The sequence below is a fragment of the Sphaerisporangium sp. NPDC051017 genome, assembly GCF_040683095.1.
GTDB lineage: Bacteria > Actinomycetota > Actinomycetes > Streptosporangiales > Streptosporangiaceae > Sphaerisporangium.
Genome location: NZ_JBFBCI010000030.1, coordinates 1 through 98,108, shown reverse-complemented (window position 1 = coordinate 98,108; position 98,108 = coordinate 1). Strand labels below are relative to the sequence as shown.

At 68.4% G+C, this 98,108-nt stretch carries 85 protein-coding genes and 3 pseudogenes; 38 read left to right on the top strand and 50 right to left on the bottom strand.

Annotated features, from left to right (window positions below; genetic code table 11):
- The 5 genes from AB0M95_RS23515 to AB0M95_RS23495 form a co-directional block, all read right to left on the bottom strand.
- Window positions 1-875: ricin-type beta-trefoil lectin domain protein (locus tag AB0M95_RS23515; RefSeq protein WP_363768269.1), on the bottom strand; the 875-nt coding region annotated here is incomplete at its 3' end.
- Window positions 876-1,208: 333 nt separating this feature from the next.
- Complete coding sequence (locus AB0M95_RS23510) at window positions 1,209-2,024, bottom strand: alpha/beta hydrolase (protein WP_363768266.1); 816 nt, start codon at window positions 2,022-2,024, stop codon at window positions 1,209-1,211.
- Window positions 2,025-2,044: 20 nt separating this feature from the next.
- Window positions 2,045-2,641, bottom strand: a complete 597-nt coding sequence (locus AB0M95_RS23505; RefSeq protein WP_358523116.1) for an RraA family protein — start codon at window positions 2,639-2,641, stop codon at window positions 2,045-2,047.
- Window positions 2,638-3,306 (bottom strand): RraA family protein, encoded by a 669-nt coding sequence (locus tag AB0M95_RS23500; RefSeq protein WP_363768263.1) that lies wholly within the window; start codon window positions 3,304-3,306, stop codon window positions 2,638-2,640. The genes AB0M95_RS23505 and AB0M95_RS23500 overlap by 4 nt, the downstream gene beginning before the upstream one ends.
- A complete protein-coding gene (locus AB0M95_RS23495) occupies window positions 3,306-3,968 on the bottom strand; it encodes an RraA family protein (protein ID WP_358523111.1) in 663 nt (220 codons plus the stop codon). Before AB0M95_RS23495 ends, AB0M95_RS23500 begins: the two co-directional genes overlap by 1 nt.
- A 74-nt stretch (window positions 3,969-4,042) precedes the next feature.
- On the opposite strand from AB0M95_RS23495, the gene AB0M95_RS23490 reads away from it, so the two are divergent.
- A complete protein-coding gene (locus tag AB0M95_RS23490) occupies window positions 4,043-4,954 on the top strand; it encodes a LysR family transcriptional regulator (RefSeq protein WP_358523109.1) in 912 nt (303 codons plus the stop codon).
- A gap of 310 nt (window positions 4,955-5,264) precedes the next feature.
- On the opposite strand, the gene AB0M95_RS23485 is transcribed toward AB0M95_RS23490, so the two are convergent.
- A complete protein-coding gene (locus AB0M95_RS23485; RefSeq protein WP_363768260.1) occupies window positions 5,265-7,004 on the bottom strand; it encodes an efflux RND transporter periplasmic adaptor subunit in 1,740 nt (579 codons plus the stop codon).
- Window positions 7,005-7,215: 211 nt separating this feature from the next.
- Between AB0M95_RS23485 and AB0M95_RS23480 the strand changes: the two genes are divergently transcribed.
- The 11 genes from AB0M95_RS23480 to AB0M95_RS23430 all read left to right on the top strand — a co-directional run bounded on the left by AB0M95_RS23480 (window position 7,216) and on the right by AB0M95_RS23430 (window position 24,774).
- Window positions 7,216-8,391: an HlyD family efflux transporter periplasmic adaptor subunit gene (locus AB0M95_RS23480; protein ID WP_363768257.1), complete on the top strand. Its 1,176-nt coding sequence runs from the start codon at window positions 7,216-7,218 to the stop codon at window positions 8,389-8,391.
- Complete coding sequence (locus tag AB0M95_RS23475; protein WP_363768254.1) at window positions 8,388-9,146, top strand: ABC transporter ATP-binding protein; 759 nt, start codon at window positions 8,388-8,390, stop codon at window positions 9,144-9,146. Before AB0M95_RS23480 ends, AB0M95_RS23475 begins: the two co-directional genes overlap by 4 nt.
- On the top strand, window positions 9,146-10,417 hold the full coding sequence (locus AB0M95_RS23470) for an ABC transporter permease (protein ID WP_363768251.1): 1,272 nt from the start codon (window positions 9,146-9,148) through the stop codon (window positions 10,415-10,417). The genes AB0M95_RS23475 and AB0M95_RS23470 overlap by 1 nt, the downstream gene beginning before the upstream one ends.
- A gap of 29 nt (window positions 10,418-10,446) precedes the next feature.
- Window positions 10,447-11,082: a hypothetical protein gene (locus tag AB0M95_RS23465; RefSeq protein ID WP_363768248.1), complete on the top strand. Its 636-nt coding sequence runs from the start codon at window positions 10,447-10,449 to the stop codon at window positions 11,080-11,082.
- Between the two features lie 90 nt (window positions 11,083-11,172).
- The gene (locus AB0M95_RS23460; RefSeq protein WP_363768245.1) at window positions 11,173-11,964 is read left to right on the top strand and encodes a response regulator transcription factor; all 792 of its coding nucleotides are present in this window, start codon (window positions 11,173-11,175) and stop codon (window positions 11,962-11,964) included.
- Between the two features lie 208 nt (window positions 11,965-12,172).
- Window positions 12,173-13,924 carry a HAMP domain-containing sensor histidine kinase gene (locus AB0M95_RS23455; protein WP_363768242.1) on the top strand — a complete coding sequence of 584 codons (1,752 nt, stop codon included), beginning with the start codon at window positions 12,173-12,175 and terminating at the stop codon, window positions 13,922-13,924.
- 338 nt (window positions 13,925-14,262) lie between these two features.
- Window positions 14,263-20,268 carry a hypothetical protein gene (locus AB0M95_RS23450; protein WP_363768239.1) on the top strand — a complete coding sequence of 2,002 codons (6,006 nt, stop codon included), beginning with the start codon at window positions 14,263-14,265 and terminating at the stop codon, window positions 20,266-20,268.
- Window positions 20,265-22,313 (top strand): MBL fold metallo-hydrolase, encoded by a 2,049-nt coding sequence (locus AB0M95_RS23445; RefSeq protein ID WP_363768236.1) that lies wholly within the window; start codon window positions 20,265-20,267, stop codon window positions 22,311-22,313. Before AB0M95_RS23450 ends, AB0M95_RS23445 begins: the two co-directional genes overlap by 4 nt.
- 102 nt (window positions 22,314-22,415) lie before the next feature.
- Entirely contained in the window at window positions 22,416-23,036 is a 621-nt protein-coding gene (locus AB0M95_RS23440; RefSeq protein WP_363768233.1) for a DUF4433 domain-containing protein, read from the top strand.
- 16 nt (window positions 23,037-23,052) lie between these two features.
- A complete protein-coding gene (locus tag AB0M95_RS23435; RefSeq protein WP_363768230.1) occupies window positions 23,053-24,096 on the top strand; it encodes a macro domain-containing protein in 1,044 nt (347 codons plus the stop codon).
- A gap of 453 nt (window positions 24,097-24,549) precedes the next feature.
- A complete protein-coding gene (locus tag AB0M95_RS23430) occupies window positions 24,550-24,774 on the top strand; it encodes a hypothetical protein (protein ID WP_363768225.1) in 225 nt (74 codons plus the stop codon).
- A 30-nt stretch (window positions 24,775-24,804) separates the two neighbouring features.
- Here AB0M95_RS23430 and AB0M95_RS23425 read toward each other — a convergent pair whose 3' ends face one another.
- From AB0M95_RS23425 to AB0M95_RS23380, 10 genes are all read right to left on the bottom strand, one after another.
- Window positions 24,805-25,098 (bottom strand): hypothetical protein, encoded by a 294-nt coding sequence (locus AB0M95_RS23425; RefSeq protein ID WP_363768223.1) that lies wholly within the window; start codon window positions 25,096-25,098, stop codon window positions 24,805-24,807.
- Between the two features lie 223 nt (window positions 25,099-25,321).
- Window positions 25,322-26,614, bottom strand: coding sequence for an ATP-grasp peptide maturase system methyltransferase (gene tgmC / locus AB0M95_RS23420; protein ID WP_363768220.1), 1,293 nt, complete (start codon window positions 26,612-26,614; stop codon window positions 25,322-25,324).
- Window positions 26,614-27,042, bottom strand: a complete 429-nt coding sequence (locus AB0M95_RS23415; protein WP_363768217.1) for a hypothetical protein — start codon at window positions 27,040-27,042, stop codon at window positions 26,614-26,616. The genes tgmC and AB0M95_RS23415 overlap by 1 nt, the downstream gene beginning before the upstream one ends.
- Before the next feature lie 14 nt (window positions 27,043-27,056).
- On the bottom strand, window positions 27,057-27,557 hold the full coding sequence (locus AB0M95_RS23410) for an MvdC/MvdD family ATP grasp protein (RefSeq protein ID WP_363768214.1): 501 nt from the start codon (window positions 27,555-27,557) through the stop codon (window positions 27,057-27,059).
- Window positions 27,558-27,566: 9 nt separating this feature from the next.
- A complete protein-coding gene (gene tgmA / locus AB0M95_RS23405; protein ID WP_363768211.1) occupies window positions 27,567-27,821 on the bottom strand; it encodes a putative ATP-grasp-modified RiPP in 255 nt (84 codons plus the stop codon).
- 228 nt (window positions 27,822-28,049) lie between these two features.
- Entirely contained in the window at window positions 28,050-28,934 is an 885-nt protein-coding gene (locus tag AB0M95_RS23400; protein ID WP_363768208.1) for a helix-turn-helix transcriptional regulator, read from the bottom strand.
- Window positions 28,909-29,478: a DUF6879 family protein gene (locus AB0M95_RS23395; RefSeq protein WP_363768205.1), complete on the bottom strand. Its 570-nt coding sequence runs from the start codon at window positions 29,476-29,478 to the stop codon at window positions 28,909-28,911. Before AB0M95_RS23395 ends, AB0M95_RS23400 begins: the two co-directional genes overlap by 26 nt.
- A complete protein-coding gene (locus AB0M95_RS23390; RefSeq protein WP_363768202.1) occupies window positions 29,475-29,681 on the bottom strand; it encodes a hypothetical protein in 207 nt (68 codons plus the stop codon). Before AB0M95_RS23390 ends, AB0M95_RS23395 begins: the two co-directional genes overlap by 4 nt.
- Window positions 29,682-29,813: 132 nt before the next feature.
- On the bottom strand, window positions 29,814-30,155 hold the full coding sequence (locus AB0M95_RS23385; protein WP_363768199.1) for a hypothetical protein: 342 nt from the start codon (window positions 30,153-30,155) through the stop codon (window positions 29,814-29,816).
- Window positions 30,152-30,868 carry an ATP-binding protein gene (locus AB0M95_RS23380; protein WP_363768196.1) on the bottom strand — a complete coding sequence of 239 codons (717 nt, stop codon included), beginning with the start codon at window positions 30,866-30,868 and terminating at the stop codon, window positions 30,152-30,154. The genes AB0M95_RS23385 and AB0M95_RS23380 overlap by 4 nt, the downstream gene beginning before the upstream one ends.
- A gap of 196 nt (window positions 30,869-31,064) precedes the next feature.
- Between AB0M95_RS23380 and AB0M95_RS23375 the strand changes: the two genes are divergently transcribed.
- Window positions 31,065-31,901, top strand: a complete 837-nt coding sequence (locus tag AB0M95_RS23375) for a helix-turn-helix transcriptional regulator (RefSeq protein WP_363768193.1) — start codon at window positions 31,065-31,067, stop codon at window positions 31,899-31,901.
- 2 nt (window positions 31,902-31,903) lie between these two features.
- Window positions 31,904-32,107: a DUF397 domain-containing protein gene (locus AB0M95_RS23370; protein WP_363768190.1), complete on the top strand. Its 204-nt coding sequence runs from the start codon at window positions 31,904-31,906 to the stop codon at window positions 32,105-32,107.
- Between the two features lie 151 nt (window positions 32,108-32,258).
- On the opposite strand, the gene AB0M95_RS23365 is transcribed toward AB0M95_RS23370, so the two are convergent.
- The gene (locus tag AB0M95_RS23365) at window positions 32,259-33,341 is read right to left on the bottom strand and encodes a hypothetical protein (RefSeq protein ID WP_363768187.1); all 1,083 of its coding nucleotides are present in this window, start codon (window positions 33,339-33,341) and stop codon (window positions 32,259-32,261) included.
- A 193-nt stretch (window positions 33,342-33,534) separates the two neighbouring features.
- On the opposite strand from AB0M95_RS23365, the gene AB0M95_RS23360 reads away from it, so the two are divergent.
- Window positions 33,535-34,449, top strand: a complete 915-nt coding sequence (locus AB0M95_RS23360) for a trypsin-like peptidase domain-containing protein (RefSeq protein ID WP_363768185.1) — start codon at window positions 33,535-33,537, stop codon at window positions 34,447-34,449.
- 89 nt (window positions 34,450-34,538) lie between these two features.
- Window positions 34,539-35,099, top strand: coding sequence for a hypothetical protein (locus AB0M95_RS23355; protein ID WP_363768182.1), 561 nt, complete (start codon window positions 34,539-34,541; stop codon window positions 35,097-35,099).
- A 75-nt stretch (window positions 35,100-35,174) separates the two neighbouring features.
- Here AB0M95_RS23355 and AB0M95_RS23350 read toward each other — a convergent pair whose 3' ends face one another.
- Genes AB0M95_RS23350 through AB0M95_RS23330 form a run of 5 tightly spaced genes read right to left on the bottom strand, consistent with a single transcriptional unit; the run spans window position 35,175 to window position 45,027 of the window.
- On the bottom strand, window positions 35,175-37,097 hold the full coding sequence (locus AB0M95_RS23350; protein WP_363768179.1) for a hypothetical protein: 1,923 nt from the start codon (window positions 37,095-37,097) through the stop codon (window positions 35,175-35,177).
- Entirely contained in the window at window positions 37,094-38,212 is a 1,119-nt protein-coding gene (locus AB0M95_RS23345; RefSeq protein WP_363768176.1) for a VWA domain-containing protein, read from the bottom strand. The genes AB0M95_RS23350 and AB0M95_RS23345 overlap by 4 nt, the downstream gene beginning before the upstream one ends.
- Window positions 38,209-40,452, bottom strand: a complete 2,244-nt coding sequence (locus tag AB0M95_RS23340) for a DUF5682 family protein (RefSeq protein WP_363768173.1) — start codon at window positions 40,450-40,452, stop codon at window positions 38,209-38,211. Before AB0M95_RS23340 ends, AB0M95_RS23345 begins: the two co-directional genes overlap by 4 nt.
- A 13-nt stretch (window positions 40,453-40,465) precedes the next feature.
- Entirely contained in the window at window positions 40,466-41,542 is a 1,077-nt protein-coding gene (locus AB0M95_RS23335; RefSeq protein ID WP_363768171.1) for an AAA family ATPase, read from the bottom strand.
- A complete protein-coding gene (locus tag AB0M95_RS23330) occupies window positions 41,539-45,027 on the bottom strand; it encodes a DUF4132 domain-containing protein (protein ID WP_363768168.1) in 3,489 nt (1,162 codons plus the stop codon). Before AB0M95_RS23330 ends, AB0M95_RS23335 begins: the two co-directional genes overlap by 4 nt.
- Window positions 45,028-45,685: 658 nt before the next feature.
- Between AB0M95_RS23330 and AB0M95_RS23325 the strand changes: the two genes are divergently transcribed.
- The 3 genes from AB0M95_RS23325 to AB0M95_RS23315 all read left to right on the top strand — a co-directional run bounded on the left by AB0M95_RS23325 (window position 45,686) and on the right by AB0M95_RS23315 (window position 50,031).
- Window positions 45,686-45,988, top strand: coding sequence for a hypothetical protein (locus tag AB0M95_RS23325; protein ID WP_363768166.1), 303 nt, complete (start codon window positions 45,686-45,688; stop codon window positions 45,986-45,988).
- A gap of 120 nt (window positions 45,989-46,108) precedes the next feature.
- The gene (locus tag AB0M95_RS23320; protein ID WP_363768163.1) at window positions 46,109-47,941 is read left to right on the top strand and encodes an ABC transporter; all 1,833 of its coding nucleotides are present in this window, start codon (window positions 46,109-46,111) and stop codon (window positions 47,939-47,941) included.
- Entirely contained in the window at window positions 47,938-50,031 is a 2,094-nt protein-coding gene (locus tag AB0M95_RS23315) for a GTPase (protein ID WP_363768160.1), read from the top strand. The genes AB0M95_RS23320 and AB0M95_RS23315 overlap by 4 nt, the downstream gene beginning before the upstream one ends.
- Window positions 50,032-50,148: 117 nt before the next feature.
- Here AB0M95_RS23315 and AB0M95_RS23310 read toward each other — a convergent pair whose 3' ends face one another.
- The 8 genes from AB0M95_RS23310 to AB0M95_RS23275 all read right to left on the bottom strand — a co-directional run bounded on the left by AB0M95_RS23310 (window position 50,149) and on the right by AB0M95_RS23275 (window position 59,712).
- Window positions 50,149-51,234, bottom strand: a complete 1,086-nt coding sequence (locus tag AB0M95_RS23310; protein WP_363768157.1) for an SPFH domain-containing protein — start codon at window positions 51,232-51,234, stop codon at window positions 50,149-50,151.
- Between the two features lie 3 nt (window positions 51,235-51,237).
- Complete coding sequence (locus tag AB0M95_RS23305) at window positions 51,238-51,669, bottom strand: NfeD family protein (protein ID WP_363768154.1); 432 nt, start codon at window positions 51,667-51,669, stop codon at window positions 51,238-51,240.
- A 68-nt stretch (window positions 51,670-51,737) separates the two neighbouring features.
- A complete protein-coding gene (locus AB0M95_RS23300; RefSeq protein ID WP_363768151.1) occupies window positions 51,738-52,955 on the bottom strand; it encodes an Ig-like domain-containing protein in 1,218 nt (405 codons plus the stop codon).
- Between the two features lie 342 nt (window positions 52,956-53,297).
- Entirely contained in the window at window positions 53,298-54,500 is a 1,203-nt protein-coding gene (gene fahA, locus AB0M95_RS23295) for a fumarylacetoacetase (protein ID WP_363768278.1), read from the bottom strand.
- A gap of 833 nt (window positions 54,501-55,333) precedes the next feature.
- A complete protein-coding gene (locus AB0M95_RS23290) occupies window positions 55,334-56,509 on the bottom strand; it encodes a homogentisate 1,2-dioxygenase domain-containing protein (RefSeq protein ID WP_363768148.1) in 1,176 nt (391 codons plus the stop codon).
- A 304-nt stretch (window positions 56,510-56,813) separates the two neighbouring features.
- A complete protein-coding gene (locus AB0M95_RS23285) occupies window positions 56,814-57,386 on the bottom strand; it encodes a Uma2 family endonuclease (protein ID WP_363768275.1) in 573 nt (190 codons plus the stop codon).
- Window positions 57,387-57,505: 119 nt separating this feature from the next.
- Window positions 57,506-58,402: an aminoglycoside phosphotransferase family protein gene (locus tag AB0M95_RS23280; protein WP_363768145.1), complete on the bottom strand. Its 897-nt coding sequence runs from the start codon at window positions 58,400-58,402 to the stop codon at window positions 57,506-57,508.
- On the bottom strand, window positions 58,399-59,712 hold the full coding sequence (locus AB0M95_RS23275) for a hypothetical protein (protein ID WP_363768142.1): 1,314 nt from the start codon (window positions 59,710-59,712) through the stop codon (window positions 58,399-58,401). The genes AB0M95_RS23280 and AB0M95_RS23275 overlap by 4 nt, the downstream gene beginning before the upstream one ends.
- A gap of 205 nt (window positions 59,713-59,917) precedes the next feature.
- On the opposite strand from AB0M95_RS23275, the gene AB0M95_RS23270 reads away from it, so the two are divergent.
- The 5 genes and pseudogenes from AB0M95_RS23270 (at window position 59,918) to fxlM (ending at window position 66,685) form a co-directional block, all read left to right on the top strand.
- Entirely contained in the window at window positions 59,918-60,064 is a 147-nt protein-coding gene (locus AB0M95_RS23270; RefSeq protein WP_358523029.1) for an FxLD family lanthipeptide, read from the top strand.
- A pseudogene (locus tag AB0M95_RS23265) lies at window positions 60,019-62,256 on the top strand (lantibiotic dehydratase family protein); the annotation flags it as partial. The gene AB0M95_RS23270 and the pseudogene AB0M95_RS23265, both read left to right, overlap by 46 nt.
- A 77-nt stretch (window positions 62,257-62,333) precedes the next feature.
- A complete protein-coding gene (locus AB0M95_RS23260; protein WP_363768272.1) occupies window positions 62,334-63,266 on the top strand; it encodes a thiopeptide-type bacteriocin biosynthesis protein in 933 nt (310 codons plus the stop codon).
- Window positions 63,263-64,531 carry a lanthionine synthetase C family protein gene (locus AB0M95_RS23255; RefSeq protein ID WP_363768139.1) on the top strand — a complete coding sequence of 423 codons (1,269 nt, stop codon included), beginning with the start codon at window positions 63,263-63,265 and terminating at the stop codon, window positions 64,529-64,531. Before AB0M95_RS23260 ends, AB0M95_RS23255 begins: the two co-directional genes overlap by 4 nt.
- A gap of 21 nt (window positions 64,532-64,552) precedes the next feature.
- Window positions 64,553-66,685 (top strand): methyltransferase, FxLD system, encoded by a 2,133-nt coding sequence (gene fxlM / locus AB0M95_RS23250; protein WP_363768136.1) that lies wholly within the window; start codon window positions 64,553-64,555, stop codon window positions 66,683-66,685.
- A gap of 212 nt (window positions 66,686-66,897) precedes the next feature.
- On the opposite strand, the gene AB0M95_RS23245 is transcribed toward fxlM, so the two are convergent.
- Window positions 66,898-67,719, bottom strand: coding sequence for a hypothetical protein (locus AB0M95_RS23245; RefSeq protein WP_363768133.1), 822 nt, complete (start codon window positions 67,717-67,719; stop codon window positions 66,898-66,900).
- Between the two features lie 234 nt (window positions 67,720-67,953).
- Complete coding sequence (locus AB0M95_RS23240) at window positions 67,954-69,321, bottom strand: helix-turn-helix transcriptional regulator (protein WP_363768130.1); 1,368 nt, start codon at window positions 69,319-69,321, stop codon at window positions 67,954-67,956.
- 264 nt (window positions 69,322-69,585) lie between these two features.
- On the opposite strand from AB0M95_RS23240, the gene AB0M95_RS23235 reads away from it, so the two are divergent.
- Window positions 69,586-69,987, top strand: coding sequence for a hypothetical protein (locus AB0M95_RS23235; RefSeq protein ID WP_363768127.1), 402 nt, complete (start codon window positions 69,586-69,588; stop codon window positions 69,985-69,987).
- Window positions 69,984-70,331 (top strand): hypothetical protein, encoded by a 348-nt coding sequence (locus tag AB0M95_RS23230; RefSeq protein ID WP_363768124.1) that lies wholly within the window; start codon window positions 69,984-69,986, stop codon window positions 70,329-70,331. The genes AB0M95_RS23235 and AB0M95_RS23230 overlap by 4 nt, the downstream gene beginning before the upstream one ends.
- A 94-nt stretch (window positions 70,332-70,425) precedes the next feature.
- Here the strand turns inward: AB0M95_RS23230 and AB0M95_RS23225 are convergent, their stop codons facing one another.
- A complete protein-coding gene (locus AB0M95_RS23225) occupies window positions 70,426-71,073 on the bottom strand; it encodes a helix-turn-helix domain-containing protein (RefSeq protein WP_363768121.1) in 648 nt (215 codons plus the stop codon).
- Window positions 71,074-71,305: 232 nt separating this feature from the next.
- Here AB0M95_RS23225 and AB0M95_RS23220 point away from each other — a divergent pair, with 232 nt between their 5' ends.
- Window positions 71,306-72,586 (top strand): hypothetical protein, encoded by a 1,281-nt coding sequence (locus AB0M95_RS23220; protein ID WP_363768118.1) that lies wholly within the window; start codon window positions 71,306-71,308, stop codon window positions 72,584-72,586.
- Between the two features lie 128 nt (window positions 72,587-72,714).
- Here AB0M95_RS23220 and AB0M95_RS23215 read toward each other — a convergent pair whose 3' ends face one another.
- The 13 genes and pseudogenes from AB0M95_RS23215 to AB0M95_RS23155 all read right to left on the bottom strand — a co-directional run bounded on the left by AB0M95_RS23215 (window position 72,715) and on the right by AB0M95_RS23155 (window position 82,657).
- Window positions 72,715-73,452, bottom strand: a complete 738-nt coding sequence (locus AB0M95_RS23215; protein ID WP_363768116.1) for a hypothetical protein — start codon at window positions 73,450-73,452, stop codon at window positions 72,715-72,717.
- 174 nt (window positions 73,453-73,626) lie between these two features.
- The gene (locus tag AB0M95_RS23210; RefSeq protein ID WP_363768113.1) at window positions 73,627-74,493 is read right to left on the bottom strand and encodes an ABC transporter ATP-binding protein; all 867 of its coding nucleotides are present in this window, start codon (window positions 74,491-74,493) and stop codon (window positions 73,627-73,629) included.
- A complete protein-coding gene (locus AB0M95_RS23205) occupies window positions 74,490-75,296 on the bottom strand; it encodes an ABC transporter ATP-binding protein (protein ID WP_363768110.1) in 807 nt (268 codons plus the stop codon). The genes AB0M95_RS23210 and AB0M95_RS23205 overlap by 4 nt, the downstream gene beginning before the upstream one ends.
- Window positions 75,293-76,186 (bottom strand): ABC transporter permease, encoded by an 894-nt coding sequence (locus AB0M95_RS23200; protein WP_363768107.1) that lies wholly within the window; start codon window positions 76,184-76,186, stop codon window positions 75,293-75,295. The genes AB0M95_RS23205 and AB0M95_RS23200 overlap by 4 nt, the downstream gene beginning before the upstream one ends.
- A gap of 66 nt (window positions 76,187-76,252) precedes the next feature.
- A complete protein-coding gene (locus tag AB0M95_RS23195; RefSeq protein ID WP_363768104.1) occupies window positions 76,253-77,218 on the bottom strand; it encodes an ABC transporter permease in 966 nt (321 codons plus the stop codon).
- A gap of 18 nt (window positions 77,219-77,236) precedes the next feature.
- Window positions 77,237-78,766 (bottom strand): ABC transporter substrate-binding protein, encoded by a 1,530-nt coding sequence (locus AB0M95_RS23190; RefSeq protein ID WP_363768101.1) that lies wholly within the window; start codon window positions 78,764-78,766, stop codon window positions 77,237-77,239.
- A 233-nt stretch (window positions 78,767-78,999) separates the two neighbouring features.
- On the bottom strand, window positions 79,000-79,239 hold the full coding sequence (locus AB0M95_RS23185) for a hypothetical protein (protein ID WP_363768098.1): 240 nt from the start codon (window positions 79,237-79,239) through the stop codon (window positions 79,000-79,002).
- Between the two features lie 126 nt (window positions 79,240-79,365).
- Window positions 79,366-79,572 (bottom strand): EF-hand domain-containing protein, encoded by a 207-nt coding sequence (locus tag AB0M95_RS23180; RefSeq protein ID WP_358522993.1) that lies wholly within the window; start codon window positions 79,570-79,572, stop codon window positions 79,366-79,368.
- Window positions 79,573-79,646: 74 nt separating this feature from the next.
- Window positions 79,647-80,174 carry an ATP-binding protein gene (locus AB0M95_RS23175; protein ID WP_363768095.1) on the bottom strand — a complete coding sequence of 176 codons (528 nt, stop codon included), beginning with the start codon at window positions 80,172-80,174 and terminating at the stop codon, window positions 79,647-79,649.
- Between the two features lie 46 nt (window positions 80,175-80,220).
- A pseudogene (locus AB0M95_RS23170) lies at window positions 80,221-80,742 on the bottom strand (ISL3 family transposase); the annotation flags it as partial.
- A 178-nt stretch (window positions 80,743-80,920) separates the two neighbouring features.
- The gene (locus AB0M95_RS23165) at window positions 80,921-81,442 is read right to left on the bottom strand and encodes an EVE domain-containing protein (protein ID WP_363768092.1); all 522 of its coding nucleotides are present in this window, start codon (window positions 81,440-81,442) and stop codon (window positions 80,921-80,923) included.
- Complete coding sequence (locus tag AB0M95_RS23160; RefSeq protein WP_363768089.1) at window positions 81,439-82,302, bottom strand: NAD(P)H-binding protein; 864 nt, start codon at window positions 82,300-82,302, stop codon at window positions 81,439-81,441. The genes AB0M95_RS23165 and AB0M95_RS23160 overlap by 4 nt, the downstream gene beginning before the upstream one ends.
- A complete protein-coding gene (locus AB0M95_RS23155) occupies window positions 82,289-82,657 on the bottom strand; it encodes a VOC family protein (protein WP_363768086.1) in 369 nt (122 codons plus the stop codon). Before AB0M95_RS23155 ends, AB0M95_RS23160 begins: the two co-directional genes overlap by 14 nt.
- A gap of 62 nt (window positions 82,658-82,719) precedes the next feature.
- Here AB0M95_RS23155 and AB0M95_RS23150 point away from each other — a divergent pair, with 62 nt between their 5' ends.
- From AB0M95_RS23150 to AB0M95_RS23135, 4 genes are all read left to right on the top strand, one after another.
- Complete coding sequence (locus tag AB0M95_RS23150) at window positions 82,720-83,178, top strand: MarR family transcriptional regulator (RefSeq protein WP_363768083.1); 459 nt, start codon at window positions 82,720-82,722, stop codon at window positions 83,176-83,178.
- A 148-nt stretch (window positions 83,179-83,326) separates the two neighbouring features.
- Window positions 83,327-84,124, top strand: coding sequence for a class I SAM-dependent methyltransferase (locus AB0M95_RS23145; protein ID WP_363768080.1), 798 nt, complete (start codon window positions 83,327-83,329; stop codon window positions 84,122-84,124).
- Window positions 84,125-84,385: 261 nt separating this feature from the next.
- Complete coding sequence (locus AB0M95_RS23140; RefSeq protein WP_363768077.1) at window positions 84,386-85,687, top strand: ATP-binding protein; 1,302 nt, start codon at window positions 84,386-84,388, stop codon at window positions 85,685-85,687.
- Entirely contained in the window at window positions 85,680-86,279 is a 600-nt protein-coding gene (locus tag AB0M95_RS23135) for an RloB family protein (RefSeq protein ID WP_363768074.1), read from the top strand. The genes AB0M95_RS23140 and AB0M95_RS23135 overlap by 8 nt, the downstream gene beginning before the upstream one ends.
- On the opposite strand, the gene AB0M95_RS23130 is transcribed toward AB0M95_RS23135, so the two are convergent.
- Complete coding sequence (locus AB0M95_RS23130; RefSeq protein ID WP_363768071.1) at window positions 86,268-86,618, bottom strand: hypothetical protein; 351 nt, start codon at window positions 86,616-86,618, stop codon at window positions 86,268-86,270. The two genes, AB0M95_RS23135 and AB0M95_RS23130, sit on opposite strands and share 12 nt — an antisense overlap.
- A 395-nt stretch (window positions 86,619-87,013) precedes the next feature.
- Here AB0M95_RS23130 and AB0M95_RS23125 point away from each other — a divergent pair.
- Window positions 87,014-87,472 (top strand): annotated as a pseudogene (locus AB0M95_RS23125) (DUF5753 domain-containing protein); the annotation flags it as partial.
- Window positions 87,460-87,660, top strand: a complete 201-nt coding sequence (locus AB0M95_RS23120) for a DUF397 domain-containing protein (RefSeq protein WP_363768068.1) — start codon at window positions 87,460-87,462, stop codon at window positions 87,658-87,660. The pseudogene AB0M95_RS23125 and the gene AB0M95_RS23120, both read left to right, overlap by 13 nt.
- Window positions 87,661-87,819: 159 nt before the next feature.
- Here the strand turns inward: AB0M95_RS23120 and AB0M95_RS23115 are convergent, their stop codons facing one another.
- A complete protein-coding gene (locus AB0M95_RS23115; protein ID WP_363768065.1) occupies window positions 87,820-88,284 on the bottom strand; it encodes a MarR family transcriptional regulator in 465 nt (154 codons plus the stop codon).
- 253 nt (window positions 88,285-88,537) lie between these two features.
- Between AB0M95_RS23115 and AB0M95_RS23110 the strand changes: the two genes are divergently transcribed.
- Both AB0M95_RS23110 and AB0M95_RS23105 read left to right on the top strand, forming a co-directional pair.
- Window positions 88,538-89,392 (top strand): SDR family NAD(P)-dependent oxidoreductase, encoded by an 855-nt coding sequence (locus tag AB0M95_RS23110; RefSeq protein ID WP_363768062.1) that lies wholly within the window; start codon window positions 88,538-88,540, stop codon window positions 89,390-89,392.
- Between the two features lie 302 nt (window positions 89,393-89,694).
- Window positions 89,695-89,994 (top strand): hypothetical protein, encoded by a 300-nt coding sequence (locus AB0M95_RS23105; protein ID WP_363768059.1) that lies wholly within the window; start codon window positions 89,695-89,697, stop codon window positions 89,992-89,994.
- Window positions 89,995-90,220: 226 nt separating this feature from the next.
- Here AB0M95_RS23105 and AB0M95_RS23100 read toward each other — a convergent pair whose 3' ends face one another.
- Window positions 90,221-91,144, bottom strand: coding sequence for an MBL fold metallo-hydrolase (locus AB0M95_RS23100; RefSeq protein ID WP_363768056.1), 924 nt, complete (start codon window positions 91,142-91,144; stop codon window positions 90,221-90,223).
- A gap of 82 nt (window positions 91,145-91,226) precedes the next feature.
- On the opposite strand from AB0M95_RS23100, the gene AB0M95_RS23095 reads away from it, so the two are divergent.
- A complete protein-coding gene (locus AB0M95_RS23095; RefSeq protein WP_363768053.1) occupies window positions 91,227-92,078 on the top strand; it encodes a LysR substrate-binding domain-containing protein in 852 nt (283 codons plus the stop codon).
- Between the two features lie 168 nt (window positions 92,079-92,246).
- On the opposite strand, the gene AB0M95_RS23090 is transcribed toward AB0M95_RS23095, so the two are convergent.
- On the bottom strand, window positions 92,247-93,008 hold the full coding sequence (locus tag AB0M95_RS23090) for a GntR family transcriptional regulator (protein ID WP_363768050.1): 762 nt from the start codon (window positions 93,006-93,008) through the stop codon (window positions 92,247-92,249).
- Window positions 93,009-93,501: 493 nt separating this feature from the next.
- On the opposite strand from AB0M95_RS23090, the gene AB0M95_RS23085 reads away from it, so the two are divergent.
- Window positions 93,502-96,339 carry an FAD-binding and (Fe-S)-binding domain-containing protein gene (locus tag AB0M95_RS23085; RefSeq protein WP_363768047.1) on the top strand — a complete coding sequence of 946 codons (2,838 nt, stop codon included), beginning with the start codon at window positions 93,502-93,504 and terminating at the stop codon, window positions 96,337-96,339.
- Window positions 96,336-98,108, top strand: a 1,773-nt coding sequence (locus tag AB0M95_RS23080; RefSeq protein WP_363768044.1) for a dihydroxy-acid dehydratase, incomplete at its 3' end; no start/stop codon positions are given. The genes AB0M95_RS23085 and AB0M95_RS23080, both read left to right, overlap by 4 nt.

Genomic DNA, 98,108 nt, shown 5'->3' with positions numbered 1-98,108 from the left:
CCGGCGTCGATGCACATCTCGCGGGCGGTGCCGAGGGTGTCCTTGATCACGATGGATCCGTCGCGGATCACCCAGATCTGATTCGGGTTGGCCAGGCACTGCCAGATGTAGACGTTGTCGAGGTTGTTGCGGGTGTTACCGGCGTCGATGCACATCTCGCGGGCGGTGCCGACGGTGTCGGCCACCTTGATGAGGCCGCCGTCGATGACGAACTTCTGGTTGGCATGGTCGAGGCACTGCCAGATCCGGATGTTGCCGTTGTTCTCGCGGCCGGGGGAGTCCAGGCACATCCCCCTCCGGGCCCCCGCGGGAGTGGCGACGTTCAGGGTGCCGTCGCTGATGGTGTACTCGGTGCCGTTGCCGGGGTCGGTGTAGCGGAAGGTGCCTGCGCCGGCTGGGAGGGTGGTCCCCGCCGGGGCCGAGGCGGCCACGGTGATCTGCGGGGAGAAGCGGAAGTAGCCGCGGGACGGCCAGCTGCTGCGGCCCCCGTTGATGCCATAGCCTTCACACGTCAGTGTGGTGTTGCCGGCGCTGAGGGCGCAGTTGCGCAGGCCGACATTGTTGCTCCGCCAGTTCGAGCCGTCGTCGCTGTACTGGGAGGGGACGGTGGTCTGCGGGGCGAAGACGGTGTTGCCCGGCGCGGTGAACACCACCTGCATGCCGGTGGGGGGCAGCAGGCCGGGGCCGCCGGTGTTCTGGTAGGTCCACGGCACGGCCCCGGTGGCGCCGGGCGTGATCGTCACGGTGGTCGGCACGTCCCGGCCGATGAAAGGCACCGCGGCGGCAGCGGGGGAGGCGATGACCCCGGCGAGCGTCAGCGACGTGGCCGCCACGGCGACGGCCGGACGGGTCAGGCAGGCTATGGGCATTCTCATACTCGTCAGCTCCAGTCGTTCACTTACAGTGACTGGGTCACGGTATGCAGGCGCGGTCTGCTCCGCCGCTGATCAGCGGGTGTTTCGGAGTCGGCGATCGGTAAAGATCGCCATGGCCGGGCCGTAGTAGCGGTCGCCACCGGCAAGCTGATCGGAACCCTGCACCCCACGGCACCGGTCTACCGAATGGGGAAGTCGGGTTCCCCCTGGGCCAGGGTCACGGTTCCCGGCGGTGGGGCCGCCCCGGTGGGGCGCAGGGAGAGCTGCTGGACGCGGGTGAGGGCCTGGGACGGCCGGAACTGATGCATCAACTGCCTCGGATTTCGGGATTGGTCAGGAGCCGGTGCGTGACTGGAACGTTGCGATCAGCTCCCACATCGCGACGGGGTTGGCGTACATGGGCCAGTGCCCGCTGTGCGGGACCTCGGCCAACTCGATGCCGTTCGCGGCGAGTTCGGGCAGGTAGGACAGGCGCGCGTTCTCGACGCCGTACATGAACATGCGGGGGAAGGGCAGGGCCAGGAACTTGGTCATCAGGTCGCCGTGGTCCGACAGATCGACCATCGACTCGAAGATCCCTCGCACTGCGCCCGCGCGTACCTTGTGGCGCAGGCTCGCCGCGTACAGTGCGCTGGAGGACTCGGTCGAACGGCGTGCCCGCTCGCTGAAATCGTCGAAGAAGCGCTGGTCGTCTGTCGCGGGGTGGGTGGCGATCTGCCGGCTCAGGAAGCAGTCTTCCGGCGTGACGTTGCCCTCGATGTCCACGAAACTCAGGATCCGGTCCGGTTCCTGGTGGGCGAGTATGAGTGCGGTGAGGCCGCCCATGGAGTGGCCGACGACGTGGAAGCGGTCGATACCCGCTGCCCGCAGCACCGCCTGGGCGGTCTTCACGAGGAACGGGATCGAGATCTTCGTCAGGTTCGCGCACCGTGTCTCCCCACAGCCCGGGGCGTCGTACGCGAGGAACGGCCGCCCGTCGAATGCCGGTTGGCGGACGAAGTCGGCGTAGTCCTCCTTTGTGGAGCCGAAGCCGTGCAGGAAGACGACAGGAGCGCGTTCACCGTCCCGTCGGACGGTGGTGACCCGCAGGGCCACCTCATCGATGTGGAGGCTCAGGTGTTCGTAGGTGAACTCGCTACCTGTGGCCAAGGCTTCTCCATTCACACAAGTCACACAAGGCGGTAGTACTCCAGCGTCGTGACGCCGCCGCGTATGGCTTCGAGGGCATTCTGCTCGGCCGCGACCCGTTCGTCGGACCGGTCGAGGGCCTTCGCCACTGCTTCGGCGGGTACGACGACCACGCCGTCCGCGTCGCCGACGACCAGGTCTCCGGGCCGGACGACGACTCCGCCGACCCGAACCGGTACGTCGAAGGTGCCGGGGTGGTCCTTGCCGGTGCCGACGACGGTGATGTGCCGGGCGAACACGGGGAAGCCGAGGCCCGCCTGTTCGGCGGTGTCCCGTACGCCACCGTCCACGACCAGGCCGAGGATGCCGCGCTGCTGGGCGGCGACGGCGAGGATCTCGCCCCAGTGGCCGTGCGCGGCGCCCTGAAGGTCGACCACGAGGAGGCTGCCGGCGGGGGCCTGCGCGACGGCACGGTGCAGGGCGAGGTTGTCGCCGCCGATGCCCTGCACGGTGAACGCCGGGCCGGCCACCCGCGCCCCCGACCAGGCAGGGCGCAGGGCCGGGTCGCAGGCGTGCGCGGCGCCTCGGCACGCCTCGTACAGGGTGGCGGTGCTGTGGCCGCGGGCCGCGTCCGTCATGTCGGCCTCCTCGTCTGGAGCCGGTGGTAGCCGAACTTCTCGCGGGCCTCGCGCAGGGTGCTGCCGGCGCGCGCCGCGTCGACGATGTCTGACTCGACGCGCTCGATGTCCTCGGAGATCTCGGTGACCCGCTCGGCCTTGGCGGCCGGCACGGCGAGCACTCCATCGGCGTCGGCGGCGATGAGAGTGCCGGGGCGTATCTCGATGCCGTTGACGGTGATCGGCTCGCCGATGGCGACCAGGCGCACCCGATCCTTGCCGGTGCGCATGAAGCGGCCGCGGCTGAAGAGCGGGTAGCTCCGCGTCAGTGAGGCGGACACGTCGCGGCAGACCCCGTTGATCACGGTCCCGGCGATACCGCGGGCGGCGGCGACCTCGGTCATGATGCCGCCCCAGACGGTGACGTCGGTACGACCGGCGTTGTCGATGACGATCACCGAGCCCGGCGGCACGTCATCGAGGAAGTCGCCGACCGTGCCGGCGCCGGCCTCGTCGACGGACGCGTAGCGGACGGTGAAGGCCGGCCCGACGGCTCGGAAGTCGTTCGCCAGGGGGGACAGGCCGTGCAGGGCGCCCTCAATGCCGATCCGGTCCAGGGCGTCGGACACGGCAGTGGTGGGCAGGGCACGAAGCCGGGCGACAAGATCGATGTCGCCGATGCTCATCACTTCTCCTCCTTCCCGGCCAGACGGGCATCGCGCATCGCGTTCGGGAGCGGAACCCCCGCGCGGACTTCCGCCTCGATCACCGCCTCCCGGTCCGCGACGGCCTGGGCCGCCTTGAGTACGTCAGCGGCCCGCTCACGGGGGACGACCACGACGCCACCCTCGTCCGCGAGCACGACGTCGCCGGGGTTGATCGTCACGCCGCCGATGACGATCGGCTCGCCTGCCGATTTCTGCCGCAGTCGTCCGCGCGCGGTCACCGGGACCTGCGCCCGCGCGTAGACGGGGAAGCCGAACTCCCTGGCCTGGCCGACATCCCGGCAGGCGCCGTCGGTGATCACGCCCCGGACGCCGTTCACCGCGGCGCCGAGGCTGACGATGCCACCCCAGGTGGAGACGTCGGTACGACCGGCGTTGGCGATCACGAGGACGTCCGTGGAACCGGACTCTGCGATCGTCCCGGTGAGGATATGGGCGCCGCCGTGCTCGGCGGTCAGCGGTTCGAGTTCAACGGTCTTCGCGAACCCGGCCACCTTCGGACGGCCCCACATCGGCCGGATGCCGCCCAGGCCGGCAGGGAGACCGCAGTTGTCGAGAGCGTCGGACACGGCGGCCGTGTCCAAGGCCGTGAACTGCGCCAACAAGGCTGCTTCAGCTGTCATGCCCTTCAGTGAAGCAAGACCAGTCAATATACTGAAGGTCTGATTTCCTCTCTCACTCATAGGCAGAGCGACTCATGATCGAGGTTCGCCAAGCCCGCTACTTCCTGGCTGTCGCGGAGACACTGCACTTCGGACGCGCCGCCGAGAAACTCGGCATGTCCCAACCGCCGCTGAGCCAGGCGATCCTTCAGCTGGAGCGGCAACTGGGAGCGCAGCTGTTCGATCGCACGGGGCGCAGTGTCAAGCTCACCGAGACCGGAAGGGCCTTCGCGGAGGAGTGCCGCAAGCTGGTGGCTGTCGCGCAGTACGCCCATGAGGTCGCCACCCAGGCCGAGGCGGGACTGGTGGGAACGCTGCGGATGGGGGTGGTGACCTCGGCGCTCAGCGAGCCCCTCCTCGGTGCTCTGGCCACGTTCCGGGAGACCCGTCCCCGTGTCGAGCTCCAGATCACGGAGGTGGACACGGGAACGGGACAGGAAGCCGTCGCCCAGCGCGAGATCGACATCGCCGTCATCCGGCCCAGCGCACCCGTACGCGGCCTGCGCATGCGGCCCTGGCGACATGACCACTTCGTGATCGCGCTGCCGGAGGAACACCCCCTCGCCGGCAACCCCGCGGACCCGGTCGACCTTTCCCGATTCGCCGACGAGCCCTGGGTCTGGCTGCGCCGCGAGGCGTCACCGGACTACCACGACCAACTCATGATGACCTGCCGCCGAGCCGGTTTCACCCCCGACGCACGGCACCTCGCCAACTCGATTCTGACCCAACTGGCCATGGTGACCTGCGGCCTCGGCGTCACCCTCGTCCCCAACGCGACCGCCTCGCGCACGTTCCGGCACCCCGTCGCCTACCGTCCCCTTACCGACCCCGCCGACATCGTCGAACTTTCCCTCGTCACCCGGGCCGGTACTCATGAACCACTGGTACAGGAATTCCTGCGTATCGCGTCGCACGGGCCGTCCGATGCGGCGCGGGACGACTGAGGCCGCAGCGCCGGCACACCCGCCTGCCGTTCTCCCCCGCAGAGACAGGCAACGGCGTCGCCGCCGGCGATCCGCCGTCTCGTCCCAGACGCCGACGGCGCTCAGATGCGCGCTGACCTGCGCGGGAGCGGGTTGCTCCCACTCGTGGTGTGGCGGGTGCGGCAGGCTTCCGGCGTCATGGGTGGTACGGCGTGGCCACATCACCGGCACCCGAGCGGCAGTATTGGCGGTGGCCGATCGTTACAACGGTGATCTACCAGTCTGGCGCCAACTAGCAGCAACTGGCAGTAACCGGCGACACCCTATGTGCTCAGGGGGACGGGAAGCCGTCGGTGGGGAAGGACGAGGGGCCTGTGGTGGGGAGTTCTATTTGGTCGCCGGGGGACAGGCCTGAGCGGATTTCGATGTACTGGTCGCCGCGGACGCCGGTCGTCACCTCGCGCGGTACGCTGCCGTTCCCCTGGCGGACCAGTACGGTCGCCGCGCCGTTCGGGCGGGTTCTCACCGCCTGGGCCGGGACGTAGATCGCCTCGTCGGCCTTCTCCACGGTGACCATCACGGTGGCCGTCTGTCCGAGCATCAGGCCCTTCGGCGGGTGATCGAAGGCGACGGTCACGCCGTACTGGACGAGGCGGCCGGTGGTGGTCGCGGCCGGGTCGATGTGGGTCACCTTGCCGTCGTAGGTCGTGCCCTGGCGGGTCGCGAGGGAGACCGACGCGGGTTGGCCGATCTTGAGGTGGCCGACGTCCGTCTGCGAGAACATGGCCTTGACCTGCAGCTCGTCGAGGTCGCCCAGGGTGACGAAGGTCGTCCCGGCGGTGGCGTCCGTACCGGCCGCGCCGGCGACGCTGAGGACGGTGCCCGCGGCGGGCGCCTTGATCTTGACACCCGCGAGCGCGTCCTCGGCCGTGTGCAGCGTGGTCTGGGCCTTGCCGACGTTCGCCTCGGCCTCGGCGACGGTCGTGACCTGCTGGCCGCCCTGTCCAGCTTGGCCGCCTTGTCCGCCCGCGCCGCCCTGGCCGGCGCCTCCTCCGGTTTGTGGCGCCTGTCCGCCTTGGCCGTTCCCCGACCTGCCTCCCTGTCCCGAGTTCCCCTGGGGTGCGGTCTGCTGCGGGTCGGGCTGCTGGTTCGGGTTCGCGCCCCCGTTCCCGTTCGGGGCGGTGCACTTACCGGTCGGCTTGCCGGTTGGCTTCTGCGTCGGCTTGGACGTGGGTTTTGTCGTCGGCTTGGAAGTGTGTTTGGCGGTGGGTTTGGAAGTGGGCTTGGGGGCGTGGGTCGAGGTCGGTTCGGGGTTCGGGGACGCGTGAGGTGTCCGGCCGTCGTGGCCGTCGCTCTGCCCGTTCCCGTACGAGCCCGTGTTTCCGTATGACACAGGGGCGATCCGGGGGCGGGGTGTGACGGTGTAGCCGTAGTGGCCGCCGTCACCGTTGGGGACGGAGGGCGTCGGTGAGGGGCTGGGCGTCGTGGGCGGGCAGTTCGCGGTCGGTCCCGAGGGTGGCGAGGACGGTTGCCCTTGTGGCCCGGTCGGCTTGCCACCGGGTTGGTTTCCGCCGTTTCCTCCAGAAGCACCGGATCCGCCGGAGCCGCCCGTGCCGCCGAAAGCACCGCCTCCACCCCCGGCCGCTCCGCCGCCGGAGGTCGCACCCGAAGCGCCCGTGCCCGCGGTCGTCTTGCCGTTCTTGATGTTGTCGAGCGTCTCCTCCGCGGCCGCGAGCGCGGCCCGTGCGGCGTCGACGTCCTCCTGGGCGAGCGTGTCGTCGACGCGGGCGAGGACCTGGCCCTTCTTGACCTTGTCCCCGGGCTGCACGTACACCTTCTCGACCGTCCCCGCGGCGCCGAAGGCCAGGTCGCGGCTGTGCGTGTCCACGGTGTTCCCGGCCGCCGAGACGGCGCTGACCACCGTGCCCCGTTTGGCGGACGCCGGCTCCACGCGCGCCGCGGGTGCGTCCTCGCCGCTGCCCGCGTACACCAGCCCGGCCCCCACCAGCATGATCGCCGCGAGGGTCAGGCCCCCGACGCGTACGGCGGCGGGAGGAGTGCTCGATCTCATGCGGGCCATCCTGGCGGGCTGACGTCATTCCAAGCTCAGCCCGAACTCAAAGTTCCCTGTGTAAATCCGGATGAAAAGGCCGCGATGAGCTGGGGCTTTGTCGAACCATAGGCCGGTATAGCGCTCTATGAGGCGCAAGTTGCCACGTTGTCAGGAAACCTTCAGGGACGTCGGAGGTTCGCCCAAGCGGCATGGTCCAGGCTCAATGGTCGTGAAGCTGTCGACGAAGCGCAGAGCGCTGATCGTGAACGGCGCCTTGGCCGTGCTGTTGGTGGGAGGCGCGGGCGTCGCGTACGCCTCCCTGAACCAGGGGCCGACGGCCGAGGCGGCACCGCTCACCACGCGCGTCACCCGGGGGACCGTCCTGTCGGCGGTCTCGGCGTCCGGGTCGGTGGAGAGCGCGAGGACCCGCTCGCTCAGCTTCGGCACGAGCGGCACCGTCGAGAAGATCTACGTCGAGGCCGGCGACAAGGTCGGCAAGAACCAGATCCTGGCCCGCGCGGACGACACCGCCGCACGGGACGCGCTCGACGCCGCCTCCGCGAGCCTCAGCGCGGCCAAGGACGGCGACACCACCACGGCCTCCGGGTACTCGCAGTACATTCAGGCCAGGAACTCCTACCGCGAGGCGAAGCGCGCGCTCGACGCCACCGTGATCAAGGCGCCCTTCGCCGGGACGGTCACGGCCGTGAACGGGACGGTCGGCGGCTCGTCGTCCGGCGGATCGTCCTCCTCGGGTTCGGGCTCGGGCACCGGATCCGGGCAAGGAGGAGGCGCTTCGGGCGGTTCGTCCGGGTCCGCGGGCTCGGATTCGTCCGGCGGGGGCTTCATCGAGATGGCCGACGCCGGCCGACTGCAGATCGTCGGCGACTTCACCGAGTCGGACGTGACGAAGCTGAAGACCGGCCAGCCCGCCACCGTGACGTTCGACGCGCTGCCGGGCGTGACCGCGAGCGGAAAGGTCACGCTCATCGACCCGGTGGCGCAGACGAACAACAACGTCGTGCAGTACTCCGCGACGATCTCGCTCAGCGACGTCCCCAAGACCGTGCGCCTCGGCCAGACCGCGACCGTCCAGGTCATCGTCGCCAAGGCCGACAACGCGCTCACCGTGCCGACCTCGGCGGTGAGGACCGCCGGCGGACAGAGCACCGTCACCGTCCTTGAGAACGGACGCCAGGTCGCCAAGCCGGTGCAGGTCGGCGTCAAGGGCGACACCACGACCGAGATCACCTCGGGGCTCAAGGAGGGAGACCAGGTGGTCCGCACGACGGGCGCCACGGGCGGCGGCCTCCAGGGCGGCTTCCCCGGCGGAGGCTTCCCCGGCGGCGGCATCCGCCTCGGCGGTGGCGGTGGCGGCTTCGGTGGCGGCGGAGGCCGAGGGTGAACCCGCGCGACGTCCCAGAAGGTCGCGAGGCCCCTGTCCTGGAGGTCCGCGAGGTCAGCAAGATCTACGGGACGGGTGACGCGCAGGTGCACGCGCTGCGCGGCGTGTCGCTCACCGTCGAGCGCGGGGACTACGTGGCCATCATGGGCGCCTCCGGCTCCGGCAAGTCGACGCTGATGAACATTGTCGGCTGCCTCGACGTACCCACCAGCGGCACCTACCTCGTGGACGGCACCGACGTCGGAGCGCTCGGCGACCGCCAGCTCGCCGTCCTCCGCAACAGGAAGATCGGTTTCGTGTTCCAGTCGTTCAACCTGATCCCGCGCATGAGCGCGCTGGCCAACGTCGAACTGCCCCTCGCGTACGGCGGGCTGGGCGCGGCGGCGCGGCGCAAGCGGGCCCTCGCGGCGCTCGGCCAGGTGGGTCTCGGCGACCGGATCCACCACGACCCGAACGAACTGTCCGGCGGCCAGCAGCAGCGCGTCGCCGTCGCCCGCGCGCTGGTCACCGCGCCGTCGCTGCTGCTCGCCGACGAGCCGACGGGCAACCTCGACACCACTTCGACCGCCGATGTGCTGCGCATCCTCGACCGGCTCAGTTCGTCGGGACGGACGATCGTCCTGATCACCCACGAGGACGACGTGGCCACGCACGCCAAGCGCGTCATCCGCCTGGTCGACGGGCGGATCGTCGAGGACCACCGCAAGGCGCCGGTCGACGGCCCTCCGCCCCGGTTCGCCGTGGTGGCCCCCTGATGAGCGCCCTGGAGGTCCTCCGCTTCGCCGTACGCGGGCTGACGGCGAACAAGATGCGCAGCGTGCTGACCACGCTCGGCATCCTGATCGGGGTCGCGGCGGTGATCCTGCTGGTCGCGGTGGGTGAGGGGACGTCGCGGTCCATCACCCAGAACATCCAGCGCCTCGGGGCCAACACGCTGACCGTGATGCAGTCCTTCTCGGGCGGCGGTGGCGGCGGTGGCGGCGGCTTCTTCGCAGGGGGTGGGGCCGCGCAGCAGCAGGGCGGCGCCGGCCCCCGTACGCAGGCCAAGGAACTCACCATCGAGGACGCCCGTGCCCTGACGGACGCCTCGGCCGCTCCCTCGGTGAAAAGCGTGTCGCCCGTGGTCAGCGCGTCGTCCCAGGCGGCCACGTACGAGGGCGCGAGCCACTCGATCGCCCAGCTCGTCGGCACCTACCCGAGCTACTTCGAGGCGTCCAACAAGCCGGTCGCCAAGGGCTCGTACTTCTACAACGACGACGTGACCGCCGCCCGGAAGATCATCGTGATCGGGCAGACCGTCGCCGACGACCTGTTCGGGAGCGTCGACCCGATCGGCAAGCAGGTCACGATCACCGGCGTGCCGTTCACGGTCGTCGGCGTGCTCAAACCGGCCGGATCCTCCGGCTTCCAGGACGCCGACGACATCGCGGTCGCGCCGCTGCCCGCCGTCCAGCAGAGCCTCACCGGGTACGGGCCGCTCGGGCAGATCATCGTCCAGGCCAAGAGCGCCACGGCGGTCGACGCGGCGCAGTCGGAGATCACGCAGATTCTCGACCAGCGGCACGGCATCACGGCGACCTCCACGGCCGACTACCGCATCCTCAACCAGGCGCAGCTCCAGGAGACGGTCAGCGCCGCCATCGGCACCTTCACCGTGCTGCTCGGCGCCGTCGCCGCCATCAGCCTGCTCGTCGGCGGCATCGGCATCACCAACATCATGCTGGTCACCGTCACCGAGCGGACCCGGGAGATCGGCATCCGCAAGGCCATCGGCGCCCCGCGCGGCGCGATCCTCGGCCAGTTCCTCGCGGAGGCCACCATGCTCAGCCTGATCGGCGGCCTGCTCGGGGTCGCCATCGGGTTCATCGGCAGCAGGTTCACGATCGCCGGCGTCCAGCCGGTCATCGTGCCCACCTCGATCGCGCTCGCGCTCGGCGTGTCCGTCGCGATCGGGCTGTTCTTCGGCAGCTACCCGGCGAACCGGGCCGCGAAGCTGCGCCCCATCGAAGCGCTGCGGCACGAGTGACGTACGGCCACCGGGATCAAGGAGTGAACATGAGCACGACCAGGCGCAAGCCGTACCCCTCCGAGGACTCCGCGCCCGACCATGCGCTGCTGGAGACCTCCCCGTTCGACGAGGACCTCGACACCGCGCTCGCCGCCCGGCCCGAGGGGCGGCGCGCGTCCAAGCTGACCGTGGCCCTTGGCGCGGGGGTGCTCCTCGTGGCCGGCATGCTCCTCGGCATCCAGGCCCAGAAGCTGTGGGGGACGCGGGCGGGCGGCGACCAGGCGGGCGTCGCGCAGGCGCTGCTCGCGGGCAACGGCGGCGCGGCCCAGCAACGTGCGGGTGGAGGCGCGGGGCGGGGCGGCTTCGGGGGCTTCGGTGGTGCCGGGGGTTCCGGCGGTCCCGCGGGTTCCGCCGGGCAGGGCGCCGGGGACGGTTTCACCGTCGGCACGGTGAAGCTCGTGGACGGCGGCAAGCTCTACGTCGAGACGCCCACCGGCGTTGTCATCGTCACGACCACCGGCGACACCAAGGTCCAGGTGAGCAAGGAGGGCAAGCTCAAGGACCTCAAGCCCGGCAGCCCCGTGGTCGTCCAGGGCACGCGCGGCACGAACGGCTCCGTCAGCGCGACCACCGTGAGCAGTGGCGGCGCGCTCGGGGGGTTCGGCAACCGGGGTGGCGGCTGATGTTCGCGCCGCGCCGATCCCTAGGATGTCCGGAAATTTCGCGAAAAGGTACGTAAGCGAGGCAAAGACTGATGCGAGTGGAGATGTGCCATGGCCTGGTCCGGTAACCGGGATGGTTCGGGCGGTCCCGGTGGTTCCGTCGGTCCCGGTGGCGCCGGGGGTTCAGGCGGCTCCACGGGATCCGGTGGTTCGGGCGCGGGCGAGGCCAGGCTGCTGGTCGTCGACGACGAGCCGAACATCCGCGAACTGCTGTCCGCCACCCTGCGCTACGCCGGGTTCGACGTCCTGACCGCCTCGGACGGGCGCGAGGCGGTGCAGCTCGCCGAGCGCGTACGGCCCGACCTGGTCGTCCTCGACGTCATGCTGCCCGACATGGACGGTTTCGCGGTCGCGGGCCGCCTGCGCACCGCGGGCCGCCGCGTGCCCGTCGTCTTCCTGACCGCGCGCGACGAGTCCAACAGCAAGCTCACAGGTCTCGGCCTCGGCGACGACTACGTGACCAAGCCGTTCAGCCTGGACGAGGTGCTCGCCCGCATCCGGGCCGTCCTGCGCCGCACCCGGGCCGACCTCAACCTGCCCTCACGGCTCCAGGTCGCCGACCTGGAGATGGACGAGGATGGGCACCAGGTCTGGCGGGCCGGAAGACGGGTGAAGCTGTCGCCCACGGAGTACAAGCTGCTGCACTACTTCATGGTCAACTCCGGCCGGGTGCTGTCGAAGGCGCAGATCCTCGACCACGTGTGGAACTACGACTTCGGCGGCGACCGCAACGTCGTCGAGTCGTACGTCTCCTACCTCCGGCGCAAGATCGACACCGTGGAGCCGCGGCTCATCCACACGCTCCGGGGGGTGGGTTACGTCCTACGCGCACCACGCCACTGACGCGCCCCCACCCCCCGAGCGTGACACACCTCCGGACGCCGACGCCCAGGCGACGAGCACGACCACCCCCCTTGGCCCTACCGGACCGGCCGGGGACGAAACCGCCGACCCCGCCGATAAGGGCGGCGCTTCCGGCACCGTTCCCCAAAACAGCACGACCGGCACGGGGACTTCTGGCACGGGGACTTCCGGCGTGGGGACTTCCGGCGTGGGGACTCCCGGTGCGGGGACGAGCGATGCGATCGGGACGACGGGCGCGGGGACGACCGGCACCGGGACGACCGGCGCGGGGACGAGCGGCGTGGGGACTTCCTACGCGGGGACGAGCGACGCGATCAGGACGACGGCCCCGGGCGGCGTACCCGGACCGGTGGACCTCGACCTGGACGGTGAGCCACCCCCGATCCCTCCTCGGCAGGGCTGGACACGTGCCCCTGTCCGCGAGCTGAAACGACGCCTCGCCCGCACCCCCCTCTGGCTGCGCCTCGTCGTCGGCACGTTGCTGCTGGTCACGCTCGCGATCACCCTCACCGGCGGGTTCGCCGTCCAACTGCTCCGCGGCTACCTCGTCGAGCGCGTCGACCGGCAGTTGATGGTGGCCGCCATGCCCCGGCGCGAGGTCGCCATCCCCGCGACGCCGCCGATCAGGCCCCCGGACGGCCCGCGATACCCCAGGCAGTACGGCCTGTTCTACATGGCCCTGCTCAGCCCCGACGGCCGCGTCGAACGTACATTGCAGGAGAACCTGGACCCCCACCCGCCGAGACTTCCCCATCTCACGCTGCGGCAGGTGCGCAGCGTCCCACCCCACCCCTTCACCGTGGGGTCCGACTCCGGGATCCGCTGGCGCGCGATCGCCGCCGAGGACGGCGACGGCACACGCATCCGCGTGATCGCGATCCGCCTGGACGAGATCGACGCCACCGTCACCCGCCTCGCGATCATCGTGGCCACGGTCGGCGGCTGCGTTCTCGTCCTGCTCGGCTTCGCCTGCCACTGGCTCGTACGGCGGAGCCTGCGCCCACTCGCCGAGATCGAAGGCACGGCGGGCGCCATAGCGCGCGGCGACCTGTCCCGCCGCGTCCCCCTGCGCCACCGGCGGACCGAGATGGGACGGCTCGGCAGGGCCATCAACGGCATGCTCGCCCAGATCGAGACGGCCTTCCGCGCCCGCGAGGCCTCCGAGATCGCGGCGCGCGAGTCGGAGATCGCCGCCCGCGAGTCGGCCAAGGCGGCCCGTGAGTCCGCCGCCGACGCACGCCGCTCGGAGGAGCGCATGCGCCGCTTCATCGCCGACGCATCCCACGAGCTGCGCACCCCTCTGACGTCGATCCGCGGTTTCGCCGAGCTGTACCGCCACGAGACCCCCGACCTCGCCGAGGCCGCCCGCCTGCTCCACAGGATCGAGGACGAGGCCGCCCGCATGGGCCTCCTCGTGGACGACCTGCTCCTTCTCGCCCGCCTTGACCAGCAACGTCCCCTGGACCGCCATCCCGTCGACGTCCTCAGCCTCGCCGCCGGGGCCGTCCTGGACGCCCAGACGCTCGCCCCCGACCGCGAGATCGACCTGGTACGCCTGGACTCCGGCGACGGCCCCGTCATGGTGACCGGCGACGAGCCCCGCCTCCACCAGGTGATCGCCAACCTGGTCGGCAACGTTCTGCGTCACACCCCGCCCGGCACCCCGTTCCGCGTGGGCGTCGGCACCGTGGACGACCGGGTGGTCATCGAGGTCGCGGACGAGGGCCCCGGCCTGCCCCCCGAAGCCGCCGACCGCGTCTTCGAACGCTTCTACCGCGCCGACCCGGCCCGCACCCGCAGCCAATCCGGCGGCACCGGCCTGGGCCTCTCGATAGCCGCCGCCCTCACCGAAGCCCACGGCGGCACCATCACCGTGGAAAGCCACCTGGGCAGGGGCACCACCTTCCGCGTCTTCCTCCCGGCCATCGAAGAACGGTAGGCGGGGGCATGCGTGAATCGAGCTCACAATAATTTTGCCGTGTGTTGAAACAACTGCTTACCGGCTGTATCCTTCCGTACACAGGAACCGGTCGAGGGCTTCGTGTGCTTCCCGGTCGGCGTAGATGGATCGCAGGCACAGGCTCCGCCTGCTCAAGCGAGCTCTGGCACTTGCTGGGGATGGAGGTGGCCTAGGTAGTGAAGCGCTGTAGGTGCGGCCGTCACAAGGCGCATCAACTCAAGGAGGATATGCCCGAAGGGCTGGCCCCGCTGGGGTTTCTCTCCGATTATGCGTCATTCTCGGAATCGGACATATTGATCACCGGAGCGGCCGCGGAAGTGACCGCTGATGATCTTCGCTCGGGCGTCCGGCTCTACCCGCCGCAGGTGCGACAGGTGATCTTCCGCCTGGTTGGGCTCCCCAGCCAGAAGACCGTGAACTCTACGACCGCGGCGAACCTGATTCGAGTACTGCACGCCTCGGACAACAAAAGGGCGCTCTTCATCGAAATTCTGACCGAGCCGATTATTCCTGCCTTCAGTAACGCGGACGACCTGAGCGCCGACGATTGCGGGCTGCTGCTTTCCCGGGAGACCGCGGACAAGGTCCTCGAAGAGGCGGATGCTCTCCAGGCGGCACTGCGTGCGATGGCTTCCCTGCCCAGGGGTCTGGTCGACCTCATGCTCGCGTCCGTCGTTCACAGAGACCTTCCACTCGCGCCCCTCGCTCTCGGCATGCTGGCCGGCTCCCCCCGTGGGCTGGGGAGCGACGCTCAAGGCGTCATGGGGACGCTGTGGACGCAGGTCAGGGAGCACTCGATCGTGCTTCCGGTCTTCCCTGCCGGCGTGGACGCTCTCTGTGACGCGGCCCTGGCACTTCCGCAGGAACATGGCGTCGCCGAAGAGGTGATCACCGTAGAAGCCGTCACGGCGACCGACGAGGAGCATGTGCCGATGCGCGAGTACCGCCACGATGACAAGCCCGCGCAGCAGGACGTGCGGCACTCTCTCGAACTGCTGGAGCGCCTTTACGAGGAGGCATGGGAGGCCGCCGGCCGGGTTCGTGGAGCGCTCCATGAGCGTCTGCGCCCCGCCGGTGCGGACATCGACCGCATCGTCCGAGTCGTGCGCGAGTTCGACGAGGTCCATGACCGGATACAAGGGCTCGACGGTGTCGAGATGACCGCGGCCTCGATGGACGAACTGTTCCGCGCCCTCGACCAGATGGAGGCCGTGCGGTCCCAGGCCGAGCGCGTCGGCCGGCTTGTGCATGTACAGGGACCGGACGTGCTCGCGGTCCAGTTGGCCGAGGTTCGCAGGGTGGCGGCCGAGGGACCCACGGCGGGGTTGGACGCCTTGGCCCGTCTCATCGAACTGTCCGCCGATCGGGACGCGGTCCTGGTCCACGGGGACGAGCTGGAGCATCAGGCGAGGAGGGAACTGCCCCAGTGGAGCTCGGTGATCCGTGCCGCTGTGGGAGGCCACCTCACGCTGGAGATTCCCCCGAGCGACCATTTCCCAGCCATCTCCGAGGTCGAGGAGCGACCTCACGTGGAAGGCGACGAGGGCGACGAAGGAACCGAAGGGGATGCGGACGGGGAAGGCGGCAGGCCGCCGCCGGAGGCCGGCCCCGACGCCACGCCGCCCGTAGAGGACGGCGTCGTCGAACCAAACCCGCAAGAGACGTTCGACCTCGCCGGCCTGGGCGATCTGGACTCCATGCTCGCGGACAAGTTCGGGTCCCGGCCGAAGGCACATCCAGCCGAGTCGCGCCAGGCGACATCCCAGCGGGTCGTCACGCCGGAAGCCGTCCTGGCGGAGGCCGTTTCCGCCGCGTCCCCGAAGCCCGCGCCCGAGCCCGAGGCATCGTCCGCCGTGGCGGCCATCGAGGCCGAGGCCGCCGCGCTCCGCGCGCAGCGTTTCGGGCTCGCCGCGTGGATCAGGGAGGCTGCCGGGCGTCCGCGATCGGAGATCGCGGCACGGCGCTGCGCGGCCCTGGCCGTCGACATGAGCAGCTTCGCGGGGCGGTTGTCCGCCGCCTTCACCGAGACCGCGCGGCAGGTCACGGTGCCCGACCTGAACGAGGACCCCGCCGGTCGCCTCCTGGCCTGGGCCGCCTCGATCCGGGCCGGGCTGGTCCATCCCACCGTCGAGTCCGCTCGCCTAGTGGATGAACTCGCCTCCACGGTCATGAGGTATCCGGCGCTGGCGGCGTGCGGCGCGGCGTTCAGCCAGGCGCTGCGATCCGGCGTGTATCTCGTCTCCGGCCTCTCGGGTCAGATGCGCGATGTCGCCCAGGCCGAGCGGGACCAGGTTCACGCCGTGGCCGTCTGCAACAACCTCCTGGAAGAGGGGCCGCACAGGAGGATCAAGTTCGCCCTGGCCACCGAGGTGTGGAAGTCGCTCATCCAGCCCGAAGGATCCGTTGGCGCCCTGGTCGGCGTCGCGGCTCGTGATGACGTCGGTTCGCTGCAGGAGACCGTGCGCGAGCTGGACGCTCTTCGTGAGGCTGGAGTCGTCGTCCGCCTCATCGATGAGGCGGCCAAACGGTCTGCGACCTCACGCAGCACCAAGATCATCGCTGGCGCGCGAGCCAAGCTCATCGAGATGATCGACGAGGCGTTGGAAGGCGTCGAGAACTGGGTCAACGCGGTGCGGGAGGTACAGATCCGCCGTCCGTCGGGGGCTGACGAATGGCTCGCCCGGGGGTTGACCGAGCTCCGGCAGGCCATCGGCCGCAGCAGGGCCGAATTGCACGCCGAGCTCGACGGCCTGGGCATGGACGCCGACCCCGTGCTCGCCGCCGCGGCGACGGGAGCGGCACATCTGATCAACGACACCCTCCACCTGCTCGACGGAGAGGCTTTGGGTGAGGCCGAACCGGCGGTGGCGGCCGTGCTCAACCAGGATCTGCTCTTCGCTCCCGGGATTCTGCTCGACGCAAATGAGCTGCGCCCTGACGATACCCCGGCTCCCGAAACGCTGGCGCGTCTCGCCCTGGTGGATTCCCCCGACTGGCGGGACGCCTTCGACTCCCGCGCTTCCCGTGACGACCACGAGGGGACGCGTGCCGTGGTGGAGGTGGTCTCGCACCAGGACCACGACCTTGCGACGGAGCTCCGGAACCGGCGAGAGGCGCTCGTCACAGAGGCCCGTAACCGGCGATACGAGCGGGTGGAAGAGGTCTTGGACCGGCTCGCAGGCTGGCGCAAGGACGGTGTCCTTCTCGAGGGCGACGCGACGAGGATCGAGAGCAGGCTCAAGAGCGTGCAGCGGTCCGACCGGGAGGACTTCGGGATCACCGCCAAGGAGATCACCCTGCTGGAGTCCGAGGCCACGTCGATCCGCACGGCGCGCATCGCCGCGGAGGAGGAGTTGCTCGCCAGGAAGAGTGAAGAGCATCCCGATGTGAGGGCCGCGGCCCCCCGCATCCGAGAGCACGTCGCCCTCGGCGACCTGACCACGGCACGGGAGTTCCTCCAGCAGGCGGAGGCGGGCAAGCCGCTGCCCGCTGTCCAGAAGTCCGTGGACCACTTCGCCCTTTTCTTTCCGCGTTTCCCCGAGGCCTTCGAGAACATGTCCCTGATCTCCTCCGGGGGACGGGCGCGTAAGCACGAGAGTGACGAGTGGGTCACCAAGCTCATGGAAGCGATCCGGAGCGGACGGGAGGTCGCCGACCCCGACCTGCACCGCGTTCTCTCCGAGGCGGGGCTGAGTATCCAGGCCATGCCGCCGGGTCGGCGAGAGGAGTCCAAGGAGGGGCTGCGGCTGTGGAGGTCGCTCGCCCAGGGTCCCAAGTCGGCGGGCAATCTCGGCACCGCGATCAAGGCCGTGCTGCGGGTGATCGGGCTGGAAGGCCGTCAGGAGTCCGCGGGCGAGGAGCAGAACAGGCTCTGGGTGACCTTGCACGACGTCCGGTACGGCGACGCGATGCTGCCGGAGTTCGGGTCGAAGATGAGCCCGTCGGGGAACGGTATGCGCCTGCTGTTCGTCTGGCGCCGGCCGGGGCCGCACCAGCTCATGGAGTGGCTCAAGGACGAGCCGCAGGACCGCACCATCCTCGTCTTCTACTTCGGTGTGCTGTCGGCTGCCCAGCGCGAGCAGCTCACCATGGCATGCCGCAAGCGGCCTCGCCCGGTGACCGCGGTGATCGACGACGCCGCGATCAGCTATCTGGCCGCCCTGCCGGAGGCCGGCTGGACCACCACCGTAGGCCTGCTCGCACCCTTCAGTGCGGCCAACCCCTACGCGCCGACGGGAGACGTGCCGATGGAGATGTTCTACGGCCGGTCTTCCCAGTTGTCGAGCGTGATCAGTGCCTCGGGCTCGTCGATCGTGTACGGCGGGCGGCAGCTCGGCAAGTCGGCCCTGCTGCGCGAGGCAGCGCGGACGTTGCACAGAAGTGATCCCGGTCGTGTGGTGATCCTGGAGCCCATCCAGGAGATCGGGAAGATCGTTCCGGAGACCATGCTGTGGCCGCGTCTCGCCACTCGGCTGGCGGAGGCAGGGGTCCTGCCGCAGTCGGGCGCGACGCTGAAGGACCGCGCGGAGATCTGCCAGGCGGTCAAGAAGTGGGCGGACCAGGACCCGGCCCGCCAACTGCTGATCCTGCTCGACGAGGCGGACGCGTTCCTCAACCAGGACGCCGCGAACGCGAAGTTCACGAACGTAGAGGCGTTGCGCGACCTGATGCAGGCCACCGACAGGCGGGTGAAGGTGGTCTTCGCTGGTCTGCACCAGACCGCCCGGTTCCGGAGCCTTTCCAACCAGCCGTTCCCGCACCTGGGAGCCCCCATCCCGATCGGCCCCCTGGACCCGCAGGACGCCTTCGACCTGCTCACGCGCCCGCTCATGGCGCTCGGCTTCCGTTTCCCGCCGTCCCTGGCGGCGCGGGTCATCGCGGAGGCGAACAACGCCCCGGCGCTCATTCAGCTCTTCGCGGAGGCCCTGCTCCGGCGGCTGCGGCGCGTCCCGATCCAGGGCGGTGGCCTTCCCTATGAGATCACCTCCGACGACGTGGGCGCCGTCTGGCGCGACAGAGCGCTCGAAGTCGGCTTCCGTGACCGGTTCGAATGGACGTTGGATCTGGACAAGCGCTACAAGGTGATCGCCTACGTGGTCGCGTTCCATGCTCTCGCCGACGGCACCGACGAGACGGTCAGTGTTCAGGAACTGCGGGACGAATGTCTCAAACTGTGGCCCGCCGGGTTCGAGAACTGCACCAGCGACGGATTCCGCGGACTACTGGAAGAGTGCGTCAACCTCGGCGTGCTCGCATCGGACGCGAACGGTTACCGCCTCCGGACGCCACACGTCCTCACGTTGCTGGGCGGCGCGGAGGAGGTGTACACCGTCCTGTCCAAGGCCAGCGAGTTCGAGCAGCCCGACTCCTTCGACGCCTACGCCTACAGGGCCGTCTACCGCAACGGCCCCGACAGGTCCCCGCTCACCGGCGCGCAGGTCAGCCACATGTTCGACCGCCGTGACGGCGTCTACCTGATCGCGGGCTCTCCGGCGCTCCACGTGGAACGGGTCGGCGCGGCCCTGGAGGAGGAGGCAGGACGGCAGCACGTCGCGCAGGTCCGGCGGGTGCAGCGAAACTGCACCTTCGAGGGGGCCGTGCAGCGGAGCAGGGACGGCGGCGGCCACAACGTGGTCGTCGTCGAGCTCGCGGGCCGCTCCGTCGAGCAGGCCATGGCCACCGTCAGGAGCGCGGCCGACGCCGTGGCCACGGGAGCGGCCGGAACGCTGGCGGTCGCGTTGGTGGCGCCGCCCGAGCTCGTCCCTGTCTGGCTCGCCGTCGCCTCAGGCGCGGACGAACTCGCGCGGCGGGTCTGGCTCGTGGAACTGCGGCGCTACGACCAACCCGACGTGCGCCAGTGGATGAACGACGCCGACCTCGGCTACCGGGGTGAAGCCGATCAGGAGGCCCTGCTGGGCGTGACCGGCGGATGGCCGAAGCTGATCAGCAAGGTCGTCGAAGAGCGTCCCTCCGACCGGGAGCACGCACTCGAACAGTGTCGTGTCTGGATTCGCGAGAACACTGAGGAGTTCGTCCGATCGACCGGCGTGATGAGGGACGCCACACTGTGGCAGGCATGGCGCCATCTCGTCGAGGCCGGCCCGGCTCGGCCCGAGGATCTCGCCGACTACCTGGAGGTGGCAGGCGGGGAGTCGTCCGAGCCCTTGCGTCGAGACCTGCTGGCGGCCAACGACTACCCGTCCTACGCGGCCCTGGTCGACGTCCTCAGGTCGCTCGGCGCGCTGGAGCCGAAAGCGGACGGCTCATTCGCCTGCGAGCCGGTCCTGGCCGCGGCGAGCGAGCGGCTGGAGGTCCGCGCATGACGGACCTGTTATCGCCGTTGCTGCGGGCGGCGGCGGAGGTCGTACTCTCACGCCTGGCACTGGCCGGACACGACGGCGACGCGGACCGGTTCGTCGAAGATCACCGGAGCGACCTGCTCGACATGCTGACCCGGTCGGAGGAACTGCGGCGGCTCACCCGGGAGCGCCTACGGATCCCCGGCTCACAGCGGACGGAACGCGACGTCGCCCACCTCGTGCTCCACTCCGATCCGGCCGTGCGCTCCGCCGGGGTAAGAGTCGCGGAGTCCCTCGTCAAAAGATCGTCGAACACGGCCGCCGACCGGACGCTGCGCCGTCTCAACGACAGGAACGGGGAACTCAAAGACAGGCTGCGCACGGCGAACGGACGGCACGCCAACGCCTTGGCCGACGTCGAGACCTACCGGGAAGCGGCGCGTGAGGCCACGGAGCGGGCCGACCGGCTGGACTCCGAGCTCGCGGCGACGCATCGGCGGCTGCGGGACCCGAAGTCCGTCACCTCGGCGCTCCTCGCGTTACTGCAGGAGGAGCCACCCGAGCCGGAAGGCGATTCGAGCACCCGCGACCCCCAACGGCCGAAGCCGGCGCCGGTCGAGCGGCCCCCCTCGCCCCTGGAGTCGGCGGCGCTGGTCGCCGGCATCAGCGCCGAGGCGTTCGTGAAAGCACTCCAGGCCCTTATCGAACCTCCGGCGGCGCCGGGCACGGCCACGGTCACCGTGACCCGGGAACGCGACCTTCGGGTCGCACCGCTCGGTGGCGGGAGGAGGATCGGCGGCTCCTGCCTGCTGGTCGAGGCGGGCGCGACGCGCATCCTCATCGACGCCGGGCTGGTCCCGGGAGATCCTTCCGAACCGCCCGCGGACATCGACCGGGCGTTGGAGGGGCCGATCCATGCCGTCGTGGTGACACACGCCCACAACGACCACTGTGGCTATGTCCCGGCGCTGGCGGAGCGGCTGCCCGACCTGCGGATCATCGCCACACCGGAGACCACCCAGCTCATGCCCGCCATGTGGGCCGACTCGGTGAAGATCATGGAGCAGCGGCGGCGGCTGGCGAGCGGGTGGGGTACGCGGGTGGAGCCGCTGTACGGGCGCGCGGCGATCGCCGGGGCGACGCGAGGGTGCGAAGAACTGGCCCTCGGCGTGCCCCGCCGGATCGGTGACCTCGCGATCGAGTTGTTCCCGGCCGGTCACATCCTCGGTGCCGCCGGGGTGGTGGTGCGGGCAGGCGATTCCACGGTCGTCGTCACCGGGGACATTTCGGGATTCCGGCAGCAGAGCGTCGGCGGCTACGCCATCCCCGAGTCGGCCAGGTACGCAGACCTGCTCGTCATGGAGTCCACCTGCTGCACCGAGGACCACCAGGACCGGAGTGACCTGGTGGGCACGCTCGTCAGGGCCGTCGAGAGCGTGTACGCCGGGGGCGGCCGGGTGCTCATCCCGGCGTTCGCCCTCGGCCGCGCGCAGGAACTGGCCCTGATCATGCGTGACCGGCTCCCGCACGTGCCGGTCCTCCTCGACGGCATGGCCGCGGAGATCGGCCGGTCCTTCGAGACGGTGACCGCCGGCGGCCACCGTCCGCTGTCGGTCTTCGGTGACAACGTGTCCCGCGCCCGTCCCGGTGACCTGGACGAGTTCACCCGTGGTGTGGTGATCAGCACCTCCGGGATGCTCACGGGCGGGCCGGCCGTCCGCTGGGCGGCCGAGATCCTGCCGGACCCGAAGAACGCCCTGTTCCTCTCGGGCTACCAGGACGAGGAGTCACCGGGCCGGCGGTTGCTGGATTCGGCGAAGGGCGGGGCGCCGCAGTTGGTCCTCGACGACATGGGAGGGGAGAAGAAGATCCCGCTCCGGGCCCGGGTGGAGATGATGCGCTTGTCGGCGCACGCCGACAAGCGGGGCCTGCTCGACATCGCCGACGAGGTCGCGGCACGCCAGGTCATGCTCGTCCACGGCCAAGCCGCACGCCAGGCCGAGTTCCGCGAGGTCCTACGCCTCCGAGGCCACAACACCACCCCCACCGATCCCTGGCGAGCCCGCTGAACCACCGGGCCTCCACTCCGCGCACCCGCGACCATCTGTTCCCGATCGAGTCCTGGCGTCCGAGACGACTCGCATCCTCGACCGCCAAAGGGAGAACAATACGTGACCGCCATCTACCACATCACGCATGTGGAGAACCTGGCCGGAATGATCGGCCGTGGCCTCGTCTGCGATCAAGACCGGCAGTCGGGTGTTGTGCGTCCGGTCAACATCGGACACAAACACATCAAGGACCGCAGATCCCGGCGGGGGGTGCCGTGCGGGGCTGGGGGCACACTCGCCGACTACGTGCCGTTCTATTTCGCGCCACGATCGCCGATGCTCTACGCCGTGTACCGGAGGAACGTCGACGGTGTGACCGCACGGCAAGAGGACATCGTCTATCTCGTCTCCACCTCTGAGTCTGTTGTGGCGGCAGGGTTGGCCTTCGCATTCACTGACGGTCACGCCATTATGGGCTTCAGCGAGTTCTACGATGATCTCCGTCACCTGGGCAAGATCGACTGGGAGATCATGCGGGCGCGCTATTGGAATGACACGGACGGAACGGGCGAACGACCACGAAAACGTCAGGCAGAGTTCTTGGTGCACAAGCGGTTCCCATGGTCATTGATCGCCACGATCGGTGTCATGAACGAGTCCGCTCGCGGACAAGTTCAGGCGATCATCACTGGAATCGAACACCAGCCCGAAATAATTGTCAGGCGCGACTGGTACTACTAAAGGGAGGGAGGTCGTCATGCTCACGCTGCGCAGCGGGAACCTCCTCGACGCTGAGGTCGAGGCGCTGGTCAACACGGTGAACACCGTCGGGGTAGCCGGCAAGGGCATCGCCTTGCAGTTCCGCCAGGCATATCCAGAGAACTTCAAGGCGTACGCCAGGGCCTGCAAGCGCGGCGAAGTCGTACCAGGGAAGATGTTCGTCTACGACGACGGGCGCATAGGTAGCGGGCGCTATGTCATCAACTTCCCCACCAAGCGCCACTGGCGAGCCGCCTCCCGCCTGGAGGACATTGAGTCTGGCCTGGTCGATCTCGTCCGTGTCGTGCGCGAACTGGGCATCCGATCGCTCGCGGTTCCCCCGCTGGGCTGCGGCAACGGCGGGCTGGAGTGGAGGGATGTGTTCCCGTTGATCGATAGGGCCGCTGCGGAGCTCCCCGACGTTGACGTGGTCGTCTACCGTCCCGAGGGCTCGCCCGATCCCGAGAAAATGATCGTTCGCACGCGGCGCCCATCGCTGACCGTGAACCGCGCGGCGGTTCTGGCGCTCTTCGGGCGTTACCTGCTTCCTGACTATCGCCTGACCGCCCTGGAGGCGCAGAAGCTGACCTACTTCCTGCAGCAGTGTGGCCAGCCGCTACGGCTGGAGTTTGCAAAAGGGAAGTATGGCCCATATGCCGAGAATCTCAACCATGCGCTCCAGCAACTGGAGGCCCACTACATCCGAGGCTACGGTGACCGGACACAGGATCCCCGTATCTTCCTCTTGCCGGGCGCAGCCGAAGAAGCCGACCAGGTCCTGAGCCGCGATGCGGAGACCGCCGCTCGGGTGACACGTGTCGCCGACCTCATCGAGGGCTTCGAGACTCCTTACGGCCTTGAACTTCTCTCGACAGTTCACTGGGGCGCCATGGAGACCGGCAGCACCGACGCGGCGGAACTGAGCCGGTACATCCGCGAGTGGTCCCCGCGCAAGGGGGCCCTGTTCGGCCCGCCCCACGTCAGCGCGGCGCTGGAACACTTGCGGCGGCTGGAGTTCCTTCCGCTTCCCGCTGACGTCTGAACGTGTCCGGGTGGCGGCACGACCGTGTCGCCGTCCCCGGCGGCGGGTGGCCGACTCGTTCTCAAAAGATCGGCCGCTTGGCTTCAACGCGAATCGGGGGAGAGGCCGCCGCGGGTGTGGGTTTCCCGCAGGCACTGGGTTCGCTCCCCGTGACGTACGCGCGTCTTCACCAGCCACATTCGTCGGGCCAGCTCTTGCGGAGTTCGCGCCTCGACGAGGCAGGTGACCGGTGTAGGTGGCAGTGGTCGGTGATTTTGCATGATCGGTGTGGTAGCGAGCTCGAGCCGCCGGCCACACCACCACCCCCACCGCCCTCTGGGTGTCTCCTGAAGGGAGATTCCCCGCGGCCATCTGTCTACCGGCCCGAAGAAATGTAGTCACGCTGAGGCACTGACTAGTTACGCGGATGGACGAAAGCCTGCGAGGGGTGTCGTCGTACAGTGTGATATGGCTGTGTTGACCGTACAGATCGATGCGAGGACCGAGAAGGCTCTCGCGGAGCTGACCGCCGACGGCAGGTCGGCCACAGACGTGGTCCGCGAGGCGCTGCTCATCGCCAATCGACTCCGGCGCATGGAAGTCGCCCGGATGGAGGCGCAGGAACTCGCCAACGATCCGGAGGACCTGGCGGAAATCCGTGCCGTACGTCGCGACCTGGGCGAAGACTGTGCGCGGTGATGTCTACAAACACTGCCGCCGCTGAGCGCTTTACTTCGGCGAGGGGGAGACCGCTGGCCCCACCCGCCACGTCCTGCCGTTGCAGACAGGGCCGGGGTAGTCATAACGCTCGCCCTTGTCCGAGGTGGCGGACAGCCGGTCCACCGGTGGAGGAACGCTGTCGCAGTGGTCGCCCGGCAAAGCGATCTGTTTTTGCTCTTCAGGAGGCAACGTCGCGTACGCGCGGCCGTTCCAGGTCACCACGACGGCGTCCTCGGTCCCGTTGACCACGGTGAACAGCTCGTCCGGCCCGATCTGGCAAGCGCTCAGGGAAAGCAGCGACACGACCATCAAGGCGGTCGCGACCGCACGGTTGTCACGATGTGCTGACAGAGCCATCATCATCCCTCGAAGCGGCAGGCGGCACGCTCGCCCGACTCAGGGCGCCTGCCATGACGACGGAGAGGACCGTTAGGGGACCTTCGGCGAGAAGAACGCGGTGACCGGCACATCGACGAAGTGCGGGTATTGATTATCCGGGAAGGGCGGGCGGGGTTCGTGGGCACCTTCAATCTTCCTCGCGTACTCCGCCGAGCTCATCGATGCGCTCAGGGCTCAGACCGGTCAACATGGCCAGACGCGATCGGTCGGATCCGTCGAGCGGCAGTTGGGGAAGGTACGGTCGCGGGCCCGATTCCGGTATGACGGGCAGAGTCCAGCGAAGCCCCGGTGTGCCGGGAAGGAAGACGCTTTGCTCGTCGCCCTTGATGCGCAGGCGGAAGGCTTGCTGGCTCGGCTTGCCGGCATCGTGCCACGCGGTGAGGGCGGCCTCGATCCGGTCCCACAACCGTAGCGGGCCTCCCTGTCTGACGGTCCACTCGTCTGATTGGAGCACCAGCCACGCCCACGACGCCGCGGCTTGATCGATGACGCAATACGCCACCGGGCGGCCCTCTGTCGAGACGCCTATGGATTGGGCGCCGGGAGCGGCGAGCTGGGCGATCCACAGCGGCGTCCATTCGGCGAGGACGTCAGCGCCGAACACGGTGGCACGCTGCTTCCCGTCGGACTGCGACGGCAGGTCACCGATGAGAGGGGCGGCATGCGACCGTGCCGGCATGAAGGAGATCGTGCCAGGGAGAAATTCGCCTTCTGCTTCAGAACGGGCGGTGACAGTGAGACGGGCGAGGGCGGAACCGTACAGCCATCCGGACAGTGTGGCCAGGATGAGGCCGTCGCGTCGTGCCTGGTGAAGCCACGAGCCGGGGACGGTCCGGACCGAACAGGTGGCGATGATCCTGTCATACGGAGCCCCTCCTTGGTGTCCGGCCAGTCCGTCGCCGATCAAGAGGGCCGGAGCGTGGCCCGCACGCTGCAAGGCGCGCCGAGCACGGGCGGCCACCTCGGGGTCCACTTCGACTGAGGTGACCTGACCGGAACCGAGACGTTCGCACAGCAGCGCGGTGGAGTATCCCGTTCCCGTGCCGATCTCCAGTACCCGATGGTCGTTTTCCACCTGGAGGTCTTCCAGCATCCTCACCACGAGACCGGGCAGGGTCGATGAGGATGTCGGCGCGCCTCGCACGGCATCGTCGCGCTCGTCGAACTGGGTCACCCACGTCACGTTCTGATAGGCCAGGCCGAGCCACTTCTCGTCAGCGGCAGTGCTGATCGGTTCCCAGTCGGTTCCGTGCGGGCTGTCGACGCGCCGGTAGACCCGCTCACCGAGGAACACTTCACGCGGCACGGTCCCAACGGCTCGCCGCCATTCCGGGCTCCGCAAGTCTCCGTTCTCGGAAAGTTCGTCGGCCAGGCGGCTGCGAAGCCGGGCGGTCAGCCGCTCGTTGACGTGAGTGTTCACTACGGAGTCTCCAAAAGTAGGTCTGCGATGGAGGCGGCTATCTGTATCCCTGTGGCGTCTTCCAGCCATCCCCACTGTCCATTGGGATTGCACTCCAGGAACACGGGGCTTCCGTCGCGACCGATCGCGAAGTCGAACACGCCGAACGAGAGATCAAGTGCGTCAAGAAAGGCAATGGCGGCGTCAGCAAGGCCGGGCGGAGAATCGACCACCGTGTAGGAGATGCGGTCATAGTCCTGCCGCCAGTCAAGCAGGTCCGACTCGATGCGGACGCAGAACGCATGTCTCCCAACGACCGTCACCCGTAGGTCGGCGGTCTTGTCGACGCAGGCTTGGAGTAGATGCGCGGTGCGGGTGATCGTGTCGTCGATGGCGCCGGGATCTACGGCGGTCGCCCAGATGGTCGATGGTTCCCCGGCCGAGTTCACAAACGAGGTGAGCCTCAGGGGCTTGTAAATATGATGCGCTCGTGCTCGGCGGCGAAGGCGCGAGCGTCGGAGGGCCGGTTGGTGATCAACGTGGGTGGCAGTCTGAAGCCGACCTGACGGGCGGTGGTGAGCTGGAGCGGCTTGTGTTCGGCCGCGAGGATCTTCCACGGGTGGTTGACGTACCGGCAGGGCAGTGAGGCGAGAGTTCCGCCGAGTCCGAATCGCGCCTGGAGGGCTGAAAAGCGGTCGGTCTGGGAGGGGTGGTTGGATGCGTAGGGTGTGGGCCGCCTGTAGTAAACGGCGCACACGTCATCCAGGGCGACATGCCGCGAAGCGGTGTTCAAAAAGCCGTGCAACCGGTCTTCGAACCATGCTGAGAAGGATATGGAGGCGGGGAAGTCGATCCCCGGATCCAAACGTGCGATCCGTGCTCCCCGCGCGTTCAGACGGCCGATGACCATGTCTGTGGTGGGGTCCTCAAGGCAGGTGAGGACCAGTACCACTCCGTTCGTCATCTTGAGCGTTCAGTCGCTGTCGTAGTCAGTGGCGGCCGTATCGTCCGACGGCGTGGGGTTCTGGCCGTCACCGCCGCCGGTGGCCAGAGATCTGCTGGTCTGCTTGTTGGTGCCGTGCTTACCAGCCTCGATGGGCTGACCTCCGGGACCGACGTAAACGGCCTGCTGCGAGTCCGGGTGGAGTCGGACAGCGATGTACGGGACGGTCTCGGCGAGAGGGTAGGGGGTCATATGGGTGAGCCCCCACGGCATCGGGGTCGTCATGTTCGATCCTTTCTCTCTTGTAGTTGCCTATGGTTTGCCCGTCGGCATATGTCGATCCGCTGACCGCTTGCGAGTCCGACCCGGCTCGGCCGCGGCCGCTTCCGCAACGGTAATCGACACGTAACTTATAGTGAGGCGGCTACGGCGGGTCGGCTCCGTGGACGGGTATGGGAGCACACGCCGCTGACGCTAAGCTCCGCTCTACCCGGGCTTCAAAGAGATTGCTCGCTATTTCTCGTGAAAGCTCGGTCCGGCGGCGGGTGGCTCGGGGAAGAAGCGCTCGGCCAGCTCGTCCAGGACGTGGGTCATGATCGTGCGGGCGTTCTTGCCGTACAGCGCGGTCTTGTGCATCAGGTCGAAGATCTTGCCGTAGAGGGCTATCTCTTTCGGCTGGATCAGTGACAGCTCCGCCGAGAAGGTCTCGACGGTGACCAGCCGCTCGCCGTACAGCCAGAACCCGTGCACGGGGGTCTTCGGCAGGCGCGCCGTCCAGGGGATCACCCCAAGGGCGACATTGGGCAGGGTGGCGGAGGCGATCAGCCGCTCGATCTGTCCCATCAGAACCTCAGGCGGGCACATCAGGTTGCGCAGCGCCGTTTCGGTGAGGATCACGTGGAAGCGGTGCCCGGGCTTGTAGAGGATCTGCTGGCGGTCCATGCGGGCTTGGACGCCCTCCTGCAGGTCGTCGGGCACCTGATGAACCGCTATCGCCTGCGCGAGGATGTGGCGGGCGTACTCGCGGGTCTGAAACAGCCCGGGAACGGTCGCGGGCTCGAATGTGCGGATCAGGTCGGTCTTGGCCTCGATCGCCTCGATCTTCTTCTGCTGGTCCCGAGTGCCGGATCGCAGTTGCCGCTGCCAGGCGGCGTAGGCCGACTCCAGGCTGTTCAGCTGCGCGATCAGTGACCGGATCTCCCTGTCGGCACCGCATGCCGTCGCCCAGGTCCGGATGTCCTCCTCGCTGGGGGTCTGCCGTCCGAGCTCGATCTTGGACACTTTGGTGGCCACCCAGCCAACAGCCTGCGCGAGCTGCTTGCCGTTGAGGCCGGCGGCCCGGCGCAGCTCGCGCAGTCGCGCTCCGAGCGCTTCACGCGCCTGGCGTACGTTGGGCACCGCCCGTCCACTTCTCGGCGTAGATCGGGTAGGGAATGGCATGGTGCCAGGCCGCATCACGGGCGGCGTTCAAGGCGACCACGCTCGCCGGGTCGTCCATCAGTTCCATGTCGAGGAGCACGTCGTCGTCGTCGAAGGGCAGCACCACGGCGAACCGTGAGTCGAACAGCCAGTAGTCAACGCCGGGCAGATCCAGCTCGGCCGCCTGGTCACGGGGCAGATAACGGATGTCCTCGCCCGCTTCGGCGTTTCCGGCGTTCAGCGTGAGCTCGAACCGGATGTAGTCCGGCGGCGGTTCGGTGACCACCCGAACCCGTTCGACCCGCTTGCCGGCGGAGGTCGAGGCCCCGATCATGCGCATCCAGGCGGCACGCTGCTCGGCGTTCAGCCGTTCAAGCTCCGCGGTGTCACCGGAGAGAAATGCCTCCCAACGCTCCCGCTCGGCGGGCACGTTGTAGCGGTCACGGAGTTCGAGCCGGAACGCGGTGTGCTGGAAGCGGGTGAACAGGGAGAGGAAGTCCTCGCCCGTCACGAGCTGGGTCACCGATGCTCCTTGGCGAATTCGAGGACGTCGGCGGGGACTTCCACGATCGTCTCGTCGGCCGCGAGGTCGCGCACGTCGCCGAGAGCCCGAGGGTCGGTCACGATCTTTCCCTGCACGACGTACGTGCCCCGGTCGGTCTTGTACAGCGCGGGGCAAGTGCCCTCGTTGCTGCCGCCGGTCTTGCCGATGAACGTCAGCCGCATCTCCGCCTCCGAAGTCGTGGGGGATTGCTCGCTATTTCTCGGACACTCGATGGTCCAGCGGATATCCGATGACGTCAAGACGCGAACGTCCCGGAACCACCTGTCCCGGCGGTTCGTAATGGGTGCCTGGGCTCAAAGGGAAGGGCGGGGTCTCGGACGTAGGGCGGAGCGGGGGATGGGGCGGCGCGAGCGTACGTGCTGTGCGGCTCCCGAAGCCGGGCCGGGGCGGCGTTCGTGAGCTTCGGCCCGCCACATGCGTTCGGCAAGCGCGTCCGGGCCGGCCGCCTCGATCAGGCGGAGCGGGTCGCGGTGGTGGGCGGGTGGGAGCGCCCACCAGTGTCCGGTGGCGTCGCCGTACCAGGGGGTCCAGCCGGTGAACCGCCGTTTCAGGGCGCGGACGACGTCCCGGCGCGCGGCCTCGGCGTCCGTTCGGGCCTCGGCGGCGACCTCGGGGCCGGTGGCGGTCGTGGTCATGCGGGGATCTCGATGTGCTCGATCCCGATGTCCTCGGCGGGGGTGAGCTCCGCCCAGGTCGTGGTCCTGCGGTGGCCGATGGCGAAGCCCCAGCACGCGGTCACCTCGTCCACCAGGCGCAGGCCCCGGCCTCGAAGGTCCAGCTCGTCGAGTTCCCCGTCCCACTCCGGAAGTGTTTCCGAACCGGCGGGGCGCATGTGGGGGACGCCGTCCGCGCCGTCGTCGTGCACCTCGATCCGCACGCGGGCGCCGACGTGCAGGACGTACAGCGTGACGGTGCCGCCCGGAAGTGACGACCGGGAGTGCTGGACGCTGTTGGAGGCCAGTTCGGAGACCACCAGCAGGGCCGCGTCCAGGACCGGATCCCCGTGGAGCAGCCTGCGCGTGAACGCGCGTGCCACGCCCACCTGGTCGACCCGCCCGGGGAGGGTGACGCACCCGGCGACGGCCCGCACGCCCGGCGCGGGGGCCTTCTTGCTGACTTCGTCGTACGTGGTGGTGCCGTCGACCACGATCGTCCCCATCGGGTCCGTCCCCAGGTCTTGTGCGAGTACGCCGACCCCTCCCGTGTCCCGGCTCGTCCCCTGCGCGACGCACCGCGCGGACACCCCGTCCCAGCAGGCGACGTCGATCCGCGACACCTCCCGCTCCAGCACCTGAAGCACCCGCGCCCCAGCCCCGAGCAACTCCACCCGCCCAGCCCCTCGCCCCACCGATACCTCCGTAGGCCCTTGCGGCTGCCTCCATGGCCATCCGCGATCTCGTTTTCGTGACTTTGCGTACTCGCTCAGTCACTCTGAATGAGAGAGTGGGGCGAGATTCTCGTTTCCGCAACCTGGTTCTACGAACTTCTCAAGATTTCCTCGGAGTTCGGTACGTCAGCGTGACGGATCGGCCACACTGAGCGACATGGCTTACCGACCTACGGTGCGAGCGCGCCGTCTCGCGCGCGAGCTGCGCCGTCTTCGCGAGCAGCAGGGCTTGACCCTGCAAGAGGTGGCAGACGGACTCGGCTGGTCACGGGCGAAGGTGTCACGCGTCGAGACGGCTCAGATCCGGCCCCACCATGGCGACGTCGCGGACCTGCTCGCTCTCTACGGCGCGACCAGCCCCGAACGGGACTCGTTGGTCGCCCTTGCGCGAGAGATCCGGAAGCGCGGATGGTGGACCGCCTACCTCGATGTCTTCAGCGGTAGCTACGTCGCCTTGGAGGACGAGGCGTCGCAGATGCGCGCGTGGGACCCTCAACTCATCCATGGATTGCTGCAGACGGCCGACTACGCCCGTGCTGTCATCCGTGCGGGACGGATGATCGCTGACGCCAGCGAGGTCGACAGGAGGGTCGCTGCACGTTTGGCGCGGCAGACGTTACTGTCCAGAGATGGCGCGCCCGAACTCCACATGGTCGTCGACGAGGCGGTGATCCGCCGCTCGGTCGGTGGTCGTGATGTGATGAGGGCCCAGCTTGCTGCGTTGCAGGACCATGCCGCCCGGCCGAATATCACCGTCCAGATCGTCCCATACGCGGTTGGCGAGCACCCGGGACTGGACGGTTGCTTCACTCTGCTGTCATATCCCGATCCAGCGGACCCGGACATCGCGTACATCGAAGGAACTATGGGTGATGTCTATATGGAAAGCGCGGAAGATGTCGCTGCGCATAAGCTGAGATTCGAGCGCATCAGCGCCGTGGCGATGTCTCCAGAGGACTCGATCAAGCTGATCAACAAGGTGGCACAGGAGTAATCGTGGACCTTCCCCCCAACGTGACCGGCCTTATCTGGCGAAAGTCGACCTACAGCGGTAGCGGGGACCAGTGCGTCGAAATCGCTGTCTTGCCTAACGGCTGCCGTGCTGTCCGTGACTCCAAGCGGGAGAGTGGCCCGATCGTGCGGGTTGCCTCCGACGCATGGGCTGCTTTCGTGCTGGACGTCAAGGTGGGGCGCCTTTGAGGCGGTCGCGACGGGCTTGGTCGGCTCGGGGGCTGCGGAGGATCAAACGGTGCGCGGGCGGCAGCCCGCGCACCACCTCAAACTAACCAACAGCCCTTCGGGATGGATCGCCATGGCGACCTTGAGACATCGGCGACCTCAAAATCACCTGTCATGGTGAGCCTTCGGACCCGGGATCGTGTCCCATTTCCACGACTGTTCCAGGCGCGACGCTTCCGTGCACGCGCCGCAGGTACTCCAGGGCATGTTCCGTGGCCGGGTCGTGGTTCAGCCTGTCGCGGTAGAAGTGGAGACGGTCCTCACAGTCGTCGATGATCTCGCTCCAGGTTCGTGCCCAGAGTCGCACCCCTCCCTCCCACTCGGCGATGCACCCGGGCGGGCGGTTCGGCGCGCCGGCGTCGCGCCGCACGGTTTTCTCCAGCTCCGTGGAGACAACCCAGAAATCCCAGGAAACGCGGGCGTCGCGGAACTGAGGGTCGCTGACGATGGCCTCCGCGTAGCTCTTGATCTGAGCGACCTCCACTTGTCCGACCTTCACCTTGGGAGCCTTCAGCTCGACCACGAGGTGTGCCCTTCCCGAGCTTCCTCGGTGGGCACGTCCCAAAAGGAGGTCGACGATACCCGTACGTCCGTCCTCGCGGCGCACGGGATCGAGCGGGCCGTCGTCGCGCTCTCGGCCCAATTCCCTGAGGTGGCGCCTGAGCACCGCGTCAAGGCTTTGATCGCTCACCATCAGCGCGTAGGCGTCACCGAATACCCAGGTCTCGCGCTCAAGGATCTTGTGCAACTCGGCGCGTTCCTTGACCGTCCTGCTGATCTCAGGCTCGAAGACCAGCGTCTTAAGGGCAGCCAGAAAGTCGAGACGGTCGCTGACCTGACCCGTCGCCTTGATCACTTCCGAGAGGCTGGTGCGCTGAAGAACACGTTTGAGTTCTTCCTGCTCTGATTGGGGCAGCCGGAACAAGTCATCGAGCACCGGGTAGAGTCCGCTGGGATCACGGGAAATGATCTCTTTGAGCAGGCGCAGGGTGGTCTTCTTGCTCTGCGGTACACCTGGCAGGCGGCGTGCGATCGTGGTGGCCACCTCGTCGAACATCTGACGTTCGACCGCCTGGGCGGGCAGATCAGGCTCGCCTGAGTAAGGGTAGACGCCTTCGCGCTTCCATTCCTGGATCAGCCGCGCCCGGCGTTCCTGGTCGCGCCTCTTGGAATCGGCGCACGAAACGACGGGCACAGGGTCACTATCGCAGACCAAGGCGTGACCGTGCGCACGGTCAGTCCAGGTGCCACGCTTCATCTCGGTGCGGCGCGCGTTCGCGTCCCTCCTTGCCGGGGGCCGTGACGAATGGAGGCGGGGGAACATTACGCACATGCTGACGCTTGACGTGTAATGATGTAAGAATCGACTCTGCGCGGGGAGGTCCTCCATGGCGCTTGACGCCTACTCCCAGATCGTCTCGTCGGTCGCGGCCGCGCTCACTCCCAAGGTCGCCAGTGTGCGGGCGGGGCGGGGAAGCGGGTCGGCAGTACTGTTCACCGACGACGGATTTCTGCTCACCAACGCCCATGTGGTCGGCGGCGCCACGTCCGGGACGGTCGCCTTCGCCGACGGCACGTCCGCCGGGTTCACGCTGGTCGGCGCTGACCCGCTGTCCGACCTCGCCGTGATCCGCGCCAGCGGGCCCACACCCGAGCCCGCCGAGCTTGGGGACAGCGACGGGCTGGTCGTCGGTCAGCTCGTGGTCGCCGTGGGCAACCCCCTCGGGCTGGTGGGGTCGGTGACGGCCGGCGTCGTCTCGGCGCTCGGGCGCTCGCTGCCCGCTCGCTCGGGCTCGGCCGTGCGCCTCATCGAGGACGTGATCCAGACCGACGCGGCGCTCAACCCGGGCAACTCCGGCGGCGCGCTCGCCGACGCCTCCGCCAAGGTGGTGGGCATCAACACCGCGGTGGCCGGGGTCGGCCTGGGCTTGGCAGTGCCGATCAACTCCACCACCAGGGGAATCGTGGCCGCGCTGATGAGGGACGGGAGGGTGCGGCGCGCGTACCTGGGCCTGGTCACGACGCCCGCGCCGCTGCCGCCGCAGGTCCGCGAGCGGGTCGGCCAGTCGTCCGCGCTCCGGGTCAGCGAGGTCGTCCCGGGCTCACCCGCCGCCGAGGCCGGCCTACGGGTCGGCGACCTCGTGCTCACGGCCGCCCGCCGCCCGGTCTCCGACGCCCAGGCCCTGCAACGCCTGATGTTCGCCGAGGCGATCGGCCGCCCCCTGCCCATAACGGTCCTCCGCAACGGCGCCCTGGTCGACGTCATAGCCGAACCGACAGAACTCGGCCCCCTGACCGTGTGATCACGCCCCTTCGAACGGGAACCTGTACCGATTTGCGTCCTGGACGTATTCCGCGATGATCGCCGTCTCCGGGGCTTCGGGGTGCTGGCATGATCTTTGTGGTGTATCCCCTCTATCGCGTCACGGTCGGATTTGTTCTCACCTCCTATGGGGTGGGCTTCCTCGGGTTTGGGGTCCTCTTCAATGCTCTTGGGTGGTTCCTCGTCGCGTCCGGACTGTCGGCGATGAAGAGGTCGATAGGTCCTGTGTTCGGCAGAGCCTATGCGAGTGCCCTGGTCACATGGGCGTTCTCGTTCGTCTGGTTCGTGGAGTTCACCGAGTTCGACTGGTTGGCGGAGTCCACTCAGGGAGAGGTGATCGTCGTGCTGAACCAGCTCAGTGTCCTGGCGACGATCTGGCTGGTCGCGGAGGGGATCATCGTCCGGGCGTCGAGTTTCGGCGACACGTCGACCGCTTCGAGTTTCGACGTCCTCCGGCGGACGGCGGTCGGATGCAGTCTGGCGGTGTTGTTGCTCGGCTACATTCCCGAGCTGAAAGAACTCGGTCTTCTCCTCGCGATCGTCTGGTTCGTGGGGATCACCTGTTTCATCATCAACCTCTACAGGTCGGCACGCCTGCCGTACCTCTCGCGCGCCGAGCAAGTGACCTGATCAGGCACTGACCAGGCCCATGGAGGCGCGCGGAACGAGCCCGTGACCTGCCGGCTCAGGATGAAAAGGGCTCAGTCAGTTCAGGTCCAGAGCAACGTCCAGGCGCAGGTAAGCGTCGATCCAGGCCTGCTCGATCGCCTCGTCAGAGTCGTGGGTCCGCATCGCCGCGAAGGCCGTGACGGCCTGCGCGATGCGGTGCAGCCCGAGTACGGTCAACCGCTGCGCCGCGGTGGCGAGCCGGGCGTCATAGGTCGGCGGCAGGTGAGACAAGCCGCGATGGGCCACTTCGGCGAGCAGCCCCCGGGTGTCGATCAGAGCCGCGGTCAGTGGTTCGTGCCGGTCGTCCTCGGCGATCATGAGCCTGCCGCTCCCACCGGCAGGCTGTAGGTCGGGGACGACGACTCGGCCGCCGGCCGCCAGACCGACCGGTTCGATGACGACACCGCCTGCGGTCCGCCCGACCACGCCGCTGACGAAACGCAGTTCGCCCTCTTCGCCGGCGAGCACGGCGGCCAGCGAGTCGAGGCGTCCGGGGGCGGCGCCGGTGTGAGTGGCCCTGACGGTGGCGGTGCTACCCGCCTGGTCGACGATGACGGCGTCGAGACGCTGGTCTCCGGGCGCATACGTGACGGCCTCCACCCGAGTGACGGCGACGACCCTGACCAGTTCCGCTTCTACCCGCGGGCGGATGGGCCGGAGTGTGAGGGCGTCGAGCTCACGGCTGAGCGCGGCGAAGTCGGTCACCACCAGAGACGGCGGCAGTTCACCCCAGTCGCCTCGTGACGGGCTGACCGTCGTCTTGGAGATCCGCCCGGTGGCCAGCCGCACCGTACGGCTGGCGCTGCGGACGGCGGACTCCGTGACCAGGTTGCCGGTGGCCAGAGCGGCCAGCGTGGACGTGGCGATCCGCCGCCGCGCCAGCGCCGCCCCGTCGTCGTCGCCGTCCCACTGACGGCGCAGGACCAGCACCATGGAGCTGTCGCTGTGGGCCAGGTAGACCTCGGCGATCCGCTGGTCGCCGAGACCACGGATCCGGCAGCCGAGGCTCTCCAGCCGGGCCCGGCGCAATGGGGTCTCGGCGGCCTCGGCGGTGCCGAGCACGCTGCTGCGCAGGGTGGCGTCGGGCCGCGTCACCGCCCGGTGCCGGGCGTGTAGCTCGGCGACATGGCTCGCGAGCAGCTCGGGACGGTAGTGCGCGCTACGGTCGCGATAGGAAGTCAGTTGCTCGGCGAGGTCGCCGACGGCCAGCAACGGCCAGCGCAGCCTGGCCGCGTCCAGGTGGCGCTGCACGTCGGCGATGGTGGCATCGAGGCCCTGACCGAGATGCGCCGCACCCTCGCGCAGGATCGTGCCGGCCAGACCCAGGGCCCGCTCCAGCCCCGATCCGGTACCGGCTTCGGCCTCGCCACCGACGTCGACCCGCACCTCGGGGACGCCGGGGTGCAACTCGTCGGCGACCCGGAACGCCCACACCGCCAGGGCGATGACGTCATCGCGACTGCCGGCGACGGTGTCTGTGTGGACGAACCCGAGATCGCCGGGGACCAGGAAGCGCACCGTCGCGGTGGCCAGCTCGACCTGCGGTACCGGATCAGCGGAGGTCGCCCGGCGGACCCGCGCGGTGAATCCGGTTCTCTCTGTACGGCGAGCGGCGGCCATCAGCCGGGCACCGATCTTGGCGGTGAGTTCGTCGTCGGTCACCTGCCCCGGTGACCAGGGCAGGGACTCTGGGGCAGCCTCGACGGGCAGGCGTTGGTAGGCGAGGATCACCCCGATCACGTGCCGGCAGACGCCGGTGGCACCGCAGGTGCAGCGGGCCAGGTCGAGGCCGCCAGGAGGCAGGATCGCGGTCAGGCCGTCGGAGAAGCTGCCATGCACGGTGCCGTCAGGGTCGGTCCGAAGCTCCGGCGCGGGTTCCTTGCCGGCACGTTTGACCAGACCGCGATTGGTGAGAGCGGCGAGGGAGTCCGCCGTGAGCCCGAGTAGATCTGTCCTCATCGGCCCACGTGCTCCGCCACGAAGGACGCCAGTTCGCCGGGTGTCATCGCACCCACGTAGGCTCCGGCATTGGCCAGGCGCTGCGCCAGCTCCCGGTCGTAGGCGGGATTGGCCTGCTCGTCGAGGGCGGCCAGGCCCAGCACCTTGCTGCCCTGCGCCACCAGGTCGCGCACAACGCGCACCAACCGGTGCGGATCACCGCCCTCGTAGAAGTCGGAGATCAGCACGACGATCGCCCGGCGCGGCTGATCCACCAGGCCCGCGCCGTACGCCGCCGCGCGGGCGATGTCAGTGCCGCCGCCGAGCTGTACCTTCATCAGCAACTCCACCGGATCGTCGACGTCGGCGGTCAGGTCCACCACTTCGGTATCGAAGGCGACCAGGTGGGTGCGTACACCGGGCAACCCCCACAGGCAGGCCGCGGTGACCGCCGAGTGGATCACTGAGTCGACCATCGACCCGGACTGGTCGACAAGCAGAATCACCTGCCACTGTTCGAGGTGGCGGCGGGTGCGGGAGAAGAAGAACGGGGTTTCGATCACCACTTTGCCGGTCTCGGGCTGGTAGCGGCCGAGGTTGGCGCGCAGGGTCCTGACCATGTCGAAGTTGCGGGCCAGCCGTATCCGGCCGGGCCGTCGCACCTTGGTGCCGGAGAACGCGCTCCGAACCTCGGTGGCGAGTTTCTCCATCAGCTGCCGGACGACCTGCTCCACGATCCGCCTGGCCAGCCGCAGCACCTGCGGGTTCATCAGGTGCTTGGTCCGCAGTACCGCCTTGAGCAGCGCGGGATTGGGTTCGATGCGCGCCAGCACGGCCGGGTCGGTCACCACGTCATGAATCTCGTAACGCTCGATTGCGTCACGTTGCAGTCGTTCGACGGTCTCCTTGGGGAACAGCTGGGTGATGTCGTCGAGCCAGTCAAAGGTGGTCAGCGTTGATTCGCCCATCCCGCCTTGCCGTACACCACGTCGGCGCAAGTCCTCGTCGCGGCCGTAGAGCCAGTCCATGGCCGCGTCACGGGCGGCTGCCTGTGCGTCGAGCCGCTGCCCGCCGAGGCATGCGCTGCCTGCCTCGCCGAGCAGCAGGCGCCACCGTTGAAGGGTGGGGTCGGTCATGATGTGATCAGTCCCTCCCGGCGCAGTGCCGCCTCGACCCGCTCGTCCAGTGCCATACCGGCGGCCACCAGCTCCGGCGCCGCTTCCAGCCGCATCAGGTCCCATCCAGATGCGCCGCCGGCGCGCCGCTCGACCAGACGAGTGGCGATGAGGTGCCGTTCGCGGGGTGGGAAGAAGCCGAACGCCTGGCGCAGCGCGGGCAAGGCCACCAGGAAGTCGTGATCGGTCATCCCTCCGACCAGCTCATCGAGCAGCTCCAGCATGCCGGCGGTGTGCAGCACCTCCTCGCGGGCGAGCGCGAACAACCCGGCCAGCCAGTCCCCGGCCGACGCCGGGACGAACGCGCCGCGCAACGCCCGGGCGGGGTCCGCGGCAGCCGTACCACGCAGTGACCAGCCCAAACCCAACGACGCGCCACGCAGGTCGGGTGGCACCTCCTGGCAGGCGGCGAGCCGGTCCACGACGCCCAGCGCCGCGTCCGTGTCCAGTCCGAGCGACGGGCCGGCGTGTCTGAGGGCGTCGCGGACGGCGGTCACGGCGTTGATGCGCTGGAGGTCGGCCGGTGCGGGGCCGCCGCGCACACCTTCGGCCAGCCACAGCGCCCGGCGGGTGGCGGCCTGGACGACCGTGCCCAAGGTGGTGCTGCCGCTGGTGCGGAACAGCTCGTCGTGGCGCCACATCGCCAGAGCGACGGTGAGGGTGCGGCCCAACGATCCCAGATCGGCCGCCGCGCCGACAGCCCGCGCCAGGTCGTCCAGCACCTGTCCGGTCAGTTCGCCGATGCCGCACAGCGCCGTGTCGAACAGAACGTCCGCCAGTTGGTCCAGGTCCGCGCCCGGGATCCGTTCGGCGAGGGCGGCAGCAGCCGCCTCCTGCGGGTCCACGCCATACCCGCCGGCCTCGATCAGTGCGGGCAGCCGGTCGTCGGACTCGGTCAGCGTCCATTGTTCGACCAGTTCCGTACCGCCTGCCGGGCGGGGTCCCGAGGTGCGCGCCACGCCGGGGATCTGCAGCACCCGCAGCCGGTGCAGCAACCGGCTGCGCTCGCGGTCGGCTTCCTTGCCAAGGTCGAGCCGTTCCTCACCCGGACCGCCCAATACCGCGAGAACCGTGTGGACCAGCGGTGGCAACGGAGTCGAGTGATGCAGGCGGCCCACCCGGTCACCACTCAGGGCCGCGATCATCTCCACGATCACCGGATGGCTGCCGGCCTGCAACGGGCCACGGGTCGCCCAGGGCAGTGGGGCCTCGATCGCCTCGCTGACCAGCGCGCCGGCCAGGCCGTCCAGTACATCGACCCGGGCCGGATGCGGATGGCCACGCATCAACGCGATCCCGTCCGCAGTGGCCCGAGCGGCGATCAGGTCCGCGGTGGACACCGGCTGGCGCCGGGCGCGCAGCCGGGCCGTCACCGCCTCGGTGAGCCTGCGGGCGGCGTCGGCGGGACCGGACTCCCACAGGTGCTGGTAGTAGCCCGGCGACGGCATACCCGACTGGTAGCCGTCGAAGGCGTCCAGCCGCCGGAACGAGTACGGCACCAGGTAACTGCCGACGACCGCGTCCGCGGGCGGCCGCGGCACATCCGGCCAGTTTCGGTCACCCTGCTCGGCCAGCCGGATCAACGCGGGGCGGTGGAAGCCGCCCGTGACCACGACCACCGGCCTGTCGCCCGCGTCGGCGACGGCAGCTCGGATCCACTGCGCCATGTACGCCTCGCGGGCCATGTCGTCCGACCCGGTCTGCGTGTCGCCGCGCACCAGGTCGAAGTAGGTGGCCAGCCGTTCGGTCAGCCCGTCGGCCGGCTCGATCTCGAACAGGTGGTCCCACAACGCGTCCATGTTGTCCACGGCGAAGGTACGGCACAGCCGTGTGATCACCTCGCTGTAGCGGGCCTCGGCGTCGGCGTAACGGTTGCGGACTTCGGCCAGCGCCGGATGCCAGGCGGGCAGGTCGATGAAACGCAGCTCGGAGCCGACGTCACGGCCTGCGGCCAGCGCAGTCCACTCCGGGGAGTAGTCGCACAGCGGCGTCCATGAGCTGTGCCGCCGTTCCGGATCCCGGTAGCCGGTGTAGACCGCGATCGGCAGCTCATGACCCAGCAGGAGCTCATCCATCCTGTGGTTCATGTCCGCCGGGCCCTCGACCAGCACGTACGCGGGCCGTACGGAATGAATGGTGTCGGCGACCAGCCGGGCACAGGCGGGGCTGTGGTGCCGCACACCGAGGAACGTGACCGCCATCGTCAGCTCACCGTCAGCCCGGCAGCAGGTGACGGGCCTCGTACAGGGCCTTCCACTGGTCTCCGTGCCGCCTCTGCTCCAGATATCTGCGGAGTTTCGCCAGGTCCTCCGGGTTGTCCTTGGCCGCCGTGCCGGCCAGGCAGGAGACCAGGTCGGCGGCGGTGCCGGGCTCGCCGCGCAGGAACCACCCGCGCAGCCCGACGGCATGCGCGACCGAGACGGCCTCGGCGGTGCTCATCACCCCCGACAGCCGGTCGGTGGCGTCACCGCGCGCGGTCTGCCCCTCGCGCAGCTCCCGGAACGCGGTGACCAGGACCTCCAGCACGTCGCGCCGCGGCGGCGCGCCGACGCCTGACCGCTTCAGCAGAGCGGTGGCCTCCGCCTCCACCAGCAGCAGCTCGGTGTCGAAGTCGGCGATCGGGAAGACCGTCTCGAAGTTGAACCGGCGCTTGAGCGCGGCGCTCATCTCGTTGACGCCGCGGTCGCGGGTGTTGGCGGTGGCGATGACGGTGAACCCCTCCTGGGCGAACACCATGGCCTCCGGACCGGTCAGCTCCGGTACGGCGAGCACGCGGTCCGACAGCGGCGACAGCAGGCAGTCCTGCACCTCCAGCGGGCACCGGGTGATCTCCTCGAAGCGCACCACCTTGCCCTCGGCCATGCCGCGCAGCAGCGGAGCGGCCACCAGTGACCGGGTGGACGGGCCCTCGGCGACCAGCAGCGCGTAGTTCCACGAATATTTGATCTGGTCTTCGGTAGTGGCCGCTCCGCCCTGGATGGTGAGCGTCGAGGTTCCGCTCACCGCCGCGGCGAGCAGCTCGGACAACAGCGACTTCGCCGTACCCGGCTCACCCACCAGCAGCAGCCCGCGGTTGGTCGCGAGCGTCACCAGGGATCGGTCGATCAATGAAGGATCACCCACGAACTTGCGGCTGATGCCCAGCTTCTCGTCCCCGAGGACGAAGCGCCGGGCGGCCCGCAGGCTCAACGCCCAGCCGGGCGGCCGGTCGTCGGTGTCGTTCTCCCGTAGCCGGGTCAGCTCGTCGGCGTAGCGGATCTCGGCAGGGGGCCGCTGGACGTGTTCGTTCATCGGGTGATCTCCCGGAGGTCTCGCAGGATCTCGGAGACGGTGATCGGGTCGAGGCCGTCGAGGGCGATCCCCTCCAGGGTCTGCTCGTCGGCGAATTCGAGGTAGCCGATCGCGATGCCCGGATTAAGGCCGATCGTGATGGTCCTGCCATCGGGCACGTCCCGTTCGATCCAGCTCTGCCAACCGGCGTCCTGCGGCTCGCCTCGCCGCCAGCCACGCCGTTCCAGGCCGATCACCGCGCCGGTGGGGACTTTGGCCGCGCTGATCTCGGCCAGCAGCGTCTCGTCCAGGCCATATGTCTCCCGGCCCAGTTGCGGGAACGGCTGCAGGATCTCGTAGTCGGCGAACACCTCGGCCCAGGCGGCCGGTTTCTCCCCCAGCTCCAGCGGGTGCGCCGCCCCTACGATGGCCTCGTCGGGCAACGTCAGCGTGTCGTCCTCGACATCGGCGAAACTGCGGTCCTCGGCCACTCGCAGGGCGCCCGTGAGCCGACCCGAGGGGTCGTAGAGCCCCCACACCAGCCGCCGCACGATGTGCCAGAGCAGCGGGTGGCCGACGAGCAGCCGCTTGAACTCCTCACCACTCCAGCGGCGCTGGTTCACCATGGCCTGCTCCAGCCGGCGGATGTTGTCCGCGGCCACGGCGCGCACGTCCTTTTTCAGCCCGGCGAACCGCTGGTAGGCGGAAGGCGCGAGCTCCGGATCGTCGTTCGCCCCCGGCTTGGGAAGGTTCTTGAGCCGCTTCCCCGCGGCGTCGGCCACGTACGGCTTGAGCTGCTCATCGAAGCCGACGACGAACTGCCTGCGGCCGTAATCGAGGGTCAGGCTGCCGTCGGCGGACAGTCCGAAGTCCGGCACCAGCCGGTCGGCCAGTTCCTGCGGCGTCAGGCCGAGCTCCGCGGCGACCTCGTCCATCTTCTGCCTGGCCCGGTTCTTGAGCCCGCTGAACTTGACCTTCTCGGCGATGCCGTGCAGGTGCATCAACGCGACCTCGGAGCCGATGGTGGCCAGCAGGTCCAGACCCGCGACCGCACGCGCGTGCCCACCCTCACCGGGCCAAGTCCTGATCAACGGTGTCAGCCGTCGGACGGTCTCGTCGTCGCCGAGCAGTCCCAGCGCGTTCATCACCCAGCTCTCCTTGGACGGGTAGCCGGCCGCCTGCCAGCGCTGGAACAGCGCCCAGTTGAAGTCAGCAAGGCTGCGGCCGTCGCAGGCCTCCTTGACCAGGGCGAGACCGGCGTACGGATCACCGGGCCGGGAGATCGCCAGCATCGTCATCACATGGCGGACCGCCTCGGCCGGCAGCGCGCCCGCGTCGCCGCGCAGGTAGATCGGTGTCAAGATCGCGATTTCCGCCCACTCGGGCAGCACGGGCATCTTGCCCGGCAGCGTGTCGAGCGGGTCAGCCGAGAGCAGGTCGGCGACCGCGGCCTCGGCGGCGGGGCCGTAACCCGCGGCGGCCTTCGCCACAGCGTCGCCTCTGCCGCCCGCGGCCAGCGCCGCCAGCGCCTGCTCGGCCTGTCGCCGGGCCGGGCCGGGCTTGCCCAGAGCCGCCGGGATCAGCGCCCTGGCAGCCACCTCGGGGTGGCGTGCCAGCCACGCCAGCGCGGTGGCGCGCACCGACTTCAGCCGGGCCAGCCACTCGGCCATCAGCACAGCGATCTCCGGGCCGGTGAACGGGAGCAGCGCCGGAGCGATCACGCCGGGGTTGCGCCGGGCGCTGTCCAGCACCAGGGGCAGCGCCGCCAGCTCGAACCTGGCGACCACCCTCGGCATCCATTCAGAGGCTCCCCACCGGTCAGCCGGGCGCCACTTCCCGAGCAGCGGTCCGGCCAGTTTCTCAGGCCCGGAGATGAACAGGGCGATCTCGTTGTACCAGCGGCCCTGCCGGGCACCGGCGATCTGGCCGGCGATCTCTTTCCAGGTTTGTTGCCAGGCATGATCCCATGAACCGTGCCCCGGCCGGGGGGAACGCCAATTGTCCCGTTCGCCCGGCCCCCACACCACGGTCGGCTCATCGGCGCACACCAGGTCACTCACCACGACCGGCTTGCGGGCCGTACGCGGACGGGTCCAAGGTGGGCTGACCAGTACCTCGGGCAAAGCCTCAAGCGGAGCGGTGGCGACGGTCGCGGCGTTCGCGATCTTGTTGATCCGCTCAGCCGCGGCGTCATCGACGCTCACGAGCACCTCGGCGACCAGGTTGGGATGGGCCAGCAGGTGGGCGCGCAGCAGCAAGTCCGCGACCTTGCCACCGGAGGTGGCCAGCATCCGCATCGCGCGGCGCGGGAAGCGGGCCGCCGCGCGCAGGAGGGCCGGCTGGGTGTACTTCTGCTCGATCCGGTCGAGGAGTGCCTGCATCGCCGCGTCGGTCGGCAGTTCGGCGAGCACACCCAGCAGCCGCCGCTGGCTTTCCGCGTCGTACGCCTCGTCGAACCATCCGGCCAGCGCCGGCACGGCCGCGTCACCCATGCCGTCGACGACCGTAGCGAGGGAGCTCATCACGGAGTAAGCGTGCACGTGGCTCACGATGAGCGCCGCATGCTCCGACATGCTGATCGCGGCGACCAGGACGGAGGCGAGACCCGGATTGACGCGGCTCACTTCGGCGCAGTCGGCCGCAACCCAGTCAACCTCGGTCGGCGCCAGGTAGGAAGCCGCCACCTGATGGTGGAGCCCGCCTTCACGGCTCACCGCCAGCGCCGCGACGACCTCGGCATACTCGGCATCCGATGCGGCCGCGAGGACGGCACGGACCCTCGTGGCGAGCTCCAGCCTATTCAAGCCGTGCCAATAATTGGGGGACTCACCGGCAGCCAGCCGCCGAACCGGCCGCGTGTGCTCGCCGGTTTCGAAATCCAGCGAGGCCAGTTCGGTCGCGGCCACTGCCGCGAACACCAGACCGCGTTCGACCAGCCAAACTTCGGCGAACAGGGGCAGCAACGTGCCCTCACCCCATGGCTGGGTCCCGGCCACCACTTCGGCGACCACCGCAGCGCCCAGCGGCGTGGCGGTGGGCTCCCCGGCCAGGTACGCCGCGCCCGCGGAGGCGATCTCCGGGTCGCGACACTTCGCCAGTGAGTCAAGGATCAGCTGCCGACGCTCGTCCAACCTTGCGGCGAGTTCCTTAGGCGCGCCCGCGTCCAGCCGCTTCACGGCGACCTTCACGCCACCCCGCCGCGGATGAAGACCGCGCAGCCAAGCGGTCGGCATCGTCAGCCGGTCCTCATCCTCAACACTGTCGATCGCTGCCGGGGAGCTCACCGGCGCGGCGACCGCTTCGTCTTCCGTGTAGCCCTTGCGTAACTTCTCTGCCACCAGTTTGGTGGCCGCCGCAGCGGCGGCGGAGTCGAACGACTTGACCTGCGCCTGACCGGCAGCGCCCAGCCGCCCATACCGGATGTTCAGCTCCGTACCATTCTGACGCACTTCCCAGAACTTCGCCGAGCCGCCGCCGACATAGGTCAGGCTCCGATCAGCGCTCATGCCGATACCTCCACGCTGTGTTTGATATAGGGCTCGTCGTTCAAGCGACGGAGTGACCGCGCCATCCCGGATACCTCATCCTCGTGATCGCTAGCGGCGAGTATTGCGCGCAGGACCGACAAACTGGCACTCACCGCATTGCCGACGGATTCACAGCGACGGAACCTGATCGATCAGGCCTGAGGGCGGCCTCTACGGTGATCGTGTAGTCGGCGCCGGGGCGGATGTTCCGGCGGTGCCACCGGGCCCGCCGTCGCCGTCGCGTTCTCGTCCGGCACCGGTCGTGCGGCCCGGTTGACAGGTGAATTTCAGGTTCGTCCCATGCGGTTCTGAGATTGGTGGCCTGTGATGGTCGGGCCAAAGTCCCTCGGTTTCCCGACGGAGTCCACTTGTGACCGTGTTGCGTCGAACGCTCGGCACCGCCGCTGTAGCCCCCACTCTGTTGACCTCCGGCTGCGGCGGTGGAGATTCTTCGCAGGCGGCGACCGGCGCCCATCCTTCGCCCACTGGGTCCGGAGACGCGCGTGCGTCGTTCGCCGAGTGTCTGAAGCAGCACGGTGTGGAGATGCCCTTTGGACGCCCTGATGGGTGGCCAACGGCTCGGCCCAGCGGTTCCCCGTCCGTTCCGCCGAGCGGGAGACCGAGGGACTTCGGCACCATGTCCCCGCAGCAGCGCCAGGCGTTCGAGGCGTGCCGGTCGCTCATGCCGAACGGTGGCGGCTTCGGCCAGGGACGGGGCGGCGGCTTCGACGCGTCCGCGCTGGAGGCGTTCCGTACCTGCATGAAGGACAACGGCGCCGAACTGCCACAGAACGGCACCGGCATGCGCGACCTGAAGACGGACGACCCCGCCGTCGCCGCCGCCCTGAAGAAATGCCGCCCCCTGCTGCCCAGCATGCCTCCCCGTCAGTCCGGCGGAGGCACGGACGCCCCGTCCGCCTCACCGGCACCAGGAGTTTGACCCGGTCCGCGGCGGCGGCGTCGGGCGTCCGATCCGTCGGCCTACGGCATCGTGAGGCCCTGACCTAGGGTTTTCCGCAGGTAGTGGATACCTCGGCCCTCCTGGGGCATGACCGGTCGTATGGCAGGGAACGAGGGTCTGCTCGCGGCCCTGGGAGACCTGCGGCGTCGGCTCGATCACGACCTCTTCCCGCTGGAGATCGGGGACGTCGCCTCGCATCGCCATGCCCTGAAGGAGCTCAGGGGGCAACTCGACGACTACCTGCTCCCGCGCGTGGCCGCGATGGACGCGCCGCTGCTCGCCGTCGTCGGCGGGTCCACAGGGGCGGGCAAGTCCACGCTGGTCAACTCGCTGGCCTGCGCCGACGTCGCCGAGACGGGAGTGCTGCGCCCCACCACCCTCGCCCCGACCCTCGTGGCCAACCCGGCCGACGAGGCGTGGTTCGGCAGGCAGAACGTCCTTCCAGGGCTGGCGAGGACGACAGGGCGGGGGCGCGGTGAGCCGGGGACGCTCCGGGTGGTCACGGCGGACACGCTCCCCGCCGGGCTGGCCCTGCTCGACGCCCCCGACATCGACTCGGTCGTCACCGCCAACCGCGAGATCGCCGCGCAACTGCTCGCCGCCGCCGATCTGTGGCTGTTCGTCACCACCGCCGTCCGGTACGCCGACGAGGTGCCCTGGGGGTTCCTGCGCAGCGCCCGTGAGCGCAGCACGGCCCTCGCCGTCGTCCTCGACCGCGTCCCGCCCGAGGCCCTCGAACCGGTCACCGCCCACCTCACCCGCCTGCTCGACGAGAACGGCCTCCCGGGGACGCCGCTGTTCAGCGTGCCCGAAGTGGCGCTTCCCGAGGAGAATGCGCGCCTGCCGGAGCCCGCCGTCCGCGACGTGCGCGGCTGGCTCGCCGCCATCGCCGCCGACGCCCACGCACGTGACCAGGTCGTACGCCGGACGCTCGCCGGCGCGCTGGACAGCATCACGACCCGCGTCCCCGCCCTCGCCGACGCGGCCGAGCGCCAGCGGGCCGGAGTCGCCGATCTTCGCCGCACGATCGACGGCGCGTACGGGGCGGCCATGGCGACGTTCGACGACGGGGTCCGCGACGGGTCGCTGCTGCGCGGCGAGGTGCTGGCCCGCTGGCATGACTTCATCGGCACCGGCGACTTCATGCGCTCGCTGGAGTCGCGGATCGGCTGGCTGCGCGAACGCCTCGTATCCGCCTTCACCGGACGGCCCGCGCCCGAAACCCGGCTGCGCGTCGCCCTGGAGACGGGGCTGGAGGCGCTGATCCGCTCCGCCGCGGACGCCGCCGCCGAGCGTGCCCTGGATGGCTGGTCGGGCACGCCCGCAGGCCGTGACGTGCTCGAACGCGCGGGGGTGATCTCCGCGGGGCGCCTCGGCCGTGCCTCGTCCGGCCTTCCCGAGCGCGCCTCGTCGGCCCTGCGGGCGTGGCAGGGGTACGTGCTCGACCTCGTCGCCGAGGAGGGGACCGAGAAGCGGACGACCGCGCGGCTCGCCTCGTTCAGCGTCAACGTGGCGGGGTTGATGCTCATGCTCATGGTCTTCACCTCCACGGGCGGGATCACCGGCATCGAGGTGGGCATCGCGGGCGGCACCAGCCTGCTGAGCCAGAAGCTGCTGGAGGCGGTCTTCGGCGACCAGGCCGTTCGTACTCTGACGCAGGCGGCGCGGGAGGATCTGCGGGGCCGGGTGAGAGTGCTCCTGGACGAGGAGGCCGTCCGGTTCACCTCGCTGCTCGACGGAGTCGGCCCGCCCGAGGACGCCGCCGCCGCCCTCCGCAGGGCGGCCCAGGACGTCCACGCCCACCGCGACGCGATCGGCGTCCCCGCAGGGACGGGCGCCGGCGGGGGTCCGCCGGACGCGACCAGGTCGGCCCGATCTCTGGGCTCGGGCGCGCAGGTCGATTCCCCGGCTCAGGTGGACAGGTCACGATGAAGGTGCTTCGCCGGACCAAAGGCGTGTCGCTGGACGATCGGCTCGCCGCGCTGGCCGATGCCGCCGACCTCGCCGAAGGCCGGCTCGACGGGTCCGCGGTGGCCGGGGCCCATGCCGTGGTGGCGCGCGCCGGGGCACGCCGCAACCTGTCGGTCGACCACACCGTTGTGGCGCTCGCGGGAGCCACGGGCAGTGGGAAGTCGTCGCTGTTCAACACGCTCTCGGGCACGTCCCTGGCCCGGGTCGGCGTCACCCGTCCGACCACCTCGGCGGCGCACGCGGCGATGTGGGACCCGGAGGGCGCGGGGCCGCTCCTCGACTGGCTGGACATCCCCCGCCGCCACACGGTCGACGGGGCCGACACGTGGCACCCGCCCGTTCAGGACGACTCCGTATCGGCTGGTGGACCCTTCGAGCAGGGGCAGCGCGCCCCCGCCGAGCGGCCCGCTTCCGCCTCCCTCGGGCCCGGGGCCGATCGGGGGCGGCTCTCCTCGCTGCAGGCGGGGCAGGACAATGATCCGCTCTCGGGACTGATCCTGCTCGACCTGCCCGACCACGATTCGATCGAGCTGGCGCACCGTCTGGAGGTCGACCGGCTGGTCGCCGTCGTCGATCTTCTGGTGTGGGTGCTGGACCCGCAGAAGTACGCGGACGCGGCCGTTCACGAGCGGTACCTTCGCCCGCTGAGCCGCCACCGGGACGTGATGATGGTGGTCCTGAACCAGACGGACCGGCTCACGCCCTCGGCCGTGAAGCGGTGCCTTAACGACCTGCGGCGGCTGCTGGACGAGGACGGGCTGCGCGGGGTGCCGGTGCTGGCGACGTCGGTGCCGAGGGACGAGGGCATCGGGGAGGTGCGCTCGGCCCTGGCCGCACGCGTCGCGGACCGGCGCACGTGGGCCTCCCGGCTCGCCGCGGACGCCCTCCTGGCCGCAGACCTCCTCGCCACAGCCTCATCCGGTCCCGCCCCCCTTCCACCCGCACCGGCCGGTACCCACCCGCCGCCCGGGTCCCCCGCCGCCTCTCAGCCGCCCAGGTCCACTCCCTCGCCCGAGTCGGTGGCCGAGTTGGGCAGGCGGGCGCGGGCCGCCGAGCAGGCCGTCACAGGTGAGCTGGCCGCGCCTCTGACCGACGCGCTCGCCGAGGCGGCGGGTGTCCCGCTCGTCGTGGACGCCGTCGCCAAGGCGCACCGGCACCGCTCGATCGTGGCCACCGGCTGGCCGGTCACGCGCTGGCTCCGCCGCTTCCGCCCCGACCCGCTGCGCCGCCTGCGCGTGGGCATCCGACCCGGGGCCGGCCCCATGGTGTCCAGTTCCCACGGCATGCGGGGTTCGCCCCAGGACGCGCTGCGCCTTGGCGCCTCACCGGAGAGTCGCTCCCTGGACTCCTCCCGCTCGGACGATCTCGGCACCGCCAAGCCCGGTCCGGGACCCGGCGGCCTCTCGGCAGGTCCCTCCCCGGGGAAGGGCGGCGAGCAGCGCCGTGGCATCCCCGCAGGAGGCGTGCCTTTGGCCATTGGACGTACGTCGATCCCGCCCGCCACGGCCATCCAGCGGTCGCAGATGGACATGGCGATCAGGGACGTCGCGTCGGCGGCCGCGTCGGGGCTGCCCGAGCCCTGGACCATGGCCGTACGGCGGGCCTCACGCGCGCGGGCCGACGAACTCGCCGACAGGCTTGACCGGGCCGTTTCGCTGACATTCGTCGGCGCGGGCAGGCAGCCGCGCTGGTGGCGGGCCGCCGGATTCGCGCAGTGGCTGGTGTTCGCCGCGATGATCACAGGCTTGCTGTGGCTGAGCGGCCTCTTCCTCGTCGACTACATGCGGCTTCCCGAGGTGCCCACGCCCACGCTGGGTGTCGTCCCCTGGCCCACCGTCCTCCTGGCCGGCGGTGCCGCGGCCGGCATCCTGATCGCCCTGCTCTGCCGCGTCCTCGCGTCTCTCAGCGCCCGCCGCCGAGCCCGCAAGGCCCGCAAGGCCTTGTGGTCGAGTGTGGACATGGTCGGCCACGACCTCGTCCTCACCCCGATCCGCGCGGAACTGACCCGCGCCCACGACTTCGCAGCCGCCCTCACCAAAGCCCGATCCTGACCGTCCCGCAGCCATCGCCAGGAGCGCGGAGCACCCGTGCCCGCCGGGCCGGTTCCGGCTCGCTGTTCTCTCTGCCGCCCCCCTGGCGTGAATGTCTCCTCCCTCTGGCTGGGGGAGTCAGGGATTGGCGGGCCTGTTGGGGACCTCGTCAGGGGCGGGCTGTTCGTTGGCGGTCGGCAGTGGGTCGACCGCCGGGGTGCCGGAGGTCAGGGAGCGGGGGCCGGTGTCCTCGGCGTCGGCGATCGCGGCCTTGGCGGCCTCTTCGGCGTCGGCGGCCTCCGTCCTGGCGGCGGACCTGGTGTCGGGAACCTCTCGGGTGGCGGCGGACTTCGGGAGGGCTTCGGTGAAGGCCCGAGAGACGCCCTGGAGGGCGGAGGTCACCTCGCTCGGGATGACCCAGAAGGTGTTGCCCTGGCCCTGGGCGAGCTGCGGGAGCACCTGGAGGTACTGGTAGGCGAGGAGCTTGGGGTCGGGGTCGTTGCGGTGGACGGCCTGGAACACCTCGTCGATGGCCTGCGACTGGCCCTCGGCCTTCAGGATGGCGGAGGTGCGCTCGCCCTCGGCGCGCAGGATCGCGCTCTGCTTCTCGCCCTCGGCCGTGAGGATCTGCGACTGGCGAAGACCCTCGGCGGTGAGGATGGCGGCGCGCTTGTCACGTTCGGCGCGCATCTGCTTCTCCATCGCCTCCTTGATGGTCTTGGGAGGGTCGATGGCCTTGATCTCGACGCGGTTGACCCGGATGCCCCACTTGCCGGTGGCCTCGTCCAGCACGCCGCGCAGTTGACTGTTGATCGTGTCGCGGGAGGTCAGCGTCCTCTCCAGGTCCATGCCGCCGACGACGTTCCTCAGCGTGGTGACCGTGAGCTGCTCGACGCCCTGGATGAAGTTGGCGATCTCGTACGCGGCGGCGCGCGGGTCGGTGACCTGGAAGTACAGGACGGTGTCGATGTCGACGACCAGGTTGTCCTCGGTGATGACGGGCTGCGGCTTGAAGGAGACCACCTGCTCGCGCAGGTCGATCAGCGGGCGCACGCGGTCGACGTACGGGATGACGAAGTTCAGCCCGGGGCCGAGCGTGCGGTTGTAACGGCCGAGGCGCTCGACGTTGCCGGCCCGCGCCTGCGGGACGATTCGTACGCCGCGCAGGACCGTGAGCACCGCGAACAACACGATCACGATTCCGGCGATGAAAGCGGCGTCCATGCTTCACTCCCGGGGATAGACGAGGGCGGTAGCCCCTTCGATCTGGATGACGTCCACCGTCGCGCCCGCCGGGATCACCAGCGTCTCGTCATAGGCGCGGGCGGACCACTCTTCTCCGCCTATGCGCACGCGGCCGTTCCTGCCGGTGACCTCGCGCGTGACATAAGCAGACTTGCCGACCAGCGCCGACACGCCGAACCGCTGCGCGGGCGGCTGCGTCAGGTGGCGCCGGGCGACGGGACGCAGGAGGACGATGCTCGCCACCGAGGCGAGGATGAACGTCGCCAGCTGGACTCCGGCAGGCAGACCGATCGCCGCGACGGCGGCCGTGAGCAGGGCGGCCGCACCGAGCAGCCCGAGCGCCGCGGTGAGCGTGAAGATCTCTGCCACACCGAGCGCCGCCGCGAGCATCAACCAGAAGATCCACGAGTCCATCGCGTCGGCCCTCCTCTAATGAGGAACGCGTTTTAGGCGTCTGTGGTTCCTTAAAGGCCACCGTAGACCTATTTCGTGGACCATGGCAGGGCCAGAGCCGAGGGGTCGCTCAGCGCGCTTCCCTTGCGCCATTCGTCCCAGGACAACTGCCAGAAACCCCACCCGTTCCACCATTCCAGCCTCCTGTCGGTGCCGGTGACGATCACAGGATCGCCGCGCAGGGAACTGTCGTAGAACCACGCCGCCTGGTCGGGCCGGGCGTTGACGCAGCCGTGGCTGACGTTGACCTTCCCCTGGGCCCACACGTTGTCGAGGGCGTGGACGTACTCGCCGCTGTTGGAGATGCGGACCGCGTGGTCGATCATGAGGTCGTAGTAGCCCGGCTCGCCCTTCTTCCTGCCGGGGGACACCATGCGCACCGGGTCGCCCTTGTCCATGGTCAGGTGGACGCCGCTCGTCGTGGTGTACTCGCGGGTCGAGCCCTTGCCCGCGCTGATGGCCATCCGCTGGACCAGCCTGCCGTCCCGGTGGACCAGCATCTGGTGGGTCAGGGTGTTCACGATGCTGGTCTGGCGGCGCCCGACGGAGAAGGACAGGATGTGGTCGGCCGTGCCGAACGTGTGCGGGGCGGCGCGGACGCCGGCGAGGTGCGCGGTGACGACGACCCGCCGCCGCGCGGGCCAGAGCGTTCGCGGCCGGTAGGCCACCTGGTCGTCCGCCACCCAGCGCCACGCGCCATCCAGCCGGGAACCCAGGGAACTCAGGGGACGCAGGGAGCCCAGGGAACGCAGGGAGCCCAGGCGGACTTCCAGAGTGCGCTCGACCGCGGCGCGGTCCCGGACGGGGCCGGTGAAGGTGAGGATGATGGGCATGCCGACGCCGACCGTCTCGCCGGGGCTCGGGATCGTCTGGCGGATGCCGAAGGCGTGCGGCGCCGCGCGCGTGCGGAACCGGGCGACCACGCGGGACGGCGGGTCACCGTGCCGGACCGGGCTCGCCGACGCCGACACGACGTACTCGGTGCCCGGCGTCAACGTCCACGTCGAGCGCCACGCGCGGCGCGCGCGGTCGAACCGGCCCGGAACCCTGGCCCCGCCGGCGGAGACGTCAACGCTGGTCAGCGTGCCCTTCGTGACCATGACGCGTACATGGCGGTCGGGCCGGGCGCGGGGCGAGCCGGGCGCGGGGGTGACCGTGATGGCGGCGGCAGGCGGACGCGCCGAAGGTCGAGGAGCGGCGATCACCTGCGAGCCGCCGGTGACGAACATGAGAAGGATCACGGGCATGATCAGGGGGTGCCGCATCGTCCCGCCCTTCGTCCATCGATGATCAGATGCACGAACAGCGTATCGCTGCGTGGTGGGCTCGTTGCGCCAAGTAGTCATCCCTGTGGATAACCACGCGCAGGACGGCCACCTCTGTGGATAACGCGAAGGACCGGCCCGGCTTCAACCCGTGACAACCCGCTCGGCCTCGTACGGGGTGAGGTTCCAGGGGCGCCGCCGGGGAGGGGGCGTCTCCTCCGTACGCCGGAGCGGGTTGTCGGCTTCTCCTCGATGTTGTGGTTCGCCAGGGCGAGGAGCAGCGGTCACGCGGGGTTGTGTCGGAGTGCGGTCACACAGGGTGTGTCAGGGGCGGGTGGGGAGGATCGTGCCTGTCACCTCGCCCAGGGCGATGGACGTGCCGGTCGGCCCGGGGGCCGTGGCGGTGATCGTCACCGTGTCGCCGTCCTCCAGGAATGTACGGACCCGGCCGTCCGCCAGCTTGATCGGCTCGCCACCGTTCCAGGTGATCTCGATGAGCGACCCCCGCTGGCCGGGCTCGGCCCCGGACACCGTCCCGCTGGCGAACAGGTCGCCCGTGCGCAGCGAGGCGCCATTGACGGTCATGTGGGCGAGCATCTGGTCCGGCGTCCAGTACATCTCCCGGTACGGAGGCGCGGAGATCGGTTCCCCGTTCAGCTCGACCCGCATCGTGATGTCCAGCCCCCACGGCTCCCGTCTGCCCAGGTACGGGAGCGGCTCGGGGTCCTGCGTCCGCCCGGCCACCCGCGCGTGCCCGAGCGCCTCCAGCGGCGTGATCCACGGGGAGATCGACGTGGCGAACGACTTGCCGAGGAACGGCCCGAGCGGGACGTACTCCCAGGACTGGATGTCGCGGGCGCTCCAGTCGTTGACGAGCGTCACCCCGAAGACGTGGTCGGCGAAGTCCCCGGCGGCCTCGCCGAGACGGGTCGGCGTTCCGACGACGAAGCCCAGTTCCGCCTCGATGTCCAGCTTGGCCGACGGCCCGAGCACGGGCGGCCGTCCGGGAGCGGGGACGCGCTGCCCGCGCGGCCGGGTGATCGGCGTGCCCGAGACGACCACCGTGCCTGACCTGCCGTGATACCCCACGGGCAGGTGTCGCCAGTTGGGCGGCAGCGGCTCGCCGTCCGGGCGGAACATGCGGCCGAGGTTGGTGGCGTGCTCCAGCGAGCAGTAGAAGTCGACGTAGTCGCCGACCTCGATCGGCCGGTGCAGCCGCACCTCGGCCAGAGGGATCAGATGGGGCTCGACGGCCGCGCGGTTCGCCGCCGCCTCCTCGGCCTGGGCCGACAGCAGGCGCTGGACGCGGCGCCGGGTGTCGCTCCAGGCCGTGCGGCCCCGCGCCAGGAACCCGTTGAGGCTCGGCGCCGCGAACACCTCGTCGTGCAGCACGGGCGCGAGGTCGAGGACGTGGTCGCCGATGCGCACCCCCGCCCGCGCCGGCTCGCCGGGCCTGGAGAACACGCCGTAGGGCAGGTTCTCCGGCCCGTACGGGGAGGCGTCCGCTCCGGGCACCCAACTGGTCATCGGCGTCCCCACTTCCACGGCCTCGCGTACGGAGGCCACAACGGGCCCGGCGGTGGACGGGCCGATCAGGCCGAGCCCCTGAAGATCCTCGATCGGTGTGGTGGTGTTGCACGAACCGTACGAGACCAGCAGGCCGCGCGCCCGCAGCACGGTCTCGGGGGGCACGGCGTGGGCGAGATCGGCGAGTTCGTGCCGGTCCATGAGCTCCAGCACGGGCACCGGATCCCGGCCCTCGACGGCCGCGCACACCGCCAGCAGCAGGTTGAGGAAGCCGTGACGGTACACGCCGAGGCTCGGGTCCGCGTGCCGTACGGCGTGGTGCAGCCCGGCGGTGGCCTTGAACGGCGTGCCCCGCAGGGCGCAGGTACGGATGAACAGGCCGAGGTCGTGCACGGACGGGAACAGGTCCGCCGTCACCCCTCCGCAGCGGACCTTCGCCCCCACACCAGGCGGAAGATGGGCGAACTCCCCGGCCGGGACCTCGACGAACAGCCGGGCCTTCGGCGCCGCCATCCGAACCTGCACGGCAAGGGCGGAGACGTCCGCGCCCGGCGGGAGGGCGCCCTCGACGATCTCGATCTCGATGCCCGTCAGCCCGGTCAGCGCCGAAAGGTCCGGGGTGGCCGAGCGTTCGAGGATGATCCCGGCCCGGAGCGGTCGGGTCAGCAGCGCGCCCAACTCGTCCAGGCGGTCGGCCGCGCACAGGAAGCGGTGCGTGAGCACGGGGCTCGCGGCGTCCTCGTCGACGTAGTGCCGGGCCAGAGCGTCCGACATCGGCAGCCGCGTCGGCGGGAACAGCCCCGCGTCGTCAACGAGGTCGGTGAACAGCGGGTTCATCGGGCCCACGTCCAGGCGTAGCCGGGGTCCTCACAGGCGAGCGCGGAATCGCCCAGGTCGAGCGGGCGGAAGGTGTCGACCATGACGGCGAGCTCGCTGGTGACCGTCACCCCCTGGCGCACGGCCTCGACGGCCGCCTCGACCGCCCCTGGCTGCGGCCCGTGCGTGAAGCCCGCCGGGTGCAGCGAGATGGAGCCGACGTCGATGCCGGACCCCTTGCGGGCGGTGTAGTCCCCGCCCGCGTAGAACATGAACTCGTCGGAGTCCACATTGTGGTGGTTGTACGGGATCGGCACCGCCTCGGGGTGGAAGTCGAGCGGCCGGGGGCAGAATGAGCAGATCACGAAGCCCGGCCCCTCGAAGGTCTGATGGACGGGCGGCGGCGCGTGCGTCCGCTTCACGATCGGCTCGAAGTCGGCGATGTTGAAGGCGTACGGGTACAGGTAGCCGTCCCAGCCGACCACGTCGAACGGGTGGTGGGCGTAGGTGAGGCGGGTGAGGCCGCCCCGCGTCCTGACCAGGACGGGGGTCTCGCCGTCCTCGACGATCAGCGGTTCGCCGGGCGCCCGCAGGTCGCGCTCGGAGTACGGCGCGTGCTCCAGGAACTGGCCGTACTGCGACAGGTAGCGCTTGGGCGGGCGGATGTGCCCGGCGGCCTCGATGGCGAGCGCCTTCACGACCGTGCCGTCGAGCGGCACCCAGCGGTGGATCGTGCCCGTCGGGATGACGACGTAGTCGCCCTCACCTGCCTCGATCACCCCGTACGTGGACTCGAACCGCACCCGGCCGCTCGCGATGTAGACGCATTCGTCGCCCTTGGAGTCGCGGTACAGCTCGCTCGGCCGGTCGGCGGCGGCGTACGACATGCGGACGTCCCCGTTGCCCGCGAGCACCCGGCGGCCGGTGACGAGGTCGCCGCCCTCGGGCAGGTTCTGGGTGCGGAAGTGGCGCGGGGACAGCGGGAGGTTCGGGGACAGCGCGGCGCCCGAGCCCTCGGTGACGGCCTCGGCCTTGACGATCGCGGTCGGCAGGTGGCGGTGGTAGAGCAGCGAGGAATCGGAGGAGAAGCCTTCCTCGCCCATCAACTCCTCGGCGTACAGCCCGCCGTCGGGCCGCCTGAACTGCACATGCCGTTTACGCGGCACCTCGCCGACCGTGCGGTAGTACGGCATCGGACCCTCCATCGTGTACGCATATCGGACAACACTGTCCTCTATACGTACGACGATCCGCCGTCACGGCCTCCGTGTCAACTTCACCCCCGTCATGGCGCGGTGATTTCCCCAGAAAGGACGCCGACCACAGGCAGGCGATGGCAAGGAACCCCGCGTGACCGGAAGGGGTTTCATGGGGACACTCCCCGCTCCCCGGGGTCGCATAGCCCTCGGGTGGAGGGCGTGTCGTCGATCGGGAGAGCGTGATCGTCGGCTGGGCCGTCGTGACGCGACGGCGTCCTCGCGTCAGGAGATCTCGTGCCTAGAGATCGTCGATCCTCGTGAGGTCGATCTCGATGTCGAAGGGCGCGGACAGGTGAAGCCGGTCCTGGTAGGTGCCGGAGAGGACGTAGTTTCTCGTCGCCGGGTCGAGTTCGTAGACGTTCACTGTGGGGCGCGCTTCGGCATTCTCGACCAGCCAGAAGTGCGGGATGCCGGCCTCCGCGTACAGAGAGGGCTTGCGCTTGCGCTCCTCCGACTCAGGGGAGACGACCTCGACCGCCAGCACCACATCCGCGGCCTGGTAGGCAGTGGTGTCGAGGCCGCGGAGAGCCCCTGCCCGCAACACGCTGATGTCCGGTTCCGGTCGCTGTCGCGGTCCCAGGACCACGCTCATCTCGCGCCGCACGCGCAGATTCTCCGGGGCCGTACGGCGCAAGCCGTCCTCCAGCAGATACAACATCAGAGTGTGGAAGTCTTTCCGGGGGCTCGCGAGCACCAAGCTTCCATCGATCAACTCTGTGTGCGGAGGCAAATCCGGAAGGTGATCGAGGTCTTCGGCCTGGAAACCTTCAGGTGGAGGAATCAACCAGTCGGGTAGATCCGAGTTTGTCATCATCTCGCTCCGGACCTGGACTTTCGTGCCATCAACGGTAGCAAGCGAGCCCTGCCGCCGTCTGAAGGTCGCCCGGGCTGACACACGCCACGCGAACGTCCCAGGTGCCCATCGCGCTTCTAGGGAACGGGACGCCAGTCGGTCCATGGACGCGAGCCGCGCCAGCCGCGGAGCGACGCCAATCGCCGGTCGGCCTCGTCGCGCCGTGTGGGGTTCTCCGCGGCCACTTGGGCCGCCATGCAGGTCATACGGAACTCTCGGATGTCCCGCAAGATCTCGAACCCCTCCCAGGCGGTGACGTCGTAACCGTAGACGCCGACGAAGTCTCTGTAGTCCTCGACCGGAATGCCTCCCAGCGTGAACGCCTTCACGGCCGTGGAGACCAGGTCCCACTCCGGAGGGCCGACCGAGCTTCGTTCCAGATCCAGCAGCACGACCTCGCCGCCGTCGGTGGACACCACGTTGCCGACCCAGGCGTCTCCGTGGACGACACACAGGGAACGGCCTGGTGGCAGGTCGGCGTACCGCTCCATCAGGTGCTTCAGGTGAGCGCGCATCCACGCACGATCGTCCTCCAAAAGCGTGCGGGCGCGATCGATCCGGTCGGTGAGCCGTACGAACGGGTCCAGAGGTGTGATATCGATGTCGGACGGGATCGCCAGGTCGTGCAGTCGTCGCAGTGCTGTTGCCACCTGCACCGCCGTACCGTGCCGGTGCGGCGGCAGTTCCCGCCAAAAAGTCACCGCTCTGCCGCCGACGTCGACAGGTTGGACGACGTCCGGCAGCACTTGCACGGCGGGCACGCCGGACGCTTCCAGCCATCGGGCGATGCTCACCTCACGAGCGGCGGCCGACACCTGGCCTGGCCGGCTCACCCGGGCGATCACGCCTCCGGGCAGCCTGTAGATCGTGTTCTCGCCTTGGCGGACCAACGTGGCACCGGTCGCATCCAGGCCGGCCTCTGCGCAGGCTTCCCGAAGCATCGCACGGGCCGTCTCCTCCGAAGTGCCCGTCATGCCCGCACGGCTTCCTCGATGCGGCGGCGGAGTTTTGCCACGGAATCGCGACGCTGGTAAGGGGTGGCCGTGCGATAAAGCTCGCGCAGATCGTCGGCGGCACGCCGGGACCGGACTATGCCGGCGTCGTGTACGGCGCGTTCTCCGATGGAGGCGGCCTCATCAGGGTCGCCGGTCGACATGGTGAGAGTTGCGAGCTTGATACCGCTGATCGCTCGGGACCGAACGTAGACAGGGGTGTGACCGTGCACCGCCGCCGCGAGCCGGCGGGACGCCTCGTCGAAAGATCCCCCGTGGATGGCGATGTCGAACAGTGCATGCCCCGTGTCACCGGAATGCTGGGCCGCGTCGTAGTAGCGCATCCAGGGAGCTTCCTCCTCTGGCCTGACACATGTGAACTCCTCGTCCGCCAAGCCCACGGTGTTGACGGTCTCTTGTGAACGTCCGAGCTTGGCCAACGCCCGGGCACGCGCGGACAGCAGCATGGCACGTTCCGCTGGTGTCAGCCGATCAGAGCGAACCATAGCGAGTTCCACCAAGGTCATTCCCTTGTCGGGGTCGCCGCACCAGATGGCCTGGCGAGCCATGCTGGACAACACCTTGGCCCGCAGGTGCCAGTCACCGGCCTGTTCGGCACATGCCAGGGCGAGCCGGAACATACGCCTCGCGTCGTTGTGAGCATAGGCGTCGAACGCCATGAAACCCGCGGCGTGGCCGAGGACTCCCACCGCCGCGTAGAGGTCGTCGTGGAGTTGCGGTGGGCAACGGGCCTTATCGAGCAGGGCGACCGACTGGCGTAGTTGCGCGTTGACGGCCTCCCTGACCAGGCTTCCGCCATAGGTGTGATCCCAGGTGGAGAACAGGCCCGCGATGGTACGGATCTCTTGAATGTCCGCGGGACTCACCACAGCGGGCACTGTGGACGGTTCAGTGGGGATTAGCAAGTCGGCAAGGGGAACCGACAAAGCCGTGCCGAGGGCCGTACGGAGGAAGTCTTTCCGGTCCACGTCGGTAACGGTAGTCGCTCCCCGAGCATGACGACGAGGGCGGCGGAAGCCCAGATCGCGGTCGGCGCCGGCGCCGAGCAGGTCGCGTAACGCCGCTCGGTAATCGGCGTTCGGCCAGCTCACCAGGCCTCGTTCCAGCTTGCCGATGTAGTTCGCCGTCAGGCACGCGACACGTCCCAGATGCTCATGTATCCAGGCGTTGACCAGGTCGGCCAGCTCCTGGCGGGACATGGGCTCACCGGGCTCATGGGGCGATTCGCGCTGTTCACGTGCCTCGCGAAGCTGGTGATTGGGCTGAGGCATGGCGGCTCTCCTCTCGGCGCTGCACGCCGTCATGGTCGCACAGAGTGGTCGCCGAGGAGTTCCGAATCTGCCCCCAATCTGCCCTCTGACTGCCCCGATGTACGACGTTCCACAGCGGCCGCTCGGTAGTCAGAGTGGAGCCGTCTCGTACACCCACCGACTACGGCGGGTGATCGCAATGTTCCGAGTCTCCAAGGAGTGATCCATGAACACGGTGGTCGACGTTGACCAGCCCTTCGACCTGGACATTCGCGTCCTGGAAAGCAGCGGCGGCGCCGCGAACCTGATCAACCTCACTGACGACGGATGCGGCAGCACCTGCGCCAGCCCGTGCGCCACCGCCATGGCCTAGGCAGCGTGCCCCCGATGGCGGGCCGATACCGGCCCGCCATCGGCTGTCTGCCGCTCGTTGGACGAAGAACCATCACCACGGAGGGGTTCATGGAGTTTGGACATGGTCCGAAGCTCTACCGATGTGCTGATCCTTGGCTGGTGAGGGCTGCTGTACACGCTGAACTGGCGGTCCCGGCTTGGCCACGCCTGAGCGGTGGCGGGCCCGCAGAGGTGCGGCGGTGGCGGGAGTGGTTGCGAGAAGTCTGGTCGATGGACAGGGTCGCCGAGGCCATCGAGCACTCCAGCCCCGCCCTCGCGGATCGGGTGAAAATGGTGTGCGCGGCAGGGTGCCCCGAGCCCCAGGCGGTACGCCGCACCGTGCTTTCCGTGGCCAGGTACCTTCTGCGGATGACCGGCCGGGCCACGCCGTTCGGCTTGTTCGCCGGGATCGCGCCCGCATCAGTCGGTACGGAGCTCAAGCTGGGCTGGGGCAGTGGGCACCAAGCTGTCGCACGAGCCGACGCTTCCTGGCTCGCTGCCGTCATCGTGCAGTTGGAGTCGTGCCCGCAGCTTGTTCTGCGGCTGCCGCTGGTCTTCAACAACCTGTGCTTCGTCCGTGGCCGACGCTTGATCGTGCCTCATCAGGGCCGTTCGCAGGCAACCGACCACACAGACGTGGGCGAGATATCAATGCGGTACACGGCGGCGGTCCAGGCGGCCGTGGAGGCGGCCAGCTCACCGATCCAAGGCGAAGAGCTGGCCGGGAAGCTGGCGGCCGAGTTCCCGGAGGCGCCGTCGTCCGTGATCGAAGGACTGCTTACCGAGTTGGTGAAGCAACGAGTGCTGCTCAGCGGCCTACACGCACCGAGTACGACCGCCGATGCCTTCAGCCATCTGCTGGAGCAGGCGGAGGCCGTCGGTGCGGGAGATGTTCCGCAGGTGGCGATGTTGCTGTCCCGGCTGAGGGAGATCAAGGCGGCGCTGGACCATCACAACGCCGTTGACACCATCCGATCGCTCCGGCATATCCGGACGACCGTAGCCCGTCTGATGACGGCGCTCACCGATCAGGCGCGGCAGCCGCTGGCCGTTGATCTGCGGCTGGATTGCCGCCTCGTTCTGCCGCGGCAGGTCGCGGACGAAGCCGAGGCGGCGGCCTCGGTGCTGGCACGCCTGACGGCCCACCCGTTTGGTACGGCTGCCTGGCGGAGCTACGCCACGCGGTTCTTCGAACGCTACGGCACGGGTGCCTTGATTCCGGTCCTGGATGTCGTAGACCCCGACGTCGGGCTAGGCTTTCCAACCGGATACCTGGGCAGTACCGCGGAGACACTCCGTGTGAAGGTATCCGCCCGGGAGGAGCGGCTGCTTGGGCTGGCCCAGGCTGCGGCGCTGGACGGTCGCCAGGAGATCCTCCTGGACGATCGGGTGATCGACGAGCTTTCGGCCGGCGACCTCGCGCACGCGCAACCGGCGCCGCACCTGGAGCTGTGCTTCCGCGTTCAGGCGACCTCCAAGGCCGCGCTTGAGCGGGGTGAGTTTCACCTGGCGATCGTCAGCGTCTCACGCGGTGTCGGCACGCTGACCGGAAGGTTCATCGGCCTGCTGGAGCGGCCCGATCAGCAGCGTTTCACCGCCACGTTCGCGCATCTCCCGACCAACGACCCCGAGACGTTGCCGGTGCAGCTGTCCTTCCCACCCCTTGCTGAGAATGCCGCGCACGTGACACGCGCTCCTGTGCTGCTGCCGACCGTGATCAGGCTTGGTGAGCACCACAACCCGGAGCACGGCACCATCCGGTTGGACGATCTGGCGGTGGGGTGCGACAGCCGTCGTCTGTATCTGGCCTCGCTGAGCTCCAGGCGGAGGCTGGAACCGGTGATGCCCCATGCCTTGGACCTTCGCGCACACACCCCGCCGCTGGCACGGTTCCTCGTCGAGGTAGGGCGGGCTCAAAACGCCGTGGTCACCGGCTTCGACTGGGGCGTTGCATCCCGTCTACCGTTCCTGCCGCGCATTAGGTACGGACGCATTGTGTTGTCCCCTGCCCGCTGGCTTCTCGGCTCGGACGAACTACCGGGGCGCGACACGTCGTTCGCGCAGTGGGAGCAGGCCGTGAAGGAGTGGTGTGCTCGGCGACGCGTGCCCAATCTTGTCTACCTGACCGAAGGGGACCGGCGGCTACCGCTCGACCTGGAGCAGGAAGGCCATCTCGCACTGCTGCGCACGCATGTGCATGAGGGCCAAAGCACCGTGTTGACGGAGGCGCCCGCGCCCGGTGCCGACGGATGGTTCGACGGACACGCTCACGAGATCGTCGTCTCGATGGTCGCCGCGCGGGCGCCCCGGTGGCCACCGCTGCCCAAAGTGGACGTGGCCCGGGTGATCGGCCGCGACCACGGACATCTGCCCGGGACGTCGCGGTGGCTGTACGCCAAGCTGTACGGACACCTGGACCGGCAGGCCGAAGTCCTTGCCGAGCACCTACCCGCGCTGCTGGCGCGGGTAAAGAACCGCCGGACTGGTGGTTCATTCGCTACCGAGATCCGGAGTGGCATCTGCGCCTGCGGATCGCGCTGCCCGACGCCGAGCAGTTCGGGTGGGCCACGCACCATGTCAGCAGCTGGGCAGCCGACCTGCGGAGACAGGGGTTGCTCCGTGATCTGCAATTCGCCGCCTACTACCCCGAGACCGGCCGTTGGGGCAGGGGAGCGGCACTTGCTGCGGCCGAGGAGGTGTTCACCGCCGACTCGCGTGCCTTGGTCGCACAGTTCGCCCAGCGATCACAGTCCCATCCGCAGCCCCTTGCCGCCGCCCAATTCGTCGCGATCGCGAGCGCCTTCTCGGGCAGCACGGCAGGCGGGATGCGGTGGCTGATCAAGCACGCGAAAGTTCGCGCCTCCGATCCGCTTCCCCGCCACCTACTCGCCGAGGCGGTCAGACTGGCCGATCCGGCGGACGACTGGGCGGCGCTGCGTGCTACCCCCGGTGGAGAGGCGACCGTCCAACCGTGGCTGCCCCGCCACGACGCCCTGACCCGCTACCGTGCTCATCTGACCGGCGTTGACGGCATCGACTCGGAGGCCGTGCTCGACTCCTTATTGCACGTCCACCACATTCGGGCCGTCGGCATTGATCGCGACGATGAGCGCACCTGCCTGCGCCTGGCCCGTGCCGCTGCCCTCGCCTGGGACGCCCGCACCAACGAGGGCAGGGCATGATGCCGCACCGGCAGGACGCCGTCAGGGCCGTCGCCGACGCGATCGCCGACCGATTGGCCTCGCCATCAACAGTGCGCGGCCTCCATTTGCCGCAGGGCTGGTGGCCCCAGTCCCTCGCATATGGCGCCACCGGGATCGCGTTGCTGCACATCGAGCGTGCCCGCACCGGCCTCGCCCCCTGGCGGTATGTTCACGACTGGCTCGCCTGCGCCGCAGGCGGCGAGATCCTGACCGGAAGCGACAGCCACCTCTTCTACGGTGCGCCCGCGCTCGCATTCGCCGTACATGCCGCATCTGATCTTCAGGGCCACTACGCCCGCGCTCGTGATGAGCTCCACCGCCACATCGCCGCGACGACTCGGCGCAGCCTGGACCGCGCACATACCCGCATGGACCATGGTCGGCTTGTCACGTTGGCGGAGTTCGACGTCATCAGAGGACTTGCCGGAATCGGTGCTTACCTCCTGCGGCATGCGCCGCACGGCGAGCTGATTCGCGCGGTGCTGGAATACCTCGTCCGGTTGACCGAGCCGGTGAAGGACGGCGGTGACCTGCTCCCGGGCTGGTGGACGGACCTGGACCCGGCAGGCCGGAAATCTGAGGCCTTCGAAGGCGGACACGGCAACAACGGCGTGGCCCATGGCATCTGCGGGCCGCTGGCGTTGCTGTCGTTGGCTCTGAGAGACGGAGTCGTGGTGAATGGTCACATCCACGCGATTCAGCGGATCTGCGTGTGGCTCGACGAGTGGCGTCAGGACGGGAAAGCCGGCCCGTGGTGGCCGTACTGGGTCACCCGGACAGAGCTGCGTGAGGGGTATCAAGGCAAGTCAGGGCCACTCCGCCCGTCGTGGTGCTACGGCACCGCCGGGCTCGCACGCGCTCAGCAGCTCACCTCCCTGGCCACCGGCGACCTCACACGCCAGCGGATGGCTGAATCGGCATTGGTCAGGGCCTTTACTGATCCAGGGCAGCTCGCGGCGATCACTGACCCCTCGCTGTGCCACGGTTACGCCGGTCTCCTGCACATCGCCTGTCGTGCGGCCACCGACGCCGTCACTCCGGACCTGGCCGCCTGCCTGCCGCGCCTGCTCGGCATGATCATTGAGGACGGCATCGATGCCGACAGGGTGGCCGCCTCGCTGCTGCTCCGACCCAATGATCCAGGACTGCTCGAAGGGGCCGCAGGCATCGCCTTGGCCCTGCACTCCGCGCACTCCGGCATACCTCCCGTCTCGGGCTGGGATTCATGCCTGCTCATCAGCTAACCGAGCCATCTGGGGGGACGATTGATCACGGAACATGGCGACTGGGCACAAGCCGTCATCGAATTCACCGATCAGACCACCGCCGAGCAGGTCGCCATGGAGTGTCTGCTCCCGGAACTGGCGGCGGCGCAGGCTGATGGTGTGACCACCTGCTGGTGGTTCGTCCGCAAGACACCGTACTGGCGTTTGCGCTACCTACCTGCGGTCAAGGACGTGCCGCATCGTCTGGCGCACGCCCTCGACGTTCTGACCGCTGAGGGTCGGATCGTCGGATGGACGACCGGCATATACGAGCCGGAGGTGCACGCCTTCGGGGGAAGTGCCGCCATGAGCGCGGCCCATGATCTGTTCGCCCGCGACAGCCTCAACGTTCTCGCTTACCTGGGCCGTCAAAAGGCCGTCCTCCCAGGCACCCCCTGTCTGGGACGACGGGAGGTCGGCATGCTGCTGTGCAGCGCGCTCATGCGCGGCGCGCGGCAGGACTGGTACGAGCAGGGTGACGTCTGGGCAAAGGTCGCCCAGCACAGAACCTCCGCGCCCGCTCTGCTCCCGAGCGCACGCGTCCGCCTGAAGGCCGCTCTGTACAAGCTCATGACCGTCGATGTGAGCCCTACCGGCACGCCGGCCGGCACGGACCCGCTGGCCGCGATCTCCGACTGGTCCAGGGCCTTCCACCATGCCGGAGGGTACCTGGCCGACCTGGCCCGGCACGGAGAGCTGCAGCGTGGTCTGCGTGCTGTCCTCGCCCACCACGTGATCTTCCATTGGAACCGCTTGGGCCTTTCCTATGCGGAGCAAAGCACCCTGGCACAGCTAGCGAAAGAGGTAGTGATGATGGAGCAGGAAAGCGGTGCGATGGCACCCGAGACGAGCGCCGACCTCACCAGGGTCACCGCAGCGGAGACTCAGGTGAGCGGAGAGGGCGTCCCCGCTGCCGAGCGGCTTCGACACGCTCTGGCCGATCAACTACGTGACAAGGGTACGGTGCGCAGCGAGCGGGTCGATGCGGCGATCCGCTCGGTGCCCCGCGAGATCTTCGTGCGCCGCTTCGAGCCCTCGGCCAGCCTGGAAGAGGCATACTCGGACACCCCGATCTACACCAAATTCAACGACTCTGGCGTATCGATCAGCGCTGTGTCACAGCCCACGGTCAACGGACTGATGCTGGAACTCGCCGACGCCCAGGAGGGGATGCGGGTCGCGGAGATCGGGGCCGGTAGCGGCCTGTTCGCGGCCTATCTCGGATACCTGGTCGGCGAGAAGGGGCAGGTCTTCACCGTCGATGTCGACCAGGACCTCGTGGATGCGGCCCGGGCGAACCTGGAGGTGGCAGGCGCGCGGAACGTCACCGCCATCCTGGGTGACGGGGCGCTCGGCCACCGTGAGGCGGCACCCTACGACCGGATCGTCGCCACGGTCGGGGCCCGCGGCATCCCTACGGCCTGGCTGGACCAACTCGCCCCGAACGGTCGCCTCATCGTGCCTCTTCGACTGCGCGGCACCGTGTCCCGCGCCATCGCGTTCGAGCGTGACGCCGCAGGGCACTGGCGCAGCGTCCGCAGCCAGATGTGCACCTTCATGCCACTACGCGGGCTCGCCGACGACGCCCGGCACCTGGTGACCCTGACCCCTGATGGCTCCGTCGCCCTCCACACCCACAGGGAGCAGGCTGTGGACGAGGGGCTGTTGGCCGGCGTCCTCGACGGGCCGAGCACCGAGGCGTGGACGGGGGTGAAGCTTCGTGGACCCGAGTCACCAGAGTGGATGGAACTGTGGCTGGCCTGCGTGATGCCGAGCGGCCTGAGCCGCATGCCCATGGAGCGGTCGGCCATCGACAGCGGTCTGATCAAGACGCCTTACCCAAGCTCCTGTGCTGTGGTGGACAGGGGCGATCTCGCCTACCTGGTACGGCGGCCCGCCGAACGTGCCCCGGATGGCGGCCAGTTGTACGAGTTCGGTGTCGCCGGTTACGGCTCCGGCGGCCACGAACTGACCGAACGTGTCGTGGATGCGCTCCGTACCTGGGACCGGGACTACCGATCGCGGGGCGTCCGGTTCGAGATCCAGGCCCTGGACGCCGAAGGGACCGAATCCAGGCCGGGACGGTTTGCCTTCGACACTCCGCTCAACCGGGTCGTGATCGAGTGGCAGTGACGTGCACTTGGAGCAGATTGCGCGGCGGGTTTCCCCTCGTCGCACGCCCGCGCCCGGCGTGCATCCCTCTCGCTGGTAGAACAGCAACTCGAAGCCTCTGGTGTACTGGTTGATCTTGATCGATAACTCTTCTACCGGGGCTTCTTTGTTTGTCGATCAGGTACCGTGTACCAAACCATGTCCCTGGCCTGGCACTTCAGGTTGAATAAGGCTCAATGAACGGTCACCGGATAGCCTCCGAGGTCGAGGACGACCCGCTCATTCAGCGGATTGGTCAGTGAGAATGATTCTTCTGGGCCTACCGCGTCCGCCGGGACGACGCAGCGCTGCTGAGGCTGCGGGAACGTGAACCGGAGACCCACGGCGACGCTGGCCGGCGATTCGATGACCACCGGTTCTATCTGGGGAGTATTGCCCGGACACCAGTGTCCGGGCCGGGCGACGCGCGCGGTGAGGACGTGGCCGTCCCCGCTCACACTTGCCTGGCTCACATCACCGGAGGCTCGTAATTTCCCCAGCTGCCAGAAGGCGGCGGGTGACAGCGCAGGCCAGGTCGCGGTTCCTGCGGTCTCGGTGGCGAACCGCCAGGCGGGCAGGTCCACGGGGCCGCGATCCGTCGCGAAGGAACTCGTCGTGTAGGTGGCGGAGATGACTTTCACCGATGGCCCGGCCGGTCTGCCGGTGTGGCCGGTCATGGCGGTGAAGGCCTCCGTCGCCATGACGACGGGCAGAGTGGCGGGGCCGTCCGGCAGGTTCACCGTGGCCCGGGGAGGGGCCTGGGCAGGCAGGGGCCCTGCCAACTCGAAGCCGCTCCCCAGCGTCGTCTTTTCGTCACTGCGTAGAGGGAGATTGGATACCAGCACCAGTGGGCGAGGTTTGTGCGTGACGGGAAAGTCGCGCCAGGAATCCAGCGCGATCGTGTCGTACGACGGCTCGGTGACGGACTCCTCGATCCCTTTCGTCGGCCCGCATGCCGTCACCCCGAAAAGGACACAGGCAAAGGCAGCAACGAGGATCCTCGAACTGCGGCGCATCCGGAACTCCTTTTCCACGCGAGACCAAGCATGATTACGATGGTGCCCCGTGATGTTTATCTAGGCCGAGGCCCGCCCCGACGACCGGGATGGCAGCCGGTTTCGACCGGGACGCCGACGACCTGGACCGTCACGCCGTCGCGCGATGTGGCCTCACGCAGCGCCGGGACCGGACTCAGCGCTGCGCCCTGCGCCGCTGCCGCAGGTCATCGAGGATGGTCTGTCGCCCTCCGTTCAGGTCTGGATGGGGGTGTTGAGGGCTTCGCGGTAGTCGTCGAGAGCGGGCAGGGTGGCTCGTCTGTCGGGGGGGATGGTGTCGAGGACTAGGCGGGCCGTGTGGGTGATCATGTGGGTGCGGTAGGCAGGGTCCAGGTCTGAGAGCACCCGCGTGGCGAGACTCAGTCCTTCGTTGTGGCCGCCGCTCCTCGCAACGCTGATCGCTTCGTGCAGGCGGACGTTGGCGGCGTTCTGGTAGTCCGGTGACTGTGCGAGCGTGCTGTCGCGCGCTTCCCGCGCCGCCTCGGTGGCACCTTCGAACGAGTACACCCAGGAGGCGACGAAGCAGGTGGAGTCACTGGTCCAGCCGAAGTGTTCCCGAGCCGGTGAACGACTCACCAGGTCTTGTAGGTAGTGGAGACGTTCGAGTGCTTCCTGTGGCCTGCCCATGACCGCCAGCGTCTGAGCTTCAGCAGCAACCGCTCGGAACAGTCCTGGCGTGACACGTCCGGCCGCGAGCGATTGGGCTTCTTGGGCCAGGGTGAGCACGGTCTCGGTTGAACGAGGTGAATACAGCCCGAACACGGCCTCGACTCCTCGCGCCCAGACGCGCATGTCGACGTCCTGGGAAGCGTCCGCCGCCTGGCGGGCGGTTCGCCACCAGCGGCGGGCGGGGCCGTGCTCGCCGAGCCTGGTCAGCAGGTTGGCGTGCATGGTGGACATCCACGCCGCGATGCGTTGCAGGCGGGCGGCCTGCTCCGGCGTAGTGGCCACCATCTGCTGGTGGAGAATGGCCAGGTCGACCAGGAGATCATCGCGGGCCTCGGTGGCGGGTTGGGTGAGGAGGGCCTGCATGTGGTCGGCGCAGACCGCTTCCCAGTGGTCTTCGGCGCGTCCGTCGGCGGTGCCGAGGGTGCGTTCGAGCATCTGCCTGATGTGCTCGCCGGTGCTGAAGATCGGTGATTGGGCGAGCAAGCCCCATCCGGCCAATTGGAACAAATGGCGGCGTTCCATGTCGTCTCCTCTGGTGAGGGCGCAGGGTCCGTTTTCACGGTAGCCCGGAGTAATGCCATTTGTCGCGGTGCTGAGCTCGTCGATAGGGCGGTGCCCGAGACGTTGCACCAAGGGCCACAGTATTTTCAGCTGACCCCGCGCCTGGAGTGCGTCGTCCAGTGCCTGCACCCGTGTACCGGATTCGGGGAGGCTCTCGCCGCGCTCGATCTGGCCGATCATCGATGGTGAGTAGCCCGTGCGGGCCGCCAGTCGCGCCACGGTCTGCGGCTCACCGACCCGCAGTTCATATGAATCGCGTAGATCGCGGACAAGGGCTCCGAAATAGGTGGCCATCGACCGGTATCGGTCGCTGCTCTTGCGAAGTGCGGGCATGCCGTTTTCTCCCTCGGGGGTGGCCGGAAACGACAGGCGATCGCTGCTGCCGATCAGATCTTGTCCGGCGTCGGGACCGCATACGAACCTGCTGATAACTCTAAATGACGATCCGACTACAGAACGCAAGTTCCCCAAGTCGGCCCGAAGTCGATCAGGAGTACGACAGATGTTCGACCGTGGATCCCCCTGGACGGGCGGCACGACACGCCACGGGCCGTCCCCCGGCCCCTGCTCCCCGCAACGGGAAGGGAGGTGCCTGTGATGGCCCTTCTGGATGTGCGCCGCCGCCCCGGCCGTCTCCCGTTCACCCGTCGCCCGGCTGCCGGGAGGCACCGCCGAGGATCGGCCACCGAACCCGAGCGCCGGGAACCGGACGGCCGGCGGAAGATCTGGGACGGGAAGCAGAAGGCCAGGGCCGAGCAGCTCGGCCTTCTGGAGCCCGGCTGGCTGGTGATCTACGGGCCGTACTCCCGTCGCTTCTACGCCATCGCCCGCATCGCCGAGGTTTCGGAGCCGCTGCTCGACGCGGCCACCTCTGATGAACTCCGCTCTCTTATGCGCGGGTCCGAGCTCCCCGGCCTCGTCCCGTCTGCTCGCTCGCCAGAGAGGGGACGCATGCGTCGGGCGGGAAGAGGCGTCACCCGCCAAGGGGGGCGGTCGTGAGGGATCTGCTCATGTGGGGGATGCCGGAGGAGCAAGCCGAGGAGCACCGGCGTGCGCTCGGCGATCTCCGCAAGAAGGTGGAGTCACACGGCCTGCGCGGTCGTCTCGTCGAGCGGCTTCATCTCCCCATGCGGAGTGGCTTCTACACCCCCGTCCTACGGCCACCAGAGATGGACGTGTACGGCGGTGGTCGGCTGATCGTCACGGTCACCGTGGTCGACGTACCGAAGGGTGGGGCCTGGTACCTCGTCAAGCGGCCCGACGGCCTGCCCGTAGAGGCCCACAGCGCCGGCGACCCGGCCTCGGCCGCCATCGCCATCGCCGCGCAGGCCTCACCGCCGTGAACCGGCACCACGGACGCGCTCGGCCAGGGCCGCCACCCGGCCGCGCGTCCGCCGGCCGGGAAGTCCGGCCTGGGAACCCGGCCTGGGAGTGGGCTCATGCCAGGGCCTCGCTCAGTTCGACGGCGGCGCGGATGACGCGGGGGCCCAGGGTGGTGGTGTCGATGGCGCCGAAGGTGACGATGCCGACGGAGGCCTCCAGCCATGGCAAAGCGGGTAGGGGGGCCGCGATGCCGCGGGCGCCTTCCTGGAGTTGGCCTTCGGTGACGGTGTAGTCGGTGCGGCCTTCGCGCAGCGCCAGGATCGCGAGCCCGGCCGCCCCGCGCGAGAGCGGATGACGGGAGCCCTCGCGGTAGGCGACGTGCATGTCCGTCCAGGTCGGTTCGACCACGGCGATGGCCAGGCCCTCGTCGCCCTCGGCGGCGGTCAGGTGGGCGGTGGCTCCGGTCTCCTCGGCCAGGCGCCGCAGCGCGGGCAGGGCGGCCGCCCGTAGCAGGGGTTGCACCGCGCGGGCCAGCGCGAGGACGCCGAAGCCGAGGTGGACGCGGCCCTCGGCGTCGCGCCGGGCGAACCCCTCGTTCTGCAGTGTGGTGAGCAGCCGGTAGACGATCGGCCTGCTCAGCCCCAGTTCCTGGGCCAGTTCCGTGGGCGTGCGCCCGCGGTGCCCGTCGGCGAGCAGGCGCAGCAGGCGCAGTCCCCGCTCCAGGGTCTGCGCCGATTCCGGATTGCCCTTGTGATCGCGCATCTCCCGATTATGCGAGGTGCCGCCATGTCGGTACGGAAGGAGGCGGCATGTTTACTCCCCAGTGACCGGGAAGATCGTGCAGGTGAGGGGCAGGTGAACTGTTGGGCGAACCGGCCGCTCCCCGCGACGAATCCGGGTGTTGCACTGGTCGAGTAGAGATGTGCCCGATACAGTCTTTTCGATCGTTTAAGGACGATCGCTAGTGATTTCGCACCGCCCAAGGAGACGCTTGATGCGAATCAGGAGAGCCCTAGCCCTCAGCGCCGCACTCACCGTTCTCGCGGTGGGGATCCCGGCAGCCACGGCGTTCTCCGAGGACGGCGAGGGTGACTGCAAGAACTACACCAACGGTGCCTCGCAGTCCGACCCCCAGTGCTTCTGGATGGCCCCGACGCCCCAGGATGCCCTCAAGGTCCTGGACTTCTGGACCCAGAACGACAACGAGAAGCTGAAGCAGGCCACCGAGTACCCCGTCGGCTGGATCGACTGCAAGGTCGAGCAGTGCAGCGCAGACGGCGAGGGCGACGGCCAGGCCCACGGCGACGGTGACCCCGCGCCCGAGGGCTACGTCGAGGACAACACGCCGCCCACCTGCCAGATCGCCGGGCAGCCCTGTTCGGTGAGCCCCGAGGAGATCGCCGCAGCCGCGCGCACCGCCGCCGGTCAGGCCATCGCCGCCGCCGCCGCGAGCGGCATGCGGGTGTGGATCGACAGCGAACTGCTGGACGACTACAAGGCCGGCACCGCCGCGTTCGCCGCGGCCGTCAAGAAGGTCGGCGCGCTCGCCGCGCAGCCGGGCGTCGTCGGCATCCGGTACACCTCCCAGCTCGGCTACAACGGCGCCGTCAAGACGCCGGACGAGATGAAGGCGTTCGTCAGCGCGGCCGCCGCCGCCCTGCACCAGGTCGCCCCGGGCAAGAAGCTCGGCATCCACACCGTGGTGCCGTCGTTCGGCTGTGGCGCCAGCGAGCCTTGCACGACCGAGATGACCAAGAAGTACCCGCTGCTCACGCCGCAGGCCATCGAGCCGCTGCTCACCTCGGGCTCGGTCGACCAGCTCGCCCTCGACTCCGGCCTGCTGCAGACCTCGTACGCCACCTGGAAGATCACGCCGCAGCAGGCGCAGGCCAACCAGTGGGGCAAGGTCAAGGCCCTGGCCTGGGACACGCTCGTCCAGATCTCGGCCGAGGACGCCGGCCTGGCCGGGAAGAACGCCTCCCCGCTGACCGCCGACCAGGCCGCCTCGGTGGCCCAGGAGCGGATCGCCGCCCCGCTGAAGGACGGCGCCGCGACGGTCAACCTGTGGACCCGCTGGCAGGACGCCACGGGCGCGACCTACCGCGTGATGGGCGCGGGCCTCGCGAACACCCCCGCCTGGGAGCAGCTCGACAAGCTGCAGCCGCTGCAGCGCCGCCTGACCACGATGTACAACCCGGCGTCGCCGGAGGTGGGCATCACCCAGGACGTGAAGAAGCTGTCCGAGGTGTTCAGCCAGGTCTACGTGACCGACTGACGCTCGGCGCCGGAAGATTCCGGCCGAGAACAATGGGGCCGTGACGCATCCACAGGGCGCGTCACGGCCTTTTGCTTTCACGGGCCGTTCCGGGGCATCGTGCGCGCGCGGAAGGGCGGAGCCGGCGCTCAGAGGCCGAGCTTGGACAGCTCGTCGCTGGTGAAGGTCAGCATCAACCTGGGCGTGGTGTTGTGACTGATGAAGGGGACGAAGGCAGGGTCCCAGAACGGGTTGCCCTCGCCGCCCTCAGTGGCGTCCTTCACCCCTCGGGTGCCGGGGTCGGTTCTCCGCTGGCGGGCGTACCACTGGTCGATGAAGAAGCAGTCGGGGCCGTAGCCGCCGATGTCCTTCACGTCGCCCTCGGCGCGGCCCACCACGACGTAGGCGTGCCCGCTGCCGCCCTCGGTGTCCACGAGGTTGAGCAGTTCGACCTTGACGCCGGGCCCGAGCAGCGCGGGCTGGGCGGCCAGCATTCCGATGACGCAGCAGGCGAACAGCGTGCAGTTGCCGCTGGCGAGGCTCCGGTAGTTGGCGCGGCCCACCGAGACGTACTTGTTCCGGGCCCGCTTCCGCGCCTCCTCGAACGTGGACTGGTTCACCGGCTCGTTGAAGCCGAGGTCGGAGCCGAGGGACCTCAGGACCACCGGCTTGATGTCGGAGATGGTCTGTCCGTCGCGGATGATCTCGGGAACCTGCCCGCCGCCGGCCGCGGTCTTGATCGAGTCGATGTTGACGCCCGACTCGCACACGGACGTCCACGGGTTCCACACCTTCGCCGTGGCCATCTTCGTCTTGTTGATCGCGATATGGACGGCGGACATCTGGTCTTTCTTGGACCTGACGATGATATGGGTGTTCTCACTCATGGTTAACTCCTGGTCACGGATCCGGCGGACCTGACCCTTCCACGGCAAGTCACCGCGAGCAAGCAATTGTCCGTCTCCGGACATTTCGTACCGCCGGTCCCGTCCACCAGAGATCTCCGGCCGGTCTGCCAGGGAGTTCTGGCCATGTCTGTCCGGCTCGTCTGTCCCGCCGCCCTAGCGGGGAAGACGTGGCACGCTGTCGACCAGGCGGCGCGTGTACGGATGCCGGGGCGACCCCAGCACGGCCCCCGTGTCCCCCTGTTCGACGACGCGGCCCTTCTCCAATACGGCCGTGTGCGCGCACAGCGTCGCCACCACGGCCAGGTCGTGCGACACCATGACGACCGTCAGCCCGCGCGTCTCGCGCAGCTCGGCCAGCAGGTCCACGATGCGCACGCGCGTCGAGACGTCCAGGGCGCTCACCGGCTCGTCGGCGAGCAGCACGCGCGGGTGGCCGACGATCGCGCGGGCGATGGCGACCCGCTGGCGCTGGCCGCCGGAGAACTCGTGCGGGTACCGGCGGGCCGCGTCCGCCGGGAGCCCGACGGCGTCCAGCGCCTCGGCCACGCGCGTCGCGGCCTCCGTACGGCGGGCCGCGCCGCCGCCCGAGAGCAGGCCGAGCGAGCGCAGCGGTTCGGCGACGATCCTGCCCACTCGCTGCCGGGGGTCGAGTGAGGAGTACGGGTCCTGGAAGACCGTCTGGACGCCGCGCCGGAACGCGCGCATCCGGGTACGGTCGCCGAGGTCCAGCTCGGAGCCGTCGAAGAGGATCCGCCCCTCGGTGGGGCGCGCGAGTCCGAGCAGGAGCCGGAGCAGGGTGGTCTTGCCCGCCCCCGACTCCCCGACCAGCGCCAGGCCGCGCCCGGGGACGACCTCGACGTCCACCTCGCTCAGTACGGGGGCCGACCGCCGGTACGTGAACCCCACCCGATCGGCGGCGAGGACGGGCGCGTGGCCCGCACCCGACGCGGCCCCGGTCTCGGACGCGGCCCCGGTCTCGGACGCGGCCCCGGTTTCGGGCGCGGGTTCGGGCGCGGTCATCGGGCCCCCAGGTCGAGTGCCGAGTCGAGCCGCCGCGCACTGCTCACCAGGTCACGCGTGTACGGGTGGCGAGGTTCGGCGACGATGTCGAGCAGGTTCCCCGACTCCACGGCCAGTCCCTCCTTCAGGACGACGACGCGGTCGGTGACGCGCGCCACGACCGCCAGATCGTGGCTGATGAACAGCAGGGCCATCCCGCGCGCGGACACCAGCCCGTCCATCAGGGCGAGCACCTCGGCCTGGACGGTCACGTCGAGCGCGGTGGTGGGCTCGTCGGCGATCAGCAGGGCGGGCTCGCAGGCGAGGGCCATGGCGATGGCGGCCCGCTGCCGCTGCCCACCGGAGATCTCATGCGGGTACGCCCCGGCGACGCGCTCCGGCAGCCGTACCTCCGCGAGCGCCGCGAGGACGGCCGCGCGCAGGGCGGAGCCGCGCAGCCCGCGCGTCCGGCGCAGCGGTTCGGCGAGCTGGCGGCCGACCTTCGCGAGCGGGTCGAGCGCGGTCAGCGGCTCCTGGAAGACCACGGTGGCCGCGCGCCCGCGCAGGCCGTTCAGCGTCCGCTCCGGCGCGCCTACGACCTGCGTGCGGGGCAGGCCGGGCGCGTCCAGGACGATGCTCCCCGACGCGGTCATCCCGGCGGGCAGCAGTCCCATGATCGCGAGGGCCGTGAGCGACTTGCCCGAGCCCGACTCGCCGATCAGGCCGAGCCGCGCCCCGGGCTCGACCTCGAACGACACCTCCGACAGCAGCGCGCGGCCGTCCGGCGCCTTCACGGTGAGCGCGGACACCTCCAGCAAGCTCATGGCACCCTCCCCGGGTCCGCCGCCGAGTTCTCCGCGTCCCGCGCCGAGCTTTCCGCGTTCGGCGCGGGCCGGGACCCGCGAGCGCGCCGGGTCGGGTCCGCGACGTCCCTGAGGCCGTCGGCGATCAGGTTCACCCCGACGACCAGCACGACCAGCAGCACGCCGGGGGCGATCGCGCCGGCGGGCGCGGTGAGGACGGTCGCCTGGGCCTCCTGGAGCATCCGTCCCCACGAGGCGTTGGGCGGCGGCGTCCCGAGCCCGAGGTAGGAGAGGCTCGCCTCGGCCAGCACCGCGAGGCCGAGCTGGAGCGCCAGGTTGACGAGCAGGGTCGGCCAGATGTTGGGCAGCACGTGCTCGGCCACCACCCGTGGCCAGGACGTGCCCGACGTGCGCGAGGCGGTGATGTAGTCCTGGGCGAGCACGCGTTTGACCAGCACGCGGGTGAGGCGGGCCACGATCGATGACATCGCGAGGCCGATGGCGAGGATCGCCGAGCCGAGCGACGCCTCCCGCGCGGCGACCACCAGCATGGCCAGCAGCAGCGTCGGGAACGCGATCAGGATGTCCAGCAGCGCCGAGACCGTGTCGTCCAGCCATCGGACGGCGAACCCGGCGAGCAGGCCGGCCGCGACGCCGATCACCCCGCCGAGAGCCACCGAGCCGAGCCCCGCGGTCAGCGCGACGCGGGCGCCGATCATGAGCTGGGTGAGCAGGTCGCGGCCCAGCTTGTCGGTGCCGAGCAGGTGTGGCGGCCCGGGCGGCGCCAGGCGTCCGCCCGAGGTGTCGTCCGGCGCGAACGGCGTCCAGAACAGCGACACGACGGCCACGGCGACGATCACCCCGGCGAGCACGCAGCCGACGGCCAGGGTGGCGGACCGGCGGCGGCTCATCGCGGCCTCGCTGACGCAGAAGGGCGGTGGCTCATCGCGGACTCCCAGAACCGGGCCGGTGGTGGCTCATCGCGGGCTCCGGGAGAGGGTGCCGCGCAGGCGCGGGTCGATGGCCCGCTGGACGAGGTCGGCGGCGAATCCGATGACCAGCACGCCGAACGTGCTCACGAACAGCACCCCCTGCACGACGGGGTAGTCGTGCTGGGCGATCGCCTTGGCGAGCATGCTGCCGAGCCCGGGCAGCGCGAACACGCTCTCCACGACAACGGCCCCGAGGAAGGTCGTAGCCAACTCGATCCCCAGCACCGATATGACCGGGACGGCCGCGTTGCGCAGCCCGTGCCGCCACATCGCGCCGGAGAAGGACGAGCCGAGCGCCCGGAACGTCCGCAGGTAGTCGCTGTCGAGCACATCCACGGTGGCCGAGCGGACGTAACGGATCAGCGAGGCCGACATGACGAGGGCCACGGTGACGACGGGCAACGCGAGCGAGGTGAGCGCGTCCGCCGGGTCCGCCCAGTCGTCCTGCGGGAAGCCCCCGGCGGGCAGGATGCGGAGGTACAGGGCGAAGGCCCAGATCAGCAGCATCCCCACCCAGAAGACCGGCACGGCGATGCCGAGCTGCGACACGCCGTTGAGCAGCAGCCCGTACCAGCGGTCCGAGCGGCGGGCCGTGACGAAGCCGACCGGCACCGCCACGACCACCGCCAGCAGGAACGACAGCAGCGTCAGCGGCACCGTGACCACCAGGCGGGCCGCGATCTCCGGGCCCACCGGGAGGGTGCTGACGAAGGACGTCCCGAGGTCGAGCCGCCCCATCTGCCCGAGCCAGGTGACGAACTGCTCGGGCAGCGGGCGGTCCGACCCGATCTGGTGGCGCGCGCCCGCGATCTGCTCCGGGGTGGCCCCGACCGACAGCAAGGAGTTGGCCGGGTCACCCGGGAGCAGGCGCAGCAGCAGGAACAGCACCGCGCCGGCCAGGAGCAGCGACACGACCAGGAAGGCCATGCGCCGGAGGAGGTATGTAGTCATGGCTAGCCGGGGGCGGCGTCAGCCTTTCTTGATCCCGTACGCGTAGAACTGGGAGTTCAGCCCGTTGACCGGGTACCCCGACAGCTTGGACGACGCCACCACGATCTGGGGGTAAAGGTACAGCCAGTCGCTCGCGGCGTCCTCGGCGATCTGCCGGTTGGCCTTCTTCAGCAGCTCGGTCTGCGCCTCGGTGGTGTCCGACCGCTCGGCCTCCTTGACCCAGGCCGCGACCTGCGGGTTGTCGTAGCCCCAGTAGAAGTCCGGGTCGCCGTACCAGACGACGTCGCGGTCGTTGACGTGCTCCTGCAGCGTGGCCGCGAAGTCGCGGTTCTTGTAGACCTTGGTGTACCACTCCTCGGCCGTGATCACGTTGATCGTGACCGTGATGCCGACCTTGGCCAGCTCGGACTTGATGAACGTCGCCGCCGTCGGGTGCGGGTCGTAGTTCGGGGTGTCCAGCGTGAAGCTGAACCCGTTCGGGTACCCGGCGTCGGAAAGCTCCTTCTTCGCCAGGTTCACGTCGTACGGGTTCACGCCGGTCAGGTCCTCGTACCACGGGTCGGTCGGCGGGACCATCGAGCCGATCAGCGTGCCGTACTCGCCCCAGATCGAGCCGAGCAGCTTCTTGTCGTCGATCGCCGAGCTGACGGCCTTGCGGACCAGCGGCTTGTCGAACGGCGCCTTGCGGTCGTTGAAGGCCAGCAGCAGCTTGGTCGTGGACTTGCCGTTGTTCACCTTGTAGTCAGGGTTGCCGCTGAACTGCGCGAGCGCGTCCGGGCTCTGTTCGCTGGTCACGACGTCGACCGCGTTCGTCAGCAGCGCGTTGTTCAGCGCCGCCGCGTCCGTGAAGTAGTGGAAGACGACCTGCTTGTTGGACGCCGCCGTCCCCCAGTAGCCGGGGAACCGGTCCAGGCTGAGCGTGCTGCCGCGCTTCCACGCGCCGAGCTTGTACGGGCCGGTGCCGTCCTCGCTGGTCGCGAGCTCCTTGGCCGCGTCGTTGATGATCCAGACGTAGCTGAGGTTGTACACGAACGAGATCGACTTGTCGGCCAGGGTGACGGCGACGGTGTGGTCGTCCGGGGTGTCGATCTTCTTGATGGCCCCGAAGCTGCTCTTGCGCGCCGACTGCGAGTCCTTCGCGGTCACCTTCTCGATGCTGTACTTCACGTCCGCCGAGGTCAGCGGGTCGCCGGAGTGGAACTTCACCCCGTCGCGCAGCGTGAACGTGTACGTGAGGCCGTCGCCGGACACCGTGTAGTCCTTGGCCAGGAGGTTCTCCACCTTGCCGTCGTCGGTCAGCCGGAACAGGCCCTCGTACACGTTGCCGTTGAAGGCCTCGGTGACGCCCTGCCCGCCGCCCGCGGTGTTGTCGAGGTTCTGCGGCTCGTACAGCGACCCGACCCCGATGGTCGCGTCCGTGCTGGACGAGCCCGCCGGCGCGGCGCCGTCCTTCGTCCCCGTCTGACCGTCGCCGCCCGCGCCGCACGCGGTGAGGGCCAGCCCGAGCGCTATGGCGGCGCCGAGAAGCGACGTCGTCTTCCTGTTCACTGTTTCTCCTGGTAGACAGCCGTGTGATCCCCGGCAACCGCGTCGAATCCTACATTATTAGTAGGATTTGACCGTTTCCGGGGGTGGGGACTGCCTTCCGGGGTACACGCCGCGACGGCCCGCGGGGCGGCGCGGGCCGTCAGGTTACGGGCATGCACGCCCTTCCGCGCATGGGCGAACAATGAGGGCGGCCGACAACCCGCTACGGCGTACGGAGGAGACGTCGGGGCAGGTCAGGAGGTGGACGGGGAGGGTTCGGCCGTCTCGGCGGTCATCTCGCAGCTGCCGTCCTTGGACGCGTCGTGCGCCTCGGGCAGCGCGTCCACCACCGACACCTTGAGCTGCGCGGTCAGGGCCAGGACACTGCCGACGGGGGCGCCCGCGGTCTTCGCGTCCACCACCATGCCCCGCTCACCCAGGTACGTGAACGTCTCGGGGTCGAAGATGTGCTGCTCCAGGATGCCGCCCCTCACCCGGCCGAGCGCGACCCCCTCGCGGCCCGCCGAGTCCTTGACGCCCGCGGCGCCGGTATCCAGGCATGCCGAAGGCCACGGCGTGAAACCCGCCGTGGCGTCATCGGGAGATGTTTCGCGCGTTGCCTAGCGCGTGGAGGAGAGGTAGGCGGAGAACTCGTCCAGCGAGATGAGCCCATCCCCGTCGGTGTCAAGCCGCGCCACCGCCGCGTCCGCCGCCTCCTGCGACACCGGCTGCCCCAGCACCTCCATGAGCCGCAGAAACTCCCCGGCCGAGATCAGCCCGTCATTGTCGCCATCGACCAGATCAAAGGTCACCGCATACTCGCTCATAGAGCCACTCCTAGTTCGATCGTCCGCGAGAACCCTAGCCCTCTCCATGTGCCTATTCAGGGTGTTTGACATGGTTACTTCAGGAGTAGGCGCCGAGCTGGTTGTCCAGAGTCCAGATCAGCACGTCGACGCCGGCGACCCGCTGCCGGCATGGTCTCGCTCAGCAGGCCCGAAGCCACCACCTGGCCCAGTTCTCCCCGTGCCATCAAACTCGGATAGCCATCGATTTCCGGCAGTCTTTGCAGCCGCGATCGTCCCGAAGCCGGTTCGCGAGAGCAGACGACCACCCCGGCGTGGTCCTCGGAGCTGAGAGCCGAAAGCAAGGCCGGGCTGTGCGTGGTGAAAAGCGCGCGTGTGCCGTCGTCGTCGGAGAAGTTCCTCACGAGTTTGAGAAGTTTGTTCGCCTGGGACGGATGAAGCCCGTTCTCCAGCTCTTCTATGACGATGGTCACCGCTCGCTCGTCGTCGCCGAGATCACGGCCTCCGACGTCCAGGTCCCGTCCCCGCCGAAGCAGCGCGGTCGCGATGGCGATGAAACGGAGCAGCCCATCGCTCATCTCGCGCGCCGGGGTCTTGGCGTCCCCTTCGTTCAGGGCCAGCATGACGTCGTTCAGCTCGGATCGGATGATGTCGAACTGGCCCCCGGCGAAACGTGTCCCCGCGGCGGGTGTGGCGCCATGTGTGCTCGTCGACACCGAGCACGCGGACGCCGTGCAGGCGGGTCGGGTTGGCGATCAGCAACTGGTGGCCGGTCGCCAGGACGGCGTCGTTGACGGTGTGCCAGGACACCCCGAGCCCGGCGGCGATCCGGGCGATCGACATTCGGTCGATGACGACACTCTTCAACGCCCACTTCACCGCCTGCGTCGACAGTTTCGCCCTCGGCGCGGCGGCTGCGGGCGTGTCTTGACGCCAGACTTGCCCGCAGCCCGAACAGCGGTAGCGGCGGATGCGGACGTGCAGGATCGTTGCCCGCCAGCCGAGCGGGACGTGTGCCAGTCCGCGCAGCACGCTGTCGCGCGGCACCCCCAGACAGCCGCAGGCATGGCACCAGTCGTCAGGCTCGACCACTCGGCAGAGCAACACGGCGTGGTCGGGATGCAGCCGTTGGCCAACCACTTCCAAGCCGAGGTCATCCAGCCGGCAGAACGTCGTCAGATCAGCAGGCAGAAGGTAGCGTCGCGCACGTCGAGGTCTTCCAGATGAGCGGTGTAGGAACCTTCATCCTCGGACTCTTCGTGTCAGCTTCCTGACACCGATCAGCTAGACCACGCCCCGGGCGACCGCACCGGAATCGATCGATTTCGGTACGGTCTGAGGGAAGAGGTGTACTTCGTATGCGCTGACCTCACTCGCCCATCGTTCGCCGACGGTTTTGGGCCTCTGTATCTTCACGCGCGACCATGTGCGCGGTGATCGTCGAAAAATCCCGCCGCGGAATGTGAAACAATCCACGGCGAAATGGCAAACCCCAATGAGCGGGGTCCGTGATGAAAGACAACTGATCGACAAGTGGCTTCGCATCCACTCGCTCGCAAGCGTGAAATGTAACCGCAAGCCGCCATGGCCGAAAGACGTCGCTGACATGGACCTGGTAAGGCTTGTCGCCGGTGATTGTGGCCCACGCGGTGAACTGCCTGACGGGTTTACCTCGCCATAAGTTCGTGCGCGGCGAGTAGAAAACCATCTCATCGCCAGGACGTGGCTGGCGAAGACGCGTGCCAGCACCGTGGTCCGCTTGCGTGAAGCCTCCCTGGATGGCCGCTTCAACGTGATCCAGACTGACGGTGTTGATCCAGAATCGCCGATCGGGAGAAGGGACGGCGCGAGCCGAGGTTGCCGACTCGCCCGCGCCGGACCCACTGTTCACTCTGCCGTCAGTCCCTCAACAAGGCCGGTCGTTGGCCTGCCGAGGAGTCGAGAAAGATCGTCACCGACCCGAGCAAAAACCCCGGCAGCGATGGTTTCATCGAGACTTACCAAGAAGCTGGCCAGCTCGCCGTCCATCCCCGAATTGATGAGCGCTACCTGCAACTCTTCGGGAGTGACAGGCTGGTAAGTGACCTCTCGCTCCAGCACGACCGACATCGCTTCGGCAATGTCGGCGTAGGTGAAGTTCGTGTCGCCTGAGAGGCTGTAAGTGACATTGCCGTGCCCATCTGTGGTGACAACGATGGCCAATGCCTCAGCCAGATCCTTCCGGCTGGCTGCTGCAACGACGGCGTCACCGGTCGCCGCGGCGAGAACGCCGGCGAAGCGGGGGCCTGCCAGTGCCTGAATGTAGTTCTCGATGTACCAGGTGTTCCGCAGGATCGTGTACGTCACACCGGAAGCGGTAAGAGCTTCCTCTGTCGCCCTGTGGTCCGCATTGATCTCGAACCGGTCATCGTCGGCTCGAACTCCGCTGGTGTAGTAGACGTGTCGGACATTCGCGTTCTTCGCAGCCTCGATGACCGACTCGTGCTGAGCAAGGCGATTCGGGTCGCTGCCCGAGATCAACACAATGTCAGAGTGCCTGGCAACCAGTTCTGCGATGGCGAATGAATCCGACAGATCGACGGCAGCAGTGCTGAACCCGGCGGAAGCAAGTTCCCCGAGGCGCACTTGATTCCGACCGACCGCGGTGATCGTTTCGGGACTGATTCCCCGGGCGACCAGCGCGTCCAGGACGTGGCGACCGAGTGCCCCGGTAGCCCCAAAAACCAGGGTGCTCGCCTCAGACGCGGTCATGGAGAGTGATCTGGTAGCCGTCGGGGTCGGCGAAGGTGAATGTCCGACCGAAGGGGCCGTCGATCGGTGCGGAGACGATGGTGTGCCCGTCGGCGACGAGAGCATCGTGAATGGCCTGGACGTCTGTGGCGTGGAGCCAGATCGCGGCACCGATGCCGGGCTGAGCAACGGATGCGAGGTCGGTGCCGGGAACGACGTCGCGGAGGGCGAAGGCGATCGGCTTCGTCTCGAAGACGACGGCGTGCGGAGGTCCGGCCTGCGAGCGGACGAGGCCGAGGTACTGCTCGTAGAACGCCTGCGAAGCGTCGAGGTCACGCGCTTGCAGCGAGATGAAGTCGGGGCCGGTGGCCGGCATGATGATGCTCCTTCTTTCGTGTCAGATGCCTGACACAGGGCAATGTATGTCAGACTACTGACATGAGTCAAAACGGTGTCGGCGTCGACCTGGACAAATCACTGGGCTACCTGCTGAAAGAGGCTTCGAGTGCCCTGCGCGCAGCCATGGAGGAGGTGCTGCGGCCGCTCGGGATGAGCGTGACGCGCTACGCCTGCCTTGAGCTACTGGCTCAACGGCCGGGCTTGTCGAACTCCGAGCTCGCGCGGGGCGCGTTCGTGACACGGCAGTCGATGAACGTGCTGCTCCAAGCCCTGGAACGAGAGGGCTACGTGACCAGGCCGGCGGAGGCACCCGTCGGGAGGATTCTTCCCACGCGGCTCACGTCTCACGGCCGACGAAGCCTCGAGAAGGCGACCGTAGCGGTCCGGTCCGTCGAGGTCAGAATGCTGGCCGGCATGACCGAGACCGAGCAGTCAGACGCGTTCCGGATCCTGCAGAGGATGATCCATTCCCTGCGCGATGGCAACGACGGTTCATAGCTCCTTCCCCGGCACACGTCTCGTCGCGCGCATAGGAGCGCGCCCGAGCGTGAAAAATCGCGCGGACGGACCTCGGAAACCGACAGACCTCGACTACACCCTCATCTGCGAAGAGCCAGTTGTCGGTCCCGATGGGTAATCTGCGGGCGTGGAGACCAACGATCGGGAGCGGTTGCGGGCGACCTTCATGGAGGACGCCGAGTTGTACGACCGGGCGCGGCCGGGGTATCCGGTGGCGATGTTCGACGATCTCGCCGAGGTCGCCTGCATCGGGCCGGGGTGCTCGGTGCTGGAGATCGGGTGCGGCACGGGGCAGGCGACGGTGCCGCTGGCCGAGTGGGGGTGCCGCGTCGTCGCCGTGGAACTGGGCGAGGCCATGGCCGAAATCGCCCGCCGCAAGCTGAGCCGCTTCCACCAGGCCGAGGTCGTCGTCTCCGCGTTCGAGGACTGGCCGCTGCCGGAGCGCCCGTTCGACGTCGTGCTGTCGGCGACGGCGTTCCACTGGCTCGACCCGAACGTGCGCGTGGACAAGTCGGCCAACGCCATGCGCGTCGGCGGCACGCTGGCCACGATCGCCACTCACCACATCGCGGGCGGCAGCATCGAGTTCTTCCGCCAGGCTCAGGAGTGTTACGAGCGCTTCGACCCGAAGACACCGAAGGGCATCACGCTGCAGGACTCGTCCTACGTCCTGCGCGAAAGCGCTGATCTAGATGACTCCGGCCGGTTCGGTCCGGTGCGCTTCTTCCGCTACGAGCGGGACATTGAGTACACAACCACGCAGTACCTCGACGTCCTGCGTACCTACTCCGGCCACCGCGACCTCCCCCCCGACGCCCTCGCCGGCCTGCTCGACTGCATCGGCACCCTCATCGACACCTGCCACGGCGGCAAGATCACCAAGCGCTACCTGACCGAACTAAGAGTCGCCCACCGAGTGAAGTGACCCCGCAGCCACGCCCCAGAAAAAGGCCTCGCTCCGCTCGGGCTGCCCAAACGCCCGACAAGGGGTCCCGGCTGCCAGAGATCGCTTCCAACACATGGAGAGGCGGGGCGACATGCCCCTTCTTACTCCCATACACCCGAAATGATCTCCAAGCGTCAGGTGGCAAGGCCGATCAGCAGGCCATACGCTGCAGTCAGAAGGACTCATCCGCACTTCACTTGTTCACAAGGCCGCCTGTTGGTCGTCAGCGAGGAGATCTAGATGTTGCTGGCATTCCGAACGGCAAACCATCGATCACTCCGTGAGCCCCAGACGCTGGACCTGAGATCCGTATACCAACGCGATCGGCAGTGCGTGAACATCGTGGCACTGTACGGTGCGAACGCATCAGGCAAGTCGAACGTCCTCGATGCCTTGCGTTTCATGCATGACGCGGTGACAAGCCAGACTCGCGACTGGCGGCCCGACGAAGGGGTTCCACGCCGCCCCTTCCTGCTCGACTCGGAAGCAACAAACGAGCCGTCGAGCTTTGCCGTGGACTTGCTCATCGACGATGTTCGTTACACATACGGCTTCTCTGTCGATGATCACGCCGTGCTTGAAGAATGGCTCTTTTCGTACCCGCACAAGAAGCGCAGGACCCTGTTCGAGCGCCATGGAACCGACTACCGATTTGGGAATTCTCTGCGGGGGACGCGAGTGCCGTTGCTCCGCGACATCACACCTGAAAACATGTTGCTTCTTTCATCTGTGCAGCGAATCGGCTCCACCGAACTGTCCAAGGTGGCCGGTTGGTTCCGGGAGAAGCTGTGGTTCGCGGACGACGACAACTCTGACGACCGGAGGGTGATGACAAGAGAACTGCTTGATGGACCGGAGAAGACGAGCCGGGCAATAGAGCTGCTACGTGTCGCAGATCTAGGGATAACAGACGTACAGATACACGTCAAAGGTTCCCAGAATGCCGACAAGGCAGCGCGTTTCGCTCTCCAACTCGGCTCCAGCCCTCCCATCGAGCTAGAAATAAAGAGTGGTCAGGAAGTAGATGTACTGAGCAACCTCTTTGCAGTCGCCGCACAATCAATGAAGTTCACGCATATCGGGAAGACCGGTGCGAATCTGAGCTTCAGGGATGAGTCGCGAGGAACAAAAACCTGGTTCGACCTGGTCGGAATCACAGTGGCCGCTCTGCGCAACGGTTGGGTGCTCGTCATCGATGAACTCGATACAAGCCTTCATCCTCTACTGATCAGGCAACTGGTAAAGCTCTTTCAGGACCGGACCACCAATCCGCTCGGAGCGCAGTTGATCTTTACGACCCATGATGCGTCCTTGCTGTCAAGAATTCAGGGTGAGGAAACTCTCCGCAGGGACGAGATCTGGTTTGCGGAGAAGGACAGCCAAACAGGGGAGTCCACCATATACCCCCTGACCGATTTCCAGCCTCGCGAGGGACTCAACTGGGAGAAAAGGTACCTGGGCGGAGCGCTGGGTGCCGTACCTTTCGTCACTGAAGAAGCCTTCACACATGCCTTGAGCGACGGCTCCGACGACGATGCCTAAGTTTTCCAAGGAAAACAGCGAACGGCGCCGGATCGCCAAACAGGCCAGACGTCTTTCTTTGAGAGTTCTGATCGTCTGTGGAGCGGCAGAAACGGAGAAGCAGTACCTCGAAGGCGTCAAAGGGCTGTATCGGAACCCCGCCGTGGCGGTCAAAATCAAGACCCGAGACAAGTCGCCTCTTGAGGTCGTTCGTTATGCCGCCGCGTTCAGTAAGTCGGACAAGGATGACTTCGACGAGGTGTGGGCGGTTTTCGATGTTGACGAGTTCGACGTCACCGAAGCAGTACGCGAGGCCGCTAAATCGAATGTCAATGTCGCCGTCTCCAACCCTTGCTTCGAGTTCTGGCTACTACTCCATTTCGTCAACCGGCGTGGCCATTTGAACTCGTACAAGCAGGCTAATGCACTGCTTTGCAAGCATCTGCGGGACTATGACAAGGCGCAACTCGACTGCGCCAACTTTCAAGACAAGATCGACATCGCCTGCGCGAGAGCAAAAGACATCGACGAGACGCGGGAGAAGCCCTACGCCAATCCGTCCAGTGGCATGTGGCGAGTCATCGGTCAGATCTCCCCCGGCTCACACGCGTGACCAGGCCCACGGCAGGTCGATTCGGTGTCCGAGGCCGAACTCTGGTGCTTCATCGTCGGTGATCATGGCGAAGGCATCAGCGGGGACTCGGTCGAGGGTCACCGCGAGGGATGCCGCGAGCAGCAGAGTTTCCTCGTCCGCTCCGGCGATGAAGAAGACGTAGACCTCGCCGTCCTCCTCGCCGTCGTCGAAGACCTTGATCTGGCCTTGCAGTTCCAGGTCGTACAGGAACTCCTCGAACTCCTCGATCTCGTCGATCCACGGGAACGGGTAGTCGGTCGCGGCGAGGCCGGGCGTTTCTCGCAGCGGGACATGGATCTCGACGACAGTGCTGGCCATCCCGTCATCCTGTCGAAGATCGACGAGTCGAGATCGTCTCGGAGCACCGTAGACGCAAACGACAGCCGTCACCCTCCAGAAGTCGTGGCGCGCTTCGGGAAAGGGCCTCGCTGCGCTCGGACTGCGCCTATTAGGCTGCCGCTCTCCACCTCCGTTCAGTATTCGGGCTTCACACTGTTCCGGTGTGGGTCGGCGCGGCCTCGCGGAAACCTTGCCGGCGCAGGGCATGGGACATGGGACGGCTTCGCCCAATGCAAGCCGTCTCCGTGGTCGCCTTTCTGGCGCTGCTACCTGGGCGCTCTCCAAGCGTGGCGCCAGACGTGGCTGACGGGATGGATGGCCGTGGCCGGCCTTTATGAAGGTGGAGGCGGTATCGGTAGACCGACTACGCCCGTGCCATGATCGCGGGGAGGCCCGGTATGTCGCCTGAAGAGGTCGAGAGGGCGGTGGAGGCGCGACTCGATCGACAGACGCTTCTCACGCACAAGCATTCGCCCATGGTCTGGATCGTGCTCGACGAGATGGTCCTCCAGAGACCGATCGGAGGGGCGGCCGTCATGGAGGGGCAGTTGAATCGCCTCCTGGAGGTGGCCGAGTATCCCAATATCACGCTCCAGGTAGTCCCGCTTGAGGCGGGTAGTACCGTAGCACTGCAGGCAGGGTTCATCATCGGCCAGATAAGGAACGGTCGCGAAATCGTCTACCTCGATACCGCCGGTAAGGGGCAGGTCCTTGTCCAGGCCAAGGACGTGCGCGAAATCCAGGTACGGTACGAAGCGGTGCGAACCAGCGCGCTTGCGCAGAACGCGTCACTGAGTCTGATCAGGGAGTGGATGCAGAAATGGTCGACGTGACCGGTGCCACGTGGGTCAAGTCCTCGTATAGCGGCGATCAGGGTGACTGCGTCGAACTAGCAGCCCTGCATGACAACGGGATGGCGATCCGCGACAGCAAGCGTCCGCATGGCCCGGTGCTACGCATCCCCGCTACCGAGTGGGTCGCGTTCCGTAGCAGCCTCAAGTCCGGCGAAATCACCGACTGACATCAGAAGCTGAAGACGGCGTCTCCCGGAACCAAGGACGGGAGACGCCGCAGGCCGGTGCCCGGGGCAAAGTGCTGATCTGGACCTTGGTCGTGCGAGGGGCTGCTGCGGACCTGAAGCCGCTGGAGATGTGGACGGCCGTGTCAGGGGACACGGATGTCACGGGGGCCGCTCGGATGTGAGACGTGCGAGCAACTCGATGAGGTGGGCGAGGTCGTCTTCGGACCAGTCCTGGGTGCGGGCGTAGAACTCCTTGCCGCGTTCCTCCAGAGTCGCCGCGACCTGCCGGCGGCCCTGTTCGCTGAGCCCGACGATGATACTGCGCCGGTCCTCGGGGGCGGGTGAGCTGTCCAGCAGGCCGAGTGATCGCATTTTGCCGATCAGGGTGCTGGTGGAGCTGCGGTCCATGCCGACGGCTTCGGCGATGGCGCTGGGCCGCGCGGGGCCGAAGGCGTACAGCCAACGCGCGATATGGAACGCCGCCGGTTGCAGGTCGGCGTGGAAGTGCGCGGCGCTGCGCTCGCTCAGCGCGCGGGTCGCGCTCAGCACGGCGTTGATCTGCTCGCCCAGCGCCAGTTCGAGCTCGTGCCGACTGCTCTCACCGCAGGCAGGACTAGTTTGCATATCCAAACTATACTCGCTACGTTGATGGGCATATACAAACTACTTAGAAGGCCGCACATGGTCACGGGAGCCGGGTTCGAGCCCGCGAAGGCGGCGGGAGTTCGCTGCCGGCGGCCAGGCTGAGGGCGTCGGTGCGGGCGATGGCGATCGCTGCCGTCGTCAACGGCGACATCGACTCAACTGCGACATCGCCACTGCGTCCGAACGCCTCTCTCACCGAACAACCGTCACCGCGGCCTTGGACAGGACCGTCATGAAGCCCGTCATCGTCATCACCGGCGCCACCAGCGGCCTGGGCCGCCTGGCCGCCCTCGACCTAGTCCGGCGGGGCGCCGACCTCGCGATCACCGCCCGCGACCCAGAGAAGGCCACGCAGACCCGAGAGCAACTCCGCGCCCACGCCCCTCACGCGCGTATCGAGGTGTTCCTGGCCGACTTCACCCGTCTGGCGGACGTGCGGCGCATCGGACGTGAGATCACCGACCGGTACGACCACGTGGACGTCCTCATCAACAACGCCGGCATCCACGCCTTCACACCCCGCACCACGCCCGAGGGCCACCCCGAGATGATCGCCGTCAACTACCTCGCCCCCTGGCTCCTCACCCGCGAACTTCTGCCGGCCCTGCGACGGGCCCCGGCCGCGAGGATCGTCAACGTCGCCTCCCAGGCCTCCCGCCGCCACGGCACCCTCCGGCTCCCGCAGGACCTGACCGAGACGGTTCCGTTCACCGCACGGGGGTCATCGCAGCACTACGGCAAGAGCAAGCTGCTCGACATCATGTTCACCCTGGAACTCGCCCGCCGCCTGGCCGGCACCACGATCACCGCCAACTGCCTGGACCCCGGCTTCAACACCACCGGCCTGGGCCGCGAGCTGCGCTTCGCCGCCATCCTGGAGAAGATCCTCAACCGGCTGTCGATCGGCGACCCCGCCCGTGGCGCAGGCCTGATCGTGACCCTCGCCACCGACCCGGCCTTCACCGGCCGCACCGGCGGCTACTACACCGTCCGCAAAACCCGTCAGATCCAACCCACCTCACCCGGCGACGGCCCCGAACTCCAGGCCCGGCTGTGGCGCGAAACCGAGCGGCTCCTCGACGGTTGAACCCGGCTCCGTCCGCCCGGGTGCCTTCAGAATTGTTAGGAAAGCTTCCTAACGACGTCTGGGCCCTCAGACGGGTGTGCTTACTACCTGACCAGGGGATGTGCGGCGGGCGGCGGGTTGGTGACGATGCGAAGAGCGCCAGGGGCGTGCATGGGCCACCCCTTCAAGATCATCGATCCGGGGGGAAGAATCCGGTTACCCGGGACTGGGAGCGCGCGTTCAGCAGCTCTTCGAGCTGTTGCTCTAGGGACCTGGAGGGACTCGGGGGATGAGACGCCGCTCCAGGGGAGAAGGGAGCGCCGATGGCCGGCCACAGCGAGAACCCGCGTGACGACAACGCCCAGCACGACAGGTTCCGTGACCCGGACGCGATCCGGGAGGAGCTCCGCGTGGTGGACGAGGACCTGGCCCGGCTGCGCGAGACCGCCAAGGAGTTGCGCGCGCGTATCGGAGACCGCGCCGACGCTCCCACCGACATGACGGAGATCGGCGCGCTGATCAACATGGCCGACGAGCAGGACGGGTTCATCGCCACACTCGAAGCCCGCCGCGAAGCACTCCTGCGCCGCCTCCGCGAGGCGACAGAGCATCCCACAGGCTAGGAAGCACCGCGCAGGCTAGAGAAGGCCCCGCACTACGTCGTACGTCCGTCCGGTGTGTACGCTCACCCGCTTCAACACGCGACGGCGAAACCGAAGTCTCGTGGGCCGCGTGGGTGAAGCCGGCCGGTGGAGCACGTCTGTCCCTCGCCGGCCGAGGGAGCGCCGGTGCGGTGGTGACTACCGGACATCGAGGCAACCCGTCATTCGGGCGTGGCGGGACGAGGGGTCATGCGGCGTGCTCGGCGCACAGGCAGCCGACGCCCAGCTCGATCCACTGCTGGCCGACCCATTCGGGATGCCGCTCGATCAGCAACGCCCGGACCTCGGCGACGATCTCGGCCTCGCCCATCGCGGAGTCGCGCCGCAGCCAGGTCTCGTCGCGCAGCTCGCGCAGGTAGTCGCGGACGCCGGTGAGCACCTCCGGGCCGCCGAGGTCACCGTGACCGGGAACCACCACCCGGGGTCGGGTGGCGGCCAGCCGTTCCATCACCGCGAGCCAGCGCACGCCGGAGACGTCCGTGTCGTGCGGCGGGAACCACGGGAAGATGGCGAACTGCCCGGTCTCGGCGAGATCGCCGGTGAACAGCACGCCGGCGTCCGGCACCTCGACCACCTGGTCGCCCTTGGTGTGGCCCCGGCCGGTGGGCCGCAGCCGTACGGTCCGGCCGCCGAGGTCCAGGTCGTACCCGTCGTCGTAGATCACGTCAGGGGTGGGCGGCCGAACGCCGTCGAGGCGGCGGGCGATCGGCCCGCCCATGCCCCGGAACATCTCCAGGTAGCCCGGCCCCTTGGTCTTCAGGTCGTCCGCCTGGGCGCGGTTGACCAGGTATGTGGCCTGGCCGGTGAACACCTGCGCGCCGAAGGCGTGCTCGGGGTGGAAGTGCGTCGTGGTCAGGTACAACCGGCGGCCCTTCGCCGCCTCGGACGCCAAGGCGAGGACCTGCTCGGCGTTGTCGGTGCCGATGCCCGTCTCGACGACGAGTACGGCCTGCGTACCGCCGATGATGCCGATGTTGGGTACCAGCCCGACCCGGTGGTTGGGGATCACCAGCAGGTCGGGGGCGATCTCCCGGGTGCCGGCCACCTGCACGGCGGGGTCGGCCATGGGTACTACGCTCGCGGGTACGTCGCTCATCGGTTCGTTGGTCATGCTCCGATTCCACCGTCCGGGTGCCGTGGCCGTCCAAAACCTGTTAGGTGGCGCCGATACCATACGGGTATCGTCACCGGTCATGGAGCTACGCACGCTGCGCTATTTCGTGGCCGTCGCCGAGGAACTCCACTTCGGCCGTGCCGCAGCCCGGCTGCATATGAGCCAGCCGCCGCTGAGCCGGGCGATCAAGCAGCTGGAGGCCGACGTCGGTGCCGTTCTGTTGCACCGCTCCGCCGCGGGCGTCACGCTCACCCCGGCCGGGGCGGCGCTGCTGGAGGAGGCGCGTACCCTGCTCGACCAGGCCGACCGGCTACGCGTGCGCGTGGCCGCGGCCGCCGGCGCCGCGACCATCACCGTGGGCATTTTGGGCGACAGCACCGACCGGGGCGCGACGCGGCTGGCCGCCGCGTACCGCCGGCGGCACCCGGACGTCGAGGTCCGCATCCGCGAGACCGACCTGACCGATCCGACCTGCGGGCTGCGCGCCGGGCTGGTCGACGTCGCCCTGACCCGTGGGCCGTTCGACGAGACGGGCCTGACGGTGCACGAGCTGCGCGCCGACCCGGTGGGCGCGGTGCTGCGCGCCGACGATCCGCTGGCCCGCCGTGACCGCCTGAAGCTGGCCGACCTGGCCGACCGGCGCTGGTTCCAGTTCCCGGACGGCACCGACCCGATCTGGCAGTCGTACTGGAACGGCGGCGAGCCGCGCGAGGGTCCGGTGGTGCGCGCCGTCCAGGAGTGCCTGCAGGCCGTGCTCTGGAACGGCACGGTCGGGATGTCCCCGCTCGGGCACGACTCACCCGAGGAACTGGTCGTGGTACCACTGATCGACATGGCGCCGAGCCGCGTGGTGGCGGCGTGCAACGAGGGCGACGCGAACCCGCTGATCCGATCGTTCGTCCAGATCGCGACGGCCGCCTACCGCGCCTGACCGCCTCGCGGCCGGCGAGCGCCGACGACGTCCATTGTCGCTGTGAAGAGCGGGCAGTAGAGAATTGCGCGTGGTCACACCGTTGGCTCGGAGAAAGTCGGGGCCTTCCAGTCGTCGGTTTGGTCGCTACCGATCCTGAGGAGGGCCCCGACCCTCATTTCCCTGGCATCACCCGCCCGGTGCGTCCCCGCTCAGACCCCCCTCAGGTACGAAGAGCCACCAAAGGGACACCAAATCGATTGGATCTTGCTGGGGCGAGGAGGTGCGCTGGACCAACATCTCACCGGTATGGCGCAGGTGGCGACTCATCGCCGAGATGGCAGCCCGCTCGTCGCGCTTAGCGACGGCCTCAAGGATGGGTTCGTGTTCAAGGATCACCTCGGCCAGCGATCGCTGATTCTTCACGGTGGACGTTCCCACCATGCGTGTGGCTATGCGGATATTGTCAATGACGCCGCGTGCGTACTCGTTGCCGGCGGCTGCGAGTAGACCGCTATGGAACTGCTGGTCATGGAGCATGAAAGTCGGCTCGTCGTCGTCCGCCGCAGCGGCCCGCATGCTTTCCAGTTCCTCAGACATTGCAGCGATCTGCTCGTCGGTTGCGCGGCGAGCAGCCATGGCAGCGGCCGGCACCTCCAGCGCCAGTCTCACGCCGAAGATCTCGGCCAGCTCACGCGCCCCGGGCAACACGATACGAAAGCCCCTGTTGCGCTCGAACCGAACCATCCCGGTCTCCTCGAGGCGCAACAGAGCGTCACGGACCGGGCTCCGGGAGACCCCGAGATCCTTGGATAACTGATGGACCGAGTACAGCTTTCCCGGGATGAGGTCACCCGTCGTGATGGCCCGACGAATGACTTGGACGGCCCGTTCGGTCAGCGACGGAACGACGGGGTCCAGAGGATCGAGAATTCCCTCAGTGAAGATCATGGATATATTGTAACCCGCAGGCATGTTGCAGGTAACATGTCACCTGTGTCGTGTTGTGCAAGCTGCGTCAGGCCGGCGGGTGAAGGTCCGTCCGGAGCGCAGCGGGAGTCCGAGGGGGTCGTAGTGCCCCTGATCGGCGTGCACCATAACCCGCCGGGAGGGAAGGGCCCTCACTTTGATCACGCGAGCGGAGCAGGTAAGCGTCAGGGCATGACCGACGTGACTCGGTCCGACCACCCCGACGGTCCGTGGCCCGTCGTACCCGTCGAAAGTGCTTCGCCGGGGAAGGTGCGAGGACTGCAACACACGCCATGGACTGCGGCTGAGCAGTCGGAGGATCGGCGTTTCCATGCCCTGTATGACCGTGTCTACCGGGGTGACGTTCTGTGTGTCTAGACGATCATCGGTAAGCCGTGTGCGGGAAAACCGCACGCACGGATTGAAAGGGGGATGGGGAAACGGGCTCACACGAGCACCGCATCCCTGACTACCAATGAAGCCCGCATCAGAGGTAACGGGAGCACTCTTAGCGGCACTGGGAGGGGCCTCCGGCATGGATATCCGTGCCGACGCAGGCACCCGTGCCGCCTACTCCAGTGATGCCTCCCTATATCGCGTTCCACCACTGGCTGTCGCCTACCCGAGAACAAACGACGATATCGCCCGAGCCCTCACCGTCTGCCGCGACCTCGGGACCTCACTCACCGTCAGGGGCGCCGGAACGTCGGTAGCAGGTAACTCGATTGGTGCCGGCTTGGTGCTCGACCTGAGCAGGTACTTTACCCGCATAGGTGATGTCTCTACCGAACGGCGCACCGTGACCGTCCAACCGGGTGCTGTTCAGAAAGACGTCCAGCGCGCCGCAGCGCGTCACGGCCTCCGGTATGGGCCGGACCCGTCAACGAGTTCGCGCTGCACGATCGGCGGGATGATCGGCAACAACGCATGCGGAACGCGTTCACTGGCCTATGGCCGCACTGTCGACACCGTTGAACAGCTCACGGTGCTTCTCAGCACCGGGGACGTTGTCAACCTCTCGGCGGGAATGGTTCCGCAACTGCCTCAATTTGAACGACTCCGGGCACTGGTCCTGGAGAATCTGTTCACGATAAGGACCGAGTTCGGAAAGTTCCCCCGGCAGGTGTCTGGATACGCCCTGGAACACCTATTGCCGGAGAACGGGTTCGACCTCCGTCGTGCTTTCGTCGGCAGCGAGGGCACTCTCGGGGTCGTCCTCGATGCCGAGCTACGGCTGGTGGTCGACCCCACCTATAGGGTGATGGTCGTCCTCGGCTTCGACACCATTGCCCAGGCCGGTGGGGCCGCTCCCTTGACGGCGGCCTTCAGACCGACGGCCTGCGAGGGGCTCGACTCGCGGTTGGTCGATGTCGTACGTGCTGGGGCTGGGGTCCGACTGCCGGAACTCCCCACCGGATCGGCATGGCTCTTCGTCGAGGTGGCCGGTGATGACCAGACGGAGGTCATGGCCAGGGCACGTGATCTGGCCCGAAGCGTGCCCTGCCGCGATAGTGCGATGATCGTGGCCCCCGGGGCGATGTCGGCTCTGTGGCGCATCCGAGCCGATGGTGCTGGACTTGCCGGCCGGTCGCCCGCCGGTCGGCCGGCCCACTCGGGGTGGGAGGATTCGGCGGTTCCCCCCGCCCGACTGGGCGACTACCTGCACGATCTCGACGAGCTCTTTCGCGACCATGGACTCACCGGGATGCCCTACGGCCACTTTGGAGAGGGCTGCGTCCATGTCCGCCTAGACGTGCCGCTTGATCGTGCCGACGGCCCAGCGGCCTTCCGGCGGTTCATGACAGACGCTGCCCATCTCGTTGTCGCACATGGCGGCTCGCTGTCCGGCGAGCATGGGGATGGCCGCGCTCGCAGCGAACTTCTGCCGCTGATGTATTCCCCCTCGGCCATAGGACTCTTCGCCCAAGTCAAGGCACTCCTCGATCCGGATGGCGTCCTCAATCCAGGGGTTCTCGTGGATGCCGCGCCGCTTGACCAGAACATTCGGGTCGCCCAGGCTCAGCCCTCCCCCTCGGGACTGGCAATGTTGCTCAGCGCAGACGGCGGTGACTTCACGCAGGCGGTGCATCGCTGCACCGGAGTTGGAAAATGTCGAGCCGAGCCCGCTGATCACACCGTGATGTGCCCGTCCTTCCAAGCCACCAAGGAGGAGATGCACTCGACACGGGGACGAGCGCGGATACTTCAGGAGGCGATCAGCCGAGGCGGGCGGTGGGACGCACCCGAAGTCCATGAAGCCCTCGACCTGTGCCTCATGTGTAAGGGCTGTTCCACCGATTGCCCCAGCGGGGTGGACATGGCCATGTACAAGTCAGAGGTCCTGTACCAGTCCTATCGGGGCAAGCTTCGGCCGGCCACGCACTACACGCTGGGGTGGCTCCCCAGGTGGCTCACGCTTGCCGGACGGATGCCGCGGCTCGCGAACGCACTGGCTCATGCCAGGCCGCTCGGGGCCCTGGCGAAACGTCTCGCCGGCATGGACCACCGGCGCACGATACCGACCTTGAACTCAGAATCCCTGCGCACGTGGATCTCACGCCGTAAGCCGATCGGAACGGGGAGGCGGCGGGTCGTCCTCTGGATCGACACGTTCACGAACACACTCTCGTCGGACGTTGGCCAGGCTGCCGTACGCGTCCTAGAACGCGCCGGCTACGAGGTGCTCATCCCCCCCAAGCCCGCATGTTGCGGACTTACCCTGATCTCGACCGGACAGCTTGACCGGGCACGCGCCTCGCTGCAACACGCACTCGATGTGCTGTATCCCTACGTGCGAGAGGGACTACCCGTCGTCGGGCTGGATCCATCGTGCGCGGCCGTGCTGCGATCCGACATTCGTGAGCTGCTCAAGGACCCACGAGCAAGGGAACTCTCCGCAGCAGTGAAGACACTCGCGGAACTGCTCACCGAAACACCCGGCTGGAAATCCCCCGACCTCTCAGGGGTGGTGGCAGTGGCCCAGCCTCATTGCCATCACCATGCCGTCTTCGGCTGGGACACGGACCAAGCACTCCTGGAACGGGCGGGTGCACGCGTTACGCGGCTTGGCGGTTGTTGTGGTCTGGCGGGGAACTTCGGAGTCGAGCGCGGTCATTACGACGTCAGTGTCGCCGTCGCGCGACTGCAACTTCTCCCAGCGCTGGACGAAGCCCCCGACGATGCCGTGGTGCTCGCGGACGGCTACTCCTGCCGCACACAGATCAGCGACTTGTCTTCGCGATCCGGAGTCCATCTGGCCCAGTTGCTCGACCGCGCTGACCGAAACGAATCCGATGAGAGGGATGTCCTGTGAAATCTGAGGACAGGTCGACCGACCGTGCGTCGCGCGGGCCGGCCGGCCTCCGCGCGGGGCTGACGAGTTACGGTGATGACGGCTTTTCGCTCTTCCTGCGACGAGCCTTCATCAAAGGCGCCGGCTATAGCGACGACGCTCTTGAGCGGCCGATCATTGGCATCGCCACTGCGATCAGTGACTACAACCCGTGCCACGGTGCGAATCCTGGGCTCGTCGCGGCGGTCAGGCGCGGCGTCATGCTCGCCGGCGGGCTCCCCATGGAGTTTCCCACGGTCTCCGTTCACGAGAGCTTTTCAAGCCCGACAAGCATGCTGCTACGCAACCTCATGTCCATGGATGTCGAGGAGATGATTCGGGCGCAGCCGATGGATGCCGTCGTGTTGGTAGGCGGGTGTGACAAGACGGTCCCCGCCCAACTCATGGGCGCAGCCTCGGCCGAGCGCCCGACCATCCAACTCGTGAGCGGTGCCATGCTCACCGGTACCCATCGGGGAGGACGGGTAGGAGCATGTACCGACTGCCGAGCCTTCTGGGGGCGACACCGAGCGGGAACCCTGGATCCGGGCGAGATCGATGAAGTCAACTCCGCTTTGGTCGGGAGCGCAGGGACCTGCTCGGTGATGGGAACGGCAAGCACGATGGCCTGCGTGGCAGAGGCCCTCGGAATCGCGCTGCTCGGTAGCGCGGCGCCGCCTGCCGTGACCGCGGCCAGGCTCCGGGTCGGAGAGGCCACAGGGGCGGCCGCGGTGGACCTCGCCCGGGCCGGAACGCCCATCAAACAGATCATCACTGCCGACTCGATCGAAAACGCTGCGCGGGTCGTGTTCGCGATCGGCGGATCCACCAATGCGATCATCCACCTGACGGCAATCGCCGGCCGACTGGGGATCCCTCTTGCGCTGGATGACATCGATCGGTGGGCACGGGACACCCCCGTCCTGGTCGATCTCAAGCCGGCCGGTGAGGGATACATGGAGGACTTCCATCGGGCGGGTGGGCTCGTCACGGTACTGCACGAAATCTCTGATCTCCTCCACCTGAACGTGTTGACCGTGACAGGGCGGAGCCTGGGGGACGAGCTGGAGCGCGCACGCCCCGTTCGCTCCAGCACGGTGGTTCGGCCGCGGACAACACCACTCTTCACCGACGGTGGTATCGCGGTGCTCCGTGGCAACCTCGCGCCCAGGGGTGCCATTATCAAACAGGTGGCGGCCTCGCCCGAGTTGCTGTGCGTAACAGGCCGGGCTGTGCCGTTCGACGGCGTCGAAGACCTCGCCTCGAGGATCGATGACCCCGAGCTGGACGTGCGTCCAGAGGACATCCTCGTGCTACGCGGTGCAGGTCCAGTCGGCGCTCCGGGCATGCCGGAAGCGGGTTACATCCCTATTCCCCGGCGCCTTGCCGAACGAGGGGTCACCGACATGGTCCGCATCTCTGACGCACGGATGTCCGGCACGGCAGCCGGGACGATCGTTCTCCACATCACACCCGAGGCGGCTGTCGGTGGGCCGTTGGCATTGGTGCGTCATGGTGATCTCATCACACTGGACGTCCCTGCCCGCAGGCTGACGCTGGATGTGTCCGAAGAAGAACTGGACCGCCGCAGAAGCGAACTGCACGCCGACAGACAACCTGTTGCATCCCGTGGCTATCGACGGCTCTATGTCGAACGGCGGTCTCAAGCGGTGGAAGCAAGTTCGGAGAGCATCTCGACGAACACTTCGGCTGGCGTTCTGTACCCAAGTATACGCCGCGGACGCGTATTA

Coding starts and splice junctions, on each gene's coding strand:
- AB0M95_RS23505 (WP_358523116.1), bottom strand. CDS start 2,641: ATGACGGACGCGGCCCGCGGCCACAGCACCGCCACCCTGTACGAGGCG.
- AB0M95_RS23500 (WP_363768263.1), bottom strand. CDS start 3,306: ATGAGCATCGGCGACATCGATCTTGTCGCCCGGCTTCGTGCCCTGCCC.
- AB0M95_RS23495 (WP_358523111.1), bottom strand. CDS start 3,968: ATGACAGCTGAAGCAGCCTTGTTGGCGCAGTTCACGGCCTTGGACACG.
- AB0M95_RS23490 (WP_358523109.1), top strand. CDS start 4,043: ATGATCGAGGTTCGCCAAGCCCGCTACTTCCTGGCTGTCGCGGAGACA.
- AB0M95_RS23485 (WP_363768260.1), bottom strand. CDS start 7,004: ATGAGATCGAGCACTCCTCCCGCCGCCGTACGCGTCGGGGGCCTGACC.
- AB0M95_RS23470 (WP_363768251.1), top strand. CDS start 9,146: ATGAGCGCCCTGGAGGTCCTCCGCTTCGCCGTACGCGGGCTGACGGCG.
- AB0M95_RS23465 (WP_363768248.1), top strand. CDS start 10,447: ATGAGCACGACCAGGCGCAAGCCGTACCCCTCCGAGGACTCCGCGCCC.
- AB0M95_RS23460 (WP_363768245.1), top strand. CDS start 11,173: ATGGCCTGGTCCGGTAACCGGGATGGTTCGGGCGGTCCCGGTGGTTCC.
- AB0M95_RS23445 (WP_363768236.1), top strand. CDS start 20,265: ATGACGGACCTGTTATCGCCGTTGCTGCGGGCGGCGGCGGAGGTCGTA.
- AB0M95_RS23435 (WP_363768230.1), top strand. CDS start 23,053: ATGCTCACGCTGCGCAGCGGGAACCTCCTCGACGCTGAGGTCGAGGCG.
- AB0M95_RS23410 (WP_363768214.1), bottom strand. CDS start 27,557: ATGACGAACGGAGTGGTACTGGTCCTCACCTGCCTTGAGGACCCCACC.
- tgmA (WP_363768211.1), bottom strand. CDS start 27,821: ATGACGACCCCGATGCCGTGGGGGCTCACCCATATGACCCCCTACCCT.
- AB0M95_RS23390 (WP_363768202.1), bottom strand. CDS start 29,681: ATGCGGCTGACGTTCATCGGCAAGACCGGCGGCAGCAACGAGGGCACT.
- AB0M95_RS23385 (WP_363768199.1), bottom strand. CDS start 30,155: ATGACCACGACCGCCACCGGCCCCGAGGTCGCCGCCGAGGCCCGAACG.
- AB0M95_RS23375 (WP_363768193.1), top strand. CDS start 31,065: ATGGCTTACCGACCTACGGTGCGAGCGCGCCGTCTCGCGCGCGAGCTG.
- AB0M95_RS23360 (WP_363768185.1), top strand. CDS start 33,535: ATGGCGCTTGACGCCTACTCCCAGATCGTCTCGTCGGTCGCGGCCGCG.
- AB0M95_RS23355 (WP_363768182.1), top strand. CDS start 34,539: ATGATCTTTGTGGTGTATCCCCTCTATCGCGTCACGGTCGGATTTGTT.
- AB0M95_RS23350 (WP_363768179.1), bottom strand. CDS start 37,097: ATGAGGACAGATCTACTCGGGCTCACGGCGGACTCCCTCGCCGCTCTC.
- AB0M95_RS23345 (WP_363768176.1), bottom strand. CDS start 38,212: ATGACCGACCCCACCCTTCAACGGTGGCGCCTGCTGCTCGGCGAGGCA.
- AB0M95_RS23340 (WP_363768173.1), bottom strand. CDS start 40,452: ATGGCGGTCACGTTCCTCGGTGTGCGGCACCACAGCCCCGCCTGTGCC.
- AB0M95_RS23335 (WP_363768171.1), bottom strand. CDS start 41,542: ATGAACGAACACGTCCAGCGGCCCCCTGCCGAGATCCGCTACGCCGAC.
- AB0M95_RS23330 (WP_363768168.1), bottom strand. CDS start 45,027: ATGAGCGCTGATCGGAGCCTGACCTATGTCGGCGGCGGCTCGGCGAAG.
- AB0M95_RS23325 (WP_363768166.1), top strand. CDS start 45,686: ATGTCCCCGCAGCAGCGCCAGGCGTTCGAGGCGTGCCGGTCGCTCATG.
- AB0M95_RS23320 (WP_363768163.1), top strand. CDS start 46,109: ATGGCAGGGAACGAGGGTCTGCTCGCGGCCCTGGGAGACCTGCGGCGT.
- AB0M95_RS23315 (WP_363768160.1), top strand. CDS start 47,938: ATGAAGGTGCTTCGCCGGACCAAAGGCGTGTCGCTGGACGATCGGCTC.
- AB0M95_RS23310 (WP_363768157.1), bottom strand. CDS start 51,234: ATGGACGCCGCTTTCATCGCCGGAATCGTGATCGTGTTGTTCGCGGTG.
- AB0M95_RS23305 (WP_363768154.1), bottom strand. CDS start 51,669: ATGGACTCGTGGATCTTCTGGTTGATGCTCGCGGCGGCGCTCGGTGTG.
- AB0M95_RS23300 (WP_363768151.1), bottom strand. CDS start 52,955: ATGCCCGTGATCCTTCTCATGTTCGTCACCGGCGGCTCGCAGGTGATC.
- fahA (WP_363768278.1), bottom strand. CDS start 54,500: ATGACCAGTTGGGTGCCCGGAGCGGACGCCTCCCCGTACGGGCCGGAG.
- AB0M95_RS23290 (WP_363768148.1), bottom strand. CDS start 56,509: ATGCCGTACTACCGCACGGTCGGCGAGGTGCCGCGTAAACGGCATGTG.
- AB0M95_RS23285 (WP_363768275.1), bottom strand. CDS start 57,386: ATGACAAACTCGGATCTACCCGACTGGTTGATTCCTCCACCTGAAGGT.
- AB0M95_RS23280 (WP_363768145.1), bottom strand. CDS start 58,402: ATGACGGGCACTTCGGAGGAGACGGCCCGTGCGATGCTTCGGGAAGCC.
- AB0M95_RS23275 (WP_363768142.1), bottom strand. CDS start 59,712: ATGCCTCAGCCCAATCACCAGCTTCGCGAGGCACGTGAACAGCGCGAA.
- AB0M95_RS23270 (WP_358523029.1), top strand. CDS start 59,918: ATGAACACGGTGGTCGACGTTGACCAGCCCTTCGACCTGGACATTCGC.
- AB0M95_RS23260 (WP_363768272.1), top strand. CDS start 62,334: ATGGTTCGACGGACACGCTCACGAGATCGTCGTCTCGATGGTCGCCGC.
- AB0M95_RS23255 (WP_363768139.1), top strand. CDS start 63,263: ATGATGCCGCACCGGCAGGACGCCGTCAGGGCCGTCGCCGACGCGATC.
- AB0M95_RS23245 (WP_363768133.1), bottom strand. CDS start 67,719: ATGCGCCGCAGTTCGAGGATCCTCGTTGCTGCCTTTGCCTGTGTCCTT.
- AB0M95_RS23240 (WP_363768130.1), bottom strand. CDS start 69,321: ATGCCCGCACTTCGCAAGAGCAGCGACCGATACCGGTCGATGGCCACC.
- AB0M95_RS23235 (WP_363768127.1), top strand. CDS start 69,586: ATGGCCCTTCTGGATGTGCGCCGCCGCCCCGGCCGTCTCCCGTTCACC.
- AB0M95_RS23225 (WP_363768121.1), bottom strand. CDS start 71,073: ATGCGCGATCACAAGGGCAATCCGGAATCGGCGCAGACCCTGGAGCGG.
- AB0M95_RS23220 (WP_363768118.1), top strand. CDS start 71,306: ATGCGAATCAGGAGAGCCCTAGCCCTCAGCGCCGCACTCACCGTTCTC.
- AB0M95_RS23215 (WP_363768116.1), bottom strand. CDS start 73,452: ATGAGTGAGAACACCCATATCATCGTCAGGTCCAAGAAAGACCAGATG.
- AB0M95_RS23210 (WP_363768113.1), bottom strand. CDS start 74,493: ATGACCGCGCCCGAACCCGCGCCCGAAACCGGGGCCGCGTCCGAGACC.
- AB0M95_RS23205 (WP_363768110.1), bottom strand. CDS start 75,296: ATGAGCTTGCTGGAGGTGTCCGCGCTCACCGTGAAGGCGCCGGACGGC.
- AB0M95_RS23200 (WP_363768107.1), bottom strand. CDS start 76,186: ATGAGCCGCCGCCGGTCCGCCACCCTGGCCGTCGGCTGCGTGCTCGCC.
- AB0M95_RS23195 (WP_363768104.1), bottom strand. CDS start 77,218: ATGACTACATACCTCCTCCGGCGCATGGCCTTCCTGGTCGTGTCGCTG.
- AB0M95_RS23180 (WP_358522993.1), bottom strand. CDS start 79,572: ATGAGCGAGTATGCGGTGACCTTTGATCTGGTCGATGGCGACAATGAC.
- AB0M95_RS23175 (WP_363768095.1), bottom strand. CDS start 80,174: ATGCTGGCCCTGAACGAAGGGGACGCCAAGACCCCGGCGCGCGAGATG.
- AB0M95_RS23160 (WP_363768089.1), bottom strand. CDS start 82,302: ATGACCGCGTCTGAGGCGAGCACCCTGGTTTTTGGGGCTACCGGGGCA.
- AB0M95_RS23155 (WP_363768086.1), bottom strand. CDS start 82,657: ATGCCGGCCACCGGCCCCGACTTCATCTCGCTGCAAGCGCGTGACCTC.
- AB0M95_RS23150 (WP_363768083.1), top strand. CDS start 82,720: ATGAGTCAAAACGGTGTCGGCGTCGACCTGGACAAATCACTGGGCTAC.
- AB0M95_RS23140 (WP_363768077.1), top strand. CDS start 84,386: ATGTTGCTGGCATTCCGAACGGCAAACCATCGATCACTCCGTGAGCCC.
- AB0M95_RS23135 (WP_363768074.1), top strand. CDS start 85,680: ATGCCTAAGTTTTCCAAGGAAAACAGCGAACGGCGCCGGATCGCCAAA.
- AB0M95_RS23130 (WP_363768071.1), bottom strand. CDS start 86,618: ATGGCCAGCACTGTCGTCGAGATCCATGTCCCGCTGCGAGAAACGCCC.
- AB0M95_RS23120 (WP_363768068.1), top strand. CDS start 87,460: ATGGTCGACGTGACCGGTGCCACGTGGGTCAAGTCCTCGTATAGCGGC.
- AB0M95_RS23115 (WP_363768065.1), bottom strand. CDS start 88,284: ATGCAAACTAGTCCTGCCTGCGGTGAGAGCAGTCGGCACGAGCTCGAA.
- AB0M95_RS23110 (WP_363768062.1), top strand. CDS start 88,538: ATGAAGCCCGTCATCGTCATCACCGGCGCCACCAGCGGCCTGGGCCGC.
- AB0M95_RS23105 (WP_363768059.1), top strand. CDS start 89,695: ATGGCCGGCCACAGCGAGAACCCGCGTGACGACAACGCCCAGCACGAC.
- AB0M95_RS23100 (WP_363768056.1), bottom strand. CDS start 91,144: ATGACCAACGAACCGATGAGCGACGTACCCGCGAGCGTAGTACCCATG.
- AB0M95_RS23095 (WP_363768053.1), top strand. CDS start 91,227: ATGGAGCTACGCACGCTGCGCTATTTCGTGGCCGTCGCCGAGGAACTC.
- AB0M95_RS23090 (WP_363768050.1), bottom strand. CDS start 93,008: ATGATCTTCACTGAGGGAATTCTCGATCCTCTGGACCCCGTCGTTCCG.
- AB0M95_RS23085 (WP_363768047.1), top strand. CDS start 93,502: ATGAAGCCCGCATCAGAGGTAACGGGAGCACTCTTAGCGGCACTGGGA.